An 83,975-nucleotide genomic window follows, 5' to 3' on the forward strand; every position below is an offset into this window, starting at 1 on the left:
CCGTTGCCGCACTCGTCCCGTTTGTGAACCCTTCGGCATTCTCGAGGCCGGGGCGTGGCGGCGCGGCAACTTTGAGGCCCGCTCCTCGACTTGCGCCCGCCGGCGCGACCGTGATGCTCTCGGCGTTGGCGACGACGCGGAGGTGTTCACGTGCGCCCGGCATAAGAATGTCCGGCTTAACGGAGCCTGCGAAGCCGGGCCCCAGGGCGCTGGACGGGTTCGCAATGTCGAGCTCGGAATAGGGGTTGACGTTAACGCGTGCCGAGGCTCGCTCAGCCGTCGGCACCCAATCCAGGTTTCTGGCACCGATGGTCAACCCATTGATCGTTTCGGACGGGGACAACAATCGACGGTCGGCGACCACTGCTGCAACCGCGTTGAGCACGCCTCGGGCGCGCTGATCCGCATTGGCATCCTCGAACGCGACCCTGTTTGCGAAGGCCGCGACAGGGAATTGTGTCGTGATATTGCCTGCGCTGACGAGGAAAAGGATACCGAAGCGGTATGCCAGCCTGTCGAGAAGTCTCGCCCAAGGCGACAGCTGGCCGTAGAATGGGCGCCGGACATTTCCGAGTGAAATATTGATGATGATGACATGCGGAGCCGAGGGTTGATTGCCCGCGCGCATACGGATGACAGCCTGATAGATCAAATCGATGATCAGCCTATCCGGCGGAAAGCGGTCGTTGTCGCCTAGAACAGGGATGCAGTGCACTTGACGAGGCAGCGGCCGCTCCGACCTGTTGCGATCCCCGTGAACAATGAGGGAGGCCATGGCCGAACCATGATAGCGGTGCGCCACAAGCGCGCCGGGCTCTAGCCCGAAATGATCTTCCACGCTCAAATGCGGTTGAAGCAGCGGGTGCCCCGCGACGGGGACACCATCGAGAAGCGCAAGAATCGGAGCGGCGGCGACAGGTCCCGGCGCTGGCGCGGGAGCTGCCGGCAAAAGATCGCTGGCGTCAATACCGGTGACGACACTCTGCGGGCGAATGTGCATGATAGGCTCGACACCGGCCAGGCTGCCGGGGGCCCGCTCCACGATCGTCCGAATTGCCAAGACAGGCAGTTCGGCAAGGATGGCGTGATAAGCAATGTCATCCAGTCTGGCACGACTGAGAAGTCGACCGCCGCTCTGCCTTATCGCCTCCCCGACCGTTGCTTCACTGATCGCACCTGCCTCAGGGGATGCACGGAACACCAGTTCGATTTCAAGAGGAACCAGCTCGTCGTCCGCCCGCCCTTCGATCTCCTCAGCCAGGACATCCGCATCCAATCGCTGGACGCGATCGGCAGGACCCCAAACACGAAGGTCGCGAAGACAGGCAAAGACGTCCCGCCACGGCGTAAAGCCCTGTGGCAACACTCGGCCCGCCACCCAGGTTCGCCATAGCGACTCTATCTGTCGCAGTGCCCGCAAATCCGGTACAAGCAAGTAAGCGACGGGGGCCTTGTCGTCATCGCCCGGCAGCTCTTCCTCGTCGATAAGTTCGAGGCCCGGGACGTTGTTGATCGCTCGAGCAAAGGCGGCAATGCTGCCCTTGACCTCAAACACCAGGAGTCGCTCCGGCGCCAGCGCCGCCGGGTCGGTGCGCAGCGCGAGGCCGCCCGGATCGCGCTGAAGAACGTCAGTCAAGCGTTGGAATTGCGGGCCGAAGCGCTGGTTCTGGTCAGCGGTCGAGTTTGGTTGAGGGCCGCGAACGACTGCCGGCCGGCCGGGAACTCTCGGTTGCTGGTCGCTCGGATGCAGTCTCAGTATCGGTTTGGTCGGATCGCTCGCCATTCAACACCTCGGGGCTAACTCTTGTTGCCCAGAGGTCCAGTTCTGAACGAAGTGCATCGTCGATGGAAAGCTCCCCCAAGCCCAATATTTGTCGTCTTCGCACGTTTTGGCAGAAATCCAAAGCCTCTGCAAAACTTACGGTACCCAATTTCGCGGCGATCGATTTCATCGCAGCCTTCGGCGCATCGGGCCACTGCGAGATAATGCGGTCAAGGAAGACCCCGATCCTCTGCCGGTCGGGTGCCGGGAAAGCGAGCCGCATCTGGAAGCGCCGCCAGACTGCCCGGTCCAGCAGCTCCGCGTGGTTGGTCGCGGCGATCACAACGACGTAGCTGGGCAGCTGGTCGAGCTGCATCAGCAGGAACGAGACAACGCGTTTGATCTCGCCGGTCTCATGGGTATCGCCACGTTCCTTGCCGATCGAATCGAACTCATCGAAGAAGAGAACGCTCGGGCGCGTGCGCACATAGTCGAAGAGCTTCCGCAAACGGGCATTCGTTTCGCCCAAATAGCTTCCTATCAAGGCATCGTAACGGACAACGAAAAACGGCAGCCCGAGTGCCTCCGCCACCGCTTCGGCGAAGGAGGTCTTGCCGTTGCCTGGTGGTCCAGAGAGCAGGACCCGATGGCGCGGCTCATAGCCGTGAGCGCGTAAGACGTCGGCGCGCGTGTGTTCTTCGATGAGCTGACGCCCGCCCTGCTCCACCGGAAGCGGAAGCATCAGCTGGTTGAGCTGAAGCCGTGGCTCGAGCTCGAGTATTGTGTCTTTACCCGAACCTGCCGGACTGGAGGCGGCAGTCAGCGCCGGTGGTGTTACGGCGACCGTTGAGAGCGCCCGCTCGAGCCGATCGGCGACGATGTGGTGGTTTTGTGCCCGCTCTTCAGCGACCAGCGCTTCCGTTGCGGATTTCAGCATCGCCCGATCGCCGGACGCACCGGCGCGTACAAGGGAAATGAGGAGATCGCTTCGGGCCATATCGATCGCGTTTCTGAAGGTTCTGGACTTAAACTCGCGGCAACGCGAATCGTAACTCAAATAGTTGAAAAAGTCTTCTCATGCCTACCGGTCGCAGGCCGCAGGGCAGGTCTATACATGAAATAATGGCCTCGCAACCAGTCGCATGGAATCGCGCTGCGCCCGCTCATCGGCTGAAATTCTGCCGAATGAGCAAAGCTCAGCCCAGAGACTCGAGCCGCTCGCCGAATCCCCGACGAATTCCCACACAGTCCTCGCAAAGCCTGAGCGACGGAACGCCGGGCATGGCTTCTGCGGCGTTTGCGATCCGGTAATCCGTGATCGGTTCATCGCCGCACGAAGAACAGACCAGTGCGCTCTTTTCGTTCTCGATCATGATGCGTGCTAGTGCGCCAAGACGGGGCTCGACGCGATCCACGATCGAAAACCACATGTCGGAATGCGGTCCGATTTTCTCCATGTGCAATTCGAGATCCACAGGGTGAGCGGCCGCCAACCACGCCCGAGCGACTTCCCGGCGAGAATGATCGTTGCTGACCAAAGTCTCGTAAAGCCTAATCAGCAATTGCCACGACTGCCGCGGCAAGACCTGGTGCATCTGCCTATAGTGTTCAAGGTTCACCGCAAAACGAATCCCGCCGCTATAGGCCTCCTGGACTGTTCCGATGCAATAGGCGCGAAGGTCCTGCTGGATATCCGGTTCTGTCATCGTCGCCATGAAGGCGTGGTCGTATCGCCACGGATGCGTCTCGACCTCGTACCGCCAGAGATCCAAATAGCCGGAGCTTTGGAGAACATCGGCGATGTGCCTATCCCATTCGGGATGGTCTTTGATCAGCCGGGCGAGATCCTGAAAGCTTTCGACGGTTGGGTCGAGCGATCGGGCTACATCAAGGACTTCGTTCTGGGCCTTATGCGTCATCGCGATTGGATTTGGACGCCGGGCCATCGTCTCGATCTCTTCTTGCGATACAACCTCCGTCTGCAACGCCAGCTCGACCAAGAGCGGACTGACCCGCAAACCCTCAGGCGAGCAGTAATCTTGGTCTCTCACTAGTTGGATACCGACGCTCTGATAGGCCCGGGCGACCAGCCTCGAGCAAAACAGACGTTTGGTGCGAAGTTTTGGGCCTCCTGTAACCAAGGCCACTGCCTCAGGTAGCGAATATCGCGTCCCAATCTGGGATCTGGCGTAATCGGCGACCTGGGCGATCACGTGAGCGGGCAAAGGGGTCTTCAGCCGAAAGGCAGAGACTTTCTCATCGTCTTCAAAAAACTCGCGCTGGATGTTCCGGGCTTGGACACCATCCATTGTCGAATCGATGAATGATCACTGCTCAACACAGACCATCGCATGAGAAACGACACCCCTTGTCGCCCGGCGAATGAACTTGCTCCCCTTTCCCGGCCGAGCAGTCAGGATGATGTCGCCCGGGAGGAGGCTCTCGATTTTGATCCGTCTCACAGAGGTTTCCTTTTGCGATCAACTCGTCCGATGCCATTTTTTATCCCGTCTGGCGGGATAGCGGCGGAGCAAACAGCCTCGGCCTCAGTCGCCGGGGTCGCCTTCGGTGTCGGCTTTCTCTTTTCCGGCTTTGACGATGGACGACTTCAGAAGCGCGATCTTCTGTTCGATTTCTTCGGCAGAAACCTCGACGCGCAGGCGCTCCTGAATGAAGTTAAGCCGACCTTCGCAATCTCGCACGATTTCGGCCCAAGTTTTTACCCAGACCTTGTGGTTCTCCTTGTCGAGGAAAAGGCCCACAGGCCTGCCGGTCTGCGTGACCCGGTCCTTGACGTAGTCATCATACTCCGTCGTCACCAGGTAAAAATTCCACGCCGTGGACGTCGTTGAAAAGTCGGGCTGTTTGATCAAGGCTTGGACGTAGTCCTCAAGCTGATCCAGTTCTTTCCGGGTGACTGTCAGCGACGGGCGTTTCAACTCTATCAAAAGAAAATCGCGATGGCCGGGATCGGCATGCGGCACCATCCTGCCCATGAAAGAATCGATGCGACCAATCTTACCATCGGGCTTGCGCCCTTTGCTTTTCCGGGACCGGGCCTTGCCGAGCTCCTCGGAGACGCGAGCCATGATTTTCGTCAGACCCGATTCCTGCATCGTGAAATGGAAATTCTCGCCGAAGATCCAAGTGTTCTCGCCGACCAGAACATCGAGTTCGCCGCGCTCCTTGATGGTCGACCTGTGCTTCGGATCAAAGACCATCTCGCGCAATACCTGCAGGGTAACGACACGCTCGGCAATCAGGCTCGATGCCGAAATGATATGTGAGAGCTGCGTCCGGTCCAGAAGCTCTGAAAAGTCGTCCTGTTTGCTCTTTGGAAGGTTGAACACCGCCCGCAGGATGCGCGTCACCGATTCCGGATTGTGCGCCAGTGCTTCCTTCAGAAGACCCAAGGTTATCTTCTTGAGCGCATTTTCGGCTTTCTTGAAGTCACGCGAATAGGACTGGACGGCGTGGGTGGCGATATCGAACACTTGTCGTTCACGGCGCTCGATCTCATCCTTTGGGTCGCCCTCATAAGGATAGACGCCTGCTTCCTTCAACGACTGGATCAGTTCGCTTGATTTTTCGGCCTCGCGGTCCCGGAAGTAATCGCCGACCTCATCTCGGATATAGTCGACGACGCGGGTGAAGTCAGGATCACCGAGACCGTCAAGTTCAAGCAGGTTGGCGTTGGCGATCTCCTGAAAGAAAGGCGAATAGGCGTACACCGAAAATGAGTAGTCCGGCGCCGTGATGTTCGCCGGAAGCGTCCCCAGGACAACCCCAGTTTCTCCGCCGAAATGAATACGCCGGATGGAAACCTTCGACTTCCATTCGATCACCTTGAGCGAAAGGTCGCTGATGACGCGCGTCGCGCCGACAACGGACTTGGTCTTGAAGTCATGCGATCGCTCGATCGACGCCTTGGGATCGACCGGGATGCCGTCGTAGCGGATCTCCAAGTCTGGATATTGAAGCACGTAGGGTGCAAAGGTCGCGTTGAAATCGGCCCGGGCTTGCTCGCCAGTCAGCCATTCGAAGCCTTCCTTGAGATTTGTGAGCTCGACGACAGTGCCGGTCTCTGTCGCCGACACTTCGATAGGCTCCGACACTGTCCCCGTATGCAGCTTGTCGGCGTCAACAGAGATCGACAGCGACAACCGCTTGCCGTCGCTTTCATAAACCGTGCTCCAGTTCGCCTTTTGGGCCAGCGAGAAGAACTTCAGACGGCCTTGGCCTTCTTTCCCATGGATGGCCCGCGAATGAACCTTGGTTTGCCGTGCCTGGCGTTTCCAGGATTCACCCAGGCTTTCGAAATCATGCTCGGCCCGATCTCTTGGGATTCCAAGCCCATTGTCGCTAATTACAATGGACTGGACGCCGTCAAGCGGATTTCGCGGGAAATCGACGGAAACACTTGTCGCGTCCGCGTCCAAAGCGTTCCAGACAAATTCTGCGATGGCCTTGACCGGGTCGCGTGTGCTGGCCACCTTCTCGAGATGGTCATGCTTGGCCTTGAGCGTGATTGTCGACATCGATGTCCCCGTGCTTGCTCAACACCAAGCAGACAGGCCGACAGGCTGTCAATCACAGTCTTTGTGGTTTCTACGCGACCGGCGCGTCGCCGTGAGCAGTCAAAGCCTGCCGGGACCCTCGGTCGGCCGTCAACGTTCGATCGATGGCGGCCGGCCTCTCCGCGGGGCCGAGGCACGCCCCGCCTGTCCCCTTTATTGGCGTTCAGTGTCGTGCCAGATCTCCATGATAAAGGTCACAAGGGTATGTGCCGCAGTGACCGCAAGACGAGCTTCCGAGACCGATATCTTCGGAGGTGCTATCCCTCTTCCGTGCGCAGAACCGATATGTGTCCGGTAGGCGCCGACGCCATCGACAACCGATGCCAATCCCTGCAGCATCTTTCTCTGATCTTCAGCAAGCGTTGCGTCGGGGTTCAGGCCGAGATGGACCTGCACCGTTCGCCACAGAGCCACGACCGTCATTTTCGAGGGCAGCTCCAGCGCAAACGTCTCGATAAAGGTTTTGCAAAGGGCTTCGATGATCGCACACGCCGCCGTAATCGCGGCGTGTGGATCGCCGACCAGCTGCTGATAGGCGCGCTCGAATTCGCGCTCCACCGACGCGAAATCGCCGCGCTTTAGGAGATCGCTCAATCCCACAGCAACCGGCGCACTTCCCGCAAGGGCAATACGTCCATTCGTCTGGTACGAGAGGCTGTTTTTCGCCAAAGCATCGCGAATTCGCTGCTGCCCCTTCTCGACATCCCCGTTATACGGTTCAAGCTCCATGAAATCCTGGATTACCTCGCCGAGGACGTCCAAGGCGTCGACGCCCTGATCTTCGTTACATCTTCTAAGCCATGAAGCGCACTTCGATTCGCAATTGCCGGCTGGCGGCTCACCTGGTGCCCCGCTTTCCATGAAGAGCGTGTCGAGCTTGCTGTGCCTGTAATAATGCTGTCCGATGACCGATGCGGTTGCACCGATAACCGAGTTCGGAATCTGACGCCCCATCCCAAAATCCTCCGCCACGAACGCCTTTACCTATATCACCCCCCATGCTCGAAACCTGCCCCTCCCCGTCATTTCGCGCAGGCCCAGCTCCAAAACAATCCGCCGCGCCGCCTGCGGCGTCACCTCGAGCGTCTTCGCCACCATTCTTGCCGACACCAATGGCCTCTCCATCACCAAGTCGACGAGCTCGGGCAATTTTGAAGACGTTCGGCGTCCCTCCAGCTTTCGTTCAAACAATGTCCGGGCCAGCGCCAGCCTGCCATGCTCCTTTAGACCGAGCTCGGCGGCCGCGATTAGGCCGTGAGCAATGGCAAGCAACCGGGTCTCCCGGTCACGATGCCGGCGCCGATCGACCGGAATGGTTTTGAGGCCGAGATTGATGGCGGCGAGATGGGCACCGGTGGTGATGTCGGCCTGGCGCAAGATCGTCGCCGCCAACAACCGGCCAAGCCAGGGCGCGTGCTGCAGGACGGAAAGCTCGTTCCAGGCATCGAGGGCGACGATCGCCTGAAGCACCGCCGGCAAGCTTTCTGCCTGGCGCAGCACGCCCCGCCATTCTTCCAGCCGGGCATCCTCGTCCCAGTCGAGGTCGTAGATCATCGGATCTTTCTCTTGGCCGCCGCCACGGCCGGGCCGTGTTGCATTCTCGATTGCCGCCTCCGATCGGGCCAGAACCGCGTCGATGGCGGCATAGTCGACGCCAGGAAGGTTTTCGATGTCGCCGACGTCGTCCCCCTCCCCTTCCCGATCGTCCGCGACGGCGCGCCGGGTGGCACCGAACGCCTGCGCCTCTTCCGTGTCGGCCGACGTAATCTCTGCGGTTTTTCTGAGAGTGCGGACGCCGTCTGCCGACAATGCCCAGCCGGGGAGTTGGGTCGCGATGCGCCGGCGAGTTCGCAGCACGTCGCGGGCGATTGTTAGCTCATGGGTCGGTGTGCGAATATCCTTTGTCGCGTCATGGAGGACGAGGTCTTCCAGGTGAACGAGTTCGCCGTCGATCCACAGCGACGCACAGGCGTCGGTGAAATGCGTGCGTTCGATCCATCCCCGGCCGACCGGCGAACGGGCGATCCGCTCGTCGAGACGGGTCAGGGCGATGCCGGCGTCGAAAGCCGGTCGCATGAGGGCGCTCATGCTGATTTTCGCGAGATCGTAAGCCATTGAAAGTATGGTAAAGGATTTGCTAAAGGAACTCTATATGAGTATTGCAGTTCGCCACATGGTATGAATGCTGGAAGAGGCTCTAACCATCGATAACAACCTCTTATCGATGGTAGATTGACAGAGGCCGCGAATCCACCGAATCTGGGTGAATCCACGCTCCGCAAAGGCCTTTTTCCATGGAAGATCGCGTCCGCTTCGCACTCGAAAAGCTGCTCAATGTTGCCAATAGCGATACCGGCCAGAGTCGGCGCGCCGCCAGTTTCCTGCTCGCCTGGTGGAATGCCGCCGACAATGGCGGCTTCGACCTGACCGACCTGTCCAATGTCGACCTCGACATCGCCGAAGACATGGTGACGATTTTTACATGGCTGGCGCGTGAGGAGGAACTTTTCTATCCGACCGAATACCGCGGCGAGATCGAACAGATCATCGCCCGCTGGCGCCCGGAAAACATCCCGGCGTGATGGTAACCGCGAAAAAGCCAGGCGCGAGTCTGGCCGGCGTCGAACGTCGTGCCGTCGAGCTCGACACGATCGCCTCGGTCCTGCCGATCGACCGGCGCGATGAGCTGGCCGAGCTGCTGACCGACGCCGATATCGAAACGCTGCGTCATCTCGTCAACGAGGGAATGGGCGCCAACACGCTTCGTGCCATCACCTCCGATCTTGCCTATATCGAAGCCTGGGCACTGGCGGCAACAAAACGATCGCTGCCCTGGCCGGCGCCCGAGGCCCTGCTCTTAAAGTTCGTTGCGCAGCATCTGTGGGATCCGCAAAAGCGGGCCACCGATCCCGATCACGGCATGCCGGCCGACGTCGCCGACAACTTGCGCGGCCAAAATTTTCTGAAATCGACCGGCCCGCATGCACCGGCGACGGTGCGCCGTCGGCTGGCCAACTGGTCAACGCTGACGAAGTGGCGCGGCCTCGATGCCGCCTTCACCTCCCCTCCCATCAAATCCGCAATTCGTCTCGCCGTGCGCGCCGTGCCACGCAAGAGAAACCGGAAGAGCCCCAAGGCGGTCACCGGCGATGTGCTGGCCAAACTGCTGGCGACAAGCTCGACCGAAAGCCTGCGCGATGTGCGGGACCGGGCTATCCTGATGGTGGCCTTTGCTTCCGGCGGCCGCCGGCGCAGCGAGATTGCCGGGCTTCGGATTGAACAGCTGAGCGTCGAGGCGCCGATCGAAGTGGCCGACGGCCCTCCCCTCCCCTCTCTCGCTATCCATCTCGGCCGTACCAAGACGACCAATGGCGAGCAGGATGATGTCGTCTATCTTACCGGTCGGCCGGTGGATGCGCTGAACGACTGGATCGCGGCGGCCAAGATCGAGAGCGGCAGTGTGTTTCGGGGGATTGGGCGTTGGGGCACGGTGTCGAGGCGAGCGCTCGATCCGCAGTCGGTCAATGCGATTTTAAAACAGCGGGTTGAGATGGCTGGGTTGGAGCCGGGGGAGTTTTCGGCGCACGGGCTGCGGTCCGGCTATCTGACTGAGGCCGCCAATCGCGGCATCCCCCTCCCCGAAGCCATGGAGCAGTCGCGTCACCGCTCCGTGCAGCAGGCATCCAGTTACTACAACAACGCAACGCGGCGTAGCGGTCGCGCAGCCCGTATGCTGTGACGAAGCTCCACTTAGCCTGCGCTTGTTTGCACAGGGAGCGCCTGCCAACGCTTGGTATACCCGCGACAATTTGCATCTTGCATGCCTGATGCGGCTAACTGTGCTGTCCGCGCTGTCCGCGGACGCATGTGGTACGCTATGGTGTGAATTGCCATCAAAATCCGCACCTGACTGTTCCCATTCTTGAAAGCTACTCCTTTGTCAGCTCACTTTGCATGCACTGCATCGATGTGTTTCTCGAGCTCTTGTCTTAGCTTAGCAAACATCTCCTGCTCATGCCCCTCCCAGGGTTGACCGTTTGGCCAGAGCGGAACACGGAATGCTTCCGGAGCTTCTAGAGGGGAGTAAACATAGCCGATCCGTCCTTGGAGCGAATACGCACCAAAAACAGGCACGCCCGAAACGGGTGGTGGCATTACTCCCAACGTCAAGTGACCATCGCCGGTGTAGACCTGCTCGACGTCTTGATGTGTTTCCTCACCCCACTTGAGGGTCGGGAACTTAAAGGTGTAAAATCCAGAATGAGCGAGGTAGCGATGCTTTCCCTGACTTGCTCCGACTGCCACCGGAAAACCACCTACGGTGTTTCCGAGGTCCTTGTTTGTGAGTAGGCAATCGAAAAAGCGAAACCGGAGGTCGCTCTTAAACAACGATTCGGTGTCAGTCCTCGCCTTGCCCATCAACTCAGCGAACGGTGAGTCGTGGCCGATCGCGCAAATATCGGGGACTTCGAGCATTCCCCCTCGACGCAACAACAGGAGAAGCGCATGCGGCTTATGAGCCGCGATGATGTAGTCCGTCTGGCCATCGGAAGATGCGGCTCGAACGAGATCGATAGCCGCTTGTTCGCCCGAGGCTCGAAGTGCTTCGCTAGCCCTCCGAACTGTGGTTCCCGCTGAGTCAGCATTGCCGGCAAAACCGATTGTCAGCGTGTTGTCAAGAATAACCAGTTTCAATCGGCCGGGAATGACGTTTGGACCGGTCTCTCCTGCATTGCCGATTTTGGTATCGGCCAGCAGCAAGATTTGGTCGTCCTTTTTTTGTGCCATGACGATGGTCACTTGGCAATTCTCCTATTCGATTGGAGGCAGGACAATAATCAAAATCCCAGCGCTCGGACCGCAGCAACCGCACTGGTCAGTAAATCATCGAAATAGGATCGAGATCATCGGCTATCTCGGCTTGCTCGCCGTACCGGCAAGGTTCAAACTTCATAACGCTCTGTTCTTGAAGCGAAAACACCTAAAAAAAACGGCTGACAAGGTCCCGTTTGGTATGGTCGGCCCAAGTGCCTCCGTTTCAGCTCGCATGCCTGGCACTCTCGCCATTGGCCTTCAGGAGGGACATCAACATTGGCCCGAGCGAAAATTCACCTCGTTGCCAGCGCTTCGTCAAATCCCGCAGATAGCCCCCGGCGGAATTTATGAGGTTCGATCGCTCGAGGATGCAGGCCATCGCCACAGCGGCATTCTCTGGCCCCATTGCAATGCAGGCTTCCTCATACGCAGACGGACTGACACCCAGCATCGAGCGCACCACCACGGCTGCGGTCATGAGCTCTCGCCAGTGGGTAACACGGCCTCCGGGCCCATAATCAGCAACCTGCGGGCAGGCTCGAAGAACCAATCCCAGCGGGAACGCCTTGCCCTGATCAACTTTTGTCTTCCTCTCTGCGGAGTCAGCACTTTTTGCATGCGGTTTTTCGTCGACATTTCTGCCCCGCTTTTTTTCGGAGCTCGGTTCAAATTCATTTATAGATTCGGTTTTTGAATTCTGTATGTGACGGTCATTCGGAATGGCATTGCCAATCATATTCTCGGTATTTGGCTGCATCTCCAGAATGTTAAGTACCTCCGCACGTAGGAGGCCCATCTCATCGAGTGTTGCCTCGACCTGATTTCTGTTGGGATAACGAGGATGCCGTACGAGAATTTCTGAATAAAGCATTTCGACATGCCCCCAATTCCCTGCGGCGCCTTCCTCGACCGCAGCTGTAATCAGCTTTCTGACGTCCCGACGGCAAATTGTGAGTGCTTCTTTTGCGCGGCGAAAGCGTGTGCGCTCCGCGGCCACGTCCTGAGCCAAAAGGGCAAGTTCAGCGGAACGGGCAAGCAGCGGGCTTAAATCGAAGCCGTAAGCCTGTTCGATTTCACCATCTCGGCCGCGATGTGCGTAACGCTTCCCATTTGGGCTATCGCGGCGCTGGATAAGACCAGCATCGGTGAGCGCTGCCAGTTGCCGCCGCAATGTACTCTCCGTGATCCCGTGAGCGCGGACGGATAGCTGCGCATTCGATGGAAACACAATAAGACCACTCTCTGCGTCAAGCAGTTGATCAGGGTAGAATGTCAAAAGCGCGTCGAGGACAGCCAACGCTCTGTCTTGTAGGCCAAAGTGCTCCCTGGTTTCGCAGACATCACGAAACACTTTCCATTTGTCTACACGCGTGCCTGGCGTCGATGCCGCGACTGCCAATTGCCCTTTCACCAAGGCAAGCTTCGCCGGCCGCCTCCCGAAGGGCGTTGTTACATATCCCGTCTGCATTTTTCTCTCACCTTTCTTCAGGCAAAGGAAATACGCTCACCAAATCGGCGCCAAGACTCTTGACTGTGATTCCGGGAAATGCGATTCTCGATCCTGCTAGAGATGACGAGAGAGGCTTCCACGGTTTACCGCTTGGGGGCCTTTTTCTTTTGCGGTTTAATCTCCGTTGTTTTCCTGTTTCGATCGACTGTACTCTTCGTACAGTCGGTCCATATGGGTAGACAGCCATTCGCTGAAGGGTCTCGCCTCGGCATTTGAGAGCTCGATTTCAACCTTCTTCGGCTTTGCCGCCATCACGAAACTCAATGAACTGTCGTTCGACGTCCATCCCTTTGCGGACGAACTGGCCTTTGGCGTTTTCGCCGCCGATTTGACCTTATAGCGTTTCAGGTATTCGTGCAGTTCATCGAAGCGCCTGTCTTCAGCCAGGGCCACAAACTCTGTAGTTCCCACTTGCTCCGTGGCAACCTTTTGCATAGCGGGAGCGAGAAGCAATTGACGAAGGCTCAGCCACTTATCTCGGCCGATCTTTTTTGACGCGCCGAGCATTTTGATAACTGGGGCAGGGACCACCTCGATGACACCAAGCATCTTGGACAACATCGCTTCATCTATCGCGAGCGACGAACGAACGACATCCTTCGTCATTCCGGATGCCAGTAGGTTCCGGGCGAAGTAGGCACGTTCGATGAAAGACAAATTTGAACGAGCAGAGTTTTCCTGCCCCTGGGCGATCGCTGACGTGATGTCATCCAACTTCTTGACGACCGCTTTGACTGGAATTCCAAGATCCTTGGCTACCTTGAGTCGGCGGTGGCCAAAGACGACCATGAAGCGTTTGCTGTCTGACGAACTCGGCCGAACCAGAATGGGCGTTGTCTGGCCAGTTTCCTTGATCGCTTGCCTCAGCTCCTCGTATTCTTCGCCATCGTCCGATAGTCGATCTTCAACGAACGATACATCGAGCAAAAGTGGATCGAGGTCGACGATTGCCTCGCCCTCCATAAGCTTCTTGGTGTTCTCGGCCAGGTCCTCGATCGATCGAACAACCGTCTTGGCGGCACCTGTCATCGCGTAGCCCGGTTTGACTGATGATTTGTCAGTCGAGATCGATGCGATGTCGAGCTTCGCGAATGGATTCTCACGCGCCACGACCGACCTCCACATTCGGGCTCAACCGCGTTAAGGCGTTGCTAGCGCTTGCGAAAACAGGAAAAAAAACGGCTGACAAGAATGTCATTTCCGCCTCCATGCATTGTGTATCAGGTCCACGATTTCGCCGTTTGCGGCATTCAGACTCTCCATCGCTCGATCGTAGGTGGATCGAACGAAATCTCCCCGTTCAACCTCATACAAGGTCTGTTTTTTTATCGACGCATCGGAGATAGCCGTCGATTTTAAAACATGATTCTTCAGCATCTGCTGGGCAAACATCGACTGCATGAACCCAACCATCTGCGCTTGTGGGATGTCTGTAGGTTCAAACCGCGTAACTAGGTAACGGAACCATTCAACGCGGATTTCAGCACCAGCCTCTGCAACCGGCGTCATAATGCCGCCCAGCATCTGCAGGAACTGGCTCATCGACATGATATCCAGCATTTGCGGATGGATCGTTATCAGAATCCCGGTGGAAGCCATCAATGCGGTTATCGTGAGATAGCCGAGCTGCGGCGGGCAGTCGATGACAATCACATCGTATCTATCATCCACTTCCTTAAGTGCATTGACGATACGCATATGAAACAACCGTCCCTCGTCACCCTTGCGCGACGAAATAGATAGCGGTACGTCGTACTCGAACTCCTGCAGTACGAGGTTTGCCGGGACGACATCCAGTCCAGGAATGTTGGTCGACTGAATGACTTCTGAAATTGGCTTGCGCTCTTCATCGAAACGAAGCGCCTCATAGAGGGACGCAGTATCGTCGAGTTCGGGCTGGATCCCAAAGAGTGACGTCAGTGACGCCTGGGGATCGAGATCGATCGCCAAAACACGGTGCCCGGTGAGGGCGAGATACTGCGCCAGATGCGCTGCTGTCGTTGTCTTTCCGCTTCCGCCTTTGAAGTTCACGACTGAAACAACCTGCATTGCTTCGTCTTCGCGACGGTGCGGGACGTAATAGCGCTTGTCAGATTTTTTATTGGTTTCGAGATACTCCCGCAGCTCCAACATCTGATCAGCCGTATAATAGCGCCTGCCGCTGACCGATTCGATCTCGGGACCTTTTCCTTCGGAATGGATTTGCCGGAGATGGCTTTGGGTCACGCCCATGAATTCGGCAACCTCGCCGAGCTGGAACTTGCGCAGTCCCTTGCGTGCGTCCGGTGGATACTGCTGGCTGCGCAGCATGTGTAGCGCGCTCGAGATCTTTGCCCCTTGCTGGGCGATCTCAACGTCAAATCTGTTGGGCAGCTGGCTCATTTTGCAAACTATTTCCTGTGCGGCGTCATTTTCGAAAAAATGACCACAATGCCATTATTTGCGCAACTATCGTCCGATTCTATCTCACCGACAAGAAATTTAAAGTTAACAAACTCTTAACAGATGCGCGGCCCAGATCGAGCATTTGCCCTTCGTTCCCCTCTTTCGTTAGCAAAGTCCGCTACTTAGCGTAGCAGCGGTGTCAGACCGTTCACTTCTGTTCTAGGGTTAATCCTACAAAGCAAAACTGTGCGAATCCCCAAATCGCCTCCTAATTCTCCGTTCAGCAGCGCGACTCACCCCAGAATCGATTTGTAGGATTCTACAACTGCCGCTCGATTCCCATCTGTGCTGAGTTCCCCGCCGACACAAATCGACGGAGAAACACATGCAGGTTTTGGCAATCTCACACCCTCACAATCTCGCCCAAGTAAGGTTGCTTGAAAGCCAGCACAGGCTCCGCGCTGAGGTATTCGACGGTCGCCTGGGTTGGGAGGTGAATGTTGAAGACGGCATAGAGGCCGACGGGTTCGACAATCTTCAACCGACTTACATTCTCGCCGTAAGCCACGATGGCAACGTCGTCGGCTGCGCCCGGCTTCTACCAGCGCTGGGCCCCACCATGGTTCGCGACGTCTTCCCGTCGCTGCTAAATGACGGGCGCCTCAATGCTCACGCCGGAATGATCGAGAGTTCACGCTTTTGCGTCGACACAACGATCGAAGAGGGCAGGGGTAGCGGATCAGTTCACGAAGCCACGCTGACGATGTTTGCGGGCATTGTCGAATGGTGCATGGCGCACGGGTACGACGAGATCGTCACGGTTACGGATGTGCGTTTTGAGCGAATTCTCGGCCGCGTCGGCTGGCCGTTGCAACGGCTCGGTTCGCCGAAACGAATCGGCGTGACGACCGCAGTTGCTGGGACCCTGCCCGCGGATCCTGAGGTTTTCTCAAGGCTGCGGCCGACGAGCTATCGCTCGCTCATCTCCGCGCCCATCACTCAAGCCGCGTAGGGAGGCCTTCGTGACCCAACTCAGGTCCCATCCAAGACTGGTTCGCAAACTTCAGGACGCACTCGGCGATCAGCTCTGCGTCGCACTCGACGACAACACGGTCGTCGAGATCATGCTCAATCCTGATGGTAAGCTGTTCATCGAGCGGCTTGGCCATGGCGTGGCAGCTGCAGGTGAGATGTCGTCTGCCGCTGCGGAAATGGTGATCGGGACGGTCGCCCACGCCCTGCAGTCGGAGGTCGACACCGATCAGCCGATTATTTCTGGCGAATTGCCGATTGGCGGCCATCGTTTCGAAGGCTTGCTGCCGCCGATCGTTGCAAGGCCGGCCTTCACCATCCGGCGCCGCGCCTCGCGCATGATCCCACTCGATGACTACGTCACGGGCGGGGTGATGACTGCAGCACAAGCCGGCACGATCCGCAGTGCCATCGCCTCCCGGCTCAACATCATCATCTCCGGCGGGACGGGATCCGGCAAAACGACGCTCGCGAATGCAGTGATCAACGAGATCGTCAAAAGCGCCCCAGAAGACCGTCTGGTGATCCTCGAGGACACCGCTGAAATCCAATGCACCGCCGAAAATGCTGTCCTCCTACACACAAGCGATGCCGTCGACATGGGCCGCCTCCTGAAAAGCACGATGCGCCTGCGGCCAGACCGGATCGTCGTCGGCGAGGTGCGCGACGGTGCGGCACTCACCCTCCTGAAGGCCTGGAACACTGGCCATCCCGGTGGCGTCGCAACAATCCACTCCAACACGGCGACCTCTGCACTGCGACGCCTAGAGCAGCTGACGGCGGAAGCCAGCCACCAATCCATGCATGAGGTGATTGGCGAGGCGGTCGACCTGATCGTCTCGATCGAGCGGACGCCACGGGGGCGGCGTGTGCGCGACGTCATCCACGTCGATCGCTTCCTCAACGGCCAATACGAAATCCAGTCCGATCAGCCGACCGAAGAACAGGAGGCGCGCCATGTCGCGTAAGTCACCCATCATAGCTGCCGCGTTTCTGGCAGCCCCAATCCTGCTCTTCTCCGTCGCGCCATCGCTGGCAAGCTCGGGCGGCGGTGGTCTGCCATGGGAAGGCCCGCTGCAGCAGATCCAGGAATCGATCACTGGCCCGGTCGCTGGCTACATCGCGCTTGCGGCTGTGGCGATCGCCGGTGGCATGCTGATCTTCGGCGGAGAGCTCAACGATTTCGCGCGGCGGCTGATGTATGTGGTGCTGGTCGCCGGCATCCTGCTTGGCGCGACGACAATCGTCGGATTGTTTGGCGCAACCGGCGCGTCGGTTGGCGCCCAGATCGGGCACGCAAATCCAGATTTCGGCGGAAGAGGGGAGGGGGCTCGTGTCTGACGCTGTCTCCGGGCTTCACCGCCATCGCGTCCATCGCGCTTTGTCGCGGCCGAACCTGTTGATGGGCGCCGACCGCGAATTGGTGCTGATCACCGGCCTTGCGGCCGTGATCCTGATCTTCGTCGTTCTCACCATCTATTCGGCGCTGTTCGGTGTGGCCGTCTGGATCGTCATCGTCGGGCTCTTGCGGTTGATGGCCAAATCGGATCCGCTGATGCGGCAGGTCTATGTCCGTCACATCTCCTATCGGCCCCACTACATGCCGACCACGTCACCGTGGCGTCGGTATTGAGGAACGACCATGGCTGCACTCAAACGCTTCCGGGCGACCGGCCCATCCTTTGCGGATCTCGTCCCCTATGCCGGCCTGGTCGACAATGGCGTGCTGCTGTTGAAGGACGGCAGCCTGATGGCTGGCTGGTATTTTGCCGGACCCGATTCTGAAAGTGCCACGGATTTAGAGCGCAACGAGCTTTCGCGCCAGATCAACGCGATCCTGTCGCGGCTCGGCAGTGGCTGGATGATCCAGGTCGAGGCGATCCGCGTTCCGACGGTAGACTATCCCTCGACAGACCAGTGCTTCTTTCCAGATCCGGTAAGCAAGGCGATCGATGTAGAGCGGCGGGCGCATTTCGAGCGGGAGCAGGGGCATTTCGAGAGCAAGCATGCGCTGGTGCTGACCTACCGACCGCTGGAATCGAAGCGGACGGCGCTCAGCAAATACATCTATTCAGACGAGGAGAGCCGCAAGAAAACCTATGCCGACACGGTGCTGTTCATCTTCAAGAACGCCGTCCGGGAGATCGAACAGTATCTCGCCAACACGGTCTCGATCCGACGCATGGAAACGCGCGAGGCGGCGGAGCGGGAAGGGGAGAGGATCGCACGTTATGATGAACTCTTGCAGTTCGTCCGCTTCTGCATCTCCGGCGAAAATCACCCGGTTCGGTTGCCTGACGCGCCGATGTATTTGGACTGGGTCGCAACGGCCGAACTCCAGCACGGGCTGACGCCGAAGATCGAGAACCGGTTTCTCGGCGTCGTCGCCATCGACGGCCTGCCGGCCGAGAGCTGGCCCGGGATCCTGAACAGCCTCGACCTGATGCCGCTCACCTATCGTTGGTCATCGCGCTTCATCTTCCTGGACGCGGAGGAAGCGCGTCAGAAGCTCGAGCGCACGCGCAAGAAATGGCAGCAGAAGGTACGGCCATTCTTCGACCAGCTGTTTCAGACCCAGAGCCGGTCTGTCGACCAGGACGCCATGACCATGGTCGCCGAAACCGAGGATGCGATTGCGCAGGCCTCATCGCAGCTGGTTGCCTATGGCTATTACACCCCCGTCGTCGTCCTCTTCGACGATGACCGGGAGGCCCTGCAGGAAAAGGCGGAGGCGATCCGCCGGCTGGTGCAGGCGGAAGGTTTTGGAGCACGGATCGAAACGTTGAACGCGACCGATGCTTATCTCGGATCCCTGCCAGGGAATTGGTACTGCAACATCCGCGAACCGTTGATCAACACCAGCAATCTCGCCGATCTCATTCCGCTCAACTCGGTCTGGTCGGGTTCGCCGACGGCGCCATGCCCGTTCTATCCTCCCAATGCACCGCCGCTGATGCAGGTCGCGAGCGGCTCGACGCCGTTCCGGCTCAACCTGCATGTCGACGACGTCGGACATACTTTGATTTTCGGGCCGACGGGGTCCGGAAAGTCGACGTTGCTGGCACTGATCGCCGCACAGTTCCGTCGCTATGAAGGTGCGCAGGTCTTTGCCTTCGACAAGGGTAATTCTCTGCTGCCGCTAACGCTTGCCTGCGGCGGCGACCACTACGAGATCGGCGGCGACCACGAAACGGAGGAGCAAGCTCTGGCTTTTTGCCCGCTCGCCGATCTCGCCACAGATGGCGATCGGGCGTGGGCCACCGAATGGATCGAGATGCTGGTTGCCCTGCAGGGCGTGACGATCGCCCCCGATCATCGCAATGCCATCTCCCGGCAAGTCGGATTGATGCGCGATGCGCCAGGGCGCTCGCTTTCGGATTTCGTGTCAGGTGTGCAGATGCGCGAAATCAAGGATGCCCTCCATCATTACACCGTCGATGGCCCCATGGGTCAGCTGCTGGACGCGGAAGAGGATGGGCTGACGCTCGGCGCCTTCCAGTGCTTCGAGATCGAGCAGCTGATGAACATGGGTGAGCGCAATCTCGTGCCTGTTCTCACCTATCTCTTTCGCCGTATCGAAAAGCGCCTCGATGGTAACCCAAGCCTGATCGTCCTCGACGAGGCTTGGCTGATGCTCGGGCATCCGGTTTTCCGCAACAAGATCCGCGAGTGGCTGAAAGTTCTGCGCAAGGCCAACTGCGCCGTGGTTCTGGCGACGCAGTCGATTTCCGATGCGGAACGGTCGGGCATCATCGATGTCCTGAAAGAATCCTGCCCGACCAAGATTTGCCTGCCGAACGGTGCGGCACGCGAGCCGGGCACCCGCGAATTCTATGAACGCATCGGCTTCAATGAACGGCAGATCGAGATCGTCTCAAGTGCCATCCCCAAGCGGGAATACTACGTCGCGACGCCAGAGGGCAGGCGGCTCTTCGACATGTCGCTTGGCCCGGTGGCGCTGAGTTTCGTCGGTGCCTCGGGCAAGGATGATTTGAAGCGCATCCGGGCGCTGAAATCCGAACACGGCCGCGACTGGCCGATCCACTGGCTTGAAACGAGAGGAGTTCACGATGCCGCATCGCTCATTCACTTCGAATAGATGGCTGGCAGGTTTAGCCGCAGCAGTAATGTCCATGACATCCCTCACCCCAGTCCACGCCGGCTCCGCGACCGGGGCGGCGACGGAATGGACACAGCTTGCCAACAATGCCCAGCTAATCGACCTCCTCAAAAGCTCCGGCCTGCAGGTCGATAACCAGATCACCCAGATCAGCCAGCTGGCAGAGCAGATCCAGAACCAGCTGAAGATCTACGAGAACATGCTGCAGAACACGGCCCAGCTTCCCAATCACATCTGGGGGCAGGTCGAAGGCGATCTGAACAAGCTGCGCAGCATCGTCGACCAGGGACAGAGCATCGCCTTTTCCATGGGCAATGCCGACGACGTCCTGAAGCAGCGCTTCAAGAGCTATGGCGATCTCAAGACCAATCTGCCTGACGCCGACAGCTTCTCCTCGACCTATCAGAAATGGTCGGACACCAACCGCGATACGATCGGCAGCACGTTGAAGGCGGCAAGCCTGACCGCCAATCAGTTTGACAGCGAGGAGGAGACGATGAGCTCGCTGCGGTCGATGTCTGAATCGTCGGATGGCCAGATGAAGGCGTTGCAGGTTGGCCACGAGATCGCGGCACAACAGGTCGCGCAGATGCAAAAGCTTCGCGGCCTCGTCTCCCAGCAAATGACGATGATGGGCACCTGGCTGCAGACCGAACAGACCGACAAGGATTTGGCGCAGGCGCGGCGGGAAAAGTTCTTCAATGCCGATGTCAAATCCGTGCCGAGCGGCCAGAAGATGGAGCCGCGCTGGTGAGCCGCTCTGTCATCATTGTCATCGCAGTCCTGATTGTTGCTGCCACTGCGGCGGCAACGTCGTTCGTGTTGATCAATTCGAAGCCAGCGGGCGCACCGCAAATGAGTGAAGAACAGCGACAGACGAGAGAGCGGTTCTTCGGATCCTCGAACAAGGAGCTCCCGCCGATCGAGAAAGGGCAGGAGATGCGGCCGCGATGGTGAAACACGATTTCGAGCGCGCCTTTCTCCTTGCCGGGATACTGTGCGTCATCCTTACGAGCCCGGCATTTGCGCAGCAAGGCCAAGTCCTGACTGAGCTGGAAAACCAGGTATCCACAGCGGCAAAGGGCTGGGAAACCACGATCATGGATGCGGCCCGATCCCTGTTCTGGATCCTGGCGGCGATCGAGGTCGGTATTGCCGCGGTGTGGCTGGCGATCCAGGCAGCCTCGCTGGACAGCTGGTTTGCCGAGCTCGTGCGGCGGATCATGTTCATCGGCTTCTTCGCCTTCGTGCTGACGCAGGGGCCGACCTTTGCGCGCGCGGTCGTCGACAGCCTTTATCAGATCGGCGCTGGTGGAGGGTCCGCGTCACCGGCCGAAGTCTTCGATGCCGGCATCCGTGTCGCATCGCAGATGTCGCAGCAGGCCAAGTTCGGCGTGTTCGAGGACAATGCGCTGGCGATTGCCGCTGTCCTGGCAATGGGTGTGGTCGTCATCTGCTTTTCGCTGGTCGCCGCGATCTTCGTGGCTGTCATGGTCGAGATGTATGTCGGCCTGCTTGCCGGCATGATCATGCTCGGGCTTGGCGGCTCGTCCTTCACCAAGGACTTTGCCGTCCGCTATCTGATCTACGCCTTTGGCGTCGGCATGAAGCTGATGGCTCTGGTGATGATCGCCAAGATCGGTTCGGAGGTGCTACTCGGACTTGCGCAAGCGCCGACGGCCGACACCGACCAGTTCATCACCACCCTTGCCATCGCCGGGATCTCCGTCGTCGTCTTCATCATCGCCATGTATGTGCCGAACATTATTCAGGGTGTCGTGCAAGGCGCCTCGGTGTCCGGCGGCATGGAAGCGATCCGCCACGGCGGCCAGGCGGCATCGTTTGCAGCAGGTGGCGCCTTCCTCGCCGCAGGTGCCGCGGGCGCTGGTTTTGCCGCTGCTCAAGCCGCGCGCGCGGCCGGCTCGTCGGCGGCCGGCGCGGCCCTGCGCGGCATGGGCACCGGGATCGGATCGGCCGGAAAGGCTGCTGGCTCAGCCGCCAAGGAGAAGGCGATTGGCTCTCCCGGCGCCTATGCCGGTTCGATCATGGGCCTTGCCAACGCCAAGCTCGATGAAAGCCGGAGCGGCTCCAGCGGCCCGAAACCGCCTCCCGAACGCAACGACAAGGCATAAGCAGAAAGGCATTACCCCATGGCAGCAGATCGCGGCCCGGAAAACCCGTACCTCGCCGCAAGGCAGGAATGGACGGAGCGTTACGGCTCCTACGTCCAGGCCGCCCGCGCCTGGAGGATCGTCGGCGTCATCGGTCTTTCTATGGCGGTCATCGGCTTCACCTACGCGCTCTATCTCAGCAGCCAGGTCAAGCTCGTTCCCTACATCGTCGAAGTGGACAAGCTCGGCACGTCCGTGTCGGCCGGCTTCCCGCAGCAGATTGAATACGCCGATCCACGCGTAGTGCGCGCCACGCTGGGCAATTTCATCACCAACTTCCGATCGATCACGCCGGATGCGGTGGTGCAAAAGCAGTATATCGATCGCACCTACGCGCTGTTGCGTACGCCCGATCCGTCGACGCAGAAGATCAACGCCTGGTTTCGGGGCAATTCGCCGTTCGAAAAGGCGAAGACCGCGACGGTTGCGATCGAAGTCAACAACATCGTGGCGCTGTCCAACCAGACGTATCAGGTCGACTGGACCGAATATGAGCGGGACCGCAAGGGCAAGGAAACCGGCACGCGCCGGTTTCGCGGGATCGCAACGGTGGCACTGACCGCACCACAGGACGAGGCGATCATCCGTCTCAATCCGATCGGTCTTTACGTCCAGGATTTCGACTGGACCGCGCAGCTTTAAGGGCAGGGGTATCTCTATGCACAAGACTGTATTGATCGCGGCCATTGGCTGCTTGGCTGGACTCGTCCTTGCCAGCAGCACGTGGGCTCAAAGCATGACCTCGAATGAGGTGAAGGGGACCAACATTTCAAGGAAGTGGCGCGGCACGGCGGGGCTGGTGACGAAGGGTCCGGATGGCAAAGTCATCTTCCTGTTTGGCGAAACCCAGCCCTCCGTTGTCTGCTCGCCGCTGCAAGTCTGCGATATAGAGCTTCAGGGCGGCGAGATCGTTCGCGATGTCCTGGTCGGTGACACGGTGCGCTGGAAGGTCGAGCCGGCGACATCGGGCGCAACAGGCGGGCAGGCCATCCACCTGATCGTTAAGCCGTCGGAAGCGGGACTGGTGACCTCGATGGTGGTCACGACGTCGCGCCGCACCTATCACATCCAGCTCAAGTCCCATCCGAGCCAGTATATGGCCCGGGTCGGCTTCGAATATCCGGAGGATGCATCGACGAAGCTCGCCGATATCAACGCGCGGCTGGAAACTGGCGGCATCCCGGGTGCAGCACCCGACAGGCTGAACTTTTCCTATTCCGTCAGCGGAAGTGCCGCTTGGCGGCCGAAGCGCGTCTATTCCGATGGCGAAAAGACCTACATCCAGTTCCCGAAGTCGATCTCCGGCCAGGACGCCCCGGTCCTGTTCGTCGTCTCCGGCGGCCAGAACCGCATCGTCAACTACCGCATGAAGAACGACATGATGATCGTCGACTACGCGGTCGACAAGGCCGTCCTTGTCTCGGGCGTCGGCTGGCGCCAGCAGAAGATCACCATCAGGCGGGGAGGCTGATCATGCGCAGGCTCCTTCCCACACTCGCAGCACTCTCCCTTCTGACCGCTTGCCAATCCACCGACGACACACTCGCCACCAGTTCGACTCCGGTCGCGGTCACCGGTGCGACCGCGGGTGCGATCGCCGGCGACATGACGAGCCGGCTCGCCGAGCAGATCGGGCCGGCCGGAACCACCGTGGTCAAAATCGACAAGGACAGTTCCGACTATGCCGCGGCCCTCGATGCGGCGCTCAAGGGCTGGGGCTACACCGTGATTTCCGATGGCAAGGTCGGCAAGGACCAGAAGCCTGTCGAGATCGCCTGGTCGATCGACAGCTTCGACGGCCAGGTCCTGGCACGATTGAGCACACCATCGGTCGCGCTCGGACGCGCCTATAGCGCGACTGCTGCCGGCGCGACGCCGGCAAGCCCGCTCTCTGTGATGAAGCTCAACTGAAAAAGGCGAACAGGCATGGTTCAGTCCCTCCAACTCGGCACCACCACCGGCGACGATCAACAGGGCATGCGGCGCCTCAATCGCCTTCCGATCGCCATTGCCATCATCGTCATCGTGCTGTTCCTCGGCGTCGTGGTTGTCGGCCTCTCCTGGCGAGGGCTGAGCTTCAGTCGCGGCATCGACCTCGACAACGGTTCAAGCACGCCGGCGACAAGTTTCGGCGATCAGCTGAAGCGCGGCGTTTCCGACGGGATCATCGGTGAGCCGGAGCGGCAGGAGATTTTCCAGCCGACGCCAATCGTTCGCCAGGAAGAGGAACGGCACGAGCCGGTGATGGAGCGGCAGGTGGAAGAGCGCCGCGATCGGCGGGCACAGCTGGAATCGGAAGAGGAATGGCGGGCGCGTTTGAAACGCGAACAGGACGAGCAGTTCCTGCGTGAGGCCCAGCGCCAGCGGATGGCCCGGCTTCAGGCACGCGCCACGGCGTTGGATTCTCCGCTAAAGGTTGATGTCTCCGACGTCGCCAGCAGCGCATCCGACAGATCAACGGACCATCAGACGGCAAACGCGAACGCCAGCAGCGCATCCGACCTTTACGCCGCCGCCATGAAATCCGGTTTGATGGGCCAGAATGTCGATCCGAACCGGCAGGGGACAAAGGAGGATTTTTTCAATCAGGACATCAAAGATCTCGGCTATCTGCCGAACCAAGTCGTACCGCAGCTGTCGCCTTACGAGCTGAAACGTGGTTCGGTCATCCCGGCGGCCCTGATCACTGGCCTCAATTCCGATCTTCCCGGCAGGATCACCGCCCAGATCACCCAGAATGTCTATGACAGCGCGACAGGATACCGCCTGCTGATCCCGCAAGGTGCAAAACTGTTCGGACGTTACGATTCCAAAGTCTCGTTCGGGCAGGAGAGGGTGCTTGTCATCTGGACCGACTTGATCTTCCCCAATGGCGCCACGCTGCAGATCGGCGGAATGGCCGGCACGGATGCTGAAGGCTATGGCGGGTTCAAGGACAAGGTCGATCGACACTTGTGGCGTACATTTGGATCAGCTGCACTGGTCGCCCTGATCGGCACGGGCATCGACATGTCGATCCCGGAGAGCTCGACACTTGCAACGCAGGACACGGCGTCTGACGCGGCGCGGCGCAACTTCGCGGACTCGTTTGGGCGGGCGGCGGAGCAAACGATTTCGAAGAATCTGAACGTCCAGCCGACGATCCGCATCCGTCCCGGCTACAAGTTCAACGTGCTGGTCGATCAGGACATTATCTTTCCTTCGCCGTATAAATCGAACTAGCCACGGCAAAGCGGCAGTGCCCCGACCTGTGTACAGCAAGCATTAAGTTTGCAATTTCTTTTCGCTTTTTCTCATCTTTTTGGTCGCGTCCGACTTGAAAAGTGAATTTTTGCCGGTACTCCTACAGTACACGGAACGGGGGACTGCGTCGTCGGTTTTACGCACCCAAGGTTGCCGTGTTCGAACAGGTGGAATGCAAGGTTCGCGTTCCACCTCCGATGTCCCACCGGCTCGAAGTCGTCAGGACCGTGCGCGCAGCGCCGCTGAAGCAAATGCGATACGAGGATCGCACAGCCGGGTCAGAAGATAGGAGAACATGTCCGTGGACGGAGTTATTCGCTCACTCCTTGATATGCTTGATGCGGCGCAAGACGAACAGATGGTCAAAGGCGCTCTCAAAAGCTTCGCGCAGTCTTGCGGCTACGACCGCTTTGCCTACCTGCAGACGGAAGGCTCCGAGATCAAGACGTTCAATACCTACCCAGAGCCATGGGAGGAAATTTACCTTAGCAGCCAATATGCCAGCATCGATCCCGTCGTTTGGGAGGCCAGGCATCGCCGCGACGTGTTCTCCTGGACCGCGGACGATTGGCCGGCACGCGGGTCGACGCCGCTTCGCCGCTTCCGCGATGAAGCGGTCGACCATGGCATTCGCTCCGGTGTCACGCTGCCTGTCGATGGCACCTTCGGCTCGGCAATCATGCTAACGTTTTCGTCGCCAGAGCAGAAAGTCGATATCGCATCCCTCCTGGATACCAAAAGCGCCGTACAGATCGTGTTGGCCGTTCACTACCGGCTGAAGCTGATAGGGGCATCGACAGCACTCAATCCAAAACGAATTCTGTCGCCACGCGAATTGATGTGCACTGTCTGGGCTGCCAAAGGAAAAACCACCCATGAAACGGCGGTTTTGACGGGAATCAACGCCAGGACCGTACAGCACTACCTTGATAGCGCGCGGGACAAGTTCGACGCCAAAACGTTGCCGCAATTGGTCGGGTTGGCCAAGGACCGCAAGCTAATTTAAGTCGCTCCCACTATCCTCGGGCAGTGTGGGGACAAATCCCAATGCCTCCAAAATTCGAGCCAGCTCGCACTGCTGAGCCTGCGACCTTTCCTGCCGGACCATATGTTCGTTCTGCAAGGTTTGAAGGATCTGAACTGACGTTGTGGGATCCTCGCTCGCCCGGAGCCACTCTTCGTACACCTCTTGATCGGCCGCGAGAAGTTTTCGGTGCTCGCGGATCGCGTTAACGGCGATAGTTTCAAGTTCTGCGATGGACATCGAACAGTAGGATGCTGACCCGACTTTCTCGCGATCTGCGGGCGAGCCGCTTTTCATGAAATCTTCCCCGTGATCATCCAATTTCGGAGAGTCTAAACGATTTAGGCGGAGAGAACACCCCGCGTGGGCGTAACGACTCAGGACAAATGCGTTTTACGATCACTGTATTATCACGTCCATCCACGAATCGGAACTATAGTTCCTAGAACCATTGTTCCTGTTGAGGTTTCGCTGATGGCATGGATCTCAAAGAGGTCATGGCCATTAATCTGCGTCGGATCCGCCATGAGAAAAATTTGACGCAAGAAGAATTAGCCGAGCTGTCGGGCGTAAGTGCTCGTTATATTGGCGACGTGGAGAGAAGCAAGAAATCCGCCACAGTCACGGTACTAGGCCAGATAGCTGAAGCACTTGGTGTGGAGCCAGGCGCGCTCTTAGCTGGAGCGCGATAAGCGGAAAGGGTGACAAAGGCTCCGTTTAAATCACCACTCAACAAACTTTTTTGTAGCACGTCCTGCAACATGGCCACTAAAATGAGCGCTTTCTGTACCTCACGGTACTGGATTGGCATTGCCTGCGGGCTCTGTTTGGCAGGGGGATTACCGGCTATCTCCCATTGAGATGGCTCGTTTCTATAATCGGCATTTGACCCCGCCTCCTCAGCAGGTGATCGTACATTTCAATTCGGTGCGATCACTGAAGAAGAAAAGGTCAACAATGGGAACGAGCACGCTCAATTTCAGTCTGGAAGAATACGCTGAACGGCTTCCGAAAACACGCGCCGGGATGCAGGCCAAAGGTATTGATACGCTTGTAATTAGTGACCCGGCCAACATGGCGTGGCTCACGGGTTATGATGGCTGGTCGTTCTACGTCCATCAGGCAGTCGTGGTTCCGCCGGAAGGTCAACCCATTTGGTTCGGCCGGGGTATCGATGAGCCGGGAGCGCATCGGACAGCATATATTGGCGCCGAAAACATCGTCGGTTACCCTGACCACTATGTACACTCCCCGGACCGTCATCCCATGGAGTTGCTCGCCAAACTACTGGTGGACCGCCGCCTCGACAACGGTTTCATTGGCGTAGAAAAGGACGCATACTGGTTTTCAGCAGCTGCGTATGAATGTCTCGCAGCCGGCCTTCCAAATGCCAAATTCGTTGACGCAACGGTGCTGGTGAACTGGCAACGCGTAATCAAAAGTCCGGCGGAAATCGCCTATATGCGCAATGCTGGCCGCATCATTGAGTTGATGCACAAGCGCATCTACGAAAAAATTGAACCGGGTATGCGCAAGTGCGATCTGACCGCTGAGATTTACGATGCGGCAATTCGTGGAACGCCGGAATTCGGCGGTGATTACCCTGCGCTCGTGCCCCTCCTACCCTCCGGTGCTGATGCGGCTGCCTGCCATCTCACTTGGGATGACAAGCCAATGCGCAACAACGAGGGTACATTCTTCGAAATTGCAGGTGTTTATCGCCGTTATCACGTTCCAATGTCGCGAACCGTATACCTTGGTAAGCCAGACCAGATATTTCTGGACGCGGAGAAAATCACTCTCGAAGGCATGGATGCGGGTCTGGCGATCGCAAAGCCGGGTAACACCTGTGAAGATATCGCAATCGCGTTTTGCGACGTGCTCGAGCGATATGGCATCAAAAAGGAAAATCGCGTGGGCTACTCGGTTGGTTTGGCCTATCCGCCGGATTGGGGTGAACATACCATCAGCTTGCGGCGTGGTGAGAAAACCGAACTGAAACCCGGAATGACATTCCACTTTATGACCGGCCTGTGGATGGAAGACTGGGGTTTCGAAATGACTGAGACCATCCTGATTACGGAAAACGGGATGGAATGCCTGGCAAATGTTCCACGCAAACTGATGGTCAAGAATTGAGGCTTGGGGCGCCTCGCGGCGCCCTAGTTATGCCCGTTCATCTTATGCTCGGCCATACGTGGGGATTGGAGCGACTGTCTACATCTCGCCGCGGCAGAGACGCCTTTTGGAGGATAACATGTCTGCAAATACCTTTGAGGAAGCCAGAGCGATACTGGATAAGCTCATCGCATTTCCAACCATTTCATCCGATTCAAATGTCGCACTGGTTGACTATGTGGTCGATTATTTGGAGCAAATCGGTGCTCGCGTCTTCCTTCAGCCAAGCGAATGCGGTGAAAAGGCGAATTTGTTCGCGACGATTGGTCCGGAAGGTGATGGCGGAATTGTCCTGTCTGGCCATACAGATGTTGTTCCCGTTGAAGGTCAGGACTGGGTCAGCGACCCCTTCAAAATGTTTGAAAAAGATGGGCGACTTTACGGGCGCGGAACCTGCGACATGAAGGGGTTTCTGGCGTGTTCCATGGCTATGGCGCGTGAGGTGTCGACCCAAAGCCTAGTCCGTCCTCTGCATCTTGCATTCACATATGATGAGGAAGTCGGATGCTTTGGTGCGAAGGCGCTGATGGAAGAGCTCGCGCGACGTAACATCAAGCCATCGGTAGCGATTATCGGTGAACCTACGCAGATGCGTGTCATCGAGGGTCACAAAGGATGCTATGAATATACGACGAATTTCATAGGTCTTGAAGGCCACGGTTCTCAACCGGATCTCGGTGTCAACGCTATCCAATATGCGTCAAAGTTCATAAATCACCTAGTGGAACTCGGCGAAAAGCTGAAAGCCCGGGCGCCCCAGGACGGCCGGTTCGATCCTCCGTGGTCTACTATCCAGGTCGGAAAAATTTCAGGTGGAGCCGGCAGGAATATTATCGCTGGCACATGCTCAGTCGAATGGGAAATGCGCCCGGTACAGCCGTCTGATGCAACTCTGGTAAAGAAGAGCCTCGACGCCTTCTTTGACCGTGAGCTGTTGCCGCAAATGAAGGCAGTTTCAGCCTTCGCGTCCGCCGAAACGGTGGTTGTAGGTGAGATTGAAGGCCTTCAGGTCGTCGCCCAGTCCGAAGCTCGGGAAATAGTTTACAAGGTTACGGGTGCAAACGGCGCCGATGTCGTTGCCTTCGGCACTGAAGCCGGGCTTTTCCAGGAGGCGGGAATGTCAGCAGTCATCTGTGGACCCGGCTCTATCGAACAGGCTCACAAACCGAATGAATTCATTGAGATTGATCAGCTGAGAAACTGCGTGGAAATGCTTTCGCAGCTTCGAGCACGGCTCATCTGATCTGGGTTGCGGCGGTGGAGGAGGAAGCCACCGCCGCTATCACGGATTCGAAAGTTCTTCGCGGCTCGCTGCCGGAAGCGCCAAACCAAAAAAGGGAACATAAAATGAGAAACGTACTTGTCCAGTTCGGTCGAATCGCCACACTCGGGCTGTTAGCTGCTTCGGTGGCATTTTCAGCCACCGCCGGGGAACTTTCCAACCGTATCGCCAATAAGGAGCCGATCCGGATCGGCTATTCTTATGAAGTGCCGTTTGCATATCCCGGCACATCGAATGAACCCGTTGGATTTGTTAATGCCCCAGAAACACGACTAAGGGCTTCGCGCGTGCCTCTCATAATTTAGAACGTTGGTGGTGTGCAGACCCAAAGGATGCTCGCCGCATCTTCTCCGATATTGCGATAGGAATGCGGTATATTTGATCGGCCTGATGCCGCAAAAGCGCGGCCGGCGAGGCCGGGCAACGAGATTGCTGCTGCGCCGATGGATGCTGCTTTAAGGAATTCGCGTCTGTGTATTGTCACGTTGAGTTCCCTCTGGTTGGAAAAAGCACACGAGAGGGCACCCCGACCAACGGTCGGTTAAAAATTCGATTGAATTTGAACCCCTCGAGGACGGCGGACTTCTGGTTGATCCGCTCTCTCCCGATGCCATCAGTAAACATAAAGGGATTCGTATTCAAGTAACTTGAATGAGATTCCTTTAGAATTTCTGTTTTGATTTATTGCATCGAAAATTCGCGCATTTGTGCCGAATTTGCGGAAAAATTGTTCTTTGCCTGCTCAAAAAAAATGATTTTTGAGCCTTGGCTGGTGGTTGACCAAATCCTGCAAGCGTGGGAATGTTCTTTCGGACCTCAAAAAACAATGTGAGACCTAAAATGAACAAACACGTAGGAAACTCCTGGGAGCAGCGTGACATGGAGAGCGTTTTCCATGGTTTCACGGACCTCGAAACGCTCAACAAAAACGGCCCGGTCGTACTCACCCATGGCGAAGGAATTCATGTCTTTGACGTTCATGGCAAAAGCTACATGGACGCAAACTCCGGCCTTTGGAACAATGTCGCTGGCTTCAATCATCCGGGATTGATCGAAGCGATCTGCGAGCAGGCGCGTCGCTTCCCCGGATACCACGCCTTCTTCGGCCGTGTCGCCGATACGACGGTCGCTCTGTCTGAGAAGCTTGTTAAACTCTCCCCGTTCGAGCGCGGGAAAGTCTACTATACAAACTCCGGATCCGAAGCGAACGACACCGTAGTCAAGATGCTTTGGATGCTCCATCGCCGAAATGGGCAACCGCAGCGCCGAAAGATTATCACGCGTGTCAACGCCTATCACGGCGTGACGGTTGCCACCGCGTCTATGACGGGGAAGGCCTATAACGCTGAGTTTGGCCTTCCACTGCCGGGCTTCCTTCATGCGGACTGCCCGCACTACTGGCGTTTCGCGAAGCCGGGTGAAAGCGAGCTAGAGTTCTCACAGCGCCTGGCTCGAAACCTTGAAGAACTGATCATCAAGGAAGGTGCGGACACTATCGCAGGTATGTTCTGTGAGCCAGTGCAAGGTGCCGGTGGTGTAATTCCGCCTTCGGAGGGTTATTTCCAAGCAATCCGGCCGATCCTGCGCAAGTACGGCATTCCGCTGATCGCCGACGAAGTGATCACCGGCTTCGGCCGAACCGGTGAAATGTGGGGCAGCGTGAAATACGACGTGCAGCCCGACGCAATCGTAGCATCCAAGTGCATCACCGCCGGTTACTTCCCGATGGGCGCGGTTATTCTCGGTCCCGATCTCTGCGACGCGTTGACACGCGTCTCGGAAGAAGCCGAAGAGTTCCCTCATGGGTTTACGGCCGGTGGAAACCCGTTGGGAAGTGCTGTCGCTCTGAAGGCGCTCGACATCCTCGAGACCGAAGGACTTCTTGAAAACGTGCGGCGTGTAAGCACCCGTTTCCTTGCTGGTCTCAACAGCCTTGCCGAACACAAGTATGCGGGAGAGGCTCGCGGTGTTGGACTGATGGGGGCCGTCGAGCTTGTCGCTGACAAGAAGACGAAGGCGCCATTGGACGGCAAACTTCAGGTCTCCGAGCGCATTGCTAATAAGGCGCTCCAGAAGGGGCTGATTTGCCGGCCTCTCGGTCAGGCGATTGTTCTCGGACCTCCCTTCATCATTACCGAAGCGCAGATCGACGAGATGTTCGACATTTTGCGCGAGACCATGGCGGAAGTCTTCGCCGACGTAGGCCTCTAATCGCTTCGCGAATCCATTGAACGTCCTTCCTGGCGGCATTGTCTGCCGGGGAGGCTGTGCGTGCATCAATCGTTGGGAGGCTCCGGGATGCCGGGTCAGAAATTGAATCTCGATACTATCGAGAGCGTAAGATCATACATTCGCGAAACAAATCCTAAACACGTCAAAGTCGGAGTGTTCGACATTGATGGTGTGCTACGAGGAAAGTTCATCGCTCGCGACAAATTCCTGTCAGCCCTCGACGACGGTTACGGCTTTTGCAACGCATTGCTTGGCTGGGATGTTGCCGACACACTCTACGATAATTGTGAGTACACCGGCTGGCACACGGGTTTTCCTGATGCAAACCTGCGTATCATCCCTGAAAGCGGAATGATCCTACCTTTTCAAAATGATACGGTTTTCTTCGCAAGTGAATTCTCGGGGGCGGCCGAAGCCATCTGCCCTAGGGGAGTGCTGCGTCGTGTCTTGAAGCGCGCGGCTGATATGGGCTTTTCCATCAAGGCCGCGATGGAATTTGAGTTCTTCATGTTTAAAGAAACGCCGGAATCCCTCGAGGAGAAGGCTTTTCGCGGACTCCAGACCCTTTCACCGGGAAGCTTCAGCTACTCGGTGCTTCGTTCGCTTGTGCAGGAAGGGCTCTACCAGGAAATCCTCGACACGTTCGATTCCATTGGCATCGAACTCGAGGGGCTGCATGCAGAGACGGGGCCGGGTGTCGTTGAAACTGCGATCGCAGTCGATGGTGCTTTGGCGATGGCTGACAAGGCATCGATCTTCAAAGCCTTCATGAAAATCCTCGCTCAGAATCGTGGCCTGATGGCGACGTTTATGGCGAAGTGGAACGAGACGCTTTCCGGCCAGAGTGGACATACCCACATGTCGGTCTGGTCACTGGACGGTAAACCGCTGTTCCACGATCCCGCGGGCGAGCACGGCATGAGCGATACGATGCGCTACTTCCTTGGCGGACAACTCGCGTACTTGCGTGAATTCGCAGCTCTTGTCGCTCCCAACATCAACAGCTATTCGCGACTAACACCGGGATATTGGGCTCCGACGGCAGCGACGTGGGGTATCGACAACAGAACGGTGGGTATCCGCGTCATCCCTGGCTCGACGCGCTCCCAGCGCCTGGAGTATCGTGTTCCGGGTTCAGACGTTAACCCCTACCTCTCGATGGCTGCAGCTATTGGCTCGGGCCTGCTTGGTGTAGAGCGGAAGATTGATCCGGGGGCGATCTCGACCGGAAACGCCTATGCCCAGAACGTTCCAGAAAACCGCCGCCTCCCCAGCAATCTGGAGACCGCTGCGGTGTTGTTTGGTGGCTCAGAGGGGGCCAAAGAACTGTTTGGTGAGGCGTTCGTGCGCCATTTCGCGGATTCTCGCTCGTTTGAAGCGCGTCAGTTCGCCCGTGCGGTCACCGACTGGGAACTTCGGCGTTACTTCGAAATCCTCTGATCAGGACGGGGAATCGTACACCTTGCCAGCGCGACGCAGAATCTGGGTCACAGATTCTGCGTCAAGCGCTTTGCATATATGTCCCGGAGGCTTGAGCGTGGTCATGTCCTGCGCCGCCAGCATCGCGTTCAGGATGGATTCGTCAGTGGCATCGACGACAGCCTCGTATGCCGCGTCTAAAACTTCGTCATTGAGATGCTCGCTGCGTTGAAGTGCTTCATCCACCTGGGGGAGTGGCCGATTGTTGGCGGTACTGAATGCGAGAAAAATATCGCCCGAATTGTTTCCGCCGGGAGTTCCTGTCTTGCTGATGCCAATCCCTGCGCGTCTGGCCAGCCGGTTTAGTTGATCGGGACGAAGCGGCGCGTCGGTCGCGATGATTACGATAATGGATCCCCGCTCGCGGTCGAAGAGTCGATTGTCTCTAAGCTCCATTCCAACCGGTTCGCCGAGGATCGTGAGCCAATCGCGTCTTCCGTGGTTTGCTTGGACGAGAACGCCAAAAGTATAGCTCCGTCCTGCGATATCCACCTTGCGCGACGAGGTGCCGGTTCCGCCCTTGAACTCGTAGCAGATCATCCCCGTCCCGCCACCGGTGTTACCTTCCGCAACGGCCCCGTCTCTGGCGTTATTCAACGCCTGAAGTACATGCTCCTCGCGGATGTGCTGGCCGTTGATGTCGTTGAGAACGCCGTCGTAGGTTTCTGCGATGACGGGCATGGCCCAAAGATGCTGGTCGGCGAACGCTTGTTTATAATGACGGATCATCCATTTGACGGCTGCGTGATGGGCGATGCCGACGCTATGGGTGTTGGTGATGCAGATTGGGCCCAGGAAATGACCGGCATCCCGGATCCAGTGGGATCCGGTCATCTCTCCATTTCCGTTGAGGGAGTGAATCCCGGCGCAGACAAGACGCGCCTCGGTGCTGTAGCCGAGGGGTAGGATTGTTGTCACGCCAGTTCGGATGACACCTTCGGACTCACTCAGTGTCTCGCTGCCAACAAGCACGCCGCCCACATCCGTGATCGCGTTGTTCTCGCCTGGCGTGCCTCTCAGCTTCCAGCCTAAATTTCGAGCCCGTTTGCTTATCATTTGTGCACTCCTCTGATCCGCAAGGACATCAAATCACTTTCTTCCCGCAAACTGAAAAATCTGTTTGTGAGAACTTCGAAAGTATGTTTTTTTAGCTCCATAAAAACAACGACAAAATTCTCCAGAGGAAAATTATGGGCTTCTTACAGATAGCCTCAGCTCACAAGGCGTACCAAACGCCTGAGGGAACGCTGGTGCGCGCGCTCGACGACATTACGATCAATGTCAGGAGCAACGAATTCTTGACACTCCTCGGACCATCGGGTTGCGGGAAGACTACGCTGCTGAAAACCATCGCCGGTTTTGAAGACTTGGATGGAGGCGACCTCATTCTTGAGGGGCGCAGCCTGAAGGCCGTTCCGGCGCACCGTCGTCCATTCAACACCGTCTTCCAGAACTACGCCTTGTTTCCCCACATGAACGTCTCGCAGAACATCGCCTATGGTCTCGACGTTGCCGGCGTGAAGAAGGCCGAACGTGACCGCCGCGTTGGCGAGGCACTGGAAATGGTCGGCCTGGCTGGCTACGGCGGCCGAAAGCCTTCGCAGCTTTCCGGAGGTCAGCAACAGCGTGTTGCACTTGCACGTTCGCTGGTCTTGAAGCCCCGCGTTCTGCTCCTCGACGAGCCACTCTCCGCTCTGGATCGCAAGATGCGAGAGACGATGCAGATTGAGTTGAAGAACCTTCAGAACTCCGTGGGTATCACGTTCATCTTCGTTACGCACGATCAGGAAGAAGCTTTGGCGATGTCCGATCGTATCGCCGTTTTATCGCACGGCAAGGTACAGCAGCTTGGCTCGCCTAACGACGTTTACGACACCCCAGCAAACGAATTCGTTGCGAACTTCGTTGGAACCTCAAATCTATTCAGCGGGCGCATCGTGGAGAACGATGCAGCTCGCGGCTTGGTCACGATCGAGACCGCCAATGGACGGAGGTTGATTGCGAGTGGACGCGACTTCGCAAACGGCAGTGCGGTGAAGATGGTTCTTCGCCCAGAGCATCTCCGTCTGGTTGATACCGGCGAATTCGAAGGGGCAGGCACCCTAGAGGGGCAAGTTAAGGACGTTATCTTTGTCGGATCCGTCATCCATGTCCATGTCGACGTAGGCTTTGGGAGGACGGCGATCGTTCATCACCACCACGATCGGGCGGGCATACGGAACGCGATCGAAGCTGGAGCGAATGTGCGCATCGCCTACTCGCCGTCTTCCGCGCATTTGATTGCAGCCGAGCGAGGCTGAGATGATCACTGGAAAAACCGTTCAATCAAGAAAGACGCAAGCGCTACTCTTGCTGCTGTCGCCGATCACGATCCTTCTCGGCGCCTTCTTTCTAATCCCGCTCGGGATCATGGTGGTTTACAGCTTCCTTGAGCCTGGACTCTACGGCGGTGTCGAATGGACCTGGTACCCCTATAACTACGGGAGAATAATCGGCTGGCCGCTCAACGACTACGAGACCTTTGAGCCAATTTACCTCTCGATATTCCTGAGCTCTCTCAAGATTGCTTCTCTGACCGTCATCTTTTCGCTCTTGATCTGTTACCCCGCTGCATTCTGGGTCAGCCGTATGAGCGAACGGCGCAAGAGTTTCGTGCTTTTCTTGATCACATTGCCGTTCTTCGCCAACCTTCTCGTGCGAATTTACGCGTGGCTTCTGCTCCTGAGGCCTACCGGCTTCATCAACATGGCTCTCCAAAGCATTGGTCTCGTGGCGCAGCCGCTTGACATGCTTTTCTCGAGCTTCGCGGTCATTGTCGGCATGGTCTACATTTTCACGCCGTTCATGTTTCTACCCATCTACGCGAATGTCGAAAAATTGGACTACTCGTTGGTACGGGCTTCCCAGGATCTCGGAGCAACACCCCTACAGACATTCCTCCGCGTCATCCTACCGCTGACCCTTCCCGGCATCGCTGGTGGATCGATCATCGTCTTCATACCGGCGCTTGGAAATTTCATTGTGCCGTCGTTCCTCGGAGGTTCAAAGGTCCAGATGACCGGTAACCTCATCGAACGTTCTTTCCTGCAATCACGTGACTGGCCGTTCGGCGCTGCACTGGCGCTGCTTATCATGGCCTCTGTCGTGCTCGTGGTCATGTTCCAAGTTGTTCGAAGCTCTCGTGCTCAAGCAAGGGGTGCGGCGTGATGAATAGAATCCTGTCGTCTTTCAAAATCTTCCCAAGCGTCTTCAATATCTACGGCTTCCTGTTCCTAGCCTTCCTCTACATGCCGCTTGCGTTGATCGTGCTCTATTCCTTTAACGCAAACCCGATCAACATCGCCGTCTGGACGGGCTTCACGTTCGACTGGTACCGGACGATCTTCGGTGGTGCTGCTGTTGAAACAACGTTTGACTCGGCATTCAGCGAGTCTCCGCAACGGATATTCGAGGTCGTCAAGAACAGCTTTCTCGTGGCGGTTTCGGCTGCGACCATCGCTACCGTAATTGGAACGGCAACAGCAATCGCCCTGGCGCGCTACAAGTTCTTCGGAAAGCGTTTTTACCAAACGCTTCTTCTGCTTCCGATACTCATTCCCGACATCGTTTTGGGTATCGCGCTCCTCGTGTTTTTTGTGGGCGTAGGCTTCGAACTCGGTCTTCTGACGATCATCATCGGCCACGTGACATTCTTGTCCAGCTATGTGTTCGTTGTCGTTTCTGCTCGGCTTGCAGGGATGGACACAACCTTGGAGCAGGCATCCGCCGACCTGGGCGCTGGTCCGTTCACAACTTTTCGCCGCGTAACGCTTCCGCAGATCATGCCGGGCGTGGTGGGCGGCTTCTTGCTCGCCTTCATCATCTCACTCGACGACGTGGTGATCACCTACTTCATCGCAGGCGTTGGCTCGCAGACACTGCCACTTTTCATCCTCGCCATGATGCGGAGGGGGTTGCGACCTCAGATTACCGCTCTGGCCGTTCTCATTCTCGTGTTCTCGTTCGTCGTGGCGACAGTTGGCCTGCTGCTGCGCAACCGGAAGTCTTAACAAGCAAAAAAAGGGGAGTACCTGAAATGAAGAGAATGCTGACTCGACTTGCAGGCGTGGCATCGATCCTTCTGCTGACAACCCAGATGGCCTCGGCAGATGGGAAACTTAGTCTCTACAACTGGGGCGACTACATCAATCCGGAGCTGATCGACGCATTCAGCAAGGAATACAAGGTCGACGTAACGCTCGACACCTATTCCACCAATGAAGAAATGCTTGCTCGCATTCAGGCCGGTGCATCTGGCTACGACCTCGTTTGGCCATCGGTGCACATGCATGACATTATGCAAAAGCTCGGGTTGCTGCAGGCAGCACATCCGAACCAGATGCCTGGCTGGGAAAATATCGACAAGGCAGCTTTACGCTCGCATGAGGATCCTCAAGGAGACTATTGCCTCCCGTATGCCTGGGGAGCCGTGGGCATCCTCTATAACAAGAAGCTCATTCCCGATTTGAAATCCTGGCGGCAGTTCTTTGACTACGCCAAGGCCAATCCGGGCAAAGTGACGATGCTCGACGATCTGCGAGAAACGCTGGGAGTCGGCCTAATCATGACGGGTTCGTCGGTAAACTCACGCAATCCTGAGGAAATCGAGAAGGCCGAGGCCTTCATCATGCAGCAGAAGCCGAACATCGGTGCGTTCCGTTACGACGTAATCCCGTTGGTGACTTCCGGCGACATTGCCGCGGGCCACTACTATGTTGGTGGTGTTCTCAACGTCCTCCAGAACCCGGACCTATTGGGCTTTGTCATCCCAGAGGAAGGAGCGACGATGTATCAGGAGGACGTGTGCCTTCTGGAAGGGGCTCCGAACTCCGAGAATGCAGAGCTGTTCATGCAATTTCTCATGCGTCCGGAGAACGCTGCAAAGAACTCCGAGCGTCTCACGAACGGCGTTGTGAACACGGCCGCGGTCTCGCTGCTGCCGGATAATCTCAAGACGAACCCGTCGATCAATCCTTCTCCTGAGGTCCGCGCAAAGCTTCAGATTTTCGAGGACCTCGGCAAGGATCTGCGAGTCTACACCCGCGCTTGGGACCGCATCAAGACGAACTGATTTCTTACTCGAAACCGTCGGGGTGCGGATGGCGCACCCCGACCTCTTTCTTGGAGTGCCTGATGAGCAGATACCAACTAGACCAAAGCGACCTGCAGTTCGCTCGAGAATTTCTCGCCGATCCTGTCGGATATCATAGTCCCGGATTGCAGCGTGTGCTCAACCGAATGCGAGGCGCCGATTGGGCGTGCAAGTACGTGCTCGTCACGCAGGAGCGGCACGGTCGCTGGCTGTTGGGAAAGATGCCGCGTAAGCGCGGGTCCGAAATCGAAATCGTTGAAGGTGTCGTCTACACCGATCTGCTGGACGCGGAACGCGATATCTTTCGTCGTCGTTGGCAGGATTTGACCGGCAACGACCTGAACCTTGCTCTGCAAAATGCTGCCTAAATTGAACTGGAAGTCAAACATGTTGCCGATTGTTGCTTACACCGACAAACTCAGTGTTGCCGCGGGTGAAACCCTATCCGTCATGGCGAGTTCCTTTGGCGCGCGTGAATATCGCGCTGACTTGCGCCGGATAATCCAGGGTGACACCAATCCGGAAGGACCTGGATACAAAGATGAACGGATCGATCTGGATCTTGGTGGCGCTCGAAAGGCCGTGGAAAAACGCTTCTTTCCTGGATCATGCGTAATCGTTCCTGCTCAACGGGTGCTGTCTGGTCTTTCCGATTTCACGATCGCTGCAGTGGTTCGACCCACACTCGTCGACGAACGCGAACGTTCCATCATTTCATTGCCAGGATTCGCGCGCATCGGGATTGATGGCGAGCACTTCGTCGCGGAGGCTCACGGCCATCGCCTCGAAGTCAAACAGCCGGTCAATACTGGTGCGTGGCATGTCGTCTCATTGTCCTTCTCAACCGAAACCGGATCGCTGACATTCGCGGTTTCGAAGGATAACGAGGCCGCGAGCGAAGATGTGAAGCCTCTGGTTCAAACGGCTAAGGTTGCAGGTCTCCGGTGCGACGCGAAGGAAGTCGTCATCGCGGCTTCCAGAGGTTCGGATGGCCGGCCTGCTCAGTTCTTTGATGGAAAAATCGATCGACCAGCAATCTTTGGCGCGGAAATATCACATGACGCTCTCCGACGGCTGCTGGCCGACTTCTCTCAGCTTGCCCGGATGCGTTCGCTGCTCGCTGCGTGGGACTTCTCCGTCAAGATGACAACCCAAACGATCTGCGACATATCCCCTTATCAGCTCCATGGGCGTATCCATAACGCGCCGGCTCGGGCGATGACCGGATGGCTTTGGAAGGGGCAGGATCTCGACTGGAAAAAGCGTCCCGATCTCTATTCCGCCATTCATTTCCACTCCACGGACTTTTATGACGCCGGATGGGACGTTGACTTCACCGTTTCGCTCCCCGACGACCTGAAGAGCGGCGTATACGCTGTGCGATTGGTCCCTGATGGGGACGAAGAAGCGGCATATTATTGCGTATTTGCCCTACGGCCGCCTCGGGGGAAGCCGTCTCGAAACACCGTCGCGTTCCTGTTCCCGACATGCAGCTACCTTGCTTATGCCAACCATCGGCTTGCGATGGACGTACCGGGAACTGAGATAGGGATGGGGAGGGTGGTGGAGCTGGATCGGCACCACATGTTCCTTCAATCCAATCCGGGTATCGGGTTCTCTGTCTACGAAACCCACGACGACGAGAGCGGCGTCTTCCATAGCTCTCGCTTGCGGCCCATCGTCGACCTGCAGCCCAAGGTAAAATCGTTCCTGGGCGGTTTTGGCTCGAACGTTTGGCAGTTCAATGCTGATACCCACATCCTGGGGTGGCTGGATGCCATTGATCAGGACTATGACGTGATCACCGACGAGGATGTCCATGAGGAAGGGATGCGCCTGCTCGGTCAGTACAACGTCGTGATCACTGGGACGCATCCGGAATACTATACCCGGAATATGATCGAGGCGCTGCAAGGCTTTACCGATCGAGGCGGCCGCTTGATGTATCTTGGCGGAAACGGCTTCTATTGGGTTGTGAGCTTCAACGAGGACATGCCGGGGATTATGGAGTGCCGTCGATCGGAGGCAGGAATTCGCCCCTGGGAGCCGGGGCATGGCCAGTTCTATCATGCTTTCACCGGCGAATATGGGGGACTTTGGCGACGCAACGGTCGTCCGCCAAATCATCTTTGCGGCGTGGGGATGACATCCCAAGGCTTCGATATATGCGAACCCTACTATCTTGCCCCCGCAGCCAAGGATCCCCGCGTTTCATTTATATTCGACGGTGTGTCGGCAGATGCCAAAATCGGTGATTTTGGTCTGGCAGGTGGAGGTGCTGCGGGATTGGAGGTTGATCGAGCAGATCAATCCCAGGGTACCCCAGACCACGCGCTTGTGCTCGCGTCATCAACACGTCACACCGACATCTACCTGATGACACCTGAAGACCTGTTGGATCCTACTCCTGACTGGTCGGGTACACAGGCCGACATCATTCGCGCTGATCTGACGTTCTTCGAAACCGCTGGAGGAGGTGCTGTGTTCTCTACCGGGTCTATTGCATGGGCAGGCTCGATGGCGTGGAATAGTTATGATAACGAAATCGCTCGCATGACCTCCAACGTCCTGCGGCGGTTCAACGATCCCGAGCGCTTCAGCATACCGGAGCACAAGGACTCGTAAGGTCAGCGCGCATTTTTTGAGATAGGATATTGGGTGGACTCTAAAACGGACCTTCAGCTCAGGCTTGTACGGCAATTGCTGACGAAGATCGTGGATGGGGCCTTCGAAACTGGCGCACACCTGCGGGAGATAGAGCTCTCGCAGGTGTTTGGCGTGTCTCGTACCCCGCTACGCGCAGCTCTTGCCAAGGTGACCGAGCTCGGCGCGGCGGAACGGGGCTGGGGCCGGGGGCTTTATGTCAAGGCTACCCCTGAAGTGGCCGAGCAGATGCTTGCCTCCCTGCCTCAGGAAGACGAAGAGCAGATCAAAGAACAAATCGCGCGAGACTGGTTCGAGGGACAAATTCCCCGCGAAGTATCGGAAAGCTATTTCCGTTCGCGCTACGGCCTCGGCAAAAAATCTCGTGTACTGGAACTCCTGTCCGAAGAAGGAGTGATCGTCCGCTCGCCTGGATATGGGTGGCAGTTCGAACCTACGTTGAATTCGCAAGACTCGAACGACGCGAGCTACGATTTCCGCCTGCTTGTGGAGCCGGGCGCAATCCTTCAATCATCTTTCCACTATGACAAGGTCGGTGCTGCGTCCATTCGCAGCCGCCATGAGCGCGTTCTCAACTCTCAGACCCGCGACCTGCCGGAGCTGTTTCGACTGGACGAAGAATTTCACCAGTTCATTGCGGAATGCTCTAGGAACCCCTTCGTTATTCAAGCGGTGGCGCAACAGAACAAGCTTCGTCGACTGTTGGAATACGCTTCGCTGATCGATACAGGCCGCCTAAACGCCTCGTGCGCGGAGCACATCGAGATCCTTGATGCACTGGATGCTGGCGATCAAAAACGCGCTGCGGCAGCAATGACCCGGCATCTACTGCAGGCCAAAGGGTCGCCACCCGCGTTTAAAGACTAACGTGTTGAACCGAGGCCAACCCCCGTGGGATGGCCTCGGTATCGCTCAACCGAGCGCTATGACTGCTTCAATCTCTACCTTCGCCCCCTTCGGCAGGGCTTTCACCTCGTAGCAGGCTCGAGCGGGATAGGGTTTTGCGAAGAAGCCGGCGTAAACCTTGTTGATCTCGGCGAATTGAGCGAGGTCTGTAAGGAGCACGGTCGTCTTGACCGTGTTGGCAAGCGTGGTTCCGGCCGCGGCGGCTATCGCGCCAAGGTTCTTCAGGCACTGTTCGGCCTGAGCAATGGCATCGTCGGAATTGAACTCGCCCGTCGCCGGGTCAATCGGCAATTGACCCGAAACGAATAGCAGGTTGCCGACTTTGATTGCCTGCGAAAACGGTCCGACAGCGCCTGGTGCATCGGTTGTGTTGATCTCTTCTAGCATTGAATGTTCTCCTGTTTACGTTCAAGCGTAGCGAGCAATCGCGAGATCGGTCGCGTCAATTTCTGGTGTTCGACCTGAGACCAAGTCTGCTACAACGCGGGCCGAACCCGAGCTCATTGTCCAGCCGAGCGTACCGTGACCGGTATTAAGGTAGAGGCCGGCGATCTTGGTTCCCCCGATTACTGGCGTCCCATCTGGAGTCATGGGGCGAAGGCCCGACCAGAAACTTGCCTTAGAAACGTCGCCACCGGGGAAAAGATCTGTAACGGAGTGCTGCAACGTCAGACGGCGGGGCTCGCCGAGATCGTTGGTATAGCCGGAGATCTCGGCCATGCCACCAACGCGGATCCGGTCGCCGAGTCGAGTAATGGCAATTTTGAATGTTTCGTCCATGACCGTTGAGACCGGCGCGCGCGCCTCGTCGGTGATCGGAATGGTCAGCGAATAGCCCTTGACCGGATAAACTGGCAGGCGGATGCCATGAGGCCGTACCAGAAGTGGAGAGAAACTGCCGAGCGCCACGACTACCGCATCGGCCTCCAGCCTGCCATGGGCAGTGATGACCCCGCGGACACGGCCGCCCTCGACATCGAGGCCGCGGATGATGCTGCCGTAGTTGAAGCGCACGCCCAGCACCGCGGCTTCCTTTGCCAAGGCGTTCGAAAATTTGAAGCAATCGCCCGTCTCATCCTTCGGGGTGAGGAGACCTCCGACGATCTTCTCTCGCACATGCGTCAGGGCCGGCTCGACACGGATGCAGCCTTTTGGATCAAGCACTTCGTAGGGAATGCCGTCGGCAGCCAATGCCTTAACGTCCTTGGCAGAGGCATCGAGCTGGGCTTCTGTTCGGAAGAGCTGTAGCGTGCCCTGCATGCGTTCGTCATAGGCAATGCCGGTTTCCTCACGCAATGCGGCAAGCGAGATGCGGCTATAATCCGCCAGCCGCAGCATGCGGCTCTTGTTGATGGCATAGCGTTTTGAGGTGCAGTTGGAGAGCATCTTCAGCATCCATGAGATCATGGCCGCATCGATCTTGGGACGCAGGATCAGCGGCGCATGTTCCATGAACAGCCATTTCATCGCCTTCATCGGGATGCCCGGTGCAGCCCAGGGCGAGCAATAGCCGAAAGATATCTCGCCGGCATTGGCAAAGCTCGTCTCCAGCGCCGGGCCGGGCTGGCGATCGACGACCGTGACCTCATGGCCGGCCTTGGCAAGCTTGTAGGCCGATGTGACGCCGACGATACCGGCGCCGAGAACGATGACTTTCATGATGTCCTCAAAGGGGGAAGGAAGGGATCATAGATATTGCCGCTGGTAACGGTGGCGCAGACCGGTCAGGATCTCGTAGGAAATCGTGTCGGCATCGCGGGCGAGATCTTCCAGCGTCTGGTTGGGCCCAAGCACCTCGACACGGCTGCCTAGCGTGAGCCGGTTTTGCGGCAGGGCGGAGATGTCGACGGTGATGCTGTCCATGGAAACGCGGCCGACGATTGGCAGGCGCACGCCGTCGCAATAGACAGCGCCGCGGCCCGAAAGACTGCGCGGCAAGCCATCGGCATAACCGGCGGCGATAGTGGCAAGCCGCGTTTCAGCCGTCGTCACATGGGTCCCGCTATAGCCGACCCGCGTGCCTGATGGAACGGTCCGTACCTGCACCACAGCAACATCGAGGGAAACGACCGGCTCCATCGGGTTTTCGGTGCCTCCCGTTGGAGCGCCGCCATAGAGCGCAATTCCGGGGCGAGTGAGCACGCCGTGAAAAGTTTTGCCGAGGAAAATGCCGCCCGAATTGGCGAAACAGGCGGGGAATTGCGCAAACTCCGCGGAAATGCGCTCCATTTCTGCTTTCTGGGCTGCATTCTGAATGTTTTCGGGATCGTCGGCAGAGGCAAGATGACTCATTACAAAGAGTACATCGATGCTGTTTTCTGTCTTCAACAGGTCAGCAGTAACCGGCCTGTCTTCCGGCGGCAGCCCAAGACGGGACATACCGCTGTCGAACTGCAGTACAGCCGGCAATTTCTGCTCAAGCGCTTCTGCCTCAGCCGCCCACCGCTGCCACTGCTCTAGTGAGTTAATGACAGGTACAATTCCGTCTCGAGCGCAGATAGTTTCGCTACCCGGTTGAAGGCCGTTAAGGACAAATACCGCAGCATCGGCCGGCAGAAGCGGTCTCAAAACCGTCGCCTCGGCAAACTGTGCGACAAAGAAGTGCCGGCATCCATGCTTGTACAGCTCAGGAGCGATTTTTTCAGCACCAAGTCCGTACGCGTCTGCCTTCACTACCGCTGCCGCGCGAGCCGGAGCGACCTCGCCCGAAAGTCGTACGTAATTCCGAGCAAGAGCGGCAAGGTCCACGGTCATGTAGCCGGGCGCACCGGACACGATGATTTTCTCATGGCTTGAATGCCCGCGTACGTTTTCGTCCATACGATCCTCCCTAAACTCAAGGAACGATATTGAAATTATCATGAAATTGTCGACGAACGAGTGCTTGATTATTGCGTCGTGCGGATAATAATCGAAGGATATTCAAGCGAACGGAACAATCCACATAACGGCCGTAGGCACCATCGACCGAAATATAATTCGCCTTCTTCGCCTTGATGCACGCATGAGCAACGCAGCCATCGCTGCCGCGGTAGGGCTTTCGCCATCCGCGTGCCTGAGGCGGATAAGGCTGATGGAGCAGGGCGGTATCATCCGGGGTTATACGGCGTTGGTCGATGCTGGAAGCGGCAACGCGACAATCGCAGTAATCATTAATATCACTCTCGAACGGCAAACGGAGGATCATCTCGATAGATTTGAGGCAGCCGTACGTAGGCATCCAGAAATTAGAGAATGCTTCTTAATGACTGGCGGTTCCGACTATCTTTTGCGGGTTGAGGTAGCAAATGCATCCGAATTCGAGAGCATACATAAGGAGATTTTGGCTAAACTGCCTGGAGTTCTGCGAATCCACTCAAGCTTCTCCATCCGAAACGTACTTGCGACGAAGGTTCGCAAATAGGCCTCAGAAAGCGGCGGTCCTGGAGATGGGCGATGGAGTTCTTGGCAGGTTTTGATGGGAGTGCACGGTCACGAATTTGAACACCACCAGCGCCTTGTGCGTCATGGCGACAGATAACGGATGTATTGACACCGTACGCCGCCTCCAGAATAGGCTTGCGCCTCCAAAGTGCAAGGTTCCAACGCTTAAGTAAATTCGTGTGAATCCGACCTGAAATGACAGAGGCCTCCGAGACAGTTACGATCTCGGAGGCCTCCGATAGCTTACACGGATTTCCACATCTCAAATACGCATAAGCCTATCTTCTGATGTAGTTTTGGTTTTCAAACATCATTTGCCAATCGCGGAAGTGGCCTTTTCAACACGAGTGTCTTCGTAAGCAAATAGACGATGCCGATTGCAAACCATGATAGTCCCAGTTCGAGAGCAAGACGGTCGAGGCTCAAGAAGAGACTCCCGCAAAACGCAGCGCCGAAAATTGCGACGATCATGAGTGCCAAACGCCCCTTTCGTTCTGCGGAGTTTCGGGTGAGGAGAGCGATTACAGCAGCGTTTACCGCGAAGAATGCGGTGAAGGCTCCGAAGTTGATGAATGCTGTGGACGTTGAAATGTCAAACTTCATGGCAGCCAGCATCACCAGGCCGACAAGAACGATGTTTACGACTGGGGTCTTGAATCGGGGGCTAATGTAGCCGAACGGCTTTGCTGGGATCATATCGTCGCGACCCATGACTAAAAGCAGACGTGAGGCGCTCGCGTGGGCGCAGAGCCCAGCGGCGAAGAAGGCGATCGCCACGACAACGGTAAACACGGTCTTGAACGTTTCTCCGCCCACCTGGCCTACGATTTCATAAGCAGCGGTGTCGATGCTTTCGAAAGTTAGAGATGGGTGGGCCACCATCAACAAGTACGTCGAGATGATGAAGATTGCGCCGCCAAGAAGGGTGGCGATGAAGATTGCGCGAGGTATCGACCGACGAGGATCAACGGTCTCCTCCGAGAGAGTTGAAATGGCATCGAAGCCGAGGAACGAGTAGCAGGCAACTGCTGCGCCGGCCATGATCATCCCCCAACTCGTGTGCTCGTTCATGATCGGTTTAACCGATGCGAGTTCTGCGCCTGGCACATGAAGGATGGCCACAACGCAGAGGTAGCCAAGCATAGCGACCATCACGAGTTGGATCACCATGATGATGAGGTTTACGCGGTCCGTAAGTTTAATGCCGAGAACGTTTATAAGTGTCGACATGGCCGAGACAACGACGACCCAGACCCAGAAAGGCACATCAGGATCGAGGGTGGAGAGACTTGTAGCTGTCAGCAGGCAAATAACCATCGGGATGAAGAAATAGTCGAGCAGCAGCACCCACCCAACGAGGAACCCGGTCGCCGGTCCGAATACCTTCGAGGCATATGTGTATGCTGAACCCGCGACCGGATTGCGGGATGCCATGAATCCATAGCTCGCTGCGGTCGCTAGCATTGCTAGCGTCGCGACGATGTACGCGGTAGCGACCGCCCCTCCCGTTTTGACCGCGATGGCTCCAAACGTTGCGATCACCACCAAGGGTGACATGTACGACAAGCCGAACATTGCGGCGGAGGTCGTGTTCAACCTCCTGTCGAGTTTAACGTGTTCATTCGTCAATGTATCTTCTCCTCCAAGATGATTTTATCAGACACCGCCGACTCCTCCAGCGGCGTGCGAAGCTTGTTCATGCTTCCACGGCGAGCATCCTTGTCAGTATCTGGTAGAAACGTTCTGCCCATACGTGTTCGCCTGTCGCGTCAGCGATCAGATCGTTACGGATTTCGATCATCGCGCCTTGATATCCAAAAGGCTTCGTGTGGCGTTCGATGGTGTGATAGACACCGTCATTCGGTGCGTATGGCTCATTATCGCCGACGTTGAGATCTGGGTTTTCCCGGAGCATCTTCAGCAGAGTCGTCGATAGCCGTCTGTCCTCGTTGTGAAGTATTCCCGCATGCCACGGACGTGGCACGCCCTTGTAAACGGGCGTGTAACTGTGGATCGAGATTACCCAGGGGGCGGCTGTTCTGCGCCGCTCGATAGTCGAGCGAAGAGCATCGTGAAACGGCTCATAGATCGCGCGGGCTCGGGCTTCGCGTTCGAGCGAGGATAGATCTTTATTCCCCGGTATCCCCGTGAGTTCGCTCACCTCAACGATCGAGCCGCGATGACCAGGCTGGCGGTTGATATCGAGCACGAGCCTTGACACGTTGGCGTATACCAGCGGCGCGTCGAGAAGATCTGAAAGCCTCTTGGCGACTGCAAAGGCGCCAGGGTCCCAAGCGATATGTCTGCTCAGTTCAAAATCTGACAGACCAAGGTTGTCAAGCTGCGCAGGGATGTGATTGGACGCATGTTCGCACACAAGCACGACCTTCGAGCGGCCATTGCCATTATGGACAGTTGCGGCAGGGACAGAACCGAGAACGGTCTCCGGCCTCATGCTAGTGCCCCCGACACTTTCACGAAACATTCTTCCAATTCCCCGTATCCTCGCATGCGAGATCCGGATGCCGGTTGTTCAACCACTAACATGTTCACCTCCATTGCGCCCGCAACTTCCTGAGAGTGAAATTGCGTTTTGATCATCTAAAACGCTGGATGCGGACACAACACCATCTTGCGAATGATGTCAATTCATGTTCAAAGTGCAATTACCTGATTTTGCATTCCGCATCGACGAAAGCGAGTAAACCCCAGAAAAGCGGGATCTCGTTTTAGGAAATTGAGACGGAAAAGAGGTTTGAGCCTTTGGAACGACTCTCGATGAGGCGTTCGGGCAGGAAATGGAGAGAGAGGCTTTTCGTGCACTTATGGCTTGCAAGATGCAATAGACCTTAAGGAACGACGAGTCCGGTTCCGGCTTGAGCATCGAAAGGGTGGCCGATCAACGGAGATCGCCATCCTCGATGGAATGAACTTTCAGTTGGAAAGAAAACGTCGGCGTTGGGCAGGGCATCGACCCGTCCCAACCGGCGAAGTCAAATAGAGGAATATCCATGGCATCGTTTGAAACGATTACCCCGATTGATGACAGTGTCCTGCTCACCCGCGAGCGGCACACTGATAGGGATGTCGACGCGGCACTTTCGCGAGCATCCAAGACCTTTTCCGTGTGGCGCTCCTGGTCACTTGCTCGCCGCATCGAAATTCTCGAAAAAGCTGTCGCCGCGTTTGTCAGACAAAAGGATTCAATCGCTGCCGAGATAACCAGCCAGATTGGCCGCCCGATCGCTTATAGCGGAGGAGAAGTGGCCGGATTCGAGACGCGCGCTCGAACCATGCTCCGGCTTGCTCCCGAGGCGCTGCAGCCTTTTGTGCCTTCCACACTTGAAGGATTTGATAGGTCGATCAAACGCGCGGCGCTTGGCGTTGTCGCGGTGTTGGCACCTTGGAACTATCCGTTCCTTACGGCAGTAAACGCAATCATCCCGGCACTTGCCGCCGGAAACGTCGTGGTCTTGAAACATTCCGACCAGGCGCCGTTGGCGGCTGAACGGATGGATGAAGCCTTCCGCGCGGTCGGGCTGCCGGATGGTGTCTTCCAATTCCTGCACATTGACCATGACCAGGTCGCCCGGATGATTGCCGACCCGAGAGTTTCATACGTGTGCTTCACGGGTTCGGTTGGCGGGGGACATGCCGTTCAAGGTGCGCTGTCGGGATCCTTCACTTCGGCTGGTTTGGAGCTTGGCGGAAAGGATCCGGCATATGTCCGCGAAGACGCAAACGTTGAATACGCGATCGCGAATATTGCCGACGGCATCTTCTTCAATTCCGGCCAGAGCTGCTGCGGAATCGAGCGCGTCTACGTGCACGAGCGTCATTACAAGGCCGTAGTAGACGGCTTGGTTGCCTATGCTGAGCAGCTTAAGCTGGGCGACCCGCGAGATGCGGCAACCACGCTTGGCCCAATGGTAAAAACATCGGCGGCTAATAGTGTTCGGACGCAGATCGCGGATGCTGTCAGGGCGGGTGCGCGCGCGCTCGTCGACGGCAAGAAGTTCTCTGCCGACACGGGGCGGTCGGCTTACCTTGCCCCCCAAATCGTAGTCGATTGCGATCACTCAATGTCCATTATGGCGGAAGAAACATTCGGTCCCGTTGCCGGTGTAATGTCAGTCCGTTCGGACGAGGAAGCAGTTCGCTTGATGAACGACAGCCGCTACGGTCTGACCGCATCCGTGTGGACTGCCGACAGCGCCGCTGCTGAAATCATAGGCGATCAGCTTGAGACCGGTACGGTCTTCATGAATCGCTGCGACTACCTGGATCCAGAACTGGCTTGGACCGGCGTAAAGGATTCGGGGCGTGGGGCGACGCTCTCTCGGTTCGGCTACGATTACGTAACGCGACCGAAGTCTTACCATTTCCGCCTGAAGGTCTAACCACGGCTGCTCGCACATGCGCTTCTGAGCTACGCAAAGCCATATCGGGTATGGCTTTGCGGAAGGTGGAGATGTTGTAGGTGGGACGAGTTCGAGGACGAGTTCGAGGAGCGATTTCGAATAACCACAAGGGGGATTGGATCAATACCACAGGTCGGGTGTGTACTGGTTTTGGTAGTTGGGCGGGTATCGGCAAATTCTAAGACCGTCCCTCCATCGCCCTAATCTAAATAAAATGAGTATTGCGGTGGCTTCACATGCGAAACTTGACGCGAATGAAACCGCGCTGCTTTGCTGCATAGCAGTTTCGGGTCGCGCAGCAATTTGGCACAGGCAAGCAGAGTGTGTCTGGGGACTACCGCTTGAATCGAAAATCGAAGCCGAACTCAGCCAGAGCGTTTTTCAGCGCGCTTTCAAGCGTCGGCTTATTACGCGCGTCGATACACTCGAGCATCAACACTTGCAGTCGATGCAAGGGTATTCGAGAGAGCAAGTCGTGAAGCTCCGGGTGAAAAATTTCTCTTTTTTCCATAAAATTGGTGATCGCAAGTGCGTACCCTCTGACCTCCGCGTCGTCGACTGCCTCTCTAAAAACTGGTACGGATTTCATGTTAACTTCAAGCATGTCACACAGTTTCCTAGCAAGGGGATACTCAAGCGTTCGCAGCGCCATTGCAACCAACAAATGGACTTTCAAATTCTGGGATTGGTGCCGGTTAGCATAGCAATAATCGCTAATCTTCGCTGCCACCTCGATCCAGACGTCGTTTGGCACATCCCGAAAACAAAGAACTCGAAGGATCCAGTCAAATGGACGCTTACTGCGGAGCAAATTGACTTTAGATCGATCGCCAAGGTCACGCAGGTCTTCCCACCTATAGCTGAAAACCATTCGATCCCGTTTCAATGGGGGGATCATGTTCGACGGCTGATCGTCATTTCCGATATATACCAGCGTCTGAAAAATCTCCCGTTCCATTTTGAAATCCAGGGAGAATTGCCGGTAGAGATCAAGCGTCGCCTCGATGCTGTGGGGAAAGGCGCGCTCCTCGTAGAGGGTTTGAAAAACAACCCGCTTCCGACATCTCCCGAGTTCATGGTCGGCTCGGCCGCCCAATCGCTAGAGGAAGATATGGAGTTTTCAATTCTGCGTCCGCAAGCGCCCGAAGCTGAGACCGTTGAAAGTGTTCTGGAGGAATTAGCAGTCAACAAACCCGTCATAGCACGCCGCGGTTTTGCTGCCTTTCATCGTCAGCGCAAGCTGTTGACCGACGAAAACTGGGCGGCGATCGGCTCGGCGATCGCTAGCGATCTGGCTACTGTGAGCGTTGATGGTGACTTCACTACTCGTCTGCATCTGCTTGCGGACGTGGTCTCATATCCTGGCAGCGCGCAGCGGGCGGAGATCGACATTAAGGCGCTTCTAGGCGACGCACAATTCTTCGACAATCTGATCGCTTCCGTCTCTAACGATGATGATCTTTCGATTGGCTCTGCGGTATTTCTCGCGCTTCAGGCGTTTCTGGGGAAGGCGCTTCCACCTCCAACTCGTACAGCGGCGAACGGAGCCAAAGTTCCGGAGGCCTCAGAACACTACGACTGGTTCAAGGGGTTTCTTGAGGGCGATACGCCTCTTACCGAAGATCAGAGCGATCGCATTGCAACTCTTGCCAAGGAAGCGCACATTGTTCGTAGTTTGATCAACGCGTCGAAGGCAAAATCGGTAAATGCTGCGATCAATTCGGTCATTAAGGCCGCAATGTTGAAATGCGAACTCCCGCGAACCGATCTTACAGTGCTCTTGGATGACTATGATTATATTCAAAACCTTCTTGGCGAGGATTTCTCGCGTACGGTTGAGCGTTACGCAGCACGTGTTTCCACCAAAAACCTGCTTGATTTGACACTTGAAAGCGTTCCCGCCGCTCTTCTTGTCGATACCGGCAAAATGTCGGCACCTCCATGGCAATCATTTCATTCGCGAGTAGGTGTCCTGCTCGCTCAAGTCCCCACGGGCGACTGGCTCGAGCACCTATCCAGCGGTTCATCTCTCGCTGAGGTGCTCATCAGAAAGATAGAAACCTCTGGCCTGAGCATCGACGATCCAGATTTCAGACGTGTCTTCGCTGACTTTATCGCGGGTGTACTTAGTGGAACAATTTCAGTCGCCAAAAATGATCTGAATTACGATAGGCTGCTAGATTGCATTGATGCCAAGTTCCACCCGGACGTAATCCGTACGATACGTGAGCGTCTTTCAAACATCGGTGCGGCCACCCTCGCGGCTTGATTGAAGGCATTCCCACATATAATAAAGCAAATGGTGACAACTGGAGATAGGCTGTCATCTACTGAAAAGGATAGCATCGTCCGCTATATTCTCAGCTCGGCGCTTGAAGGAAACAGCGTTCCTGTTCTCCAGGAATTTCTTGGTCTGGGCCGCAAGAGAGTTTCAGATTACATCAAGCACTCACAGGAAAGCAGCCGTGAGAAGATCGAAGGCGCTTGGACCGTCTTCTCACGAAGCAACAACGATCATACGTTCACTCAGCAGATCGGCGAGTTGATCCACGGAAAGAAGAAGGCGCGAAGTTTCCTCGAAATCATTTGGGGATTGAACCGCGATCAAGCCGAAGAAGACGACAAGGCAGACGCATGATGCGAAGCCAAGCAATCCGTGTGTCGCCTATCAACGCGGGATCGTGTGAGCGCCGAACGAAACCTCAGCATCGCGAAGCGATCGGAAAAGGCACGGATGTCGAGCCGGTTGTCGCCTTGATGAGCGAAAACCGGCTCCTTTAACTAAGCCGCGCGCGCGCTCGCTACTGCCTCACCTACCAATTCGGCTGTCGCACACGACAAAGTCCATCCAAGATGCCCATGCCCCGTGTTGTAAAATACGTCCGGTTGGCGACCCCTGCCGACACGTGGCAGCATGTTTGGCATCATGGGCCGCAGGCCGCTCCAGGGAACAACGCGACTGGTGTTGATGTCGGGAAAATACTGCCGGGTCCAGCGAACCAGCGGAGCAATCCGGTCGGCGCGGATGTCGTAGTTGACACCGTTGATTTCGGCAGTGCCGGCCACTCGGAAGCGATCCTTGCCCAGCCGGCTCGTGACGATCTTGGCCGCGTCGTCGAGCAAACTTACCCAAGGAGCCCCTGCCTGGCTTCGTTCATCGTCGAGATGAACCGTTATCGAGTATCCCTTGACCGGATATATATTCACCCGATCGCCCAGCATGCTGGCAAAGCGTCTGCTGGCCACGCCGGCGCAAATCACGACTCCGTCGAACGTCTGCTCTGATGGCTCTACTTCTTGCAGGGCATAATCGGAACCCACTGACTGCCACTGAATGGAAACTCCCTTCCGTTGCCGCCGGAAGCCCACCACGTCGGTTTCCAGTTGGAACGCCGCACCCTTTCGGACGCACACCTCCGCGAGCCCGCGGGTAAACTTGTGGATGTCTCCTGTCGAATCCGATGGAGTGTAGAAGCCTCCATAGAACGAACCGGTCAGAGTTGGTTCAATGGACCGGATCTCATCCGGTCCGACCGCATGGCGGTCCAACCCGCCGGCCAACAACAGCTTATTCACCTCGAGCGCGTGGCGGTAGCTTTTTTCATCCTTGTAGAAGTGAAGGATTCCCCGCCTTTCGAGATCGAAGTTGATTCCTTCTCGCTCAGCGATTTCGAACATGTGCTTTCTGGCTTCGATTGCCAGTCTTGCCGTGTCGATCGTATTGCTCTTGTATTTCGGGATGGCTGCGACGAATTCCGCAAGCCAGGAATATTTCGACCAGGACGGCTTTGGATTAAGAAGCAGCGGAGCGTCTTTCGTGAGCATCCACTTGACCCCCTTCAGCAGGGTAGACCAATGGTTCCAGACTTCAGCATTGCTGGCCGAAAGCTGACCGCCATTCGCGAAGGAAGTCTCCATCGCGGGATACGCGTGGCGGTCGAAGACGGTTACCTGATAACCACGGTTAAGCAGAGCGTACGCTGTCGTGATGCCGGTGATGCCGGCCCCGACGATTGCATAATGGGGCATTCATTGTTCTCCCAAGGACAAGTTTACGAGGGTCTTGCGACCCGGTGATCCCCGTCTGTCCTTGGTACCTGAGAGCTTCCCGCGTTGCGGTATCCCCTTCGGTGGGCATTACTGCCACTCTCCAGATTTTCCAGCCATGCGGTCCTTTTGCCTGAGAGATTCTCGGGGAATTGCTCCGTCGGCGCCGCTGTCGCGATCTCTTCCGCATGGCCATTGGAAACTTGATTATTGCATGTCGCGTTCTACCGCGACATCGTCGTGTTCTTCCTCCGTCAAGCGAACCATTCCGCCGCGCAGCAGTTCGAGGTCGCTGTCCATATGAGTGAACGTCTCCTCCCGCGACACCTGAAGATGAATATGCATCAAAGACGCAGCCACCTGTCGATTTCCCTCGAGAAGGGCATTCAGTATCTGTCGGTGCTCGACCATCGACTTGCGCAAGCGCTCGATGCGGACGAAGCCGAGATACTCGGTAACTCGCCGGATATTGTTCTGCCGCTCAATGGATTGGACAAGCTCATTGGTGCGTGCGCCTTGCGCCACCGTCTTGTGAAACCTTGCATCCAGGTCGAACAGTCGACGACGATCCATATGCAATACGTTTGAGATCGCTTCTTCGTGATCCTGGTCGAGTGTCCGAAGGATGGCATGGTCGATTTCGTAATGATCCGACAGAATGGCCGCCGGTTCAATAATTTGCCGAAATCTGTAGCTATCAGCCATTGCACTCGGGCTTACGTCGGCAAAAATCCAACCACGCCCCGGCGACGGCTCCACCAAACGATCCCGCGTCAGCCGCCGCAGTGTGGAAACAAGTACTCCGTTCGGTACAGAGTAGCGCTGCATGAGCGCTCGTTCGCTGAAAACCGAATTGAGCTCGCCCGTTGCCATATCGCGCATCACGCGTTCGTCGAGCAGCTCTTCGCCGTCATTCGAACCAGTTTTGAGAAGCGACGCAATGTCTTTGAGGATGAATCCTCGTCGTGGTTCGTAGGCGAGAACGCCTTCCTCCTCAAGCTTCTGAAGAACCCGACGAATAGGTGTTCTGGACACGCCAAGTTGTTCGGCCACCTCTGCCTCGTTGATGCGATCGCCAGAGCGAAGGTCATCACTCAACTGCATGCGAAGCTGTTCGAGGATTCTAGCTTGGAGTGGGGTCTGCATCTCTTTTCTCTTTGAGGTGGAATTGCTTTTTAAACGCGCAAAACGCTTTTGTCCAGATGATTCCAATTGCTGAAAACGCTAAAATAAAATAAGACTCCTCAATTGTCGAAAACGGAGACGGATAAAAAGGAACGCCGCTCCCTTGACGGCGTACGAACGCATGGCAGAGGGAGTTCACCATGTTTTCCTTTCCAGATCGGCATTTCTCAACTGATGCTCTTCACACGAGCAAAAAGCTTGGGGCGTGGCGTGAAATGATTTCCGATGTATTCTTCCGCGTCGATATAGACACGGCGACGACGGATACTTGGTCGGCATCCATCTCTGAGGTAAACCTTCAGAGGAGTAGCATCTCAAGGTACATCACCGAACGGGCGCGCGGAGTGCGAAGTCGGCACGCCATCTCCGCGGATATTGAGGAATTCTACATTTTCGTATTCCCTCTCGAGGGCACCATGTACTTTAGCCAGTATGGGCGGGAAGGCGTGGTTAGCGTAGGGCAATACGTCATGCTCCGCTCAAGCGATTTCTATAATCTCTCCTGCGACACCTACTTCAATGGAATCTTTCTTAAAGTCCCGACGAAGGTCGTAGATGAGGTTTACAAGGATGCCAGCCGTCACTGTTCTAACTGGAGACCGGCTCATCCCGTACTGAGCAAGGTCTTTTTGTCCAACCTGCTGGCCATCAGTGATCTGACGGCTGAAGAGCGAAATAGTTATTCCTGGTGTTTGGACCGGCAACTCCTTGGCAGTCTGATCGCGATGTTGCGCGCTGAAGAGGGGGGCAACCTAAGCTCCACCAGCGCCACTCACGGACTGTTCGAGCGCCTCACCAGGATCGTCGAAAAGCGCTACTCGCAGGAAAAGTTCACGCCTGCAATTGCTGCGGCCGAACTCAAGGTGTCGGTTGGCTACATGCACAGGTGCGTCAAGGCAAACGGAACGAGTTTTTCCGAACTACTTCGGGACGTTCGACTTGCTCGCTCTTTCGAGATGCTGCAGGACCATTCGCTGCGCCTGCAGGTCGGGGAAATCGCATATCGGAATGGATTTTCGGATCATTCTGCGTTCTCGAAGATTTTTCGGCAACGCTACGGCAAAACACCGACTGAACTGAGGGACCAGTTGGTCACCGTATGACTAGGGAACGGTCACGGTGCGACTAACCGAAATCGGGCGATGGATGCAACCTCACGGGCAATATTTCGCTCGGAGGGTGAGTTCAAATGGGAACCGGATTTGTATTTCACGAACGCTGCATGTGGCATGACGCTGGAAACGCGGCATCGTTTGTACCGTCCGGTGGCTCGGTCCAACCGGACCAGCATGCCGAGGAGCCCGAGACGAAACGGCGTATCCGCAATCTTATGGAGGTTTCGGGGTTGCTGCCGAGGCTCGTGCACATCGCGGCGGAGCCTGTCGACAAAGATTTGATCCTAAGAGTTCATGGCCGGGCATATGTCGAAGAAATCGAGGCCAATAGCCGTGGCCTAGGCGGTACAGCAGGCACCAATACATTCTTTTCGACCGACGGCTACGACATCGCGCGGCTTTCGGCAGGAGGTTGCCTTTCATTGATGAGCGCCGTTGTCGCTGGCGACGTGTCCAACGGGTACTCCCTCACGCGACCACCTGGGCACCATGCCCGACCAAACGAAGGGATGGGCTTCTGCCTGTTTGCCAATGCCGCGATAGGTATTCGCGAGGTCCAGGCCCGGTTTGGGCTTTCCAGGATCGCAGTCGTAGATTGGGATGCGCACCACGGTAATGGTACCGAGGAAATATTCTATACCGATCCCTCGGTTCTCACGATCTCCATTCATCAGGACAACCTCTTCCCGATTGGAACCGGCGCTATGAAGGATCGCGGCGAGGGACGTGGCGAGGGATACAATATCAACATCCCGCTTCCTCCGGGGTCCGGTTCGGGTGCCTATTTCGCTGCGTTCGATCAGGTCGTACTCCCCGCGCTCTACCAATACCGGCCGGAATTGATCGTCGTGACATCCGGTTTTGACGCGAGTGGACTCGATCCGCTTGCTCGACTGATGCTCTACAGCGATGCGTATCGTTCGCTCACAAATAGGTTGATGACTGCTGCCGCCGATCTCTGCGGAGGGCGTATCGCGATGACCCACGAGGGAGGGTACTCGCGAGCATACGCTCCGTTCTGCGGTCTTGCCGTAATGGAAACGCTAAGCGGCTTTCGGACTGACGCGGTTGATCCCTTCAACGACTACATCGCGAGTTTCGCCGGCCAAAGCCTTCAGCCTCATCAAGAAGCGGTAGTCCAGCACGCACGTGGTCTTCTGGACCGACTTTGAATCGACCAATCACAAAAAGGGGAATCACATGATCGAGCAAGCAAAGTTTCTTCTCTCTCGCCGCGCCTTTTTGAATGCGACGATGGCGGCGGCCGGCACAATGGCGGTGCCGCATATTCTTTCGGGCGCTGCACAAGCCCAGTCAGTCAAGGAACTGATCTGGGCCAAGCCTTTGGAAACCACGCAACTGGATCCGCACACGTCGATCCTCGGATCGTCATGGCAAGTTCTCCACCTCGTTTACTCAAGCCTTGTCGACGTGGATGGTGATCTCCGCCCCATTCCAGCGCTGGCCGAAAGTTGGGCAGAGGAAAGCCCCACATCTTATCTGTTCAATCTCAGGCAAGGACTGAAGTTCTCGGACGGAAGCGAGGTCACGATCGATGATGTCGTGGGGAGCATCATGCGTGTCCGCGATCCTGCCACGGGTTCGTTCTGGCAGCGTCCCATAGGCCCAATCAGCAAGTGCGAAGCGGTTGGAGATCGGGGCATCAGGATCACGCTCGAGCACCCGCATGCACCCCTTCTACCGGCGCTGGCGGCCACCATGGCTTCCATTCTTCCAATGAGCAAACTCAAGGACGGCAGTTTCGATCCAAGCAAGGCAATGCTTGGCACCGGGCCCTTCATGGTGACTGAGCACGTACAGGATGATCACTGGGTTCTTGAAAGGAACCCGCACTACTGGGAAGAGGGCCTCCCACACATAGATCGCATATCAGTCCGTATCGTGCCGAACGACAACGCTCGAATTGCGATGTTAAGTGATGGCAGCGTCGATATCGCCAGCTTCGAGGCCAGCCCCGATGCACCTCTTTTGCTGCAAAACGTTCCCGGTATCGATGTAACGGTCGAGACGAGTACCAACTACTACATGATGGCGCTCAACGCTGTTTCGGAAACCTCACCGTTTGTGTCGGCTCCGCTCCGAAAGGCTGTTGCGCTCAGCCTTGACCGCGAGCAGATCAAGAACATCGCACTCGGTGGCGTAGGTGATCCGACAGCGGTGATGGCCCCGGCCTTCAAGGCTTGCGACACGTCGGCTCTACCGAATTTCACTCGTGACCTAAATCGCGCCAAAGCATTGGTTGCGGAAGCTGGCGCCGAAGGTAAGTCCTTCGAACTCCTGGTGCGCAATATTCCCGCTGACGTTCAAATGGCGCAGGTCATTAAACAGGGCGTTTCGGAAATCGGACTGGATGCCACTATCTCGGTTGTCGACGAAGGCATCTGGGTTAAGCGGGCGTGGGTGGATAATCCGAGCCAGTTCGAGGCGATGATATCTTGGTACGCGGGATACGCCGATCCGGCAATCTCGACGCTATGGTGGAATCCCGTACTCGCAGGCTTCACCGCCGGACACGTGAAAGCGGATCCGGAAATCGATCGTCTGATCGACGCTGCCTACCAGACCGTCGGTGGAGACCGTGCAGCAATCCTGCAGCAACTGTGCGCGGCGATCGACGAGAGCGCGAACATGATACCCTTGGTGACCCGGCAGGACACAATCGCGGTACGAACCGGCCGGGTAACGGGGCTGACGAAGCAGACCGAGGGCTATGTTCACACCCTCCGAGGGATCGAGAAGGCCGAACTTAAGTAGTCTGGAAAGTTAGATGACCGAAACGCTTCGCCTTGTGATCGTAAGAGCCTGCAGTGCGGCACTGACCCTGTTCGGGGTCTCGGTCGTCGTGTTCATGGCTATTCATTTGCTGCCGGGGGACTTGACGAGCGTTCTTGCCCCCCGCGGCCCGGTTGAACTGAGGGAGGCGATCCTCTTGAAGTTCGGCCTTGATCAGCCACTTCATGTCCAGTTTGTCAAATGGCTAGGTAATATCGTCAGCGGCGACTTCGGTGTCTCGCTGATAACGCAGGAGCCGATATCCGAGGCCTTCGCGTCGCGTGTGCCCATCACGATCGAACTGAGCGCCTTGGCGCTTTGTCTCTCGCTAGTCGTTGGGGGTGTCATCGGTCTCTGGTCGGCGCTGAACCACGATTCGCCTTTGAAGTCGGCATCCGGAAAACTAGCAGGAAGCGTGCTTATGAGCATTCCGGATTTTATTCTAGCGAGTGCTTTCCTGTATGTGTTTTCAAGGTATGCGCTCGGCTTGACGGTAGGAAAGTGGACAGCGCTAGCAGTGGATCCCGATGCTCACTTGCGAGCCATTGTCCTACCTGTCCTCACACTGTCGGCATTAGGCGTTGGGTTGTTCGCGGTAACAACCCGCACCGCCGCCCTGTCTATCCTCTCGCAGGACTATATTGGAGCGGCGATCGCGCGTGGGATGTCGCGTGGCGAAATCCTCCGCCATCACATCCCGCGCAATCTTGCGGTATCGCTTGTTACCAGCGTGACGATTTTCGCGGGCTATCTGGTCGGTGGTGCTGTTGTCGTCGAGACCCTTTACTCAATTCCAGGCCTCGGACGCTTCCTTATTCAGGCGGTTTTGAACCGCGATTACCCGGTAGTCCAGGCAGGTGTGCTGCTGATCGCGGCCTCTGTGGTTTTGTTGAACATGGCGGCCGACATCCTCTATGGCGTTATTGATCCGAGGCTGCGCAAATGACTGATCATACCAGCACAATTCGCAAAGTTTCGTCTTGGGTTCTTTACGCAACAAGCCGCTTGGACGGGCTGACCATCATCGCTTTATTGGTTCTGTTGGCGGTGATTTTGCTCGGCGCGGCCGGTGAATGGCTTCCACTCCCAGCACCAGATCAGATTGCGGCGCATGCCCGACTAGCTCCCCCTGGGTTCAGCAGCGGTCTTTTCGGTGCTGACAATCTCGGGCGCGACGTTTTCGCTCGGATTTGCCAAGGCATCCAGAACACCTTCATCGTGTCCGCGTCAGCCGTTCTGGTAACCGCCGTTGTAGGTGCTGTTCTTGGCCTTGTATCTGGATACGTTGGCGGGATGATTGACGAGATTCTTTCTCGATTTGCCGATGTCGTTTACTCCTTCCCGGCGGTACTTCTTGGGCTCCTTATCACCGCGATATTGGGACCCGGCGGCATGAGCGTGATATTCGCGATTGTCCTCGTAACGATGCCACCGATGATCCGGGTCGTACGTGCGTCCACCTTGGAAGTCGCCCAAGCTGACTTCGTCGTTACGGCGAGGGTGGTGGGGGCATCGCACTGGCGAATATTATCGGTACACCTTTTGCCCAATGTGGCATTGCCGATCCTGACCCAAACGGCCTACTCGATCTCGATCGGGATTCTTGTCGAAAGCGCGCTGAGCTTTCTGGGATTAGGTGTTCAGCCGCCCGTTGCCTCGCTCGGCTCCATCCTGCGTGAAGGCAGCACGTACATAACTGTCGCGCCGTGGCTCGTATTTGGGCCTGGGCTATTCCTTGTCCTCGCTATCCTGACAGTCAATCTCCTTGGAGAAGGGTTGCGGGCTGCGGTGGACCCCTTGCGCCCCCGCATTCTGGAGTGAGCGGATGATAGTCGAGATCAAAGACCTTTCAGTTCGATTCTCAACTGGGCGTACCGCATTGCAGGCTCTGGATGAAGTGTCGTTCAGGATTGAACAGGGTGCGCGCATAGGATTTGTGGGCGAAAGCGGGTCGGGGAAATCCACATTGGCGAACACTCTTGGCCGGCTTCTGCCGACCAGTGCAGTCATCGAAGCGACGACGTTCTCAGTCGGCGGGCAGGCCGTAAATCAACTTTCCTCCAAGGCATTAAGACATCTTCGGCGCGACACAATTGCATATATCTTCCAAGATCCCATGGCCGCGCTCGATCCAACAATGGCGATCGCACGTCAGATGCGTCTTGTTCTGAGCGAAGACGACGCTTCGCTAAGCGATCGCCTTGTAGGGGTAGGTATCCGCGATCCTCAGAGGGTTTTGAGTTCGTATCCGCATCAGCTCTCCGGGGGCATGGCCCAGCGCGTTACAATTGCGATGGCGTTGATGCGTCGCCCACGGCTACTGATTGCCGACGAGCCGACCGCAGCACTGGATGCCTCGCTTAAGCGCGAGGTTATGGACCTGCTCTTTGCGCGATGCGCCGAGATCGGTGCTGCCGTTCTGTTTGTCAGTCACGACCTGCCGCTTGTCAGGCACTACTGCGACAAAATCTGTGTGATGTACGCCGGCCGAATTGTAGAGCAACGTAAAACGGCAGCCCTATTCTCCAGTCCCGCGCACCCGTATTCAAGGGCTTTGCTGGGTGCTGAACCGGGCGCAGCCAAGTTTGGTGAGCGCCTAGTCGCCATTCCAGGGGTGCCGCCGGCACTCTACGAACCCACAAACCAATGCGCATTTGCGCCACGCTGTCCCGACGCGCAAATCGCGTGCTCGCAACGCCGTCCAGAAGATCTGACGGTGGATGGTGGTTGCGCAAAATGCCTCTTCCCAAACACGGCCGAGCTAAGGGAGCAAGCATGACCCTCGTTCTCGAAATGCGAAACGTCGGTGTGACCTATTCCTCAGGCTCGCTGTGGGGCAAGCGGGCATTCGATGCCGTCAAGAATATGAACTTTCAGGTGCGCGCCGGTGAGACGGTCGGCCTTGTCGGAGAATCCGGCTCGGGAAAAACCACTACTGGTCGCCTATGCCTGGGCCTGCAAAGGCCAACTACCGGTGAGGTTCTCTTTCGAGGACAGCCCTTTGGAAGGGGCGAAAAGCCAAGGCTCGCCGCCGTACTGCAACACCCCCGAACATCGCTCAATCCGCGGCTGAAGGTAGGCACAAGCGTTGGCGAGCCGTTGGTTATCCAGGGCGTAACGGCTGAAGAGAGACGAGACCGGGTAGCTGACAATCTACACCGGGTCGGCCTTCGCCCGGACTTGGCCGCGAGATATCCCCATGAACTCTCCGGGGGCCAGCGGCAGCGCGCCTCGATTGCGAGAGCCTTGATCGGGAATCCGGAGTTCATCTTGTTCGACGAACCTGTCAGCGCCCTTGATGCGTCTGTTCAGGCGCAAATTCTAAATCTTATTTTGGAGCTACAAAGTGAACTCGGCTTTGCGGCGTTGTTCATTTCACATGATTTCGCTGCGACGCGATATGTCGCGTCACGTTTGATCGTGATGAAAGTTGGTGAAGTGGTCGATGAGGCCAGCTCATCCAATCTTTTCCACGCTGCCACCCATCCTTACACGCGCGCTCTTCAAGAGGCGAGCGGTCTTCTCGATGGGTGACAGACCGCAAGATTTTATCCGTGAGCGAATAAGTCATATGTATTTTTTGCTCCTAAAATACAAAATCGCTCTCAATTAATCTGCCGGTAACGGAAGGAAACCCTCATGCAGAAATATCGCAGTTCTATTGTCGTGACGGCTGATGCGGCACTTCAGGCACTTGCCGCCGCCGTTGACAAGGCAAAAGCTATCAATGTCCCCCAGTGCATTTTCGTGGTCGATCCTAGCGGGGAGACGATCGCCAGTCTCCGCATGGACGGCGCGAAGTATCTGAGCATGCATACTGCGCGTGCGAAGGCCCGTACAGCCGCATCGATCAATGGGCCGACGGGGGCCATGCCCGTCGAATTCGGAGTGGCAGCGGGCATCGCATCGCAAGGCGGGGTGACGCACCTTCCTGGCGGCCTTCCAATTCGCTTCGAGGGCGTTCTCGCCGGGGCAATCGGTGTCGGTTCGGGAACTGGCGATCAGGACTTCGAGGTCGCACGGGCTGCGCTGGCGGCTATCTCAGCGGACGCGGTCTAGTTTTTTGCGGGAGGAGCAGAACTTGAGCCAAGCTCAAAATCAAGAACCCCAAACCGAACTTGGAAGGTTCGAAACGCATTACGCAAACTGGTACGAGGAGAGCGTGCGTGATCCTAATCGCTTCTGGGGAAGACACGGGAAGCGAATTCATTGGTTTGAACCATACTCAATCGTGAACAACGCCAGCTTCGAAGGTAATGTGTCTATCCGTTGGTTCGAGGATGGCACAACAAACGTTTCATATAACTGCCTTGACCGGCATCTCCAGGAAAACGGCGACAGGACCGCCATCATCTGGGAGGGGGATGATCCGTCCGAGTCGCGAAAGATCAGTTACAGAGCCCTCCATGAGGAAGTTTGCAGGTTTGCGAATGCCTTGCGCGATCGAGGTGTCAAGAAAGGCGACACCGTAACGATTTACATGCCGATGATTCCCGAAGCGGCCGTGGCGATGTTGGCATGTGCACGAGTCGGCGCGGTCCATTCCGTGGTATTCGGCGGTTTTTCTCCAGAGGCGTTAGCGGGCCGAATGGTCGACTGCGACTCCAGTGTATTGGTCACAGCATCCGAAAGCCTTCGCGGTGGCCGGCGGATTCCACTCAAGCAAAGTGCCGACAAGGCGATTCAGATAGCGGTTCACCAAGGTCTAACCGTCTCGACAGTATTTGTTGTCGGCGAGCGTGATCATGTCCCTAGTTTCGTCGAAGGCCGCGATGTTCTGTATCGCGAAGCGGTAGAGACGGCTTCGCCGGAGTGCGCCGCGGAACATATGAACGCTGAAGATCCGTTCTTTATCCTCTACACCTCTGGGTCGACGGGAAAACCGAAAGGCGTGCTTCACACCACGGGTGGATATCTCGTCTATGCTTCCATGACTCATGAGGTGGTTTTCGATTACCGTCCGAACGAGGTGTACTGGTGCACGGCTGATGTCGGTTGGGTTACGGGGCACTCCTACCTAGTGTACGGCCCCCTTGCCAACGCGGCAACGACCTTGATGTTTGAAGGCGTACCAACTTATCCGAATGCAGGGCGTATGTGGGAGATCGTCGAGAAACATCGAGTGAACCTACTCTACACCGCGCCCACGGCTCTGCGCACCCTGATGGGGGCGGGCGATGATTACGTCACGCGAAGCGACCGATCATCGTTGCGGGTGCTTGGAACGGTCGGCGAACCTATCAATCCCGAAGTGTGGGAGTGGTATAGCCGTGTTGTCGGAGACAACAGGTGCCCCGTCGTGGACACTTGGTGGCAAACTGAAACCGGTGGTCACATGATTGCACCGATCGCGGGTGTCACTCCGTTGAAGCCAGGTTCGGCGACCTTGCCGTTCTTTGGAGTGGTCCCAGTTATCGTTGATCAGGAGGGTAACGTCCTAACGGGCGTGGCCGAAGGCAACCTTTGTATAGCACAGAGCTGGCCGGGCCAGATGCGTACGCTCTACAACGATCATGCGCGTTTCATTCAGACCTACTTCTCAACCTATCAAGGAAAGTATTTCACAGGTGATGGATGTAGGCGCGATGCCGACGGATACTATTGGATCACCGGCCGTGTAGACGACGTATTAAATGTGTCGGGGCATCGCATGGGAACAGCGGAAGTTGAATCTGCTCTCGTCAGCCATCCAAGCGTCGCTGAGGCGGCCGTGGTTGGCTATCCGCACGACATCAAAGGGCAGGGCATCTATTGTTATGTCACTTTGATGGGCGGCGTGTCATTCGACGACGAACTTCAGAAATCCCTGATCGCGCATGTTCGCAGTGAAATTGGACCTATCGCGACACCCGACCATATTCAGTTCGCACCCGGCCTACCCAAGACTCGTTCAGGCAAGATCATGCGACGGATCCTCCGAAAAATTGCCGAGAATGACCTCTCGTCGCTGGGCGATACCTCGACCTTGGCCGATCCCACAGTGGTGGACGACCTCGTAGCGAACCGTCTGGCATCCAAGTAGCGGTTTCCCGAGCAGAGTAGCCCTGAAGCTCTGCTACCTGGCCGGCGCACTGCGCCGGCCTTTTTGCGTGTTGATGATTTAAAATTCAATAAAATGAGTAATAAATTTGTATGAAATGCGCTTTAGTTAACTTTAAAGCAATTCCGGCACCTTTTAATTGAACCATCAAAGTTAGTTTCGTGAGGGGTGTCATGTTTCTTCGCAGTGCCATTGGCAGGAATCTTTTTGCGGTGATTTCTGCCGGGCTGATAACGGTCGCAGTGACAGCGTCGGCGCTTACTTGGCTGTCATATAAACAGATGCGCGAACGCAGCCTTGGCGAGATGCAAAGCGCTGCCGACGCGACGGCGATCCAGGTCAGGATGCAACTCCTGCCGGCCCAGGACCTCGCTCATAGCCTCCGTTCCGCAATCTATGCGGCTGTTCGAAGTGGGAATGCCACTCGCGAATCTATGGACGTGCTCCTTGGTCAATTTCTCTCGTCGAGCCCGTTTGCGCTGGCCGTCGGATCTGGTTGGGAGCCCAACGCTCTGGACGGGCTCGATACCCGCTACTCCAACGAAGCGAACCACGACGCGAGTGGTCGCTACGTTCGCTACATCGCAAGGACCGACGCGGGGCAGAAACTCGATGTCTTGACCGACTACGACAAACCGGGAGCCGGTGATTACTATCTCGTCCCTAAGCAGACGGGTCGAGATTACATAATGGACCCCTACACCTACAATGTCGGAGGGGCTGACGTGCTGATGACATCCATTATGATTCCGCTGCAAATTGATGGAAAGTTTGTCGGAGTTACCGGAACGGACATCTCGCTTGCTGACCTGACGGCGCGTTTGACAGACATGTTGCCCTTGGGTTCGGGCCGCGTCTCGTTGGTTACCTCGGAAGGAGCGATTGTCAGTTATTCCGACCCACATATGTTGGGGAAGAAGATTTCGGAAACAGCGCTGGCGGGTGCAGGTTGGACCGAGGTTCTGGCGCATCCCGAGGTTCCCACCGGCATCAGAAACGTCGAAGGGGAAAGTGAGCTGGCTATTGCGGTACCAGTCGAGCTCGACGCGGATACCAAGTGGTATGTAGTCATCACAGTGCCGGAGGCTACGGTCTTTGCGGGGGTCTATCAGTTGCTGGCAACTTCAGCCATTGTTCTCGTGCTGGGCGCAGTGGCGCTCGTTGGGCTCGGAGTTCTTCTTTCTCGACGTTTTAGTGGTCGCCTGAAACACATCATCGGCGCGACTTCGCAGGTGGCTGCGGGAAATGTCGAGGTTGAATTCCACGAAGTCGATGCAAAGGACGAAATCGGAGATTTGTCCAGATCGCTACAAATTCTTCGGGATGCTGCAATTGAAAAGGCAAGGCTTGAGACCACCGCCCGAGAAACTCGCGACACCGCCGACCGTGAACGATACACAAGGGAACGCCAGACTGCTCAACATGCCGCCGATATCGAATTTGCTATCAGTTCACTGGGTGCGTCGCTCGACAAGTTGGCGGCTGGAAATCTGGTCTGCAAAATCGAGCATCAGTTCGCTGGTGATCTTGACCGTCTAAGGAGCAATTTCAACCGATCGGTCGACGGATTGAACGGAACGCTGGTCGAGGTTGGTCAACACGTGGGCGCGATCGACGGAAACGCCCTTGAGATCCGCGGTGCGGCCGACGAACTTGCAAAAAGGACGGAGCAGCAGGCAGCCTCGGTAGAAGAAACTGCGGCGGCCTTGAACCAAATCTCGGACACCGTGAACGCGTCAACAGTGCGTATATCTGCCGTTGGTGCGTTGGTGAACCAGGCTCATGTTCGCGCGAAGTCGTCGGAAGCGATAATGAGCGAAACCATGACCGCGATGGATGGGATTCAAGCCTCGTCATCCGAGATATCGAACATCAGCGGCGTAATCGACGAAATTGCGTTTCAGACAAATCTTCTTGCTTTGAACGCTGGCGTAGAAGCTGCCAGGGCAGGGGAGGCAGGCAAAGGGTTCGCCGTTGTTGCGCAGGAGGTTCGTGAACTAGCGCAACGTTCGGCACTTGCCGCGCGTCAGATCAAATCGTTGATCGCTCAAGCCGGAAATCAAGTCGAGACCGGCGCACGTTTGGTGGCTGAGACCGGGCAGGTACTTCAAGCGATCGCGAAGGAAGTGGACGAAATCGATGTGCATGTTTCTGCGATTGTCACATCAACAAAGGAGCAAGCACTTGGGCTGCGGGAGATCAACGATGCTGTCAACGTTATCGACCAGGGTACCCAGAAAAATGCTGCCATGGTCGAGGAGCAAAACGCCGCAAGCTATGAACTTGCCGGAAGCGTCTCACATTTGTCGAAGTTAATTTCGCGCTTTCGCCTTATTGGCGACGCTGCGTCGGAGCGGATCGATCACCTTGCGGCTTAAACCGATCTGGATGGGGCGCCTGCGTCCCTCGCCAACTTGCAGAGGGGCCGGCGGAGTCGGCCCCCATCGCATCGCTCATTCCGGAAGTCGACTAGCCGCGGACACCCAACTCGATGCCCGTCCTGTGGCATTTGCGAGAACCGGCGGCCCTTCATAACCACTATCGCTTAAGGTATGAAAGCACCATTTCGACCGCTTGATCCAGTTGTCGTTTGATCGATTTTGCTTCTGACAGGTCTTCGTCCAGAACGATTGCCAGAGTGTATCCGTTCGAAAAATAGAAATATCCGAGCGCCGATATCGAAATATACAGGTGCTTTAGGTCGATGTTCTCTCGAAAGATCCCCCACACAGGGAAAACTGGCAAAGGTTCCCTGTGAGTGCGCGTGAGGATCATGAAGCATCACAGTTAGCGCGACATCAAGGGCCGGCCAGTTTGAAACCGTCGTTCTTCCACAACTCGAATGGCGGTGGGAAGGCTAAGTTCGGCTGATGTTGCGAGACGAATTGCCGTCTCGCCCTATTTCGAGACATGGCCCTCGGTTATTGCCCGCGCATTGCGAGCGCCTGCACAACATCAAGCAGCACATTGGCACCCGCGATCAGATCTGCATCAGGGGTGTATTCCTTCGGATTGTGGCTAATCCCCGCCTGACTAGGTACGAAGATCATCGCTGAAGGAGCGATGCGGGCAATCATCTGTGCGTCATGGCCTGCGCCAGATGTCATTCGTCTGGTCGTCAAACCTCGGCTGGCCGCTGCGGTTTCGATCTTCGTAACGATGCCGTCGTCGAATTTTACCGGTTCAAACCTAGCCATACGCTCTACATCAATTGTGACTGATTCCTCTTGTCCAAGAATCTCCAAAAATGCCGCGAGCGCAGCTTCTTCCTGTTGTAGGCGATCCTCGTCTGGATCTCGTAGATCGATTGTGAATGTTGCACGCGAGGGAATGACGTTGATCGCGTTAGGTGCAAACTGCATGCATCCTACAGTCGCAACGGTCGGTGTGTTAGAGGCCTTGGCTCGATCGCGGAGGAATGTCACTACCCGCGCGGCGGCGTAACCTGCGTCGCGTCGCATCGATATTGGCGTTGTACCGGCATGGTTCGCATCCCCTGTAATGGTCACTTTTTGCCAGGAGATACCTTGAAGGTTTTCGACCGCGCCGATCTGGATACCTTCTCGTTCAAGAACGGGCCCCTGCTCAATATGGAGTTCGATGTAGGCATGCGGCTTCAAAAAGCCGGGCTGCCTATCACCGGCGTAACCGATGCGGGCTAGTTCTTCTCCCAAAATCGACCCGTCTGTACCGACCGTAGAGAGTGCATCCTCCACTTCCAGCCCACCGGAATAGACAAGCGAGCCCATCATGTCAGGTGCATAACGCACACCTTCTTCGTTGGTGAATGCTGCAACTACGATCGGGCGCGATGGCAACAGGCCAGCTTCTTTCAGGGTCACAATAACTTCGAGACCTGCGAGTACACCATAGCATCCGTCGAAAATGCCGGCGTTTATGACGGTGTCGATATGAGAGCCCAAAAGGATGGGCTCGCCGTCAGACCCTTCAGATTTCCATATTCCAAACACGTTACCGATTCGATCGATTGCAACGTCTAAACCTGACGCTCTCGCCCACGTTACGAACTGATCGCGACCCAGCTTTTCCGTATCGGATGCGGCCAGTCTGATGAGTTGCCCGTCGATACCACGACCTATCTCGCCGAGACTTCTGATACGACCGAGCAACCGCTCGCTATCAATCGAAATGCTGCTCACGTGCTCACTCTCCGTTGCAAAATGCGAATATGCGACGGGAGGATAGTGCAGAACACGATTTATTTGCGCTCGTAAATAGCTTGGATCTTGCAACTTTGTATCTTCCTCGCGACGCGTTTTCATCCAATTTTGCTTTATGGATTTTTTCAGTTTCCGTCGCGATGTCCGATTTGTGCCTGTGAAATAAGTGCTCGGCCCGTCCGGGCTAACGACAGGAGGACATGCCCATGGTTCCCTGGAAGCCGCCATTGCGGATTACATTCGGCAAGGCAATAACTAGGCTCTTATCCGGTGGTTTGGCGGCTGGCAGCGGGGTCTGGGGCGCGACTGCGAAACCCGACGGGCTGTCGGTCTCCCTGCAATGGGCAGCCGTCGCTCACTTGGTGACTGCAGTTATCGGCTTCATCGTACCTGTCCAGCTGAGCGCTGATGGCGATCAGGAAGGTATTGATTAAGAAGCACCTGACCTGGTACTAGATATCCAGCCGCGTAGCGGACCCGTCGCATCGAAAACCACATATTCGATTGAAGAGACCGACATTGACGCCTTCCTTATCCAGATGCTTCAGCGTCGATAGGCAATCGCGCGTGCCGGCGCGTGTGACTGGATCTTACAGCGCGATCTTCAACATCATTCGAGATGGACTGAAACTTTACGGACACCGACCTGGATGGACTATCTACGAATGAACCACCGCTTATCGCCGGCGGACCAGGAAATCGCCCGTGCTCTTGCAGCCTTACATCAAGGGGAGACGCGGCCCCAAACCGAGTTAGCGATCGAGCGCCCAGCCCGGCGCGGTCTCGCGTCCAGCCTATAGCGAGGATGTAGCGTTGAGGTACGGCTCGCGTGATCATCGCCAACCAATGCGTGAAAGATCGATCCGAATGTCAGCTGATCCCGACTTCGCTTGATTTGTCCGATCGCTGTCCGATCTGCCGCCATCGACGCCATCATCAGCGATGGCTTCCTTTGCCTCATGACGCGGAACGGTTACGCTCCCGTCTGGATCTTCCGCCTGAAACACCCCGACACCTTCAAATTCACCGGTCTTCCAGGCATAGACAGCGTCCTCGAATATCTGCGGGAACACGTCTTCGTTCGTCGGGTTGCCATACCATTTGGCAACGATCCGCAGGACCTTGGCGAACATCCGCGTGCCTATGCGCAGGTTCTCGCACGGCTCGACGAGGTCAGCCTTGATCTCGGACGCCTCCTTGACGCCGATGCCAGCCGGAAACTGCGTGAGGCCGACCCGCACGACGGCCTTGCCGACGTTGTCGCGGATCAGCGCCAGCGCTTCCTCAGCATATTGCGGTTTTGGCACCAGGATCAGCCTGCCGCCGGATTTTACGGTGACGGCGAGGGGATCGGTGCTGCCGACGGATTGGACGAACTGTTCGACGATCACCGGCTTCAGGGATGGATCGGCGCATTGTTGGATCAAGGCGGCGTCGAGCATGATCGCTCCTTTGTCAGGTGTTGAAGGATAGGAAGAGCGGTTTGGCAAAGAGACGCGCCCAGGCGGTGACGCTGGCGCGCTGGATATCGACGATAGAGGTGCCGTCGGTCCACCACCCATTGCCGACGGCGACGATGAGATCCGGATCATGCAGCATCGACTGCAGCACCGGCCAGACCAGCAGCTGCTCGTAGCAAATGAGCGGCGCGATTATTTTGCCGTTAAGCTCGATGACGGGATCGGCGAAGAAATCGGCACGCGCACCGCCCGATTGACCGAACCAGGCGCGCCAGGGCTGCCACATCGATCCTGGAACCGGCATGCGTTCGCGATAGAGGATACGACCGCCCTGAGTCGTGAGGGCGACCAGCACATTGTCATAGCCATCAAGGGTCATTTCCGACGCGCCGGCGATGACTGTTGCCGTCGTCCCGGAGAGAGCCGACGCCCAAAGCCGCTCGACGGTTGGCGTCCAGTTCCCGAGCGCGCTTTCCGGCAAGACAATGACCCCGCCATCCTGCTGGATGTGTTCATGTGCGGTCGCGATCAGAGCGCGATGCCGCTGTAGGCCAGTGTCCCGACCAAGCGAAGCGCCGAGATGGAGGTCGACACCGCGCCAGCCGTCAGCTAGATTCGGCCCGGTCCAGGTCGCGGCGGACCAGAGCCACAGGCTCGATAGCACCAGAATGGCAGCCGGCCAGACGCGGGTTACGAGACCAATCAGGCCGGCTGTCATCGCTGAGACACCCCACCAGCCCCAGCCTGGAAAGAGAATACCAGCCGCCGTGATCGGATGCGCCCATCCGGTGATCCCGAAGGGCGGAAGGGCCATCAGCGCGGATGCAACCAGGTAGGCGACCGGTCGGTAACGCACATTGCTCGTCCAAAGCACAGCATGCACGACGACAAAGCTCGAGGATGCAATGAGCCAGAGAGCAAGTCCGGGCGTGAGATCCGATTGGTAGAAGGTCGCGACCCCCTGCGGCAGTCCGCGTGATGCGGCGAGAAAGTAACTCGCGGCGACCACACCCGCTCCCGCTCTGCCCGGCGCTAGCGACCAGAGAACCGGAAACGCGAGGGCGACGGGAAGAAGAAGCGGATTGCCGCTCCAGCCGACCCACCCGGTGCCAAGCGACAATCCGGCGAGCGCGACGATCAGGATCGGTTTAAGGCGCATAGGTCCAGACCTCCTCGGCAAGACCGAGCATGCCCGATACGGGGACCGGCCCGAAATAGCGTGAGTCAAAGGAACCGGCAAAACCCGAATGCAGAAACACGTGACCCGCCGGGATCATGCCGGACGCAGCGCTCGAAATCGCCCGCCCCTCACCATCCCGCTCGATCACTTCGGATAGCGGGACAGGCTGCCCATTGATGCGGACATCGCGACCGATATCCGCTCGCTGACCTTCGACACCAACGACCGTCTTGATGAGCGGCGCAACGCCCGAGGGGCAGAGCCCTCGGCGCAAATATCCTCGCTCGCGCGAGCCACGCATCGCCTCCGTGGTGGGCGGGCAGATAAACACGACGTCACCGACCTGGACCGGCCGCTTGAGCGGAAGGATGCGCCAGAGACCCAGAGGCTCGCTCGGCGTCAGGTTTACGCGCAAACCGCCGGCCCAGCCTGATGCCATAAGCGCAATGGTCGCCAGAGCCGATGCGACAATGATGGTGCCGGCCACGCGGCGTTGACGGCGCGATCGCCCGATCGTCGGCATGGTGCTGGTCATTTCAGGGAGAGACCTTTCGTCTGGCTCTGCCGCAGCGTCTGCGCCTGCTTCAGGCCCTCGACGGCACGCTCATGCGCGGCCAGCTGCTGAACGGTTCGCATCGACTGCCAGGCGCTTTGCACTTCGCTTCTTTGCGCAGGCGTCATGCCGGAGGTGACGGTTTTAAAGCTCTCGCCGGACGTCTCCTTGGCGGCGATCCCGAGAAACGTCCGCTCACCGAACCGCTCAGAGACAGCGCGGGCAAACCCTTCCAGTTCTGCCTTCACCATCTTGTCGGCAAGCGCATATTCGAGGCCGGACGGCAGGTCGTTGCGATCGATGGCATCGCGGACTTTTTCCAGCGTCTGCTTTGCCATCGACGACAGAGCCGGAATGTCGACCGACACCTTGAGACGCTTTGTTCGCTCCTCGGCCTCATGCTTGTGTTCGGCCTCGCTGCGGGCTTGCAGATAGCGCTCGATATTGCGGGCAAGTGCCGGCGCGTTGACAACCGCGGTATCGCGCGCCTGCTTGTCGGCCTTACTGGCAAACATGCCGGTCTTGCCATTCAGCGCGCCGAAGCTTTCGGGCTGGCTCGTGATCGTCGAGAGCGTTGCCTTGGCCTTTCCGGCATCCTTCAGCATCGTATCGACGTCGATCGCCTTGAAGGCGGCTTGCGGGTCGGCATAGACAATATGGAAGCGTGTCGTGACATCCTGCCAATGCTTTTTGAGGCCGGGATCGGCGCTAAGCCGGTCCTCGACGCTATGCTCCAGCGATTTCGGAAACGTCGTGATGCCCGATACCATCGGCTTCATCTCCTTCAGTGTGTTTGATGCAGATTGGCGCGTCGTGCTCGCCAAACCGATCTTTCCGGCAATCGCCCGTAGGCGGGCGCCAAGATCGGCCAGTCTGCCCTTTTGCCGCACGGTCCATTCGAGGCGATCGCGAACGATGGTGCGTGCGACCTGGACGAGGTGGAGACCACGCGCGTCGGCAAAGCGAAGGGCGGCGCGATAGAAGGCGCCGTTCGCGTAGTCGAGCGTGGTCTCCTTGGCATTCTTGCGCGACAGGAGCTCGACCAGGCCGCCGGCCTTGGCAAACGACCGTAACCCGTAATAGACGGCGAGATCCTCGCGATGCCGGGTCATGGCGACATAGGTGAGGTGGCGATCGAGCGATAGGGATGCCAGCACCTTCACCCGATCGACGGTCGCGCCCTGCGACTTGTGGACCGTGGTCGCATAGCCATGATCGACATTGGCGTAGAACCGTTGCTCAACAACCACCTGGCGTCGATCATCGCCCGATCCGATCTCGGCGACGATCCGGCCAGGCGCTGCTTCGACGACCTTTGCCAGCATGCCGTTCTTGACGCCGATCGAGCCCTCGTTCTTGAGGAAAACGATCTGATCGCCGGCCGCAAACTGCCGCATGCCGTCGGCAGTTTTGAAGGCTGAACCCGTACCGATGATGCCGCGCTCGATAAGGTTTGCCCGCGCCAGCGTGTTGAGCAGTCGAACATCGCGACGAAGATGCGCCAGGATCAGCGAGGACATGCTCGGATCATAATCGCGGCTCCAGTCCGCGATCAGATTTTTGATCGCGTCAGCCTTCAGTTCGGAGCCTCGCATCCGACCCTGATCCCGATAGGCCTCGACCGCCTTGGCGACATTGCCACGGGCAAGATCGAGCGACGCGTCGCGCATCCATTGCTGGCGCTGGCGATAGATGGTTTCGAGTTCGGCGTAACCGATGCGCTCGGCGATCGCCCGGAACGCCGCCCCGGCTTCGATCGGCTGGAGCTGCTCGGGGTCGCCGACCAGCACCAGCTTGGCGCCGGTCCTGACCGCGGTCTCGACGAACAGCGCCATCTGCCGTGACGACACCATGCCGGCCTCGTCGAGGACGAACACCGTCTTCTCGTCGAGCCGGTCACGCCCCTGTTCCCAGCGCCGTTGCCAGGACGACAAGGTGCGCGAGGAAATCCCCGCTTCCTTCTCCAGACCTTCGGCCGCCTTGCCGGCAAGAGCACCACCGACAACGCGATACCCGGCTGCTTCCCAGGCTTCGCGCGCCGCCTTCATCATCGTTGTCTTGCCGGCGCCGGCGCGCCCGACGACGGCGGCGATCCTGGTATCACCGACGACATGCTCGATCGCTGTCTTCTGCTCGTCGGAGAGCCGCCGATGTCGCTGGAACACCGCGTCGAGAAGCCCCGGGCGCACAGGCTGCGCGTTGCGACCATCGAGCCAAACCGCCTGATTGGCCATAACAGCTTCCAGCCGGATCATCTCGCGCGTCGTGTATTTCGCGGGGATGCGCTGGCCAGTCGAAAAGTCGATCCGGTCCTTGTCAAGCCGCAGCACATCGGGATGCCGCAGGATGCGCGCCATCAGGTTCTGGAAGAGTGCCGCGTCGTCGATATACCGATGCAGCACCTTGGCGATATCGGTGCTGTCGAAGACGCTCTTCTCTCGAGTGATGACGTCAAGCACCAAGGCGGGATTGCGTTGGATCCGCCTGGCATTTTCCGCCCGGCGCTCCTGCTGCAGCTCTATGCGCTCGAGCGAAAGGGAGGCCGCGGGATCGTCGGCCTTTCGCTCGATCGCCGTTGCGGCAACACCGACATGAACGGTCGGTGTCAGCGCAATCCCCTGCTTTTCGAAGGAACGGCCATCGATGCGCAGATCGAAGCCAGCTAGCGCCAGGTGCCGGTTCTGGGTCGCAAACCAGCCGTCGCGGAAGATGTTGAAGTCGTCAGTGCTGCCGGCCCAAAGCTCATAGACGATCTTGCCGGCATCGTTGCGCAGCGGGCTGCCATCCGGCCCCAGCACTGCGGTCTTCTTGGCGCCGAAACCGTCCTGCGTCAGCGGTCGCAGCGTCGTCATCAAATGCACATGCGGATTGCCGGCTGCGTCGTGATAGACCCAGTCGGCCACCATGCCCTTGGCCGTGATATGCTCGGCGACGAAATCGCGCATCAACGCGATATTCTGCTCGGACGTCAGCTCGATCGGCAAGGCGATGGTGACGTCCTTGGCCAGCTGGGCGTCGGAGCGCTTCTCGAAATCCTCGACGCGGTTCCAGAACGCCTCCGAGGCGCCCGCGACCGACCGGTCGGCGATCAGCGATCGCAGCCAGTCCGGCGCGTCGGCGGGGACGACGAACTCCTCATGCAGCAGACCCTGCTTGCGGGAATAGTCGATGGTGCGGGCTTCGCGCTCGAACTCCATTTTCGCGCAATGACGGTAGGCCGCCGACAGCACGGCGCTGCGGCCGGAGCCACGGGCAACGATGCTGACGGAGAAATGCGGGACGGCCACGATACTTGCGCGCTCCAATTCGCGAATGGTTTCAACCTGTTCGAAGAGGGATACGGCCCCGCCAGGGTCCCCAAAAGCAGGGCGTCGCATCAGCGACGTATAATTGCGCCCTTGGAAGCCGTCCTTCGAACGGCCGGGATCATTCACCAAAGCATCACCGTTGGCGATTGTAGGATTCACAGTAGTGCGTGCCGCACCTGATCCTGAAATCCTCTGGCTCGAAAGACTATTCTTTCTCGCCATAGGAGATCAGACGCATGAAGAAGCCTTCCTCGAAAATCCGCGAAGAGATCGCCAAGCTGCAGGATCAGCTGCGCCAGGCCGAAACGCGTGAGGCCGAGCGCATCGGACGGATCGCGCTGAAGGCCGGCCTTGGTGAGATCGAAATCGACGAGGCCGAGTTGCAGGCAGCCTTCGAGGACCTGACCAAGCGGTTTCGCGGGGGGAAGGCTGGTTCGAACGGGAAAGGAAAGGGAATTCCAGGCGGCTCGGGGAGCGGCGAAGCGGCGTCGGACGCGTCTGGCGCGGCTCAGGGCAGCGGTGGCGAGGCTTGAGCGGATGAGCCGGAATGCTACATCCGATGCCCGCAAGCGCGACACGCGCGACAAGATCGCGCTTGGTGGCCTGATCGTCAAAGCCGGCCTGCGCTTTGAGAAACGCGCGCTTCTGCTGGGCGCGCTGATCGAGCTCAGCGACAGATTGAAAGCCAACGAGAACGAGCGAAGCCGGTTGACGGCGATCGGCGCGGAGGCCTTCGGCAATGACAGCGACTAGGGTGCTTCTCGTTATCGTCCCCGTCGCGCTGATGCTGGCGGTCGGCTTTGCGCTCAGCGGGTTTGAGAGCGGACTGGCTTCGCTTGGAAAGACGGAGGCGGCGCGGCTGATGCTGGGACGGGCGGGCATTGCCTTGCCCTATATCGCGGCAGCCGCTGTTGGGGTCATCTTCCTCTTTGCATCGGCGGGCGCCGCCAACATCCGGTTCGCCGGCTGGGGTGTCGTCGGAGGTGCCGTGGCGACCATTAGCATCGCCGCGTTGCGCGAAGCGCATCGCCTATCTCGCTTCACCGGCCAGATCCCGGAGGGACGGTCGGTTTTCTCCTATCTCGATCCCGCGTCGATGGTCGGTGCAGCCGCGGCACTGATGGTCGGTTGCTTCGCGCTGCGCGTTGCGCTGGTCGGCAATGTCGCCTTCGCACGCTCTGAGCCGAAGCGCATTCGCGGCCAGCGCGCCATGCATGGCGAGGCCGACTGGATGTCGTTAAAGGACGCCGAAAAACTGTTTGCCGATGCTGGCGGGATCGTCATCGGCGAGCGCTACCGGGTCGATCGCGATGGCGCCGCCGCAATGGCGTTCCGATCGGATCGACCGGAGACCTGGGGTGCTGGCGGCAAGTCCGCACTTCTCTGCTTCGACGGCTCGTTCGGCTCCTCACATGGCATCGTCTTTGCCGGTTCGGGCGGCTACAAGACCACGTCGGTGACGATCCCGACCGCGCTCAAATGGGGCGGTTCGCTGATCGTGCTCGACCCGTCGAACGAGGTCGCGCCGATGGTGTCGCACCATCGCGTCAAGGCCGGACGCGACGTGCATGTCCTTGATACGAAGAATTCCGGGATCGGGCTCAATGTGCTTGACTGGATCGGCCAGCACGGCGGCACCAAAGAGGAGGATATCGCGGCGGTCGCCTCCTGGATCATGAGCGACAGCGGCCGGGCGACCGGCGTGCGCGACGATTTCTTCCGGGCCTCCGGTTTGCAGTTGCTGACGGCGATGATCGCCGATGTCTGCCTGTCCGGCCATACCGAAAAGAAGGATCAGACGCTCAGGCAGGTTCGCCAGAATCTCGCCGAACCGGAACCGAAACTGCGCGAACGGCTGGAGAAAATTCACGCAAACTCCAAGTCGGATTTCGTCAAGGAAAACGTTGCCGCCTTCGTCAACATGACGCCGGAAACGTTCAGCGGCGTTTATGCCAATGCGGTGAAGGAGACCCACTGGCTTTCGTATCCGAACTATGCTGCCCTGGTATCAGGATCGAGTTTCTCCACCGACGACATCGCCAGCGGCAAGGTCGATGTGTTCATCAATATCGACCTCAAAACGCTGGAGACGCATTCCGGGCTTGCCCGCGTCATCATCGGCTCATTCCTCAACGCGATCTACAATCGCGATGGCGCCATCAAGGGCAGGGCGTTGTTCCTGCTCGATGAGGTCGCAAGGCTCGGCTATATGCGCATCCTGGAGACGGCGCGCGACGCCGGTCGCAAATACGGCATCACGCTGGCAATGATCTTCCAGTCGATCGGCCAGATGCGCGAAACCTATGGCGGCCGCGACGCGTCGAGCAAGTGGTTCGAGAGCGCCAGCTGGATTTCCTTTGCGGCGATCAACGATCCGGAGACGGCCGACTATATTTCGCGGCGCTGCGGCACGACCACCGTCGAGATCGATCAGGTCAGCCGCAGTTTCCAGTCGCGCGGATCGTCGCGGACGCGCTCGAAGCAGCTCGCCGCCCGGCCGCTGATCCAGCCGCACGAAGTGCTGCGCATGCGTGCCGACGAACAGATCGTCTTCACCGCCGGCAACCCGCCACTTCGCTGCGGCCGGGCAATCTGGTTCCGGCGCAACGATATGAAAACCTGTGTCGGGCAAAACAGGTTTCATCGCCCAGTGGATCCGGGCAAGTCGGCGGCGAAATCAGAAGGGGCAGAGCAATGAAACGACAATCGAGTCATGCGCCGCTTCTTCGAGCCAATGCGAGGTCCGCGTCCCTCGCACTTGTCGTCGCAGTCGCGATCACTGGTTCCATGGTCGCTGTTCGAGCGGAGGCGGGATCGCCGGACCGGCTATCCGCCACCTTCACGCTCTGCGGTGAGAGCCGACGGGTGAACTGCGTCGTCGATGGCGACACCTTCTGGTTCGAGCGACAGAAAATCAGAATTGCCGATATCGATGCGCCGGAACTCAGCCCACCACGCTGCGCTTTCGAACGGGATAAAGGGGAGGCGGCGAAACACCGACTGCTGGCGTTGCTGAATGCCGGTCCATTCTCGCTGGCGAAGAACGGCAGGGATGAAGATCGGTATGGTCGCAAGCTTCGCGATGTTCTCCGCGATGGCCGATCGATCGGCCAGCAGCTTGTCGGCGAAGGGCTGGCCCGAACGTGGGACGGGTCACGCCGGCCTTGGTGCCAATAGGACTGCTCAGACCAAACGCGCGGGAAAGGAAATCACGCGCGCCGGTATTTCATCCGGCGTTTCCGCTGACGTCACCGCCGCTTCGTTTTGTGAGGGGCCTCGTCAGACTTGGCCGCAGGTGATGGCATCGGTGTGACGGATCCCGTCGTCGGCCAGACGGGATCGGCATGGCTCGAAGCGCATCGAAATTCGTGGATCGGCCACCGCTTCAGATCGGGTGAGCACAGCTCATACATGGATTGCTTTTTCTTGGCGCCCCATAGCCATGGCTTGGCATGAACGTCAGCTTTGCCTTCGCCGTGCTTTTCTCCAAACAGAGGATGACGTGTGCTGGGTTTGTCCGGTGGGCTTTGCCAGCGCGTGTCCCACGCCAGAAGCGCGTCCGAGCGCTTCGTCCGATCGACGAGATAATGATAGTGCCAGCCGACGCCCGGGTGATTTTCGCGCTTCACGAAATCGTCCCATCCGGGGATCCTCGCCAGAAACGCGACAACCAGATCCGGCACGCCCTCAAGGATGGTGAACCGGCGGACCGGCTCAAGATAGCCGCGATGAATCTTTCGCGCCGAGGCACGTTGATCGACAGAGCCGAGCGACCACGCGCCGGCATCCAGAGCGACAGACGGCAGGCGTGTGGGTTGCCAGTTATTCTCCTTCAGCGCATTGTCGAGCTCTTTTGCGATGCGCGCGGCGTTGTCCCGGATCGGGCCAAGCGGTGGCGGGTCAGTCGGAAGCTCCTGCCATTCGCCGTCGCCGATGATGACCGTGTCTTCCCATTGCTTGCGATACGCCGATGGCACGGATTGTAGCAGCTCGATCGCCAGCGCTTTTGTCTTCATAGACTTCCTCCAAAGCCAGATCGCGGCCGCGAATCGATTGCCGAGATGTCAGAAACCGACTAACTCATCTAGCCAACAATCGCCTCCAAGTAGCCTTTCCGTCGTGCTGGAAACAAGTCTGCCATGACCAACCCATACCAGGTTGCTGATGCCTTCATCCGCGATTTCCGCGCGGCAGAGTATGCGATGAAGCGCTCGGGCTTTCTGCGGCAGGATCGCGAGGGTGCGGAGCCGAACTGGGACACCTTCGCGCAGTCGCTCGGCAAGCCGTTTTTCGACCATGTGGTGGCGCTCGGCATCGCCAAGACCTTGATCGGCCATCCGCCCCGCCGTCTGCTGGCGGATATGAGCTGGTCGCCGCCCAATCCATTACCGCTGACAAACGTCGCGCAGCTGGTCGTCAATGGTGTCTGCAGGGTCCGCAACAGCTACGTGCACGGCGAGAAGTTCACCGGCGGCCCGGAGGGACAGTGGGATCGCGATGTCACCTTGATTAAGGAGGCTCATGCTGTGCTTGCCGAGGCGACGAGTTTTCCGGGAAATCCATTGCAGGCAAGGTGAAGTCGCGATGAGCCCTTGAACCGAAACCTGCGATATGGCTGCTTGCGAGCGGATCGTCCCCCGCATGGGCGAAGACCGCCTGCGGGCTTCGGTAGCATCGCGACGAGAGCCGTGCACCGTCAGGTGTCTCGCCCGACCATTCATCACGGACGTGAATCAATCGCGATGAACCGATTCATAAGTCTCGTTGGACGCTGGGCGGAGAATTGCCGATCCTCAGACCATGCTCTCGCAACCTTACCATCTCTATGTCGAACGCACCGATGCTACGAAAAACATGGCACGCTATTATGCGATGGAGATCACCACAACGCTGTTCGGCGAAGCCTGCCTGATCCGGTCATGGGGAAGAATTGGACGACGAGGACAGTGCATGAACCATCACTTCAAGCGGGAAGAAGATGCGGTCGCGCTGTTTCTCATGCTTACCCGTCAAAAGCGTGCCAAAGGTCACCGACCCTGCTCTCAGCGACCTCACTGAGGCCGAACAATTGAGATGCAGAAAAAAGGCCGCCTGAGCGGCCCCCGGGGCGCTTACTCGCGCCGCTTGCCGTCAAGTTCGTAGCTGATCTCGATCTCGACGAAGAAGGGGATCTTGACCGCGAGCTTCAGACCGAGCTTGCCCTTGCGAAAGAAGTGACAGATGACCTTGCCGAGGCTGCGAAGCTGGCGACCGGTGGCTGCGAGGTATTGTGCGAGGCGCTGCATGATGATTTCTCCTTGTCGATTGCGGTTATCGCGGGGATAGGCCGCAGGCCGGGACAAGGAGGGCTGCACCGGCAAAGCCGCAGCGAAGCGGAGGACCTGGCGCCGACTGAATTTTGATGCGCGAGGAGACGCTAAACGCGGCGGGGAAAATTCCGGCGGCGACGGGTTGCTGCCCGACGACCGGACTGCAACATCCCTGATGCCGATGACCTCAGTCGACAAGGAAAGTCGCAACGCCTTGTTGATGTCGCGACCGTCCCGGTAGCCCGCAAATCTGGAAAGGGAGACATGTCTTGCTGGTGTACCGCTCAGAACGGCGGCTCTGCATCCAGCCTCCCTTCCTGTTCGACAACGATGATTGCAAGCTCGGCTCGCGCGCAGTCCAGCTCGACCTGGATATCGCGGCGCTCGGCGGCATCCGCTGCGTTTCGAAGTTCGGCCCGCAGTTCCTCGATCTGGATTTCGAGTTCGTAAGTCATCGTCTGATCTCCTTGAGTGTGAAAGACGACGTCACCAGCCGGGAGGGGATGGCGGGGGCAGGGATCGCGCAAGCGACCGGCAGAGCCGGGGAGTGGGGGAGCCGATTTGCGCAGGCGGCCCGAGGGCTGCCGGAGTAAATTGATGATGTGGACGGCCCTCCGAGACCTCAGCGCAAAGGTGCTATTCTCAGTCGGCACAATTCGGACAAGGAACCACGTCATGGCTTTTGAGAAGATAAGTGTTATCGGCCTCGATCTGGCCAAGAATGTTTTCCAGCTACATGCTGTCGATGAAGCCGGCGATGTCATCATCCGTCGCCAGCTCCGCCGGAATCAGCTTCTACAATTCTTCGAGCACCTGCCCCGCTGCCTTGTCGGCATGGAAGCATGTTCGACGTCACACTATTGGGCACGTGAGCTCGTCCGCCTGGGCTTCGAGGTCAAGCTAATGCCGCCAGCTTATGTGAAGCCCTACGTCAAGCGCGGCAAGAATGATGCGGCGGATGCCGAGGCCATTTGCGAAGCCGTGACTCGTCCCACGATGCGTTTCGTTCCCGTGAAGAGCTGTGAGCGTCAGGCACTCCTGATGCAGCATAAGACGCGGGATCTGCTGGTGCGGCAGCGGACCGCTCTTATCAACGCCTTGCGTGGGCATCTCGCGGAATTCGGGATTGTCACGTCGCAAGGAAGATTAGGCTTGAGAGCGGCAATTGAAGCGCTGAGCGCTGCCCAGGAATTCCTTCCAGAGCCCTCCTGGCAACCGTTCGAACACATAAGGAAGCAATTGGAGGAGCTGACCCACAAGATCGCTGAACTCGATAGGATTATATTGCGGTGGTGCCGCAACGAAGCGGCTGCCCGGCGTTTGATGACCATTCCCGGCGTCGGTTTCCTAACGGCAGCGGCGATCGCAGCTTCGGTCGGTGACGCCACCGAGTTCAAATCTGGCCGTCAGTTCGCAGCCTGGCTTGGATTGACCCCACGACAAAACAGTAGCGGTGGGAAGGAGAGGCTTGGCCGGATAAGCAAACAAGGCGATCGCACGATCCGACGGTTGCTGGTAGTCGGCGCCACCGCCGTCGTGCGCAGAGCCCGTCTTGACGCTGCGTCATTTCCCTGGATCGCTCGCTTGTTAGATCGCAAGCCCGCCAAGCTGGTTTCGGTAGCGATCGCAAACAAAACCGCACGCATCGCGTGGGCAATACTCAGGCGGAGGGAAAACTATCGTTTTGCCACCGCCTGAAAAGATCCATTCGGCCCAAGTGTGGCCGGATGGAGGAGTGAAGGACTTAGTTTGATGGCGAACCGGTTAGACCGGGGACGGAGGAAAGCCGGGGTTCCCCCAGCGCCTCGAGCGCGACAATTTGATTGGCTCTCCGTCTGCGGATCTCATCAGGGCCAGTGGCGTTGATGCCACGATTATAGGCCGGACACATGACTGAACCTAATTGGTCGCTTACAAGCAAAAGTCTTGCATTCCACGGGCCGTCCACACATGGGGGAACCGCTCATCCTTGAGGCCGGCATGCGCGAGCGGCACACTTCCAGGTTCTGAGCAGCTATCCCTCCCTCTCGTGTGCCACCAAAAAAGCCGGAGACGGGCTCGATGCCTGTCTCCGGCTAGGGCATGGGGACAAGAGGGAAGCCCCGCCTTCCGGCGGGGCCTTGACCGTCTCAGTCGCGGTTCGGGCGGGACCAGATCAGCTGGTAGCCGTCTTCACCTTCGACTTCCGTCAGCGTCGCGTAAATCGGAGCGGGGAAGCTCGGATCGTCGAGCTTGACCGAGAGATAGTCGCGATCGGTTTGCTCGGAGCGCTTCTGCCAGGCGGCGCCGAGTTCTACGTTTTGCGGTGCACCGCAAAACGTCGATTATGCTGAGAGTGTGATTATGCGGAGTGCCTGTCGCTGAAGGCTGGATTTGGCGGCGGTTGCGGCGATTTCGTCTCCGCATAATTCCGCTGGTGTGGAGGGGCGCCCCGCCGTGAAGCGGAGCG

The 83,975-nt window shown here is 57.5% G+C and carries 80 protein-coding genes, 1 pseudogene and 1 riboswitch (1 of these 82 cut by a window edge); of the genes and pseudogenes, 52 read left to right on the forward strand and 29 right to left on the reverse strand.

Annotated elements, in window-relative coordinates:
• The 6 genes from GB927_RS21640 to GB927_RS21665 all read right to left on the reverse strand — a co-directional run.
• Nucleotides 1–1,636 carry the 5' portion of a S8 family peptidase gene (locus GB927_RS21640; protein ID WP_256119283.1) on the reverse strand. The gene continues 749 nt to the left of window position 1, outside the view, so only the first 1,636 of its 2,385 coding nucleotides appear in the window; its start codon is at nucleotides 1,634–1,636; the stop codon falls past the left edge of the window.
• 34 nt (nucleotides 1,637–1,670) lie between these two features.
• Nucleotides 1,671–2,699: an AAA family ATPase gene (locus tag GB927_RS21645; protein WP_256119284.1), complete on the reverse strand. Its 1,029-nt coding sequence runs from the start codon at nucleotides 2,697–2,699 to the stop codon at nucleotides 1,671–1,673.
• A 259-nt stretch (nucleotides 2,700–2,958) separates the two neighbouring features.
• A complete protein-coding gene (locus tag GB927_RS21650; RefSeq protein ID WP_256119285.1) occupies nucleotides 2,959–4,071 on the reverse strand; it encodes a YiiX/YebB-like N1pC/P60 family cysteine hydrolase in 1,113 nt (370 codons plus the stop codon).
• 237 nt (nucleotides 4,072–4,308) lie between these two features.
• Nucleotides 4,309–6,300 carry an ATP-binding protein gene (locus GB927_RS21655; RefSeq protein WP_256119286.1) on the reverse strand — a complete coding sequence of 664 codons (1,992 nt, stop codon included), beginning with the start codon at nucleotides 6,298–6,300 and terminating at the stop codon, nucleotides 4,309–4,311.
• A 192-nt stretch (nucleotides 6,301–6,492) separates the two neighbouring features.
• Nucleotides 6,493–7,293, reverse strand: coding sequence for an abortive infection family protein (locus tag GB927_RS21660; protein WP_256119287.1), 801 nt, complete (start codon nucleotides 7,291–7,293; stop codon nucleotides 6,493–6,495).
• A 30-nt stretch (nucleotides 7,294–7,323) separates the two neighbouring features.
• Nucleotides 7,324–8,454, reverse strand: coding sequence for an RHE_PE00001 family protein (locus GB927_RS21665; RefSeq protein ID WP_256119288.1), 1,131 nt, complete (start codon nucleotides 8,452–8,454; stop codon nucleotides 7,324–7,326).
• Between the two features lie 179 nt (nucleotides 8,455–8,633).
• Between GB927_RS21665 and GB927_RS21670 the strand changes: the two genes are divergently transcribed.
• Nucleotides 8,634–8,921, forward strand: a complete 288-nt coding sequence (locus tag GB927_RS21670; RefSeq protein WP_256119289.1) for a DUF7673 family protein — start codon at nucleotides 8,634–8,636, stop codon at nucleotides 8,919–8,921.
• A complete protein-coding gene (locus tag GB927_RS21675; RefSeq protein ID WP_256119290.1) occupies nucleotides 8,921–10,078 on the forward strand; it encodes a site-specific integrase in 1,158 nt (385 codons plus the stop codon). The genes GB927_RS21670 and GB927_RS21675 overlap by 1 nt, the downstream gene beginning before the upstream one ends.
• Nucleotides 10,079–10,284: 206 nt before the next feature.
• On the opposite strand, the gene GB927_RS21680 is transcribed toward GB927_RS21675, so the two are convergent.
• From GB927_RS21680 to repA, 4 genes are all read right to left on the reverse strand, one after another.
• Nucleotides 10,285–11,139 carry a hypothetical protein gene (locus tag GB927_RS21680; RefSeq protein WP_256119291.1) on the reverse strand — a complete coding sequence of 285 codons (855 nt, stop codon included), beginning with the start codon at nucleotides 11,137–11,139 and terminating at the stop codon, nucleotides 10,285–10,287.
• Nucleotides 11,140–11,377: 238 nt separating this feature from the next.
• On the reverse strand, nucleotides 11,378–12,622 hold the full coding sequence (repC, locus tag GB927_RS21685) for a plasmid replication protein RepC (protein WP_256119292.1): 1,245 nt from the start codon (nucleotides 12,620–12,622) through the stop codon (nucleotides 11,378–11,380).
• A gap of 156 nt (nucleotides 12,623–12,778) precedes the next feature.
• On the reverse strand, nucleotides 12,779–13,774 hold the full coding sequence (gene repB / locus GB927_RS21690; RefSeq protein WP_256119293.1) for a plasmid partitioning protein RepB: 996 nt from the start codon (nucleotides 13,772–13,774) through the stop codon (nucleotides 12,779–12,781).
• An 84-nt stretch (nucleotides 13,775–13,858) separates the two neighbouring features.
• Nucleotides 13,859–15,046, reverse strand: a complete 1,188-nt coding sequence (repA, locus tag GB927_RS21695) for a plasmid partitioning protein RepA (protein WP_256119294.1) — start codon at nucleotides 15,044–15,046, stop codon at nucleotides 13,859–13,861.
• A 388-nt stretch (nucleotides 15,047–15,434) separates the two neighbouring features.
• Between repA and traI the strand changes: the two genes are divergently transcribed.
• The 13 genes from traI (at nucleotide 15,435) to GB927_RS21760 (ending at nucleotide 26,621) form a co-directional block, all read left to right on the forward strand.
• Nucleotides 15,435–16,061 carry an acyl-homoserine-lactone synthase gene (gene traI / locus GB927_RS21700; protein WP_256119295.1) on the forward strand — a complete coding sequence of 209 codons (627 nt, stop codon included), beginning with the start codon at nucleotides 15,435–15,437 and terminating at the stop codon, nucleotides 16,059–16,061.
• A gap of 10 nt (nucleotides 16,062–16,071) precedes the next feature.
• Nucleotides 16,072–17,049 (forward strand): P-type conjugative transfer ATPase TrbB, encoded by a 978-nt coding sequence (gene trbB / locus GB927_RS21705; RefSeq protein ID WP_256119296.1) that lies wholly within the window; start codon nucleotides 16,072–16,074, stop codon nucleotides 17,047–17,049.
• On the forward strand, nucleotides 17,039–17,422 hold the full coding sequence (locus tag GB927_RS21710; RefSeq protein ID WP_256119297.1) for a TrbC/VirB2 family protein: 384 nt from the start codon (nucleotides 17,039–17,041) through the stop codon (nucleotides 17,420–17,422). Before trbB ends, GB927_RS21710 begins: the two co-directional genes overlap by 11 nt.
• A complete protein-coding gene (locus tag GB927_RS21715; RefSeq protein WP_256119298.1) occupies nucleotides 17,415–17,714 on the forward strand; it encodes a conjugal transfer protein TrbD in 300 nt (99 codons plus the stop codon). Before GB927_RS21710 ends, GB927_RS21715 begins: the two co-directional genes overlap by 8 nt.
• A gap of 9 nt (nucleotides 17,715–17,723) precedes the next feature.
• A complete protein-coding gene (locus GB927_RS21720; protein WP_256119299.1) occupies nucleotides 17,724–20,180 on the forward strand; it encodes a conjugal transfer protein TrbE in 2,457 nt (818 codons plus the stop codon).
• Nucleotides 20,152–20,955 (forward strand): P-type conjugative transfer protein TrbJ, encoded by an 804-nt coding sequence (gene trbJ, locus GB927_RS21725; protein ID WP_256119365.1) that lies wholly within the window; start codon nucleotides 20,152–20,154, stop codon nucleotides 20,953–20,955. The genes GB927_RS21720 and trbJ overlap by 29 nt, the downstream gene beginning before the upstream one ends.
• The gene (gene trbK / locus GB927_RS21730) at nucleotides 20,952–21,158 is read left to right on the forward strand and encodes an entry exclusion protein TrbK (RefSeq protein WP_256119300.1); all 207 of its coding nucleotides are present in this window, start codon (nucleotides 20,952–20,954) and stop codon (nucleotides 21,156–21,158) included. The genes trbJ and trbK overlap by 4 nt, the downstream gene beginning before the upstream one ends.
• Nucleotides 21,152–22,333 (forward strand): P-type conjugative transfer protein TrbL, encoded by a 1,182-nt coding sequence (gene trbL / locus GB927_RS21735; RefSeq protein ID WP_256119301.1) that lies wholly within the window; start codon nucleotides 21,152–21,154, stop codon nucleotides 22,331–22,333. Before trbK ends, trbL begins: the two co-directional genes overlap by 7 nt.
• A gap of 18 nt (nucleotides 22,334–22,351) precedes the next feature.
• Entirely contained in the window at nucleotides 22,352–23,014 is a 663-nt protein-coding gene (locus tag GB927_RS21740) for a conjugal transfer protein TrbF (RefSeq protein ID WP_256119302.1), read from the forward strand.
• A gap of 16 nt (nucleotides 23,015–23,030) precedes the next feature.
• Nucleotides 23,031–23,843, forward strand: coding sequence for a P-type conjugative transfer protein TrbG (gene trbG / locus GB927_RS21745; RefSeq protein ID WP_256119303.1), 813 nt, complete (start codon nucleotides 23,031–23,033; stop codon nucleotides 23,841–23,843).
• A gap of 2 nt (nucleotides 23,844–23,845) precedes the next feature.
• Nucleotides 23,846–24,283: a conjugal transfer protein TrbH gene (gene trbH, locus GB927_RS21750; protein ID WP_256119304.1), complete on the forward strand. Its 438-nt coding sequence runs from the start codon at nucleotides 23,846–23,848 to the stop codon at nucleotides 24,281–24,283.
• Nucleotides 24,284–24,298: 15 nt separating this feature from the next.
• Nucleotides 24,299–25,594, forward strand: coding sequence for an IncP-type conjugal transfer protein TrbI (gene trbI, locus GB927_RS21755; protein WP_256119305.1), 1,296 nt, complete (start codon nucleotides 24,299–24,301; stop codon nucleotides 25,592–25,594).
• A gap of 322 nt (nucleotides 25,595–25,916) precedes the next feature.
• Nucleotides 25,917–26,621 (forward strand): autoinducer binding domain-containing protein, encoded by a 705-nt coding sequence (locus tag GB927_RS21760; RefSeq protein WP_256119306.1) that lies wholly within the window; start codon nucleotides 25,917–25,919, stop codon nucleotides 26,619–26,621.
• Here the strand turns inward: GB927_RS21760 and GB927_RS21765 are convergent.
• The gene (locus GB927_RS21765; RefSeq protein ID WP_256119307.1) at nucleotides 26,613–26,936 is read right to left on the reverse strand and encodes a transcriptional repressor TraM; all 324 of its coding nucleotides are present in this window, start codon (nucleotides 26,934–26,936) and stop codon (nucleotides 26,613–26,615) included. The genes GB927_RS21760 and GB927_RS21765 overlap by 9 nt on opposite strands.
• A 182-nt stretch (nucleotides 26,937–27,118) precedes the next feature.
• Here GB927_RS21765 and GB927_RS21770 point away from each other — a divergent pair, with 182 nt between their 5' ends.
• The 6 genes from GB927_RS21770 to GB927_RS21795 all read left to right on the forward strand — a co-directional run bounded on the left by GB927_RS21770 (nucleotide 27,119) and on the right by GB927_RS21795 (nucleotide 33,771).
• A complete protein-coding gene (locus GB927_RS21770; protein ID WP_256119308.1) occupies nucleotides 27,119–27,331 on the forward strand; it encodes a helix-turn-helix domain-containing protein in 213 nt (70 codons plus the stop codon).
• A gap of 265 nt (nucleotides 27,332–27,596) precedes the next feature.
• Nucleotides 27,597–28,778 (forward strand): ectoine hydrolase DoeA, encoded by a 1,182-nt coding sequence (gene doeA / locus GB927_RS21775; protein ID WP_256119309.1) that lies wholly within the window; start codon nucleotides 27,597–27,599, stop codon nucleotides 28,776–28,778.
• Between the two features lie 118 nt (nucleotides 28,779–28,896).
• Nucleotides 28,897–30,060: an acetylornithine deacetylase gene (gene argE, locus GB927_RS21780; RefSeq protein ID WP_256119310.1), complete on the forward strand. Its 1,164-nt coding sequence runs from the start codon at nucleotides 28,897–28,899 to the stop codon at nucleotides 30,058–30,060.
• A 14-nt stretch (nucleotides 30,061–30,074) separates the two neighbouring features.
• Nucleotides 30,075–30,404, forward strand: coding sequence for a hypothetical protein (locus tag GB927_RS21785; RefSeq protein WP_256119311.1), 330 nt, complete (start codon nucleotides 30,075–30,077; stop codon nucleotides 30,402–30,404).
• A 535-nt stretch (nucleotides 30,405–30,939) separates the two neighbouring features.
• Nucleotides 30,940–32,310: an aminotransferase family protein gene (locus GB927_RS21790; protein WP_256119312.1), complete on the forward strand. Its 1,371-nt coding sequence runs from the start codon at nucleotides 30,940–30,942 to the stop codon at nucleotides 32,308–32,310.
• 87 nt (nucleotides 32,311–32,397) lie between these two features.
• Entirely contained in the window at nucleotides 32,398–33,771 is a 1,374-nt protein-coding gene (locus GB927_RS21795) for a glutamine synthetase family protein (protein ID WP_256119313.1), read from the forward strand.
• Here the strand turns inward: GB927_RS21795 and GB927_RS21800 are convergent, their stop codons facing one another.
• Nucleotides 33,772–34,866 (reverse strand): DmpA family aminopeptidase, encoded by a 1,095-nt coding sequence (locus GB927_RS21800; RefSeq protein ID WP_256119314.1) that lies wholly within the window; start codon nucleotides 34,864–34,866, stop codon nucleotides 33,772–33,774.
• A gap of 194 nt (nucleotides 34,867–35,060) precedes the next feature.
• Between GB927_RS21800 and GB927_RS21805 the strand changes: the two genes are divergently transcribed.
• From GB927_RS21805 to GB927_RS21835, 7 genes are all read left to right on the forward strand, one after another.
• Nucleotides 35,061–36,110, forward strand: a complete 1,050-nt coding sequence (locus tag GB927_RS21805) for an ABC transporter ATP-binding protein (RefSeq protein WP_256119315.1) — start codon at nucleotides 35,061–35,063, stop codon at nucleotides 36,108–36,110.
• Nucleotide 36,111: 1 nt separating this feature from the next.
• A complete protein-coding gene (locus GB927_RS21810) occupies nucleotides 36,112–37,017 on the forward strand; it encodes an ABC transporter permease (protein ID WP_256119316.1) in 906 nt (301 codons plus the stop codon).
• The gene (locus GB927_RS21815; protein ID WP_256119317.1) at nucleotides 37,017–37,859 is read left to right on the forward strand and encodes an ABC transporter permease; all 843 of its coding nucleotides are present in this window, start codon (nucleotides 37,017–37,019) and stop codon (nucleotides 37,857–37,859) included. The genes GB927_RS21810 and GB927_RS21815 overlap by 1 nt, the downstream gene beginning before the upstream one ends.
• A gap of 26 nt (nucleotides 37,860–37,885) precedes the next feature.
• A complete protein-coding gene (locus GB927_RS21820) occupies nucleotides 37,886–38,920 on the forward strand; it encodes an ABC transporter substrate-binding protein (RefSeq protein ID WP_256119318.1) in 1,035 nt (344 codons plus the stop codon).
• 62 nt (nucleotides 38,921–38,982) lie between these two features.
• Nucleotides 38,983–39,309 carry a N,N-dimethylformamidase alpha subunit family protein gene (locus tag GB927_RS21825; RefSeq protein WP_256119319.1) on the forward strand — a complete coding sequence of 109 codons (327 nt, stop codon included), beginning with the start codon at nucleotides 38,983–38,985 and terminating at the stop codon, nucleotides 39,307–39,309.
• A 19-nt stretch (nucleotides 39,310–39,328) separates the two neighbouring features.
• Nucleotides 39,329–41,566, forward strand: coding sequence for a N,N-dimethylformamidase beta subunit family domain-containing protein (locus GB927_RS21830; RefSeq protein ID WP_256119320.1), 2,238 nt, complete (start codon nucleotides 39,329–39,331; stop codon nucleotides 41,564–41,566).
• A 33-nt stretch (nucleotides 41,567–41,599) separates the two neighbouring features.
• Nucleotides 41,600–42,472, forward strand: coding sequence for a GntR family transcriptional regulator (locus tag GB927_RS21835; protein WP_256119321.1), 873 nt, complete (start codon nucleotides 41,600–41,602; stop codon nucleotides 42,470–42,472).
• A gap of 45 nt (nucleotides 42,473–42,517) precedes the next feature.
• On the opposite strand, the gene GB927_RS21840 is transcribed toward GB927_RS21835, so the two are convergent.
• Genes GB927_RS21840 through alr form a run of 3 tightly spaced genes read right to left on the reverse strand, consistent with a single transcriptional unit; the run spans nucleotide 42,518 to nucleotide 45,331 of the window.
• Entirely contained in the window at nucleotides 42,518–42,898 is a 381-nt protein-coding gene (locus tag GB927_RS21840; protein ID WP_256119322.1) for a Rid family detoxifying hydrolase, read from the reverse strand.
• Between the two features lie 21 nt (nucleotides 42,899–42,919).
• Nucleotides 42,920–44,170, reverse strand: a complete 1,251-nt coding sequence (locus tag GB927_RS21845; protein ID WP_256119323.1) for a D-amino acid dehydrogenase — start codon at nucleotides 44,168–44,170, stop codon at nucleotides 42,920–42,922.
• Between the two features lie 27 nt (nucleotides 44,171–44,197).
• The gene (gene alr, locus GB927_RS21850) at nucleotides 44,198–45,331 is read right to left on the reverse strand and encodes an alanine racemase (protein ID WP_256119324.1); all 1,134 of its coding nucleotides are present in this window, start codon (nucleotides 45,329–45,331) and stop codon (nucleotides 44,198–44,200) included.
• A gap of 124 nt (nucleotides 45,332–45,455) precedes the next feature.
• Between alr and GB927_RS21855 the strand changes: the two genes are divergently transcribed.
• Nucleotides 45,456–45,914: an Lrp/AsnC family transcriptional regulator gene (locus tag GB927_RS21855; protein WP_256119366.1), complete on the forward strand. Its 459-nt coding sequence runs from the start codon at nucleotides 45,456–45,458 to the stop codon at nucleotides 45,912–45,914.
• Nucleotides 45,915–46,237: 323 nt separating this feature from the next.
• Here GB927_RS21855 and GB927_RS21860 read toward each other — a convergent pair whose 3' ends face one another.
• Both GB927_RS21860 and GB927_RS21865 read right to left on the reverse strand, forming a co-directional pair.
• On the reverse strand, nucleotides 46,238–47,563 hold the full coding sequence (locus GB927_RS21860; protein ID WP_256119325.1) for an APC family permease: 1,326 nt from the start codon (nucleotides 47,561–47,563) through the stop codon (nucleotides 46,238–46,240).
• Between the two features lie 67 nt (nucleotides 47,564–47,630).
• Nucleotides 47,631–48,389, reverse strand: coding sequence for an N-formylglutamate amidohydrolase (locus GB927_RS21865; protein WP_256119326.1), 759 nt, complete (start codon nucleotides 48,387–48,389; stop codon nucleotides 47,631–47,633).
• A gap of 556 nt (nucleotides 48,390–48,945) precedes the next feature.
• Here GB927_RS21865 and GB927_RS21870 point away from each other — a divergent pair.
• From GB927_RS21870 to GB927_RS21880, 3 genes are all read left to right on the forward strand, one after another.
• Nucleotides 48,946–50,334 (forward strand): aldehyde dehydrogenase family protein, encoded by a 1,389-nt coding sequence (locus GB927_RS21870; RefSeq protein WP_256119327.1) that lies wholly within the window; start codon nucleotides 48,946–48,948, stop codon nucleotides 50,332–50,334.
• A 247-nt stretch (nucleotides 50,335–50,581) separates the two neighbouring features.
• Entirely contained in the window at nucleotides 50,582–52,624 is a 2,043-nt protein-coding gene (locus GB927_RS21875; RefSeq protein ID WP_256119328.1) for a hypothetical protein, read from the forward strand.
• Between the two features lie 30 nt (nucleotides 52,625–52,654).
• Nucleotides 52,655–52,993: a hypothetical protein gene (locus GB927_RS21880; protein WP_256119329.1), complete on the forward strand. Its 339-nt coding sequence runs from the start codon at nucleotides 52,655–52,657 to the stop codon at nucleotides 52,991–52,993.
• Nucleotides 52,994–53,136: 143 nt separating this feature from the next.
• Here GB927_RS21880 and GB927_RS21885 read toward each other — a convergent pair whose 3' ends face one another.
• The 3 genes from GB927_RS21885 to GB927_RS21895 form a co-directional block, all read right to left on the reverse strand.
• A complete protein-coding gene (locus tag GB927_RS21885) occupies nucleotides 53,137–54,384 on the reverse strand; it encodes a D-amino acid dehydrogenase (RefSeq protein ID WP_256119330.1) in 1,248 nt (415 codons plus the stop codon).
• A 129-nt stretch (nucleotides 54,385–54,513) separates the two neighbouring features.
• A riboswitch (glycine riboswitch) is annotated at nucleotides 54,514–54,599 on the reverse strand.
• 10 nt (nucleotides 54,600–54,609) lie between these two features.
• Nucleotides 54,610–55,548: a GntR family transcriptional regulator gene (locus tag GB927_RS21890; protein ID WP_256119331.1), complete on the reverse strand. Its 939-nt coding sequence runs from the start codon at nucleotides 55,546–55,548 to the stop codon at nucleotides 54,610–54,612.
• On the reverse strand, nucleotides 55,526–55,729 hold the full coding sequence (locus tag GB927_RS21895) for a hypothetical protein (RefSeq protein WP_256119332.1): 204 nt from the start codon (nucleotides 55,727–55,729) through the stop codon (nucleotides 55,526–55,528). Before GB927_RS21895 ends, GB927_RS21890 begins: the two co-directional genes overlap by 23 nt.
• Between GB927_RS21895 and GB927_RS21900 the strand changes: the two genes are divergently transcribed.
• The 10 genes from GB927_RS21900 to GB927_RS21945 all read left to right on the forward strand — a co-directional run bounded on the left by GB927_RS21900 (nucleotide 55,728) and on the right by GB927_RS21945 (nucleotide 67,913).
• Complete coding sequence (locus tag GB927_RS21900; protein ID WP_256119333.1) at nucleotides 55,728–56,690, forward strand: helix-turn-helix domain-containing protein; 963 nt, start codon at nucleotides 55,728–55,730, stop codon at nucleotides 56,688–56,690. The two genes, GB927_RS21895 and GB927_RS21900, sit on opposite strands and share 2 nt — an antisense overlap.
• 86 nt (nucleotides 56,691–56,776) lie before the next feature.
• Nucleotides 56,777–57,874 (forward strand): class II histone deacetylase, encoded by a 1,098-nt coding sequence (locus GB927_RS21905; protein WP_024270114.1) that lies wholly within the window; start codon nucleotides 56,777–56,779, stop codon nucleotides 57,872–57,874.
• 28 nt (nucleotides 57,875–57,902) lie between these two features.
• Complete coding sequence (locus tag GB927_RS21910; protein WP_256119334.1) at nucleotides 57,903–59,477, forward strand: ABC transporter substrate-binding protein; 1,575 nt, start codon at nucleotides 57,903–57,905, stop codon at nucleotides 59,475–59,477.
• Nucleotides 59,478–59,490: 13 nt separating this feature from the next.
• Complete coding sequence (locus GB927_RS21915; protein ID WP_256119335.1) at nucleotides 59,491–60,441, forward strand: ABC transporter permease; 951 nt, start codon at nucleotides 59,491–59,493, stop codon at nucleotides 60,439–60,441.
• The gene (locus GB927_RS21920; RefSeq protein WP_256119336.1) at nucleotides 60,438–61,316 is read left to right on the forward strand and encodes an ABC transporter permease; all 879 of its coding nucleotides are present in this window, start codon (nucleotides 60,438–60,440) and stop codon (nucleotides 61,314–61,316) included. Before GB927_RS21915 ends, GB927_RS21920 begins: the two co-directional genes overlap by 4 nt.
• Before the next feature lie 4 nt (nucleotides 61,317–61,320).
• Nucleotides 61,321–62,274, forward strand: a complete 954-nt coding sequence (locus tag GB927_RS21925; protein WP_256119337.1) for an ABC transporter ATP-binding protein — start codon at nucleotides 61,321–61,323, stop codon at nucleotides 62,272–62,274.
• On the forward strand, nucleotides 62,271–63,029 hold the full coding sequence (locus GB927_RS21930) for an ATP-binding cassette domain-containing protein (RefSeq protein ID WP_256119338.1): 759 nt from the start codon (nucleotides 62,271–62,273) through the stop codon (nucleotides 63,027–63,029). The genes GB927_RS21925 and GB927_RS21930 overlap by 4 nt, the downstream gene beginning before the upstream one ends.
• 105 nt (nucleotides 63,030–63,134) lie before the next feature.
• Entirely contained in the window at nucleotides 63,135–63,554 is a 420-nt protein-coding gene (locus GB927_RS21935; RefSeq protein WP_256119339.1) for a GlcG/HbpS family heme-binding protein, read from the forward strand.
• Nucleotides 63,475–65,517, forward strand: coding sequence for an acetate--CoA ligase (gene acs / locus GB927_RS21940; RefSeq protein WP_256119340.1), 2,043 nt, complete (start codon nucleotides 63,475–63,477; stop codon nucleotides 65,515–65,517). Before GB927_RS21935 ends, acs begins: the two co-directional genes overlap by 80 nt.
• Before the next feature lie 191 nt (nucleotides 65,518–65,708).
• Nucleotides 65,709–67,913 carry a methyl-accepting chemotaxis protein gene (locus GB927_RS21945; RefSeq protein ID WP_256119341.1) on the forward strand — a complete coding sequence of 735 codons (2,205 nt, stop codon included), beginning with the start codon at nucleotides 65,709–65,711 and terminating at the stop codon, nucleotides 67,911–67,913.
• Nucleotides 67,914–68,073: 160 nt separating this feature from the next.
• On the opposite strand, the gene GB927_RS21950 is transcribed toward GB927_RS21945, so the two are convergent.
• Both GB927_RS21950 and GB927_RS21955 read right to left on the reverse strand, forming a co-directional pair.
• Complete coding sequence (locus GB927_RS21950) at nucleotides 68,074–68,310, reverse strand: hypothetical protein (RefSeq protein WP_256119342.1); 237 nt, start codon at nucleotides 68,308–68,310, stop codon at nucleotides 68,074–68,076.
• 146 nt (nucleotides 68,311–68,456) lie between these two features.
• Complete coding sequence (locus GB927_RS21955; RefSeq protein ID WP_256119343.1) at nucleotides 68,457–69,695, reverse strand: Zn-dependent hydrolase; 1,239 nt, start codon at nucleotides 69,693–69,695, stop codon at nucleotides 68,457–68,459.
• Nucleotides 69,696–69,922: 227 nt separating this feature from the next.
• Here GB927_RS21955 and GB927_RS21960 point away from each other — a divergent pair, with 227 nt between their 5' ends.
• Complete coding sequence (locus GB927_RS21960; protein WP_256119344.1) at nucleotides 69,923–70,150, forward strand: MFS transporter; 228 nt, start codon at nucleotides 69,923–69,925, stop codon at nucleotides 70,148–70,150.
• A gap of 126 nt (nucleotides 70,151–70,276) precedes the next feature.
• A complete protein-coding gene (locus GB927_RS34420) occupies nucleotides 70,277–70,516 on the forward strand; it encodes an MFS transporter (protein WP_369431698.1) in 240 nt (79 codons plus the stop codon).
• A gap of 33 nt (nucleotides 70,517–70,549) precedes the next feature.
• Here the strand turns inward: GB927_RS34420 and GB927_RS21965 are convergent, their stop codons facing one another.
• From GB927_RS21965 to traA, 4 genes are read right to left on the reverse strand one after another with little or no spacing between them, the layout of a single operon-like run.
• Nucleotides 70,550–71,158: a TraH family protein gene (locus GB927_RS21965; RefSeq protein WP_256119345.1), complete on the reverse strand. Its 609-nt coding sequence runs from the start codon at nucleotides 71,156–71,158 to the stop codon at nucleotides 70,550–70,552.
• A gap of 13 nt (nucleotides 71,159–71,171) precedes the next feature.
• A complete protein-coding gene (locus GB927_RS21970) occupies nucleotides 71,172–72,335 on the reverse strand; it encodes a conjugal transfer protein TraB (protein WP_256119346.1) in 1,164 nt (387 codons plus the stop codon).
• Nucleotides 72,325–72,891: a conjugative transfer signal peptidase TraF gene (traF, locus tag GB927_RS21975; RefSeq protein WP_256119347.1), complete on the reverse strand. Its 567-nt coding sequence runs from the start codon at nucleotides 72,889–72,891 to the stop codon at nucleotides 72,325–72,327. Before traF ends, GB927_RS21970 begins: the two co-directional genes overlap by 11 nt.
• Nucleotides 72,888–76,196: a Ti-type conjugative transfer relaxase TraA gene (gene traA / locus GB927_RS21980; RefSeq protein ID WP_256119348.1), complete on the reverse strand. Its 3,309-nt coding sequence runs from the start codon at nucleotides 76,194–76,196 to the stop codon at nucleotides 72,888–72,890. The genes traF and traA overlap by 4 nt, the downstream gene beginning before the upstream one ends.
• Nucleotides 76,197–76,453: 257 nt before the next feature.
• Here traA and traC point away from each other — a divergent pair, with 257 nt between their 5' ends.
• The 4 genes from traC to GB927_RS22000 all read left to right on the forward strand — a co-directional run bounded on the left by traC (nucleotide 76,454) and on the right by GB927_RS22000 (nucleotide 79,394).
• Complete coding sequence (gene traC, locus GB927_RS21985; RefSeq protein WP_256119349.1) at nucleotides 76,454–76,750, forward strand: conjugal transfer protein TraC; 297 nt, start codon at nucleotides 76,454–76,456, stop codon at nucleotides 76,748–76,750.
• A gap of 4 nt (nucleotides 76,751–76,754) precedes the next feature.
• Complete coding sequence (traD, locus tag GB927_RS21990) at nucleotides 76,755–76,970, forward strand: type IV conjugative transfer system coupling protein TraD (RefSeq protein ID WP_256119350.1); 216 nt, start codon at nucleotides 76,755–76,757, stop codon at nucleotides 76,968–76,970.
• Nucleotides 76,957–78,915 (forward strand): Ti-type conjugative transfer system protein TraG, encoded by a 1,959-nt coding sequence (traG, locus tag GB927_RS21995; protein ID WP_256119351.1) that lies wholly within the window; start codon nucleotides 76,957–76,959, stop codon nucleotides 78,913–78,915. Before traD ends, traG begins: the two co-directional genes overlap by 14 nt.
• 89 nt (nucleotides 78,916–79,004) lie before the next feature.
• On the forward strand, nucleotides 79,005–79,394 hold the full coding sequence (locus GB927_RS22000) for a thermonuclease family protein (RefSeq protein ID WP_256119367.1): 390 nt from the start codon (nucleotides 79,005–79,007) through the stop codon (nucleotides 79,392–79,394).
• A gap of 71 nt (nucleotides 79,395–79,465) precedes the next feature.
• Here GB927_RS22000 and GB927_RS22005 read toward each other — a convergent pair whose 3' ends face one another.
• On the reverse strand, nucleotides 79,466–80,233 hold the full coding sequence (locus GB927_RS22005; RefSeq protein WP_256119352.1) for a hypothetical protein: 768 nt from the start codon (nucleotides 80,231–80,233) through the stop codon (nucleotides 79,466–79,468).
• A 123-nt stretch (nucleotides 80,234–80,356) separates the two neighbouring features.
• Here GB927_RS22005 and GB927_RS22010 point away from each other — a divergent pair, with 123 nt between their 5' ends.
• Entirely contained in the window at nucleotides 80,357–80,794 is a 438-nt protein-coding gene (locus tag GB927_RS22010; protein ID WP_256119353.1) for a hypothetical protein, read from the forward strand.
• Nucleotides 80,795–81,017: 223 nt separating this feature from the next.
• On the forward strand, nucleotides 81,018–81,275 hold the full coding sequence (locus GB927_RS22015; RefSeq protein WP_256119354.1) for a WGR domain-containing protein: 258 nt from the start codon (nucleotides 81,018–81,020) through the stop codon (nucleotides 81,273–81,275).
• A 53-nt stretch (nucleotides 81,276–81,328) separates the two neighbouring features.
• Here the strand turns inward: GB927_RS22015 and GB927_RS22020 are convergent, their stop codons facing one another.
• Complete coding sequence (locus GB927_RS22020; RefSeq protein WP_256119355.1) at nucleotides 81,329–81,502, reverse strand: hypothetical protein; 174 nt, start codon at nucleotides 81,500–81,502, stop codon at nucleotides 81,329–81,331.
• A 293-nt stretch (nucleotides 81,503–81,795) separates the two neighbouring features.
• Here GB927_RS22020 and GB927_RS22025 point away from each other — a divergent pair, with 293 nt between their 5' ends.
• Both GB927_RS22025 and GB927_RS22030 read left to right on the forward strand, forming a co-directional pair.
• The gene (locus GB927_RS22025) at nucleotides 81,796–82,119 is read left to right on the forward strand and encodes a hypothetical protein (protein ID WP_256119369.1); all 324 of its coding nucleotides are present in this window, start codon (nucleotides 81,796–81,798) and stop codon (nucleotides 82,117–82,119) included.
• An 82-nt stretch (nucleotides 82,120–82,201) separates the two neighbouring features.
• Nucleotides 82,202–83,224, forward strand: coding sequence for an IS110 family RNA-guided transposase (locus GB927_RS22030; RefSeq protein ID WP_050746837.1), 1,023 nt, complete (start codon nucleotides 82,202–82,204; stop codon nucleotides 83,222–83,224).
• Nucleotides 83,225–83,655: 431 nt separating this feature from the next.
• Here the strand turns inward: GB927_RS22030 and GB927_RS22035 are convergent.
• Nucleotides 83,656–83,826 (reverse strand): annotated as a pseudogene (locus tag GB927_RS22035) (DUF736 domain-containing protein); the annotation flags it as partial.
• Between the last annotated feature and the right edge of the window lie 149 nt (nucleotides 83,827–83,975).

It is taken from the genome of Shinella lacus, from assembly GCF_010994755.1.
Lineage (GTDB): Bacteria > Pseudomonadota > Alphaproteobacteria > Rhizobiales > Rhizobiaceae > Shinella > Shinella lacus.

Excerpts from the sequence above, each read along its gene's own strand:
- GB927_RS21905 (WP_024270114.1), top strand. The coding sequence starts at position 56,777 with ATGGGAACCGGATTTGTATTTCACGAACGCTGCATGTGGCATGACGCT.
- GB927_RS22010 (WP_256119353.1), top strand. The coding sequence starts at position 80,357 with ATGACCAACCCATACCAGGTTGCTGATGCCTTCATCCGCGATTTCCGC.
- trbG (WP_256119303.1), top strand. The coding sequence starts at position 23,031 with ATGCACAAGACTGTATTGATCGCGGCCATTGGCTGCTTGGCTGGACTC.
- GB927_RS21795 (WP_256119313.1), top strand. The coding sequence starts at position 32,398 with ATGCCGGGTCAGAAATTGAATCTCGATACTATCGAGAGCGTAAGATCA.
- GB927_RS21740 (WP_256119302.1), top strand. The coding sequence starts at position 22,352 with ATGGCAGCAGATCGCGGCCCGGAAAACCCGTACCTCGCCGCAAGGCAG.
- GB927_RS21920 (WP_256119336.1), top strand. The coding sequence starts at position 60,438 with ATGACTGATCATACCAGCACAATTCGCAAAGTTTCGTCTTGGGTTCTT.
- GB927_RS21815 (WP_256119317.1), top strand. The coding sequence starts at position 37,017 with ATGAATAGAATCCTGTCGTCTTTCAAAATCTTCCCAAGCGTCTTCAAT.
- traG (WP_256119351.1), top strand. The coding sequence starts at position 76,957 with ATGACAGCGACTAGGGTGCTTCTCGTTATCGTCCCCGTCGCGCTGATG.
- GB927_RS21870 (WP_256119327.1), top strand. The coding sequence starts at position 48,946 with ATGGCATCGTTTGAAACGATTACCCCGATTGATGACAGTGTCCTGCTC.
- GB927_RS21915 (WP_256119335.1), top strand. The coding sequence starts at position 59,491 with ATGACCGAAACGCTTCGCCTTGTGATCGTAAGAGCCTGCAGTGCGGCA.
- GB927_RS21660 (WP_256119287.1), bottom strand. The coding sequence starts at position 7,293 with ATGGGGCGTCAGATTCCGAACTCGGTTATCGGTGCAACCGCATCGGTC.
- GB927_RS21935 (WP_256119339.1), top strand. The coding sequence starts at position 63,135 with ATGCAGAAATATCGCAGTTCTATTGTCGTGACGGCTGATGCGGCACTT.
- GB927_RS21840 (WP_256119322.1), bottom strand. The coding sequence starts at position 42,898 with ATGCTAGAAGAGATCAACACAACCGATGCACCAGGCGCTGTCGGACCG.
- alr (WP_256119324.1), bottom strand. The coding sequence starts at position 45,331 with ATGGACGAAAACGTACGCGGGCATTCAAGCCATGAGAAAATCATCGTG.
- GB927_RS21655 (WP_256119286.1), bottom strand. The coding sequence starts at position 6,300 with ATGTCGACAATCACGCTCAAGGCCAAGCATGACCATCTCGAGAAGGTG.
- doeA (WP_256119309.1), top strand. The coding sequence starts at position 27,597 with ATGGGAACGAGCACGCTCAATTTCAGTCTGGAAGAATACGCTGAACGG.
- GB927_RS22000 (WP_256119367.1), top strand. The coding sequence starts at position 79,005 with ATGGTCGCTGTTCGAGCGGAGGCGGGATCGCCGGACCGGCTATCCGCC.
- GB927_RS21650 (WP_256119285.1), bottom strand. The coding sequence starts at position 4,071 with ATGGATGGTGTCCAAGCCCGGAACATCCAGCGCGAGTTTTTTGAAGAC.
- GB927_RS21765 (WP_256119307.1), bottom strand. The coding sequence starts at position 26,936 with ATGAAAAGCGGCTCGCCCGCAGATCGCGAGAAAGTCGGGTCAGCATCC.
- repA (WP_256119294.1), bottom strand. The coding sequence starts at position 15,046 with ATGAGCCAGCTGCCCAACAGATTTGACGTTGAGATCGCCCAGCAAGGG.
- trbI (WP_256119305.1), top strand. The coding sequence starts at position 24,299 with ATGGTTCAGTCCCTCCAACTCGGCACCACCACCGGCGACGATCAACAG.
- GB927_RS22005 (WP_256119352.1), bottom strand. The coding sequence starts at position 80,233 with ATGAAGACAAAAGCGCTGGCGATCGAGCTGCTACAATCCGTGCCATCG.
- GB927_RS21820 (WP_256119318.1), top strand. The coding sequence starts at position 37,886 with ATGAAGAGAATGCTGACTCGACTTGCAGGCGTGGCATCGATCCTTCTG.
- argE (WP_256119310.1), top strand. The coding sequence starts at position 28,897 with ATGTCTGCAAATACCTTTGAGGAAGCCAGAGCGATACTGGATAAGCTC.
- GB927_RS21885 (WP_256119330.1), bottom strand. The coding sequence starts at position 54,384 with ATGCCCCATTATGCAATCGTCGGGGCCGGCATCACCGGCATCACGACA.
- GB927_RS21800 (WP_256119314.1), bottom strand. The coding sequence starts at position 34,866 with ATGATAAGCAAACGGGCTCGAAATTTAGGCTGGAAGCTGAGAGGCACG.
- trbH (WP_256119304.1), top strand. The coding sequence starts at position 23,846 with ATGCGCAGGCTCCTTCCCACACTCGCAGCACTCTCCCTTCTGACCGCT.
- GB927_RS21970 (WP_256119346.1), bottom strand. The coding sequence starts at position 72,335 with ATGCGCCTTAAACCGATCCTGATCGTCGCGCTCGCCGGATTGTCGCTT.
- trbL (WP_256119301.1), top strand. The coding sequence starts at position 21,152 with ATGGTGAAACACGATTTCGAGCGCGCCTTTCTCCTTGCCGGGATACTG.
- GB927_RS21945 (WP_256119341.1), top strand. The coding sequence starts at position 65,709 with ATGTTTCTTCGCAGTGCCATTGGCAGGAATCTTTTTGCGGTGATTTCT.
- GB927_RS21770 (WP_256119308.1), top strand. The coding sequence starts at position 27,119 with ATGGATCTCAAAGAGGTCATGGCCATTAATCTGCGTCGGATCCGCCAT.
- GB927_RS21790 (WP_256119312.1), top strand. The coding sequence starts at position 30,940 with ATGAACAAACACGTAGGAAACTCCTGGGAGCAGCGTGACATGGAGAGC.
- GB927_RS21895 (WP_256119332.1), bottom strand. The coding sequence starts at position 55,729 with ATGGTGAACTCCCTCTGCCATGCGTTCGTACGCCGTCAAGGGAGCGGC.
- GB927_RS21830 (WP_256119320.1), top strand. The coding sequence starts at position 39,329 with ATGTTGCCGATTGTTGCTTACACCGACAAACTCAGTGTTGCCGCGGGT.
- GB927_RS21950 (WP_256119342.1), bottom strand. The coding sequence starts at position 68,310 with ATGATCCTCACGCGCACTCACAGGGAACCTTTGCCAGTTTTCCCTGTG.
- GB927_RS22020 (WP_256119355.1), bottom strand. The coding sequence starts at position 81,502 with ATGCAGCGCCTCGCACAATACCTCGCAGCCACCGGTCGCCAGCTTCGC.
- GB927_RS21890 (WP_256119331.1), bottom strand. The coding sequence starts at position 55,548 with ATGCAGACCCCACTCCAAGCTAGAATCCTCGAACAGCTTCGCATGCAG.
- GB927_RS21825 (WP_256119319.1), top strand. The coding sequence starts at position 38,983 with ATGAGCAGATACCAACTAGACCAAAGCGACCTGCAGTTCGCTCGAGAA.
- GB927_RS21910 (WP_256119334.1), top strand. The coding sequence starts at position 57,903 with ATGATCGAGCAAGCAAAGTTTCTTCTCTCTCGCCGCGCCTTTTTGAAT.
- GB927_RS21670 (WP_256119289.1), top strand. The coding sequence starts at position 8,634 with ATGGAAGATCGCGTCCGCTTCGCACTCGAAAAGCTGCTCAATGTTGCC.
- GB927_RS21900 (WP_256119333.1), top strand. The coding sequence starts at position 55,728 with ATGTTTTCCTTTCCAGATCGGCATTTCTCAACTGATGCTCTTCACACG.
- GB927_RS21880 (WP_256119329.1), top strand. The coding sequence starts at position 52,655 with ATGGTGACAACTGGAGATAGGCTGTCATCTACTGAAAAGGATAGCATC.
- GB927_RS21845 (WP_256119323.1), bottom strand. The coding sequence starts at position 44,170 with ATGAAAGTCATCGTTCTCGGCGCCGGTATCGTCGGCGTCACATCGGCC.
- GB927_RS21930 (WP_256119338.1), top strand. The coding sequence starts at position 62,271 with ATGACCCTCGTTCTCGAAATGCGAAACGTCGGTGTGACCTATTCCTCA.
- GB927_RS21720 (WP_256119299.1), top strand. The coding sequence starts at position 17,724 with ATGGCTGCACTCAAACGCTTCCGGGCGACCGGCCCATCCTTTGCGGAT.
- GB927_RS21710 (WP_256119297.1), top strand. The coding sequence starts at position 17,039 with ATGTCGCGTAAGTCACCCATCATAGCTGCCGCGTTTCTGGCAGCCCCA.
- GB927_RS21665 (WP_256119288.1), bottom strand. The coding sequence starts at position 8,454 with ATGGCTTACGATCTCGCGAAAATCAGCATGAGCGCCCTCATGCGACCG.
- GB927_RS21645 (WP_256119284.1), bottom strand. The coding sequence starts at position 2,699 with ATGCTGAAATCCGCAACGGAAGCGCTGGTCGCTGAAGAGCGGGCACAA.
- traC (WP_256119349.1), top strand. The coding sequence starts at position 76,454 with ATGAAGAAGCCTTCCTCGAAAATCCGCGAAGAGATCGCCAAGCTGCAG.
- GB927_RS21960 (WP_256119344.1), top strand. The coding sequence starts at position 69,923 with ATGGTTCCCTGGAAGCCGCCATTGCGGATTACATTCGGCAAGGCAATA.
- traF (WP_256119347.1), bottom strand. The coding sequence starts at position 72,891 with ATGACCAGCACCATGCCGACGATCGGGCGATCGCGCCGTCAACGCCGC.
- GB927_RS21810 (WP_256119316.1), top strand. The coding sequence starts at position 36,112 with ATGATCACTGGAAAAACCGTTCAATCAAGAAAGACGCAAGCGCTACTC.
- trbJ (WP_256119365.1), top strand. The coding sequence starts at position 20,152 with ATGCCGCATCGCTCATTCACTTCGAATAGATGGCTGGCAGGTTTAGCC.
- GB927_RS21965 (WP_256119345.1), bottom strand. The coding sequence starts at position 71,158 with ATGCTCGACGCCGCCTTGATCCAACAATGCGCCGATCCATCCCTGAAG.
- traI (WP_256119295.1), top strand. The coding sequence starts at position 15,435 with ATGCAGGTTTTGGCAATCTCACACCCTCACAATCTCGCCCAAGTAAGG.
- traD (WP_256119350.1), top strand. The coding sequence starts at position 76,755 with ATGAGCCGGAATGCTACATCCGATGCCCGCAAGCGCGACACGCGCGAC.
- GB927_RS21865 (WP_256119326.1), bottom strand. The coding sequence starts at position 48,389 with ATGAGGCCGGAGACCGTTCTCGGTTCTGTCCCTGCCGCAACTGTCCAT.
- GB927_RS21925 (WP_256119337.1), top strand. The coding sequence starts at position 61,321 with ATGATAGTCGAGATCAAAGACCTTTCAGTTCGATTCTCAACTGGGCGT.
- GB927_RS22030 (WP_050746837.1), top strand. The coding sequence starts at position 82,202 with ATGGCTTTTGAGAAGATAAGTGTTATCGGCCTCGATCTGGCCAAGAAT.
- repC (WP_256119292.1), bottom strand. The coding sequence starts at position 12,622 with ATGCAGACGGGATATGTAACAACGCCCTTCGGGAGGCGGCCGGCGAAG.
- GB927_RS22015 (WP_256119354.1), top strand. The coding sequence starts at position 81,018 with ATGCTCTCGCAACCTTACCATCTCTATGTCGAACGCACCGATGCTACG.
- GB927_RS21675 (WP_256119290.1), top strand. The coding sequence starts at position 8,921 with ATGGTAACCGCGAAAAAGCCAGGCGCGAGTCTGGCCGGCGTCGAACGT.